General features: G+C 59.5%; 104 protein-coding genes, 1 tRNA gene and 2 pseudogenes (1 of these 107 only partly in view). 54 read left to right on the top strand and 53 right to left on the bottom strand.

Translation table 11 applies throughout. The annotated features are described in order from the left end of the window. Positions 1–55 precede the first annotated feature (55 nt). The 8 genes from AC1DWG_RS07815 to puuE form a co-directional block, all read right to left on the bottom strand. A complete protein-coding gene (locus AC1DWG_RS07815) occupies positions 56–841 on the bottom strand; it encodes an outer membrane protein OmpK (protein ID WP_477754854.1) in 786 nt (261 codons plus the stop codon). A gap of 376 nt (positions 842–1,217) precedes the next feature. Beyond that, on the bottom strand, positions 1,218–2,003 hold the full coding sequence (locus AC1DWG_RS07810) for an outer membrane protein OmpK (RefSeq protein WP_477787576.1): 786 nt from the start codon (positions 2,001–2,003) through the stop codon (positions 1,218–1,220). 88 nt (positions 2,004–2,091) lie between these two features. Continuing rightward, on the bottom strand, positions 2,092–3,450 hold the full coding sequence (locus tag AC1DWG_RS07805) for a nucleobase:cation symporter-2 family protein (RefSeq protein WP_477760044.1): 1,359 nt from the start codon (positions 3,448–3,450) through the stop codon (positions 2,092–2,094). Between the two features lie 165 nt (positions 3,451–3,615). Continuing rightward, complete coding sequence (locus tag AC1DWG_RS07800; protein WP_477762431.1) at positions 3,616–4,917, bottom strand: urate hydroxylase PuuD; 1,302 nt, start codon at positions 4,915–4,917, stop codon at positions 3,616–3,618. Between the two features lie 50 nt (positions 4,918–4,967). Then, complete coding sequence (locus tag AC1DWG_RS07795; RefSeq protein ID WP_477762430.1) at positions 4,968–5,471, bottom strand: ureidoglycolate lyase; 504 nt, start codon at positions 5,469–5,471, stop codon at positions 4,968–4,970. 147 nt (positions 5,472–5,618) lie between these two features. Next, entirely contained in the window at positions 5,619–6,614 is a 996-nt protein-coding gene (alc, locus tag AC1DWG_RS07790; RefSeq protein ID WP_008048382.1) for an allantoicase, read from the bottom strand. 88 nt (positions 6,615–6,702) lie between these two features. Then, entirely contained in the window at positions 6,703–7,218 is a 516-nt protein-coding gene (uraD, locus tag AC1DWG_RS07785) for a 2-oxo-4-hydroxy-4-carboxy-5-ureidoimidazoline decarboxylase (protein ID WP_477762429.1), read from the bottom strand. Continuing rightward, on the bottom strand, positions 7,215–8,141 hold the full coding sequence (gene puuE, locus AC1DWG_RS07780; RefSeq protein WP_477762428.1) for an allantoinase PuuE: 927 nt from the start codon (positions 8,139–8,141) through the stop codon (positions 7,215–7,217). Before puuE ends, uraD begins: the two co-directional genes overlap by 4 nt. 434 nt (positions 8,142–8,575) lie before the next feature. Between puuE and uraH the strand changes: the two genes are divergently transcribed. Continuing rightward, positions 8,576–8,929, top strand: a complete 354-nt coding sequence (gene uraH / locus AC1DWG_RS07775; RefSeq protein WP_007974925.1) for a hydroxyisourate hydrolase — start codon at positions 8,576–8,578, stop codon at positions 8,927–8,929. A gap of 116 nt (positions 8,930–9,045) precedes the next feature. Here the strand turns inward: uraH and AC1DWG_RS07770 are convergent, their stop codons facing one another. The 3 genes from AC1DWG_RS07770 to AC1DWG_RS07760 all read right to left on the bottom strand — a co-directional run bounded on the left by AC1DWG_RS07770 (position 9,046) and on the right by AC1DWG_RS07760 (position 11,857). Beyond that, positions 9,046–9,672, bottom strand: coding sequence for a LysE family translocator (locus tag AC1DWG_RS07770; RefSeq protein WP_477754847.1), 627 nt, complete (start codon positions 9,670–9,672; stop codon positions 9,046–9,048). A 72-nt stretch (positions 9,673–9,744) separates the two neighbouring features. After that, positions 9,745–11,094, bottom strand: a complete 1,350-nt coding sequence (locus AC1DWG_RS07765; RefSeq protein ID WP_477754846.1) for an NCS2 family permease — start codon at positions 11,092–11,094, stop codon at positions 9,745–9,747. 316 nt (positions 11,095–11,410) lie between these two features. Continuing rightward, a complete protein-coding gene (locus tag AC1DWG_RS07760) occupies positions 11,411–11,857 on the bottom strand; it encodes a MarR family winged helix-turn-helix transcriptional regulator (RefSeq protein ID WP_477762427.1) in 447 nt (148 codons plus the stop codon). A gap of 82 nt (positions 11,858–11,939) precedes the next feature. Here AC1DWG_RS07760 and AC1DWG_RS07755 point away from each other — a divergent pair, with 82 nt between their 5' ends. Beyond that, positions 11,940–13,106, top strand: a complete 1,167-nt coding sequence (locus AC1DWG_RS07755) for an aminotransferase-like domain-containing protein (protein WP_477762426.1) — start codon at positions 11,940–11,942, stop codon at positions 13,104–13,106. A gap of 180 nt (positions 13,107–13,286) precedes the next feature. Here AC1DWG_RS07755 and AC1DWG_RS07750 read toward each other — a convergent pair whose 3' ends face one another. From AC1DWG_RS07750 to AC1DWG_RS07730, 5 genes are all read right to left on the bottom strand, one after another. Continuing rightward, positions 13,287–13,658, bottom strand: a complete 372-nt coding sequence (locus tag AC1DWG_RS07750) for a glutathione S-transferase N-terminal domain-containing protein (RefSeq protein WP_150724597.1) — start codon at positions 13,656–13,658, stop codon at positions 13,287–13,289. Positions 13,659–13,762: 104 nt separating this feature from the next. Then, complete coding sequence (gene folE / locus AC1DWG_RS07745; protein ID WP_007988130.1) at positions 13,763–14,308, bottom strand: GTP cyclohydrolase I FolE; 546 nt, start codon at positions 14,306–14,308, stop codon at positions 13,763–13,765. A gap of 77 nt (positions 14,309–14,385) precedes the next feature. After that, the gene (locus AC1DWG_RS07740) at positions 14,386–14,943 is read right to left on the bottom strand and encodes a Smr/MutS family protein (protein ID WP_477754183.1); all 558 of its coding nucleotides are present in this window, start codon (positions 14,941–14,943) and stop codon (positions 14,386–14,388) included. A 78-nt stretch (positions 14,944–15,021) separates the two neighbouring features. After that, positions 15,022–15,342, bottom strand: coding sequence for a hypothetical protein (locus AC1DWG_RS07735; protein WP_085716878.1), 321 nt, complete (start codon positions 15,340–15,342; stop codon positions 15,022–15,024). 131 nt (positions 15,343–15,473) lie between these two features. After that, complete coding sequence (locus AC1DWG_RS07730; RefSeq protein ID WP_477762424.1) at positions 15,474–16,064, bottom strand: cysteine hydrolase family protein; 591 nt, start codon at positions 16,062–16,064, stop codon at positions 15,474–15,476. Positions 16,065–16,302: 238 nt separating this feature from the next. On the opposite strand from AC1DWG_RS07730, the gene prmB reads away from it, so the two are divergent. Beyond that, positions 16,303–17,211 carry a 50S ribosomal protein L3 N(5)-glutamine methyltransferase gene (prmB, locus tag AC1DWG_RS07725; protein WP_477754180.1) on the top strand — a complete coding sequence of 303 codons (909 nt, stop codon included), beginning with the start codon at positions 16,303–16,305 and terminating at the stop codon, positions 17,209–17,211. A 103-nt stretch (positions 17,212–17,314) separates the two neighbouring features. On the opposite strand, the gene AC1DWG_RS07720 is transcribed toward prmB, so the two are convergent. Together AC1DWG_RS07720 and AC1DWG_RS07715 are read right to left on the bottom strand one after the other, a co-directional pair. Then, positions 17,315–18,106: a hypothetical protein gene (locus AC1DWG_RS07720; protein ID WP_477762423.1), complete on the bottom strand. Its 792-nt coding sequence runs from the start codon at positions 18,104–18,106 to the stop codon at positions 17,315–17,317. Positions 18,107–18,206: 100 nt separating this feature from the next. After that, positions 18,207–19,205 (bottom strand): alpha/beta hydrolase, encoded by a 999-nt coding sequence (locus AC1DWG_RS07715; RefSeq protein ID WP_477762422.1) that lies wholly within the window; start codon positions 19,203–19,205, stop codon positions 18,207–18,209. 83 nt (positions 19,206–19,288) lie between these two features. Here AC1DWG_RS07715 and aroC point away from each other — a divergent pair, with 83 nt between their 5' ends. Genes aroC through mtnC form a run of 5 tightly spaced genes read left to right on the top strand, consistent with a single transcriptional unit; the run spans position 19,289 to position 23,431 of the window. Then, positions 19,289–20,380, top strand: a complete 1,092-nt coding sequence (gene aroC / locus AC1DWG_RS07710) for a chorismate synthase (protein WP_477762421.1) — start codon at positions 19,289–19,291, stop codon at positions 20,378–20,380. 34 nt (positions 20,381–20,414) lie between these two features. Continuing rightward, positions 20,415–21,560 (top strand): MFS transporter, encoded by a 1,146-nt coding sequence (locus tag AC1DWG_RS07705; protein WP_477762420.1) that lies wholly within the window; start codon positions 20,415–20,417, stop codon positions 21,558–21,560. After that, positions 21,557–22,177 (top strand): methylthioribulose 1-phosphate dehydratase, encoded by a 621-nt coding sequence (locus tag AC1DWG_RS07700; RefSeq protein ID WP_477762419.1) that lies wholly within the window; start codon positions 21,557–21,559, stop codon positions 22,175–22,177. The genes AC1DWG_RS07705 and AC1DWG_RS07700 overlap by 4 nt, the downstream gene beginning before the upstream one ends. Positions 22,178–22,197: 20 nt before the next feature. Then, positions 22,198–22,743, top strand: coding sequence for a 1,2-dihydroxy-3-keto-5-methylthiopentene dioxygenase (locus AC1DWG_RS07695; RefSeq protein ID WP_477787575.1), 546 nt, complete (start codon positions 22,198–22,200; stop codon positions 22,741–22,743). A gap of 4 nt (positions 22,744–22,747) precedes the next feature. Next, positions 22,748–23,431 (top strand): acireductone synthase, encoded by a 684-nt coding sequence (gene mtnC / locus AC1DWG_RS07690; protein WP_477762417.1) that lies wholly within the window; start codon positions 22,748–22,750, stop codon positions 23,429–23,431. 151 nt (positions 23,432–23,582) lie between these two features. Here the strand turns inward: mtnC and AC1DWG_RS07685 are convergent, their stop codons facing one another. Next, positions 23,583–23,861, bottom strand: coding sequence for a DUF3509 domain-containing protein (locus AC1DWG_RS07685; RefSeq protein ID WP_108219055.1), 279 nt, complete (start codon positions 23,859–23,861; stop codon positions 23,583–23,585). 356 nt (positions 23,862–24,217) lie between these two features. Between AC1DWG_RS07685 and AC1DWG_RS07680 the strand changes: the two genes are divergently transcribed. The 10 genes from AC1DWG_RS07680 (at position 24,218) to AC1DWG_RS07635 (ending at position 33,227) form a co-directional block, all read left to right on the top strand. Beyond that, the gene (locus tag AC1DWG_RS07680; RefSeq protein WP_477787574.1) at positions 24,218–26,056 is read left to right on the top strand and encodes a long-chain-acyl-CoA synthetase; all 1,839 of its coding nucleotides are present in this window, start codon (positions 24,218–24,220) and stop codon (positions 26,054–26,056) included. Between the two features lie 97 nt (positions 26,057–26,153). Continuing rightward, positions 26,154–26,672 (top strand): ankyrin repeat domain-containing protein, encoded by a 519-nt coding sequence (locus AC1DWG_RS07675; protein WP_477754172.1) that lies wholly within the window; start codon positions 26,154–26,156, stop codon positions 26,670–26,672. A 139-nt stretch (positions 26,673–26,811) separates the two neighbouring features. Then, positions 26,812–27,342, top strand: a complete 531-nt coding sequence (locus AC1DWG_RS07670) for a hypothetical protein (protein ID WP_477762415.1) — start codon at positions 26,812–26,814, stop codon at positions 27,340–27,342. Between the two features lie 82 nt (positions 27,343–27,424). Then, positions 27,425–27,616 (top strand): PLDc N-terminal domain-containing protein, encoded by a 192-nt coding sequence (locus AC1DWG_RS07665; protein WP_477787573.1) that lies wholly within the window; start codon positions 27,425–27,427, stop codon positions 27,614–27,616. 250 nt (positions 27,617–27,866) lie between these two features. Further along, a complete protein-coding gene (gene speE, locus AC1DWG_RS07660) occupies positions 27,867–28,742 on the top strand; it encodes a polyamine aminopropyltransferase (protein ID WP_477754170.1) in 876 nt (291 codons plus the stop codon). 151 nt (positions 28,743–28,893) lie between these two features. Continuing rightward, a complete protein-coding gene (locus tag AC1DWG_RS07655) occupies positions 28,894–29,127 on the top strand; it encodes a hypothetical protein (protein WP_477754169.1) in 234 nt (77 codons plus the stop codon). Positions 29,128–29,337: 210 nt separating this feature from the next. Next, a complete protein-coding gene (locus AC1DWG_RS07650; protein ID WP_020796118.1) occupies positions 29,338–29,682 on the top strand; it encodes a ribonuclease E inhibitor RraB in 345 nt (114 codons plus the stop codon). Between the two features lie 366 nt (positions 29,683–30,048). After that, positions 30,049–31,458 (top strand): circularly permuted type 2 ATP-grasp protein, encoded by a 1,410-nt coding sequence (locus tag AC1DWG_RS07645; protein ID WP_477754167.1) that lies wholly within the window; start codon positions 30,049–30,051, stop codon positions 31,456–31,458. A 12-nt stretch (positions 31,459–31,470) separates the two neighbouring features. Next, a complete protein-coding gene (locus AC1DWG_RS07640) occupies positions 31,471–32,421 on the top strand; it encodes an alpha-E domain-containing protein (RefSeq protein ID WP_477754166.1) in 951 nt (316 codons plus the stop codon). Next, positions 32,418–33,227: a transglutaminase family protein gene (locus tag AC1DWG_RS07635; protein ID WP_477762414.1), complete on the top strand. Its 810-nt coding sequence runs from the start codon at positions 32,418–32,420 to the stop codon at positions 33,225–33,227. The genes AC1DWG_RS07640 and AC1DWG_RS07635 overlap by 4 nt, the downstream gene beginning before the upstream one ends. 116 nt (positions 33,228–33,343) lie before the next feature. On the opposite strand, the gene AC1DWG_RS07630 is transcribed toward AC1DWG_RS07635, so the two are convergent. Further along, on the bottom strand, positions 33,344–34,165 hold the full coding sequence (locus AC1DWG_RS07630; RefSeq protein ID WP_477762609.1) for a c-type cytochrome: 822 nt from the start codon (positions 34,163–34,165) through the stop codon (positions 33,344–33,346). 602 nt (positions 34,166–34,767) lie between these two features. Between AC1DWG_RS07630 and AC1DWG_RS07625 the strand changes: the two genes are divergently transcribed. The 3 genes from AC1DWG_RS07625 (at position 34,768) to AC1DWG_RS07615 (ending at position 38,960) form a co-directional block, all read left to right on the top strand. After that, complete coding sequence (locus tag AC1DWG_RS07625) at positions 34,768–35,973, top strand: acetyl-CoA C-acetyltransferase (RefSeq protein ID WP_477762413.1); 1,206 nt, start codon at positions 34,768–34,770, stop codon at positions 35,971–35,973. 24 nt (positions 35,974–35,997) lie between these two features. Further along, entirely contained in the window at positions 35,998–38,142 is a 2,145-nt protein-coding gene (locus AC1DWG_RS07620) for a 3-hydroxyacyl-CoA dehydrogenase NAD-binding domain-containing protein (protein ID WP_477762412.1), read from the top strand. 95 nt (positions 38,143–38,237) lie between these two features. Further along, positions 38,238–38,960, top strand: coding sequence for an amidotransferase (locus AC1DWG_RS07615; protein WP_477762411.1), 723 nt, complete (start codon positions 38,238–38,240; stop codon positions 38,958–38,960). Between the two features lie 97 nt (positions 38,961–39,057). Here the strand turns inward: AC1DWG_RS07615 and AC1DWG_RS07610 are convergent, their stop codons facing one another. From AC1DWG_RS07610 to AC1DWG_RS07600, 3 genes are all read right to left on the bottom strand, one after another. Then, a complete protein-coding gene (locus AC1DWG_RS07610) occupies positions 39,058–40,029 on the bottom strand; it encodes a magnesium and cobalt transport protein CorA (protein ID WP_477762410.1) in 972 nt (323 codons plus the stop codon). Between the two features lie 161 nt (positions 40,030–40,190). Then, on the bottom strand, positions 40,191–40,913 hold the full coding sequence (locus AC1DWG_RS07605; RefSeq protein WP_477762409.1) for a lysophospholipid acyltransferase family protein: 723 nt from the start codon (positions 40,911–40,913) through the stop codon (positions 40,191–40,193). 213 nt (positions 40,914–41,126) lie between these two features. Next, positions 41,127–41,816, bottom strand: a complete 690-nt coding sequence (locus AC1DWG_RS07600; RefSeq protein WP_477762408.1) for a crotonase/enoyl-CoA hydratase family protein — start codon at positions 41,814–41,816, stop codon at positions 41,127–41,129. 308 nt (positions 41,817–42,124) lie between these two features. Between AC1DWG_RS07600 and AC1DWG_RS07595 the strand changes: the two genes are divergently transcribed. After that, positions 42,125–42,214: transfer RNA gene (locus AC1DWG_RS07595), tRNA-Ser, on the top strand. A gap of 310 nt (positions 42,215–42,524) precedes the next feature. Here the strand turns inward: AC1DWG_RS07595 and AC1DWG_RS07590 are convergent. The 4 genes from AC1DWG_RS07590 to phbB all read right to left on the bottom strand — a co-directional run bounded on the left by AC1DWG_RS07590 (position 42,525) and on the right by phbB (position 46,726). After that, complete coding sequence (locus tag AC1DWG_RS07590; protein ID WP_477752571.1) at positions 42,525–42,791, bottom strand: hypothetical protein; 267 nt, start codon at positions 42,789–42,791, stop codon at positions 42,525–42,527. An 81-nt stretch (positions 42,792–42,872) separates the two neighbouring features. Further along, positions 42,873–44,576: a class I poly(R)-hydroxyalkanoic acid synthase gene (phaC, locus tag AC1DWG_RS07585; RefSeq protein WP_477762407.1), complete on the bottom strand. Its 1,704-nt coding sequence runs from the start codon at positions 44,574–44,576 to the stop codon at positions 42,873–42,875. Between the two features lie 160 nt (positions 44,577–44,736). Beyond that, a complete protein-coding gene (locus AC1DWG_RS07580; RefSeq protein ID WP_477752573.1) occupies positions 44,737–45,915 on the bottom strand; it encodes an acetyl-CoA C-acetyltransferase in 1,179 nt (392 codons plus the stop codon). A gap of 64 nt (positions 45,916–45,979) precedes the next feature. Continuing rightward, positions 45,980–46,726: an acetoacetyl-CoA reductase gene (phbB, locus tag AC1DWG_RS07575; protein ID WP_477752574.1), complete on the bottom strand. Its 747-nt coding sequence runs from the start codon at positions 46,724–46,726 to the stop codon at positions 45,980–45,982. A gap of 270 nt (positions 46,727–46,996) precedes the next feature. Between phbB and AC1DWG_RS07570 the strand changes: the two genes are divergently transcribed. Beyond that, a complete protein-coding gene (locus AC1DWG_RS07570; RefSeq protein ID WP_477762406.1) occupies positions 46,997–48,106 on the top strand; it encodes an AraC family transcriptional regulator in 1,110 nt (369 codons plus the stop codon). Between the two features lie 26 nt (positions 48,107–48,132). Here AC1DWG_RS07570 and AC1DWG_RS07565 read toward each other — a convergent pair whose 3' ends face one another. After that, positions 48,133–50,571 carry a DUF3141 domain-containing protein gene (locus tag AC1DWG_RS07565; RefSeq protein WP_477762405.1) on the bottom strand — a complete coding sequence of 813 codons (2,439 nt, stop codon included), beginning with the start codon at positions 50,569–50,571 and terminating at the stop codon, positions 48,133–48,135. A 250-nt stretch (positions 50,572–50,821) separates the two neighbouring features. Here AC1DWG_RS07565 and phaP point away from each other — a divergent pair, with 250 nt between their 5' ends. Then, the gene (gene phaP / locus AC1DWG_RS07560) at positions 50,822–51,406 is read left to right on the top strand and encodes a TIGR01841 family phasin (RefSeq protein WP_477752577.1); all 585 of its coding nucleotides are present in this window, start codon (positions 50,822–50,824) and stop codon (positions 51,404–51,406) included. 35 nt (positions 51,407–51,441) lie between these two features. On the opposite strand, the gene phaR is transcribed toward phaP, so the two are convergent. Together phaR and AC1DWG_RS07550 are read right to left on the bottom strand one after the other, a co-directional pair. After that, positions 51,442–51,975 (bottom strand): polyhydroxyalkanoate synthesis repressor PhaR, encoded by a 534-nt coding sequence (gene phaR / locus AC1DWG_RS07555; RefSeq protein WP_477752578.1) that lies wholly within the window; start codon positions 51,973–51,975, stop codon positions 51,442–51,444. Positions 51,976–52,034: 59 nt separating this feature from the next. Further along, positions 52,035–52,268, bottom strand: a pseudogene (locus tag AC1DWG_RS07550) (IS630 family transposase); the annotation flags it as partial. Positions 52,269–52,637: 369 nt separating this feature from the next. Here AC1DWG_RS07550 and AC1DWG_RS07545 point away from each other — a divergent pair. The 8 genes and pseudogenes from AC1DWG_RS07545 (at position 52,638) to AC1DWG_RS07510 (ending at position 55,792) form a co-directional block, all read left to right on the top strand. Beyond that, positions 52,638–52,832: a type II toxin-antitoxin system HicA family toxin gene (locus tag AC1DWG_RS07545; protein WP_477752579.1), complete on the top strand. Its 195-nt coding sequence runs from the start codon at positions 52,638–52,640 to the stop codon at positions 52,830–52,832. Further along, positions 52,829–53,161: a type II toxin-antitoxin system HicB family antitoxin gene (locus AC1DWG_RS07540; protein ID WP_477752580.1), complete on the top strand. Its 333-nt coding sequence runs from the start codon at positions 52,829–52,831 to the stop codon at positions 53,159–53,161. Before AC1DWG_RS07545 ends, AC1DWG_RS07540 begins: the two co-directional genes overlap by 4 nt. 59 nt (positions 53,162–53,220) lie before the next feature. Then, positions 53,221–53,636, top strand: a pseudogene (locus AC1DWG_RS07535) (6-aminohexanoate hydrolase); the annotation flags it as partial. A gap of 39 nt (positions 53,637–53,675) precedes the next feature. Further along, complete coding sequence (locus AC1DWG_RS07530; protein ID WP_477762403.1) at positions 53,676–53,996, top strand: YbjQ family protein; 321 nt, start codon at positions 53,676–53,678, stop codon at positions 53,994–53,996. Positions 53,997–54,142: 146 nt separating this feature from the next. Beyond that, positions 54,143–54,331 (top strand): hypothetical protein, encoded by a 189-nt coding sequence (locus AC1DWG_RS07525; protein WP_032829518.1) that lies wholly within the window; start codon positions 54,143–54,145, stop codon positions 54,329–54,331. Between the two features lie 312 nt (positions 54,332–54,643). Continuing rightward, entirely contained in the window at positions 54,644–55,012 is a 369-nt protein-coding gene (locus AC1DWG_RS07520; protein ID WP_007988063.1) for a hypothetical protein, read from the top strand. Positions 55,013–55,125: 113 nt separating this feature from the next. Further along, positions 55,126–55,593 carry a glycine zipper domain-containing protein gene (locus tag AC1DWG_RS07515; protein WP_477752621.1) on the top strand — a complete coding sequence of 156 codons (468 nt, stop codon included), beginning with the start codon at positions 55,126–55,128 and terminating at the stop codon, positions 55,591–55,593. Between the two features lie 16 nt (positions 55,594–55,609). Continuing rightward, on the top strand, positions 55,610–55,792 hold the full coding sequence (locus AC1DWG_RS07510) for a hypothetical protein (protein WP_477762402.1): 183 nt from the start codon (positions 55,610–55,612) through the stop codon (positions 55,790–55,792). A gap of 30 nt (positions 55,793–55,822) precedes the next feature. Here AC1DWG_RS07510 and AC1DWG_RS07505 read toward each other — a convergent pair whose 3' ends face one another. Continuing rightward, the gene (locus tag AC1DWG_RS07505; protein WP_477787572.1) at positions 55,823–59,134 is read right to left on the bottom strand and encodes an RHS repeat-associated core domain-containing protein; all 3,312 of its coding nucleotides are present in this window, start codon (positions 59,132–59,134) and stop codon (positions 55,823–55,825) included. Between the two features lie 247 nt (positions 59,135–59,381). Between AC1DWG_RS07505 and AC1DWG_RS07500 the strand changes: the two genes are divergently transcribed. Next, entirely contained in the window at positions 59,382–60,077 is a 696-nt protein-coding gene (locus tag AC1DWG_RS07500) for an HAD-IA family hydrolase (protein WP_477787571.1), read from the top strand. 51 nt (positions 60,078–60,128) lie between these two features. On the opposite strand, the gene AC1DWG_RS07495 is transcribed toward AC1DWG_RS07500, so the two are convergent. Continuing rightward, positions 60,129–60,875, bottom strand: a complete 747-nt coding sequence (locus AC1DWG_RS07495; protein WP_477752585.1) for a 3-oxoacyl-ACP reductase family protein — start codon at positions 60,873–60,875, stop codon at positions 60,129–60,131. A 124-nt stretch (positions 60,876–60,999) separates the two neighbouring features. Between AC1DWG_RS07495 and AC1DWG_RS07490 the strand changes: the two genes are divergently transcribed. After that, positions 61,000–61,923: a LysR family transcriptional regulator gene (locus AC1DWG_RS07490; protein ID WP_477762400.1), complete on the top strand. Its 924-nt coding sequence runs from the start codon at positions 61,000–61,002 to the stop codon at positions 61,921–61,923. 116 nt (positions 61,924–62,039) lie between these two features. Here AC1DWG_RS07490 and AC1DWG_RS07485 read toward each other — a convergent pair whose 3' ends face one another. From AC1DWG_RS07485 to AC1DWG_RS07475, 3 genes are all read right to left on the bottom strand, one after another. Continuing rightward, positions 62,040–62,768 (bottom strand): aspartate/glutamate racemase family protein, encoded by a 729-nt coding sequence (locus AC1DWG_RS07485; RefSeq protein WP_007988885.1) that lies wholly within the window; start codon positions 62,766–62,768, stop codon positions 62,040–62,042. A gap of 56 nt (positions 62,769–62,824) precedes the next feature. Then, positions 62,825–64,366, bottom strand: a complete 1,542-nt coding sequence (locus AC1DWG_RS07480) for an NCS1 family nucleobase:cation symporter-1 (RefSeq protein ID WP_477762399.1) — start codon at positions 64,364–64,366, stop codon at positions 62,825–62,827. 548 nt (positions 64,367–64,914) lie between these two features. Then, positions 64,915–65,649: a phosphoadenylyl-sulfate reductase gene (locus AC1DWG_RS07475; RefSeq protein ID WP_477752589.1), complete on the bottom strand. Its 735-nt coding sequence runs from the start codon at positions 65,647–65,649 to the stop codon at positions 64,915–64,917. 173 nt (positions 65,650–65,822) lie between these two features. On the opposite strand from AC1DWG_RS07475, the gene thrH reads away from it, so the two are divergent. Beyond that, positions 65,823–66,440 carry a bifunctional phosphoserine phosphatase/homoserine phosphotransferase ThrH gene (gene thrH, locus AC1DWG_RS07470; protein WP_108218929.1) on the top strand — a complete coding sequence of 206 codons (618 nt, stop codon included), beginning with the start codon at positions 65,823–65,825 and terminating at the stop codon, positions 66,438–66,440. Positions 66,441–66,553: 113 nt separating this feature from the next. On the opposite strand, the gene pabB is transcribed toward thrH, so the two are convergent. The 4 genes from pabB to rloA all read right to left on the bottom strand — a co-directional run bounded on the left by pabB (position 66,554) and on the right by rloA (position 71,107). Further along, on the bottom strand, positions 66,554–67,897 hold the full coding sequence (gene pabB, locus AC1DWG_RS07465) for an aminodeoxychorismate synthase component I (RefSeq protein ID WP_477762398.1): 1,344 nt from the start codon (positions 67,895–67,897) through the stop codon (positions 66,554–66,556). 146 nt (positions 67,898–68,043) lie between these two features. Next, positions 68,044–69,030, bottom strand: coding sequence for an alpha-L-glutamate ligase-like protein (locus AC1DWG_RS07460; RefSeq protein WP_477752592.1), 987 nt, complete (start codon positions 69,028–69,030; stop codon positions 68,044–68,046). After that, entirely contained in the window at positions 69,030–70,565 is a 1,536-nt protein-coding gene (gene rloB, locus AC1DWG_RS07455) for an osmotic stress tolerance membrane protein RloB (protein WP_477762397.1), read from the bottom strand. The genes AC1DWG_RS07460 and rloB overlap by 1 nt, the downstream gene beginning before the upstream one ends. A gap of 5 nt (positions 70,566–70,570) precedes the next feature. Continuing rightward, positions 70,571–71,107: a retropepsin-like aspartic peptidase RloA gene (gene rloA, locus AC1DWG_RS07450; protein WP_217837642.1), complete on the bottom strand. Its 537-nt coding sequence runs from the start codon at positions 71,105–71,107 to the stop codon at positions 70,571–70,573. A 297-nt stretch (positions 71,108–71,404) separates the two neighbouring features. On the opposite strand from rloA, the gene AC1DWG_RS07445 reads away from it, so the two are divergent. The 6 genes from AC1DWG_RS07445 (at position 71,405) to prpD (ending at position 79,789) form a co-directional block, all read left to right on the top strand. After that, positions 71,405–72,124 carry a GntR family transcriptional regulator gene (locus AC1DWG_RS07445; RefSeq protein ID WP_218431358.1) on the top strand — a complete coding sequence of 240 codons (720 nt, stop codon included), beginning with the start codon at positions 71,405–71,407 and terminating at the stop codon, positions 72,122–72,124. Further along, positions 72,121–73,011 carry a methylisocitrate lyase gene (gene prpB / locus AC1DWG_RS07440; RefSeq protein ID WP_108218923.1) on the top strand — a complete coding sequence of 297 codons (891 nt, stop codon included), beginning with the start codon at positions 72,121–72,123 and terminating at the stop codon, positions 73,009–73,011. The genes AC1DWG_RS07445 and prpB overlap by 4 nt, the downstream gene beginning before the upstream one ends. A gap of 44 nt (positions 73,012–73,055) precedes the next feature. Continuing rightward, entirely contained in the window at positions 73,056–74,183 is a 1,128-nt protein-coding gene (gene prpC / locus AC1DWG_RS07435; RefSeq protein ID WP_477787570.1) for a bifunctional 2-methylcitrate synthase/citrate synthase, read from the top strand. 200 nt (positions 74,184–74,383) lie between these two features. Next, positions 74,384–76,978, top strand: a complete 2,595-nt coding sequence (acnD, locus tag AC1DWG_RS07430; protein ID WP_477787569.1) for a Fe/S-dependent 2-methylisocitrate dehydratase AcnD — start codon at positions 74,384–74,386, stop codon at positions 76,976–76,978. Between the two features lie 66 nt (positions 76,979–77,044). Beyond that, a complete protein-coding gene (gene prpF / locus AC1DWG_RS07425; protein WP_477762394.1) occupies positions 77,045–78,235 on the top strand; it encodes a 2-methylaconitate cis-trans isomerase PrpF in 1,191 nt (396 codons plus the stop codon). Between the two features lie 69 nt (positions 78,236–78,304). Further along, on the top strand, positions 78,305–79,789 hold the full coding sequence (gene prpD, locus AC1DWG_RS07420) for a 2-methylcitrate dehydratase (protein ID WP_477752598.1): 1,485 nt from the start codon (positions 78,305–78,307) through the stop codon (positions 79,787–79,789). Positions 79,790–79,921: 132 nt separating this feature from the next. Here the strand turns inward: prpD and ppsR are convergent, their stop codons facing one another. Next, positions 79,922–80,740, bottom strand: a complete 819-nt coding sequence (gene ppsR, locus AC1DWG_RS07415; RefSeq protein ID WP_477752599.1) for a posphoenolpyruvate synthetase regulatory kinase/phosphorylase PpsR — start codon at positions 80,738–80,740, stop codon at positions 79,922–79,924. A gap of 174 nt (positions 80,741–80,914) precedes the next feature. On the opposite strand from ppsR, the gene ppsA reads away from it, so the two are divergent. The 8 genes from ppsA (at position 80,915) to AC1DWG_RS07375 (ending at position 89,116) form a co-directional block, all read left to right on the top strand. Beyond that, positions 80,915–83,290 carry a phosphoenolpyruvate synthase gene (ppsA, locus tag AC1DWG_RS07410; RefSeq protein WP_477762393.1) on the top strand — a complete coding sequence of 792 codons (2,376 nt, stop codon included), beginning with the start codon at positions 80,915–80,917 and terminating at the stop codon, positions 83,288–83,290. Between the two features lie 211 nt (positions 83,291–83,501). Beyond that, on the top strand, positions 83,502–84,491 hold the full coding sequence (locus AC1DWG_RS07405) for an alpha/beta fold hydrolase (RefSeq protein WP_477762392.1): 990 nt from the start codon (positions 83,502–83,504) through the stop codon (positions 84,489–84,491). Positions 84,492–84,631: 140 nt separating this feature from the next. After that, entirely contained in the window at positions 84,632–85,120 is a 489-nt protein-coding gene (gene rraA / locus AC1DWG_RS07400) for a ribonuclease E activity regulator RraA (RefSeq protein ID WP_477752622.1), read from the top strand. Positions 85,121–85,147: 27 nt separating this feature from the next. Continuing rightward, positions 85,148–86,143 carry a zinc transporter ZntB gene (locus AC1DWG_RS07395; protein ID WP_477752602.1) on the top strand — a complete coding sequence of 332 codons (996 nt, stop codon included), beginning with the start codon at positions 85,148–85,150 and terminating at the stop codon, positions 86,141–86,143. A gap of 62 nt (positions 86,144–86,205) precedes the next feature. After that, positions 86,206–86,454, top strand: a complete 249-nt coding sequence (locus AC1DWG_RS07390; RefSeq protein ID WP_007996720.1) for a hypothetical protein — start codon at positions 86,206–86,208, stop codon at positions 86,452–86,454. Positions 86,455–86,456: 2 nt separating this feature from the next. Further along, positions 86,457–87,281, top strand: a complete 825-nt coding sequence (locus AC1DWG_RS07385; protein ID WP_223544160.1) for a mechanosensitive ion channel family protein — start codon at positions 86,457–86,459, stop codon at positions 87,279–87,281. A gap of 90 nt (positions 87,282–87,371) precedes the next feature. Further along, entirely contained in the window at positions 87,372–87,962 is a 591-nt protein-coding gene (gene sigX, locus AC1DWG_RS07380; RefSeq protein WP_081501652.1) for an RNA polymerase sigma factor SigX, read from the top strand. A 107-nt stretch (positions 87,963–88,069) separates the two neighbouring features. Further along, positions 88,070–89,116, top strand: a complete 1,047-nt coding sequence (locus AC1DWG_RS07375; RefSeq protein WP_477752605.1) for an OmpA family protein — start codon at positions 88,070–88,072, stop codon at positions 89,114–89,116. A gap of 75 nt (positions 89,117–89,191) precedes the next feature. Here the strand turns inward: AC1DWG_RS07375 and cobA are convergent, their stop codons facing one another. The 8 genes from cobA to AC1DWG_RS07335 form a co-directional block, all read right to left on the bottom strand. Further along, on the bottom strand, positions 89,192–89,977 hold the full coding sequence (cobA, locus tag AC1DWG_RS07370; protein WP_477762391.1) for a uroporphyrinogen-III C-methyltransferase: 786 nt from the start codon (positions 89,975–89,977) through the stop codon (positions 89,192–89,194). Positions 89,978–89,987: 10 nt separating this feature from the next. Then, complete coding sequence (locus AC1DWG_RS07365) at positions 89,988–92,705, bottom strand: nitrate reductase (protein WP_477787568.1); 2,718 nt, start codon at positions 92,703–92,705, stop codon at positions 89,988–89,990. Next, positions 92,705–93,022: a nitrite reductase small subunit NirD gene (gene nirD, locus AC1DWG_RS07360; protein ID WP_477762389.1), complete on the bottom strand. Its 318-nt coding sequence runs from the start codon at positions 93,020–93,022 to the stop codon at positions 92,705–92,707. Before nirD ends, AC1DWG_RS07365 begins: the two co-directional genes overlap by 1 nt. Next, the gene (gene nirB / locus AC1DWG_RS07355; protein WP_477752608.1) at positions 93,019–95,472 is read right to left on the bottom strand and encodes a nitrite reductase large subunit NirB; all 2,454 of its coding nucleotides are present in this window, start codon (positions 95,470–95,472) and stop codon (positions 93,019–93,021) included. Before nirB ends, nirD begins: the two co-directional genes overlap by 4 nt. Positions 95,473–95,876: 404 nt before the next feature. Beyond that, positions 95,877–97,547: a bifunctional protein-serine/threonine kinase/phosphatase gene (locus tag AC1DWG_RS07350; protein WP_477787567.1), complete on the bottom strand. Its 1,671-nt coding sequence runs from the start codon at positions 97,545–97,547 to the stop codon at positions 95,877–95,879. A 7-nt stretch (positions 97,548–97,554) separates the two neighbouring features. Further along, complete coding sequence (locus AC1DWG_RS07345; RefSeq protein WP_477752610.1) at positions 97,555–98,766, bottom strand: nitrate/nitrite transporter; 1,212 nt, start codon at positions 98,764–98,766, stop codon at positions 97,555–97,557. 333 nt (positions 98,767–99,099) lie between these two features. Then, complete coding sequence (locus tag AC1DWG_RS07340) at positions 99,100–99,675, bottom strand: ANTAR domain-containing response regulator (RefSeq protein ID WP_108218906.1); 576 nt, start codon at positions 99,673–99,675, stop codon at positions 99,100–99,102. A 15-nt stretch (positions 99,676–99,690) separates the two neighbouring features. Beyond that, a complete protein-coding gene (locus tag AC1DWG_RS07335; RefSeq protein WP_477787566.1) occupies positions 99,691–100,902 on the bottom strand; it encodes a CmpA/NrtA family ABC transporter substrate-binding protein in 1,212 nt (403 codons plus the stop codon). Between the two features lie 228 nt (positions 100,903–101,130). On the opposite strand from AC1DWG_RS07335, the gene AC1DWG_RS07330 reads away from it, so the two are divergent. Then, positions 101,131–102,150, top strand: a complete 1,020-nt coding sequence (locus AC1DWG_RS07330; protein ID WP_477752612.1) for a quinone-dependent dihydroorotate dehydrogenase — start codon at positions 101,131–101,133, stop codon at positions 102,148–102,150. Positions 102,151–102,309: 159 nt separating this feature from the next. Here AC1DWG_RS07330 and rmf read toward each other — a convergent pair whose 3' ends face one another. After that, positions 102,310–102,525: a ribosome modulation factor gene (gene rmf, locus AC1DWG_RS07325; RefSeq protein WP_150745412.1), complete on the bottom strand. Its 216-nt coding sequence runs from the start codon at positions 102,523–102,525 to the stop codon at positions 102,310–102,312. Positions 102,526–103,054: 529 nt separating this feature from the next. On the opposite strand from rmf, the gene rlmKL reads away from it, so the two are divergent. Beyond that, positions 103,055–105,325 carry a bifunctional 23S rRNA (guanine(2069)-N(7))-methyltransferase RlmK/23S rRNA (guanine(2445)-N(2))-methyltransferase RlmL gene (rlmKL, locus tag AC1DWG_RS07320; protein ID WP_477762387.1) on the top strand — a complete coding sequence of 757 codons (2,271 nt, stop codon included), beginning with the start codon at positions 103,055–103,057 and terminating at the stop codon, positions 105,323–105,325. A gap of 228 nt (positions 105,326–105,553) precedes the next feature. Next, entirely contained in the window at positions 105,554–107,953 is a 2,400-nt protein-coding gene (locus AC1DWG_RS07315; protein ID WP_477787565.1) for a sensor domain-containing diguanylate cyclase, read from the top strand. Between the two features lie 135 nt (positions 107,954–108,088). On the opposite strand, the gene dacB is transcribed toward AC1DWG_RS07315, so the two are convergent. Continuing rightward, entirely contained in the window at positions 108,089–109,549 is a 1,461-nt protein-coding gene (gene dacB, locus AC1DWG_RS07310; protein WP_477752616.1) for a D-alanyl-D-alanine carboxypeptidase/D-alanyl-D-alanine endopeptidase, read from the bottom strand. A 234-nt stretch (positions 109,550–109,783) separates the two neighbouring features. Between dacB and AC1DWG_RS07305 the strand changes: the two genes are divergently transcribed. After that, on the top strand, positions 109,784–110,128 hold the full coding sequence (locus AC1DWG_RS07305) for a YggL family protein (RefSeq protein ID WP_007971486.1): 345 nt from the start codon (positions 109,784–109,786) through the stop codon (positions 110,126–110,128). A gap of 142 nt (positions 110,129–110,270) precedes the next feature. Here the strand turns inward: AC1DWG_RS07305 and AC1DWG_RS07300 are convergent, their stop codons facing one another. Beyond that, positions 110,271–111,461, bottom strand: a complete 1,191-nt coding sequence (locus AC1DWG_RS07300; protein ID WP_477787564.1) for a benzoate/H(+) symporter BenE family transporter — start codon at positions 111,459–111,461, stop codon at positions 110,271–110,273. Positions 111,462–111,811: 350 nt separating this feature from the next. Between AC1DWG_RS07300 and AC1DWG_RS07295 the strand changes: the two genes are divergently transcribed. Further along, a complete protein-coding gene (locus tag AC1DWG_RS07295; protein ID WP_008050187.1) occupies positions 111,812–112,576 on the top strand; it encodes a GntR family transcriptional regulator in 765 nt (254 codons plus the stop codon). A gap of 144 nt (positions 112,577–112,720) precedes the next feature. Here AC1DWG_RS07295 and guaD read toward each other — a convergent pair whose 3' ends face one another. Then, complete coding sequence (gene guaD / locus AC1DWG_RS07290; RefSeq protein ID WP_477762384.1) at positions 112,721–114,025, bottom strand: guanine deaminase; 1,305 nt, start codon at positions 114,023–114,025, stop codon at positions 112,721–112,723. Between the two features lie 8 nt (positions 114,026–114,033). Then, on the bottom strand, positions 114,034–114,119 hold the final stretch of the coding sequence (xdhC, locus tag AC1DWG_RS07285; protein WP_477755851.1) for a xanthine dehydrogenase accessory protein XdhC. It continues 757 nt past the right edge of the window; 86 of the gene's 843 nt are visible here — the last part of the coding sequence; the start codon falls outside the window, past its right edge; its stop codon occupies positions 114,034–114,036.

Here is a 114,119-nt window from a genome sequence, read left to right as displayed (position 1 = left end):
TTGTGTTCGACAAGGTTCCACTGTGGGAGCGAGCCTGCTCGCGAAGCTTCTTAAATCAGAAGTGAACCTTAACCAGGAAACTGGTCACACTCTGATCAGTCTTGAAGCCCTGGCTGTCTTCAATACCGTACTTGTTTTTCCAGTAGTCGTACTCGACACCGACGTACAGCTGCTTGGCACCCAGGTTCAGCGCCTTGCCCAGGTCATATTTGACCTGCGGATTGAAGTGCAGGTTGGCGTGGTATTCGCCTTTTTTGTTCACGTCGTTGTCGACGACCCAGTCCATGAAGCCGTCGATCAGCACATCCGAGCCACCCACCGGGATGGTGTAGGACCAGACCGGCGTGACCTGCCAGATGTTGTCGCCCGGGCGGTCGCCTTCGGTGTGGCGGTTGTAGAAGTTCAACTGGAAGTAATCGAAGCCCGGGATGGCCAGGTCGAAACCAGGGCCGATCAGGTAGGACTCGGTATCGTCTTCACCGAACTCGTAGGTCATGGCCAGCAGGACGTCCTTGATCGGGCCGAGCTCGAACTTCTGGTCGAAGATCTTGTTGAACGACAGGCGCGGGCTGAGCTCGCCGTAGTGGCTGTTCTTGCCCGCGAAGGCGTCCTCCTTGCCGTTGTAGAAGATCTTGTCGATGAAGAAGAAGTTGTCGCCGTATTTCCAGCCGTCGGCGTGTTCAAAGGTCACCGTCTGCTGAATGCGCGGGTTGACCTGGAAGTCCTTACCGTAAAGGTAGGACAGGCTGTTGTTCTGCCACTGCAGCAAGTCGCCGGCCATGGCCTGACCCCCCGCCAGCAATGATCCCGCCAGCATCAGGCTAGTGCACGTACGTTTCATTCGGTTGCTCCCAAAAAGTAGGTGGTTCCACGTTATTTTTTTAAGGTCGGCGCTCTGGTGTGGCGCCTGTTTCCGTAGCGGTAAAAAATCATCCATTCGGTCAGCTTTGGTGCTGTTAGCAAGAGCTGAGCCAAGGCTTTCAAAAAGCAAAAAACTCCCGTTCGGCGGCTCAAGAGCGGTCGATTGAGAGGGGTTTTGGAGTGCCTTGGTGCCTGCCAGAGCCGGGGTAAGTTGGCCTGCTGGTCAGGTTTTACATCCGGGCTTTTTTTTAAACCGGATTCGGGCGGGCGCGGAGAATACTGACTCCTCGGCCAGGTCTCAAGTGCTCCGCAACGGCGCACCGACGACAGGTTTGGGGCACGGTTGCGGGGCAGCATCAGAAATGCACCTTCACCAGCAGGCTGGTGGTGTTTTCATTGGTGTCGAAGCTGGAACTGTTTTCGATGCCGTACTTGTCTTTCCAATAGCTGTATTCGAGGCCGACGTACACCTGTTTCTCCCGCCAGCCGAGGGACTTGCCCAGGTCGTACTTGATCTGCGGGTTGAAGTGCAGGTTGGCGTGATAAGTGCCATGGGAGTTCTGGTCGTTATCCACCACCCAGTCCATGTAGCCGTCGATCAACAGATTCGAGTTGCCCAATGGCAGGGTGTAGGACCAGGCCGGTGTGATCTGCCAGACATCGTCGCCGGGGCGCGAGCCTTCGGTCTGGCGGTAATAGAAATTCAAAGTGAAAAAATTGAAGCCCGGTACCGCGAGGTCGAAACCGGGGCCGATCAGGTAGGCCTCGGTGTCGTCTTCGCCGTTCTCGTAGGTCATGGCTAACAGCACGTCCTTGATCGGGCCGAATTCGAAACGGCGGTCGAGGATCTTGCCGAAGGAGAGGCGCGGGCTGAACTCGCCGTAGTAGGCGTGGGCGCCTTTGTTGCGGTCTTTCTCGCCGTTGTACCAGGTGCTGTCGACGAACAGGAAGTTGTCGCCGTACTTCCAGCGGTCGGCGTGTTCGAAGGTTATCGTCTGCTGGATCGACGGGTTGACCACGAAATCCTTGCCGTACAGGTAGCTCAGGCTGTTGGTCTGCCACAGCAGTAAATCGCCGGCCATGGCCTGACTCGCGGCCAGCAGGCCAGCACTCAACAGCACGTTGGTTTGTGTCCGAATCATCTGTTGCTCCCTCTTGTTTTTATTGTTCGAGGCGCAGGTTGTGGTCAGGGGGCTGGCCACAGGCAGGCCCCCTTGGTTATCCGTCAGATCAATGGGTGTGAGCGTGGCAGTCGTTGATGGCCGCGCGTTCGGCGCCACCCAGGATGTTGAACAGCAGATTCAGCGTCAGCGCGCTGAGGGTGGCCATGGCGATGCCGCTGTGGGTGATCGGGCTCATCCACACGGGCAGGTGGGCGAAAAACTCCGGGCGCACCACCGGGATCAGACCCATGCCGATGCTCACCGCCACCAGCAACTGGTTGCGACGGTCACCGATGTCGGCTTCCTGGAGAATCTTGATTCCGGTAGCGGCGACCATGCCGAACATCGCTATCGCTGCGCCACCCAGTACTGCCGGAGGAATCGAGGCCACCAGGAATGCGGCTTTGGGCAGCAGGCTCAGGACAATCAGCAACCCGCCGGCAACGATGGTCACCGAGCGGCAACGCACGCCGGTCATCTGCACCAGGCCGATGTTCTGGGCGAAGGAGGAGTGGGTGAAGGTGTTGAAGAACCCGGCGAAGAACGAAGCGCCGGCATCACACAGCAAGCCGCGACGCAGCATCCGTGGGCAGACTTCCTGGCCGGTGATCTTGCCCAGCGCCAGAAACATCCCGGTGGACTCGACGAAAATGATCACCACCACCAGGCACATCGACAGGATCGGCGCGAGTTCGAATTTCGGCATGCCGAAGTGCAGCGGCGTGACGAATTGCAGCCATGGCGCCTGAGCCATGCCACTGAGGTCGACCATGCCGAGCAGGCCGCAGAGCACATAGCCCAGGCACATGCCGATCAGCACGGAAATATTGACCCAGAAGCCGCGCATGAAGCGGTGCACCAGCAAGATGGTGCCCAGTACCAGTGCGGCGATGGTCAGGTAGATCGGCGAACCGAATTGGCTGGCGCCAGCACCGCCGCCGGCCCAGTTCACGGCCACGGGGAACAGCGACAAACCGATCGAGGTGATGACCGTACCGGTCACCAGTGGCGGGAAGAAGCGCACAACCTTGGACATGAACGGGGCGATGAGCATGCCGAAGAACCCGGCGGCGATGGTAGCGCCGAAGATCCCCTGCAAGCCGATGCCGGGCATGCCGGCCATGGCGACCATGCTGCCGACGGCGGCGAAACTGGCGCCCATCATCACCGGCATGCGAATGCCCATGGGGCCTATGCCGAGGGACTGGACGATGGTGGCAATACCCGCCACCAGCAGGTCGGCGTTGATCAGGAAGGCAATTTCTTCACGACTCAGGCCAGCGGCCTGTCCGATGATCAGCGGTACCGCGATGGCACCACCGTACATCAGCAGAACATGTTGCAAACCGACCAGGATCAGTTGCAAGAGGGGCAAACGCTGAATGGCGGGTGCGTCGGGGATGCGCGCTGTGGATAGCTCGGACATGCAACACCTCGGATCTTTTTATTCTTGTGATTTTTCGTATCAGGCAACCGCTGCGCGGTTGATCGCTGGCAAGCCAGCTCCTACAGATTTGTGTTGTTCACCGGTTAGGCGCACGACATGGAACCTGTAGGAGCTGGCTTGCCAGCGAAGCTTTTCAGCGATGAATCAGTTGGTCTGGGCGCCCTGCACAATCCAGGCACCGATCAGGTCACGTTCCTGCTGGGTCATCTGGGTGATGTTGCCCAGTGGCATGATCTGGCTGGTGACGGCTTGCGCCTGAATCCGCGGTGCGTTCTGGCGGATCTGTTCGGGGGTGTCGAACATCACACCGGCAGGGGCCGCACTGAACAGCGGGCTGGTTGGCTTGGCCGAATGGCAAACCGCACAACGTTCCTGAATCACACTGTGCACTTTGTCAAAGCCTGGGCCTGTGTTGGACGCTTGCGCCGGTGCGGCAGCCGGCGTTTCTGCAGGTTTGGCTTCAGCCGGTTTCAAACCACCGCCCACTGCTGTTTCCGGCAGTGGCTGGTATTCGATCTTCGCTGGCGCCTTGGCCACTTCCGGGCTGTTCAGCGGCGCGGGGCCGGTGACGTAAGCCAGGCTGATCATGCCGACGGCTGCCACCGGCAGGGTCCAGGCAAACTTGTGGCTGTCGTGACGGGTGTTGAAGTAGTGACGCACCAACACCGCCAGTACCGCGATCCCGGCCAGGATCAACCAGTTGTACTGGCTGCCGTAGGTGCTCGGGAAGTGGTTGCTGATCATGATGAACAGCACCGGCAAGGTGAAGTAGTTGTTGTGACGCGAACGCAGCAGGCCTTTGGCCGGCAGCGCCGGATCCGGCGTGCGGTTCTCGGCGATCGCCGCTACCAGTGCACGTTGCGCCGGCATGATGATGCGGAACACGTTGCCGACCATGATGGTGCCGATGATCGCGCCGACGTGCAGGTACGCACCCCGACCGCTGAACACTTTGCTGAAGCCGTAGGCCGCGCCGATGATCAGGACGAACAGGATGCCGCCGAGCAGGGCAGGGCGTTTGCCCAGGGCCGAGTCGCACAGGAAGGAGTAGATGAACCAGCCGACGAACAACGAGCCGAGACCGATGGCCACGCCTTCAGGACCGCTCAGGGTGCTGCCCGGAGCCAGCAGGTAGAGCGTCGGGTTGGAGTAGAACACCACGCACAGCAGCGCGATCCCCGACATCCAGGTGAAGTAGGCTTCCCATTTGAACCAGTGCAGGTTGTCCGGCATGGTCGGTGGGGCCAGTTTGTATTTTTCCAGGTGGTAGATACCGCCACCGTGGATTGCCCACAAATCGCCAGCCAGACCGCTTTTCGGGTTGACCCGGTTGAGGTTGTTTTCCAGCCATACGAAATAGAACGACGCACCGATCCAGGCCACGCCAGTAATCATGTGAACCCAGCGCACGCTCAGGTTCAGCCATTCCAACAGATGTGCTTCCACAGTCTTTACCTCTCGCCTGTCACTCTGTTGTCGAGTGATCAGGCCTTCTCTTATTGGTGGGGGGCGAGGATCAAACGCTCATCCTCTTTGAAAAAATGCTCATCGCAGTTATTGCCTGTGCCACTGCGATCAACCACCAGGAAGTCATCCCGCTTTTCGATCGTCAGCACCGGGTGGTGCCAGACGCCGCGATGGTAATTAATGCCCTGCCTGCCGTTGGTGACGAAGGCGCGGACCAAGCCTGATACAGGTTCATCGCCAAGTGGCGCGACCACGATCAGAAAGGGGTTGCCGAGCAGCGGAATGAAAGCCTGGCTGCCCAGCGGATGGCGCTCCAGCATGCTGACGGTCAGCGGCATGTCCTGCGCGTCGGCGCGGAAGATGCTGATGATCGCGTTGTCCTCAGGCGTAGCGGTTTGCACCGCCGCCAGTTTATGGAAGCGCATGGTCGAACCGTTGTTGATCATGAAGTGATCGCTGCCGTCGGTTTCGATCACGTCACCGAAAGGGGCGAAGGCTTCTTTGGTCAGCGGTTCAATCGTCAGTGTGCGCATGCTGGTCTTCTTATCTTTGAAATGTGTTTTCAGTTCACTGCATACCCTGTAGGAGCTGGCGAAGCCTGCGATCTTTTGACTTTGCTTTTTAAGATCAAGATCAAGATCAAAAGATCGCAGCCTGCGGCAGCTCCTACGGTCTCAGCATTACTTCGCTACCTTGCCCAATACGCGCAGGCGGCTCACACCACCATCCGGGAACACGTTCAGGCGGATGTGGGTGATCGGGCCCAGTGCCTTGATCTGCTCGGCGAAGGTGTGTTCGGCGTGCATTTCCAGCTTCTGGCTTGGCAGCAGTTCGCGCCAGAACAACGACTGGGTTTCGATCTGGCTGTCGGTACCGCCCTTCACGAACGCGCCCTGGATCGAGCAGCTGTCCGGGTAGTTGCCCTTGAAGTGCAGGGTGTCGACGATGACTTTCTCGACTTCGCCGGCATGGCCCAGCGCGACGATGACCCAGTCATTGCCCGGGGTACGACGACGCGCGGTTTCCCAGCCATCGCCCATGTTGATGCCGCGGCCCGGGTTGAGGATGTTGCTCATGCGACCGAAGTGTTCATCGGAGCAGGCGAGGGCGCGGCCACCGTTCAGAGCTGCAGCCAGGTCGACCTGCTCGTTGTCGCCGGTAGCGGACCAGTCACGGAACGGCACGCCGTACACGCGCAGACGGGCCACGCCACCATCCGGGTAGATGTTGAAGCGCAGGTGGCTGAAGGCCTGGTCGTTGTTGATTTCGTGGTAGTGGTGGCTGTTGCCTTGCAGCTCGACGGCAGACAGCACTTCAACCCACTGGGTGTTTTCGTTCGGCTCGCCTTCGGCCAGGAAGCAGGCTTCCAGGGACGCCGATGGCGGGAAGTTGCCGGTGAAGAATGAAGTGTCGATGTCGACGCCCTTGATCGAACCCGGTACGCCCAGGCGGATCACGGCGCTGTCGAAGCCTTCGAAGCGCTTGCGGCGCGACTCCCAGCCATCCATCCACTTGCCGTTGTCATCGAACACGCCCTCCTTCCATACGGCCGGGGTCGGTTGGAACAGACGGTTGGCGTCTGCGAACCAGTCATCGGTGACCGAGATGATTTTGGTGCCCAGGCGGGCGTCGGCCAGGTTGACGAACTTCTCGAAAGGTACGGCGTAAGCTTTCATTCTTCTTGTCTGCCTTTAAATAAGTGGCTTGGGATGCTTGCGAGGCTCTGGGTGTTTTCTGCGTTTAAGAACACTCAGGCCAGGCTTGCTATAGGGTCAGTAATCGGAACAGGGCGATCTTGTTGATCTGCGCCAGCGCGCATTTGAACTCGGTGTCGACCGGGTTGTGGATGCGCGTTTCGAACGCTGCGAGGATCTGATGCCGGTTGCTGCCTTTTACCGCCATGATGAAGGGAAACTTGAACTTGGCTTTGTAGGCGTCGTTCAGCTCGGTGAAGCGAGAAAACTCTTCGGCCGTGCATTGGTGAATACCGGCGCCAGACTGTTCTTCAGTGCTGGCTGCGGTAAGCTGGCCCTGGACGGCAGCTTTGCCGGCCAGGTCCGGGTGAGCATTGATCAGATCAAGCTGGCTTGCGTGATCAGCACTCAACAGGATGTCGCTCATGCGCTGGTGCAGGGTTTCGATCTGGTCGATCGAGGCATCCTGGCCCAGGTCGTAGGCCTTCTCGGCCACCCATGGCGAATGTTCGTAGATGTCGGCGAAAGCGGCGACGAAGGCGTCGCGGCTCAGGGTCGAAGGTTTGACGGTTTGGAAGGTGCTCATTTGGCAGCCCCTGTGTACGGGTGGGTTTCTTGCCAGTGGCGCGCGATGTCGACGCGACGGCTGAACCACACCTGTTCATGACTTTTAGCGTATTCGATAAAGCGCTTGAGCGAAGCCAGACGCGCCGGACGGCCGATCAGGCGGCAGTGCAGGCCGATCGAGAGCATTTTCGGTGCCTCGGCGCCTTCTGCGTAGAGCACATCGAACGCATCCTTGAGGTATTCGAAGAAGTCGTCGCCCTTGTTGAAGCCCTGGACTTGGGTGAAGCGCATGTCGTTGGTGTCCAGGGTGTACGGGATCACCAGGTGCGGCTTGCCGGTCGGGTTGTTCGGTTCCCAGTAGGGCAGGTCGTCGTCGTAGGTGTCGCAGTCGTAGAGGAAACCGCCTTCTTCCATCACCAGGCGACGGGTGTTCGGGCCGGTGCGGCCGGTGTACCAGCCCAGCGGGCGAATGCCTGTGATTTCGGTGAGGATGCGGATCGCTTCGAGCATGTGCTCACGTTCCTGGGCTTCGTCCATGTACTGGTAGTCGATCCAGCGATAGCCATGGCTGCAGATCTCGTGGCCGGCATCGACCATGGCGCGGATCACGTCCGGGTGACGCTGGGCGGCCATGGCCACGGCGAAGATGGTCAGCGGAATGTCGAATTCCTTGAACAGTTTCAGGATCCGCCACACGCCGGCACGGCTGCCATACTCGTAAAGTGATTCCATGCTCATGTTGCGCGCGCCTTGCAGCGGCTGGGCAGAAACCATTTCCGAGAGGAACGCTTCGGACTCTTTGTCGCCGTGCAGGATGTTGCGCTCGCCGCCTTCTTCGTAATTGAGTACGAACGACAGGGCAATACGGGCATTGCCCGGCCAGTGTGGGTGCGGAGGGTTACTGCCGTAACCGACCAGGTCGCGTGGGTAGTCAGCGCTCACTGCAGGCTTCCTTCTTATTCGATGATGACGGTTGGTGTGACGTAGCTGAAAACTGGATGGCAGGCTGGCGTCACAGCGATGGGCTGATTGTATACAACTTTATATTCACTTTGTAAGCCTGAATTTTCGCATTTTTCACCGACTGTCATCTTTTACTGCTATTGGCGTGAGCCTGCAAGAAATCTGCCTGAATGGTCAGTAATTTGATGAAGGGGTCATAGGCTGTGCGGTTTGGCGGGAAATCGACAGTAAATAGGCAGATGGCGAGGGTAAAGCGAAAAATGTCGTTTTTATTGTGTACAATTTTTTTGAAAAGTGTCTTAATCAGTCGCTCGCCGCAGCTTTTCGTGCTCCGAATCGGTGCGGTCTCCTTTTCAACTGACTTCGGGAGGCGCGAAGTCTGACTGCTCCACGCAGGCAGGCGCGCAGAATCAATGGGACGTTTGACTACACACGTTTTGGACGCAGCACACGGTTGCCCGGGCAGCTCGATCAAGGTCGAGTTGTACCGCGTTGAAGGATCGCACCTGGAATTGGTCGCCAGCGCGATAACCAACAGCGATGGTCGTGTCGATGCACCGCTGCTGCAAGGCGATGACTACCGCACCGGGGTCTATCAGGTTCAGTTTCATGCCGGCGATTACTACCGCGCCCGTGGCGTCAAGCTGCCGGAGCCTGCCTTCCTGGATGTCGTGGTGCTGCGTTTTGGCATCTCCGCCGAGCAGGATCACTACCATGTGCCGTTGTTGATTTCGCCTTACAGCTACTCCACCTATCGCGGCAGCTGATCCCCCAGGCAGCTGCTGCACCCTGGAAGCGACTGCGCATATAGCTTCTTTGGTCTTTCGCCCGCTCACACTGCGGGCTTTTTTTCGTCTGTGTAAAAGTCAAAAGATCTTGCTGTTTAGCGGCTCAGCAGGGACGCTGCACCCGCACCACTGAACAACCCCGCACTGATCCGGTTAAACCAGCTCTGCCCCTTGCCGCTGCGCAGATACCGCGCCGCACCATGGGCACCAAGGCCGTAGGCCAGTTTGCACAGCAGGTCGAGCACGGTCCAGGTCGCAATCATCACCAGCAACTGCGGCAGGAACGCTTGTTCGGCACTCAAGAACTGCGGCAGGAAAGCGGCGAAGAACAGAATGTCTTTCGGGTTGCTCGCGCCCAGCATGAACGCGCGGCCGAAAAGTGCGCGAAAGCGCGGCACTGCTGCAGCTTGAGGCACTTCGGCGCCATGGGAAGGCTGGCGCGATTGCTGCCAGCTCTGCCAGGCGAGATAGAACAAGTACAACGCACCGACGATTTTCAAGGCGCGGAACAACTGTTCCGACGCCAGCAGCAACGCGCCCAGGCCCAGCGCCGAGGCGCTCAGCAGGCAGATTGAGGCAATCACGCCACCCAGAAACGCCGGGTAGGAGCGGACCAAACCGTAATTCAGGCTGTTGCTGATCATCAGCAAAGACAACGGCCCCGGGATCAGGATCACTATCAGCGCAGCGCCGCTGAACAGCAGCCAGGTTTCCAGACTCATCACTTTCCTCCATTTGCACAAAAGCCCCACCCGACGGGGTGAGGCTGTTTTCAAGCGGGTCCCGCGTAAGGTTTACAGGAAGATGAACTTGGCGATGAAGATCGCGCAAAGCACCCACAAACTCACGGAAATTTCCTTGTACTTGCCGGTACCGGCCTTCAGCGCCACGTAGGTGATGAAGCCCAGGGCGATACCGTCGGCGACCGAGAAGGTCAGCGGCATCATGATGGCGGTAACGATCGCCGGAATGCTGTCGGTCGCTTCGTCCCATTCAATGTGGGCCATGCCGCCCATCATCAGCATCGCTACATAAATCAGTGCGCCAGCGGTGGCATAGGCGGGAATCATGCCGGCCAGTGGTGCGAAAAACATTGCGGCTATAAATAGCACACCAACGGTGACTGCGGTAAGACCTGTCCGACCACCAGCGGCCACGCCAGCAGCACTTTCTACGTAGCTTGTGACCGGCGGAACACCGACCACTGCACCGAATACGCTGGACGCACTGTCGGCTTTCATCGCGCGGGAGAGGTTTTCGATCTTGCCGTCAGCGCCGACCAGGTTGGCGCGCTGGGCAACGCCCATCAGTGTGCCGGCGGTGTCGAACATGTGCACGAAGAGGAACGCCAGGACCACGCTGATCATGCTGACGTTGAATACGCCGGCGACGTTCATGGCCATCCAGGTCGGAGCCAGGCTTGGTGGAGCGGACATGATGCCCTCGTAGTGCACCAGCCCGAGGCCCCAACCGGCGAGGGTCACGGTGATGATGCTGATGAGGATCGCGCCGAACACTTTATGGTAGCTGAGGATGGCGATCATCAGGAAGCACACGGCGGCGAGCAGCGGGCCGGGTTCGCGCAGGGAGCCGAGCTTGATCAGGGTAGCCGGGCTATCGACGACGATACCCGCGGTTTTTAGACCGATCAGCCCCAGGAACAGCCCCACGCCGGCGCCCATGGCGAAGCGCAGGCTGACCGGGATGCTGTTGAGCAACCATTCGCGGATCCGCGAGAAGGTCAGGATCATGAACAACACACCGGAAACAAACACCGCACCGAGGGCGGTTTCCCAGTTGTAGCCCATGGTGCCGACCACGGTGTAGGTGAAGAAGGCGTTCAGGCCCATGCCCGGTGCCAGGCCGACCGGCCAGTTGGCGTACAGGCCCATCAACAGGCAACCGAGTGCCGCGGCGATGCAGGTGGCGACGAACGCGGCACCGTGGTCGATCCCGGCGTCGGCCATGATGTTGGGGTTAACGAAAATGATGTAGGCCATAGTGATGAAGGTTGTCAGACCGGCAATCAGCTCGGTCTTCACCGTGGTGCCGTGCAAGCTGAGTTTGAACAGACGTTCCAGCAAGCCATTGCGTAATGGCGGCGAGAGTTCCAGCGTCGATGCTTCGGATTTGCGGCTTTCCACAGCGAATACTCCTCAAGAGTTTTATTGTTATTTCCAGGGCCGGATCCGAGAGGGGTGGCAGCGGCCCTTTGAGGTGCTTGCGAATTTGTTGACCGCTTGGTCAGGAACTCGCACGAAGTGGATTATGCTTTTGTATACAAAGAAAGCAAATAATGTTTTTGATTTTGTAGACGAAAAGTTTGGCGATCGGGATATATCGCCTGTTCGGACGCTATCGCGAGCAGGCTCGCTCCTACAGTTGATCGCATACCCCTGTAGGAGCGAGCCTGCTCGCGAAGGGGCCGGATCGGTTAATGATTATCCAGCAGGCAAACACTCATTCAACCGACGAATGACTCCTCCCCAACTCCAGATTCACCGCCAGCCACCCATTCACCGCCGTCTCCCCGGCCTCGGCAAACACCCGCTCCAGCAATTTCACTTGCTCGCGCCGCAGCGCCTGTTCAAACCGCGCACCTTCCGCCGTCAACTCCAGCAAACGCTTACGCTTGTCAGCCTCGGACGCAACGCTCTCGACCAGATGCATCTCCAACAATTGCCGCAACGGCATGTTCAGCGCCTGCTTGCTCACGCCGAGCAACGCCAACAGCTCCTTGACGCTCAGGTTCGGATAGCGGGCGATGAAAAACACGATGCGCTGATGCACCCGACTCAGGCCGCGACGTTCGAGCATTTCATCGGCCTTGGCGGTGAAGGCCTGGTAGCCGAAGAAAAACGCTTCCATGGCCTGCTGCTGGGAAAGCGGGTTTTTAAGGTCAAGCATATTGACGTATCCGTTCGGGGAGGCGTAATTTCGGTCAACAAGTTTGACTCATTTTTCACATGCCTCGCTACCGGTGATCCCCATGGCTTTTTCCGAACGTGTCTCGCGCCTTAAAAGTTCTTTGATCCGTGAAATCCTCGCCGCAGCACAGCGTCCGCAGATGATGTCGTTTGCCGGCGGTCTGCCGGCCGAAGCCATGCTGCCAAAAGTCGATTGGAACGACATGCCGGTAGCCATGGGCCAATACGGCATGAGCGAAGGCGAGCCGGCGCTGCGCGAAGCGTTGGCTGCCGAGGCGCGAGCGTTGGGAGTGGGCTGCGAGGCGAGCCAGGTGCTAGTGGTCAGCGGCTCCCAACAAACCCTGGATCTGGCGGCCAAGCTGTACATCGACAAGGGCACCGAGATCCTGCTCGAAGCGCCGACTTATCTGGCGGCACTGCAAATATTCAAGCTGTTCGGCGCCGATTGCCTGACCGTGCCGCTGGAGGCTGACGGGCCGAACTTGACGGAGCTACGCGCTCGCCTGGAACAACACCGCCCGGCTTTCATCTACCTGATCCCGACTTTCCAGAACCCATCGGCCGTGCGGTACAGCGAAGCCAAGCGCGATGCGGTGGCGGCGTTGCTCGATGAATTTGGCGTGACGCTGATTGAAGACGAGCCTTACCGCGAGCTGACCTTTGACGGTGGCAGCGCCACGCCGATTGTCAGCCGCTTGAAGAAGGCCAGCTGGATCTACACCGGCACCGTGTCGAAAACACTGTTGCCGGGATTGCGCGTCGGCTACTTGATCGCCAGCCCGGACCTGTTTCCACATCTGTTGAAACTCAAGCAATCGGCGGATCTACACACCAATCGGGTTGGCCAGTGGCAGGCACTGCAATGGATCGGCAGCGAAAAGTACCGGCAACACCGCAGTGAATTGCGTGACTTTTACCGTGGGCGTCGGGATGCGTTTCAGTTGGCGCTGAACACTCATTTTTCGGATCTGGCGGACTGGAACGTGCCGCAGGGTGGGTTGTTTTTCTGGCTGAAACTCAAGCAGCCGCAGGACACCCGCACCTTGCTCGACGCCGCGTTGGCCAATGACGTAGCGTTCATGCCGGGGGAACCGTTCTTTCCCGAGCCGGATAACCATCCGGGGTATTTGCGGTTGAACTTCAGCCACATTGATCCGGCGCGGCTGGATGAAGGGCTCAAGCGGTTGGCGGCGGTGGTGCGCCAAGCTCAGGCGGCGCAAGCGGCCTGAAAACAAATAAACCGGCGTAAGGGCCGGTTTATTTTTGCCTGGAGACTTGTGGTGACTGTAGTGGCCTCTTCGCGGGCAAGCCCGCTCCTACAGGGTTGTGTACGCCGTAAATCACTGTAGGAGCGGCGGTGCGGCGATCCGACTTGCCCGCGAAGGCGTCCTTTCGGGCACCCCAAAAAATCAAGCTGCCGCGAAACGCTTGTCCAGATAATCAATGATCACCTTGGACTCGTACATCCAGGTGGTCTGGCCATTCTCTTCAATGCGCAGGCATGGCACCTTGATCTTGCCGCCTTGCTCCAGCAAGGTCTGGCGATCCTGTTCGTTGTTCTTCGCATCGCGAAGGGCCACCGGCACATTCAGGCGGCGCAGGGTGCGGCGGGTCTTCACGCAGAACGGACAGGCGTGGAATTGATACAGGGTCAGGCCCTTGGCGGCGGATTCGACCTGGGCCTGAGCGGCGGCGGGGCGCTTTTTCTTGCTTGGACGAGTAATGAAGTCGATGAAAATGATCAGTTGGCCAAGGCCGACACGAAGCGCTTTTACGAACACGTTGAAAGCCTCACGGTGCTAATGAATAAGGGCGCGCAGCTTACCTGATTTTTTGCAGACGAAAAAAAACCGGCGATGAACGCCGGTTTTCTTCGTGCCGCGAATTACTTGATGAGGCTGAGGAATTCGCTGCGGGTCGCGGCGTTCTCGCGGAACTCGCCGAGCATCACCGAGGTGATCATCGTCGAGTTCTGCTTTTCCACACCGCGCATCATCATGCACATGTGCTTGGCCTCGATCACCACTGCAACGCCCAGGGCGCCGGTGACTTGCTGGACCGCGTCGGCGATCTGGCGGCTGAGGTTTTCCTGGATCTGCAGGCGACGGGCGTACATGTCGACGATCCGCGCCACCTTCGACAGGCCCAGGACCTTGCCGCTCGGGATGTAGGCGACGTGAGCCTTGCCGATGAACGGTAGCAGGTGGTGTTCGCACAACGAGTACAGCTCGATGTCCTTGACCAGCACCATTTCGCTGTTGTCGGAGCTGAACAGGGCACCGTTGGTGACCTCTTCCAGTGTCTGTTCATAGCCGCGGCAGAGGTACTGCATGGCTTTGGCGGCACGCTTGGGCGTGTCGAGCAGGCCCTCGCGGGAGACGTCCTCGCCCAGTTGGCCAAGGATCGCGGTGTAATTCTGTTCCAGGGACATGAAACTACCTGTGGGATTTTACGCAAAGGTCAAGGGTACGGTGGCGGACACGACGCTGCAAGCGTAGCGCGTCAGCTTTACTCGTCACGACCTTCCATCATGGTGCGTTTGAGCATCACATAAACCGCGCCGGCACCGCCGTGTTTCGCCTGGCACGAGGTGAAGCCGAGCACCTGTGGATGCTGGCGCAGCCAGGTGTTGACGTGGCTTTTGATCATCGGCCGCTTGCCATCCAGGCGTACCGCCTTGCCATGGGTGACGCGCACGCAGCGGATTTCGAATCGAGTGGCTTCGGCGAGGAACGCCCAAAGGGTTTCCCGGGCCTTTTCCACGCTCATGCCGTGCAGGTCGAGGCTGCCTTCGAACGGAATCTGTCCGACTTTGAGCTTGCGCATCTGGCTTTCCTGCACGCCGTCACGCGCCCACATCAGCTCGTCTTCAGGGCCGACGTCGATGACGAACTGATCGGACAGCCCGTCTACGGTGGTGGATTCGGTGCGCACTGTGGCCGCTTGGCGCAGCATGGCAATCTGCGCGCGGTCAGCCTTGGGTTTGCCGGTTTCGGCGCGATCGTGCCTGATTGGCTTGACGCCTTGGATCGCGCTTTTGAACAGGGAAAAATCGTCGTCTTGCATGTCAGCCTCCGCGAAGGGCGGCCAGTTTACCCAACTCGAAGCGAATCGGGCGCGACAAAAACGCGCGCGACGCTTGGCTCAGTCGTGTTTTTTCATCAGGTGCGGCGACATGGCCAGTTCCCGCGACTGGCGCGAGCGACGACGGCAACGGCGCCATAGCCACACGCCGAGGTACAGCACGAACAGGCCGATGACCAGGATCACGGCAGCACCGGTGCGGCTTGTGTTCAATTCACCCAGGGCGGGTGCGTGGCCGAGCAGGCTGGCGGTACCGGCCATGGCGAGCAACACGCCGCACATCGCCAGCAATGCCGCGAACGTCGCGCCGATTCGAAAACGCCAGTTGCGTTGGCCTTTGGGCCGCAAGCGGCGAGCGTCAAAACCATCGGATAACTTCATTCCGACCTTCCTCAATGGGTATCGGCCCTTCGACCGGGAGTTGACCGGGATGTTCCTGAGGCTAAGACAATTACGGCAAATGCGAGGTTTTTGCGGATGAGCGGCATTTCAGGCCGCTCATTGAGCGTCGATCAGATCAGTTCACAGGTCAGCGCGAGGGTGGCGAAGTTGTCGCCCATGATCGCCATTTCGGTCTGATGAACGTGCGCGGCGCTCAGGACACCGCCCTTGTAGGGTAGGTCGCGTGTGGCGCAGGCGTCTTCAATAAGTGTGCATCGGAAACCCAGGTTCTTCGCTGCGCGCACGGTGGTGCTGACGCTCGAGTGACTCATGAAGCCGCAGACGATCAGGTCGAGGGCGCCGAGGTCTTCCAGGCGTTTGGCCAGTTCGGTGCCATGGAACGCGCTCGGCAGCAATTTACCGATGACGGTTTCGTCGCTCTGTGGCTCCAGGCCAGGAATGAATTCACCACCGACGCCTTGCGGGTTGAACATCCCACCGAGCGTTCCGAGGTGGCGGACATGCACGATCGGCCGGCCGGCGGCACGGGCTGCGGCGAGTAACTGCTTGATGTTCGCGACGGCCTCATCCATGCCGCTGAGCCCCAGGGGCCCGCTCAAATACTCTTTCTGGGCATCAATGATGATAAGGGTCGCTTGACTCAGTTTGGCTGCCGGATAACCGCGACCGCTGAGTTGAAACATCGTTTTTGGAACAGACATTCTGGGGCTCCTTGGAGTGGGGCTTTTGCGACATTGTCCTCTGGCTGAGCGGTTCTGTGAATCGCTACGATCGTAGGTGCCGTCGTTGCTGGCCTGTAGCCTTGTCAATAGTCGCATTTTGTTCAATAGCCTGGCGAAAAAACGGATAACTCCTACATTTGAATCGGTAGTTTCCCGCGTCGTCGTAACGTCGTTTGACTGGTAGAATCGCCCGTCGATTTTTCTGGAGTTTGCCGTCGTGATCACTTCCCGCCTTCGCACCCTGCGTGACCATATCCGTTGGGCCGTCAGCCGCTTCCATGGGGAGGATCTGTTTTTCGGCCATGGCACCGACAATGCCTGGGACGAAGCCCGGCAATTGGTGTTGGGTGCGCTGCACCTGCCGTGGGAAATCGCCGACAGCTACCTCGACTGCAATCTGGAAGAAGACGAAGTGGTCCACCTGCAGCTTTTGCTCAAGCGCCGCATCGAAGAGCGGGTGCCTACGGCGTATCTGTTGGGCGAGGCCTGGTTCTGCGGCATGTCGTTCATCGTCGATGAGCGCGTGCTGATCCCGCGTTCACCCATTGGCGAGTTGATCGAAAACCGTTTTACCCCATGGCTGGCTAACGAGCCGGCGCGAATTCTCGACCTGTGCACCGGTTCCGGTTGCATCGGTATCGCCTGCGCCTACGAGTTCCAGCGTGCCGAGGTGGTGTTGGCGGACCTGTCGTTCGAAGCGCTGGAAGTAGCTAACCAGAACATCGAGCGCCACGGTGTCGATGAGCGTGTGTACACGGTGCAGGGCGATGGTTTCGAGGGCTTGCCGGGACAACGTTTCGACCTGATCGTGTCGAACCCGCCCTACGTCGATGCGGAAGATTTCGCTGACATGCCGGACGAATACCAGCACGAACCGGAGCTGGGCCTGGCCTGCGGTGACGACGGTTTGAACCTGGTACGGCGCATGCTCGCCGAAGCGGCGGATCATTTGACCGAGAAGGGCTTGCTGATTGTTGAAGTGGGCAACAGCCAGGTGCACGTCGAGGCGTTGTACCCGGAAGTCGACTTCGCCTGGCTGGAGTTCGAGCGTGGCGGCCATGGTGTGTTCATGCTGAGTGCGCAGCAGTGCCGGGAGCATCAGGCGTTGTTCGCTTCCCGCGTTTAACCGTTAAAGCAAAAGATCGCAGCCTGCGGCAGCTCCTACAGGTTTATGTGAACACCCCTGTAGGAGCTGCCGCAGGCTGCGATCTTTTCAAGTCCGACGCCGATTACCGGTGCGTGGCAATCCAGATCAGCAATCCCGCCTGAAACACCGCGAACGCCACCAGACAGGTGATGGTGAAACGCAGCCCGGCGTCTTCGCGTTTGTACTTGCTGACTTTCTCTTCGTGTTTCTTGAGTTTGACTTCCTGCTCGGCCAGGTTCTGTTCGGCTTGCTGGAGCATCTGCGCCGCCTCGAGGATCTCCACGACCTGCAGTTTTTCGCTGTTCCAGTCGCCAGAAAGGTCGCCGACCTTGACCGGCTTGACGCTGCCTTTCAAATGTTGGGCATCGGCATACACCACGTCGAAACCGTGCACACGCAAAAAGTGATCGCGGCGCAGGCGGGTGTCTTCGTTCAGCGCATCCTTGTTGTTCAGGTCAAAGCCGTCGACGGTGTAGGTCGGCCAGCGTTTCTTCGCCCAGTTGATGCCCTGGGCCGCCAGGTAGCGGCCAATGCCACGGTTCAGCGGTTCAACCTGCAAACCGCTGTCCGGGCCGAAATGCACGCGCTTTTCGGCGTGATCGACCCACACGTCCAGATGATTCTGTTCCTTGCGCACACGCTGGCCGGGCAGGGTGATGCTCATGCGCATCAGGCTGCGCGCCTTGTCGTTGCGCTCGGCATAACCTGATTCGACAAAGCGCAATGGGCGCCCGCCCGTGTTGCGGTCAGTCTGCAGCGGCGCCAGACGGAGCATCTTGTGGTGCTCGACGTGGACGTCCGCCCAGGGCAGCTCGACCGCTGGCGGTGCGTCAGTTTCAGCGCTGGTGTCGGGTGAAGTCTGGGTATCAGTCATAACGGCGAGATCCTGTCCAAGCTCAGCGTGTCGCCAACCAATGTGGCGGCGACAAAGGCTTATCGGCCGTTTTTTTCAAGACTGGAGGGCCTGGGGGCGTTTAGCTGGTACGAAGTCCGTCAATAAACCCGAGGATTCGTGTGCCCAGTTCCGCCGCCAGGGGTAATTGCGGATCTTTATAAGAGGCCAGTTGGCGTTTGACGTCGTTGGGCACGATGCGCATGACGTGGTTCATGCCCTCGATCAGCGCCAGTTCGGCGTCCGGTTTGGCGGCCTTGAGCAGCCTTGCGTCATTGACGCCGACCTGGATGTCGTTGCTGCCCTGGATGATCAGCGCCGGCATTTTCAGCTTGGCAAACGCCGCGGACGGGTCCTGGCGGAACAGGGAAATCAGGTACGGCTGCACGCTCGGACGGAAAATCGCCTGCAACGGTGGCGGCACATTGTCGTCGGGTTTCCCGGCCTTGAGGCTGTCGAGCAATTCATTGCTGCGCAGCATCAGCGGTGGAGGCAGGCGATTGCCCAGTTGCTGGCGGATGACCTGATCAACCGGCCTGGCGCTGCCGGAGACGGAAATCACCGCGTCGGCATCGATGCCCGGCGCAGCGAGGCTGGCGATCAAGGCACCTTCGCTGTGACCCAGCACAATCAATTTGCCGAAACGCGGATCGGACTTGAGCTTCTGGCCCCAGGCTTCGGCATCGGACACATAGGCCTCTACCGTCAGATTGCGCTCGTCCGGCGTGGCGGCCAGGCTTGCGGCCACGCCGCGCTTGTCGTAACGCACGCTGGCGATGTTGTGTTTGGCCAGCACCCAGGCCAGGCGCTTGAGGCTGTCATTGCGCCCGCCGTCGGCGTTGTTTCCGTCGCGATCCGTAGGGCCGGAGCCGGAAATGATCAGGACAACCGGCACAGGATTGTCGGATTTTGGCAGTAACAGCGAGCCGAAAAGCTCGCCGGTGCCTGTATCCAATGTGATCGGTCGTTGCAGGACAGTCGCCTGGGCGAAGCCGGAAATCAGGGTAAGGCTCAAGGCAAGAACTCGCAGCATCATCGCGCCATCATCCAGAAGATGCCAGTTGGACTCACAGGCACCCATAAGGTTCGAGGATGAACTACTTGGGTAGCCTGCGTATACTGGCGCGCATTACGTATTCAGGTTCATTTCACGGAGCGTCCTGCATGTCCGGCAATACCTACGGCAAGCTGTTCACAGTCACCACCGCGGGCGAAAGCCATGGTCCGGCGTTGGTCGCCATTGTCGACGGCTGCCCGCCGGGCCTGGAGATATCCCTGGAGGATCTGCAGCGCGACCTGGACCGCCGCAAACCCGGCACCAGCCGCCACACCACCCAGCGCCAGGAAGCCGACGAAGTCGAGATCCTCTCTGGCGTGTTCGAAGGTCGCACCACTGGCTGCTCGATCGGCCTGCTGATCCGCAACACCGACCAGAAGTCCAAGGACTACTCGGCGATCAAGGATCTGTTCCGCCCGGCCCACGCCGACTACACCTACCACCACAAATACGGTGAGCGCGACTACCGCGGCGGCGGCCGTAGCTCGGCCCGCGAAACCGCGATGCGCGTCGCGGCCGGTGCGATTGCAAAAAAATACCTGGCCAGCCAGGGCATCGTCATTCGCGGCTACATGAGCCAACTCGGGCCGATCGAAATTCCGTTCAAGACCTGGGATTCGGTGGAGCAGAACGCCTTCTTCAGCCCGGACCCGGACAAGGTGCCGGAACTGGAGGCCTACATGGACCAGTTGCGCCGCGACCAGGATTCAGTCGGCGCGAAAATCACTGTGGTCGCCGAAGGCGTGATGCCGGGCCTGGGCGAGCCGATCTTCGACCGTCTCGACGCCGAACTGGCCCATGCGCTGATGAGTATCAATGCGGTCAAGGGCGTGGAAATCGGCGCCGGTTTCGCCAGCGTCGCCCAGCGTGGCACCGAGCACCGCGATGAAATGACCCCGCAAGGTTTCCTCAGCAACAACGCGGGCGGCATTCTCGGCGGTATTTCCTCCGGTCAGCCCATCGTTGCGCACCTGGCGCTGAAGCCGACGTCGAGCATCACCACACCGGGCCGTTCCATCGACATTCACGGCAACCCGGTGGAAGTCGTCACCAAGGGCCGTCACGATCCGTGCGTCGGCATCCGCGCCACGCCGATTGCCGAGGCGATGATGGCCATCGTGTTGATGGACCACCTGCTGCGTCACCGTGGGCAAAACGCCGATGTGCGCGTGAGCACACCGGTGCTGGGTCAGCTTTAATGGCTGACCTCGCAGCCGCTGCGGTTTGACAGGCGTGGCGGCGCTCCCGTACTGGCGGCTTTCCAGTTTCTATCTGTTCTATTTCGCCTTGCTCGGTTCGACAGCACCGTTCCTGGCGCTGTACTTCGATCATCTCGGATTCAGTGCCGCGCGCATCGGCGAGCTGGTGGCGATCCCGATGCTGATGCGCTGCGTGGCGCCGAATATCTGGGGCTGGCTGGGCGACTACACCGGTAGGCGGCTGGCCATCGTGCGCTTCGGCGCGGTGTGCACGCTGCTGACCTTTTCGCTGATTTTCGTCAGCAAGACCTACGCCTGGCTGGCGATGGTCATGGCCTTGCATGCGTTCTTCTGGCATGCGGTCTTGCCGCAGTTCGAAGTCATCACCCTGGCGCACTTGCAGGGCCAGACCTCGCGCTACAGCCAGATTCGCCTGTGGGGCTCGATCGGTTTCATCATCACCGTGGTCGCGCTCGGGCGCTTGTTCGAATGGTTGAGCCTGGACATCTACCCGGCGGCGCTGGTGTTGATCCTGTCCGGTATCGTCCTGAGCAGCCTGTGGGTGCCCAATGCCCAACCGGCGCCGGGCAACCGGGTGACGGGGGAAGGATTCCTCAAGCAATTGCGCAGCCCCGGCGTGTTGGCGTTTTACGGCTGCGTGGCGCTGATGCAGATGAGTCACGGGCCGTATTACACGTTCTTGACCTTGCACCTTGAGCGTCTGGGTTACAGCCGTGGCGTGATCGGCATGCTCTGGGCGGTCGGCGTGGTCGCCGAAGTGCTGATGTTTCTGGCCATGAGCCGGATTCTCGCGCGCTTTTCGCTGCGCCGGGTGCTGATGGCCAGCTTTCTGCTGGCGGCGTTGCGCTGGCTGTTGCTGGGCTCGCTCGCGGAGTTTCTTTGGGTGCTGTTGTTTGCCCAGGTATTGCACGCGGCGACCTTCGGCAGCTTTCACGCCGCTGCCATTTCATTCGTGCAACGTAGCTTCGGTGCGCGCCAGCAAGGCCAGGGTCAGGCGTTGTACGCCGCCCTGGCCGGCACCGGTGGTGCATTGGGCGCGTTGTATTCCGGCTACAGCTGGAATGCCCTCGGTGCGGCATGGACCTTTAGTATTGCCAGTCTCGCAGCCGTCGCGGCTGCCGTTATCATTGCCACACGTATGCAAGAGGACAGGCCATGAGCCTTACCCGTGAACACCTCGCCCAGGAAATCATCGACGCCGGGCGTTTTCTGTACGGCCGCGGCTGGTCGCCGGCCACCAGCAGCAATTATTCGACCCGCCTGTCGCCGACCGAAGCCTTGCTGACCGTGTCCGGCAAGCACAAGGGGCAACTCGGCATGGACGATGTGCTGGCCACCGACCTGTCAGGCAACAGCCTGGAACTGGGCAAGAAACCGTCCGCCGAAACCCTGTTGCACACCCAGCTCTACAGCTGGCGCCCTGAGATCGGTGCGGTGTTGCACACCCATTCGGTGAATGCCACCGTGCTGTCGCGCCTGACGCCGCAAGACTTCATCGAGTTCGAAGACTACGAACTGCAAAAAGCCTTCAGTGGTGTGACCACCCACGAATCCCGGGTGCGCGTGCCGATTTTCGACAACGATCAGGACATTGCGCGCCTGGCCGCCAAGGTGCAGCCTTGGCTGGACGCCCATCCCGATTGCGTCGGCTACCTGATCCGTGGTCATGGCCTCTACACCTGGGGCGCGCGCATGAGCGATGCCCTGCGGCAGATCGAGGCCTTTGAATTTTTGTTCGAGTGCGAGTTGAAGATGCGCTCGCTCTTTAAAGCATGAACCGTTAAGGAGTTGCCCTGATGAGCAGCCTGTCCGTTTATCACGTCTCCAGCCCTGAGATCCCCAACAAGGTGCTGACCCATTTCGAAGACATCGCCTCGACCCTGGCCGAGCAGGGCGTGCGTTTCGACCGCTGGCAGGCCGCCATAAAACTCCAGCCGGGCGCCAGCCAGGATGAAGTGATCGCCGCCTATCAAGAGCAAATCGACAAGCTGATGACCGAACGCGGTTACATCACCGTTGACGTGATCAGCCTCAACAGCGACTACCCGCAAAAAGCCGAATTGCGTGCAAAGTTCCTCAACGAACACCGCCATGGCGAAGACGAAGTACGATTTTTTGTCGCCGGTCGTGGCCTGTTTACCCTGCACATCGACGATTACGTCTACGCGGTGCTCTGCGAGAAAAACGACCTGATCTCGGTGCCGGCGGGCACCAAACACTGGTTCGACATGGGCGAGCACCCGCATTTCATTGCGATCCGCCTGTTCAACAACCCGGAAGGCTGGGTGGCCAACTTCACCGGCGAAGACATCGCCAGCCAATTCCCAGGCCTGGAGGACTGAGTCGATGCCGATCAAAGCGATTCTCACCGACATCGAAGGCACCACCAGCGCGGTGAGTTTTGTGTTCGACGTGCTGTTCCCCTATGCCGCCAAACACTTGCCGGCGTTTGTCCGTCAGCACGCCGAACGCGTCGATGTGGCGGAGCAACTGGCTGCCGTGCGCCGCGACAGCAATGAGCCGGACGCCGATGTCGAGCGCGTTGTCGAGATCCTGCTGGGCTGGATTGCCGAAGACCGCAAGGCCACTCCGTTGAAAGCGTTGCAGGGAATGGTCTGGGAGCAGGGCTATCTGGCCGGGCAGTTGAAGGGGCACGTGTACCCGGACGCCGTTGACGCGCTCAAGCACTGGCATCAGGCCGGTTATCAACTTTTTGTTTATTCGTCCGGTTCGATCCAGGCCCAGCGGTTGATCTTCGGCTGCTCGGAGGCGGGGGATTTGACACCGTTGTTCAGTGGTTACTTCGACACCACTTCAGGGCCCAAGCGCGAGGCGCAGTCCTACGCCAACATTACGCAGGCGATTGAGGTCGAGGCGGCACAGATTCTGTTTTTGTCGGACATCGTCGAAGAACTCGAGGCGGCGCGTGCGGCGGGGATGGCCACTTGCGGGTTGGCCCGTGAGGGCGGTGAACTGGCAGGGCATGTCACGGTCGACAGCTTTGCGCGGATCGATCCTGCCGCCTTCTAAGCACTACACAACTTGTAGGAGCGAGCCTGCTCCGGGCGGCGTTCCGACGATTGTAGAGTGTCAGTCAACATCAATGTTGAATGACAGATCGCTATCGTCGGAACGCCGCCCGGAGCAGGCTCGCTCCTACAGTGTTTTTCCACAATGTTTTTTACAGCGAGTGATAGGTCGGCAGGGCAAACCGTTGCTGGCTCTGCAGCATGGAAATCTGCGGCAATTCGCTGGCCTGTTCAGCGAGGTCACGGCGAATCGCGCTGATGACCCAGGACAGTTGATCGCCATTGTGCAATTGCTGGTAGGAGATCGAGCGCATGAATTCTCTGCCGTCGGCGCTGCGCAAGGTCAGCAGAATCCCGCCATCAGGGCGGTCCTGGGTAGTGACTGCGAAGTTGGAGAACAAGGACGAAAATTTTTCCTGGATAAGGCTCATGTCGTTCAGCTCCGTGATGACTTGAATGGTAAGCATGGGGAGACTGTTGCAGCCTTTGTGCCAGTATTTTCAGTGGTTAAGTGTTAATAAAATCAATAGCTTATTGTTTTTGGTGATTTTTGCTTTCGTGCAATCTGCATGAATGGCCATCGTGCATCCTGCATTTTGCAGGTACGTCGGCGACTCGATGGAACCAATTGGCGCGCACGGGATCATCTTCGCGCAGCGCTATCGCAGATCAAGATCGCGGATACAAAACATTTCAAAAACCGCGTGTACAGCTCAAGAACCGTTGACGTATTTTCGGGCTCAGTCATAGCCACCCGACAATAAAAAAAGATCGAACGGGAGCAATCATGAGCCGTACGTCGAACGACACGATTACCTGGGGCATGATGCTCCGCAAGTTGCCTTCCATCGCCAAGGCCATCCCCCGGGTGGTGAAGGGCATGAAGGCCGCCAACGTCAAGGACCCGACCCAGGCGTGTGGTTTGGGCTGGAGTGTCGAGCAAGCTGCGTTGCGCAACCCGGATGGCCCGGCGCTGTTGCAAGGCGACGTAACGCTCAGTTACTCCGAGGTCAACCAATGGGCCAATCGCATCGCCCATCACCTGATCGGCCAAGGCATCGGCAAGGGTGATGTGGTGGCGGTCTTTATCGAGAACCGTCCGGAACTGCTGGTGACGATTCTCGCGGTGGCCAAGGTCGGCGCGATCAGTGCGCTGCTCAATACCTCGCAGACCCGCGACACCCTGGTGCACAGTGTGAATCTGGTGGCGCCGGTGGCGATCGTTGTCGGTGAAGAGTTGGTCCCGGCGTACCTGACGGTGCGTGATCGGGTGTCGATCAAGGCTGACCGAACCTGGTTCGTCGCTGATCAGGACACCTCTCGCCAACCGGGTATCGCGCCTGAAGGTTTCATCAACCTGATGACCGCCAGTCTCGACGATGCCAGCGAAAACCCACCCGGCAGCCAGCAGATTTTCTTCGACGATCCCTGTTTTTATATCTACACCTCGGGTACCACTGGCCTGCCCAAGGCTGGCGTGTTCAAGCACGGACGCTGGATGCGCAGCTCTGCGAGCTTCGGCATGATCGCCCTGGACATGCGCCCCGACGATGTCGTCTATTGCACCTTGCCGCTGTACCACGCCACGGGCCTTTGCGTGTGCTGGGGGGCGGCCGTCAGTGGTGCCAGCGGGTTCGCCATCCGCCGCAAATTCAGCGCCAGTCAGTTCTGGAACGATGCGCGCAAGTACCGGGCGACCACCATCGGTTATGTCGGCGAACTGTGCCGCTACCTGGTCGATCAACCGCCCAGCGCCGACGACAGCCGGCACGATGTGAAGAAAATGATCGGCAACGGTTTGCGTCCCGGCGCCTGGAGCGAGTTCAAGACCCGCTTTGCGGTGAATCACATCTGTGAGCTGTACGCCGCCAGCGATGGCAATATCGGTTTCACCAACATTCTCAATTTCGACAACACCATCGGTTTTTCCCTGATGTCCTGGGAGCTGGTCGCGTACGACCACGACAGCGGCGCGCCGATTCGTCAGGCCAACGGCTTGATGCGCAAGGTCGCCAAGGGCGAGCAGGGGTTGCTGCTGGCGAAAATCGACGACAAGGCACCGTTGGACGGCTACACCGATCCGCAGAAAACCGCCAAGGTCGTGTTCCAGGATGTGTTCGAGAAGGGTGACCGCTACTTCAACACCGGCGACCTGTTGCGCAACATCGGTTTCGGTCATGCGCAGTTTGTCGACCGCCTGGGCGATACCTACCGCTGGAAGGGCGAAAACGTCTCGACCACGGAGGTTGAAAACATACTCCTGCAACACCCGCATATTTCCGAAGCCGTGGCCTATGGCGTGGAAATCCGCAACACCAATGGCCGCGCCGGGATGGCGGCGATCACGCCTGCCGAATCCCTGGCAACCCTGGACTTCAGCGAACTGCTGGCCTTCGCCCGTGAGCAAATGCCGGCCTATGCGGTGCCGTTGTTCCTGCGGGTGAAAGTGAAAATGGAAACCACCGGAACGTTCAAATATCAGAAGACCCGACTCAAGGACGAGGCCTTCGACCCGAGTAAAACCGGAGATGACCCGATCTATGCCTGGCTGCCGGGGACCCAGACTTACGTGCAGGTCACCGAGCAGTTGTTGTCCGACATTCACGGCGGAAAGTACCGCTATTGAATCTGGCTATGGCGGCCCATGAGAAAAAACAAGTGACAGTGCCGGGGCCGCTCGGGAAACTGTCGGCTTTTACGAATGACAGAAAAGGGAGTGCCCAATGTCAGACAAAAGCCGCCAGATGACCCCCGAAGAAGCCGCCGAATTCACCGAACAGGTATTCAACAAGGCACGGGAGGGCGATGCGGCAATGATGGCCGCGCTGCTGACCAAGGGTTTGCCGCCGAACCTGCGTAACCACAAGGGCGATACCTTGCTGATGCTGGCCGCGTACCACGGCCATGTGGACACGGTAAAAGTCCTGCTGGAGCACAAGGCCGACCCGGAGATCCGCAACGACAACGGCCAGAGCCCGATTGCCGGCGCCGCCTTCAAGGGCGACCTGGCGGTGATCAAGGCATTGGTCGAGGGTGGCGCGCAGGTTGAAGGCTCGTCCTTCGATGGCCGCACGGCGCTGATGATGGCGGCGATGTTCAACCGCGTTGAAGTGGTCGATTACCTGATCGGCGAGGGCGCCGACCCGAAAGCCAAGGACGCCAATGGCATCACTGCGCTGGAAGCGGCTAAAACCATGGGCGCTACCGATACGGTTGCTCAGCTTGAGAAGCTGATTGGCTGATTGCTTTAAAAGATCGCAGCCTTCGGCAGCTCCTACATTGAGTGGCGTACACCTGTAGGAGCTGCCGAAGGCTGCGATCTTTTTTGGCTTGCGCTATCCTTCGCGCCCTCAACATTCCCCTCGCTACAGGATCCGCCCCATGAAAGCCGCACTCGTCGAACTCATCAGCAAAATCAGCTCCGGGTGCATGGGCGAAGACGAAATCCTCAAGGTCGCGGACGAAGCGGCCCAGGCCTACGCCGATCAGGATGCTTTCCTGGCCGCCAATCCGGACATCAACTACGACGACAGCTTCCCGATCCCGCTGGGTGAGTGGGTGGTGGTCGGCAGCCTGCCGGAAACGGTGCTGTTCCAGGCGGACACCTACATGGATCTGTTCGCGCAAATCGTCGCGTCGTTCGGTCCGGGCGTGGAATTCAATCTCAAGCCTAAGCAACTGGCGAAGACCGAAGCCCTGACCGCGCTCAACCGAATCCAGGTGCAGATGAGCAGCATGAACAAGGAAAACGGTGGCTACACGCTGATGAATTTCAGCCAGTTGCTCGATGACGAGTTGCAGGTGGTGCTGGTCTACGGCAATGACGTGCCACGCGTGCTGGAATTGTGCGCCGAAGTCGGCATCGTGGCCGCGCCATCCCTGGAAGCCTTGAAAGTGGCGATCCACGTCTGATAGCCAAACACTGTCAATAAAAAGGAACCCTCGCGGCGACCGTCTATCCTGAGAGGGCAAATCACTCTTCAGGAGCGTCACCATGGGTTCCACGTTCAACAGCCTGGTTGCCTTGATCATTTTTGCCCTGGACATCTGGGCCATCATCAACGTCTTCAAAAGTAGCGCCGAGACCGGGAGGAAAATCCTCTGGGTGCTGCTGATTGCGCTATTGCCAGTGCTGGGACTGATCATCTGGGCCATCGCCGGACCGCGGGGCAACGTCAAATTCTGAACAGGCGACACTGAACCTGTGTGCGAGCCTGCTCGCGAAGAACGATAACGCGGAGCCACTGACACCGCATCGGCCGCTTCGCGAGCAGGCTCGCTCCCACAATGTTCTGTGGGTACTTCGATGACGAAGGTTCGACCTGTCATGTTCCGCGACGTAGAATGCGCGCCTTTCCCGGTCAATCGATACGATCGAATGACCATCATGGGCGGGTAACCGTCCGTTGCCACCCGCATTCATCGGAGCACTTCCCATGAGCAACACCCCGACCAGCGACTACCTGGAAACCCTTTACGAAGGCTACGGCCAGCGTTTTCGCATGGAAAAACTGCTGCACGAAGTGCGCACCGAGCATCAGCACCTGGTGATCTTCGAGAACCCGCGCATGGGCCGGGTGATGGCGCTGGACGGCGTGATCCAGACCACCGAAGCCGACGAATTCATCTATCACGAAATGCTGACTCACGTGCCGATCCTCGCCCATGGCACCGCCAAGCGCGTGCTGATCATCGGCGGCGGCGACGGCGGCATGTTGCGTGAAGTGGCCAAGCACCGCAGTGTCGAGCACATCACCATGGTCGAGATCGACGGCACCGTGGTCGACATGTGCAAGGAATTCCTGCCGAACCACTCCAAAGGTGCATTCGAAGATCCACGCCTGAACCTGGTGATCGACGACGGCATGCGTTTCGTCGCCACCACCACTGAAAAATTCGACGTGATCATTTCCGACTCCACCGACCCGATCGGACCGGGGGAAGTGCTGTTCTCGGAAAACTTCTACCAGGCCTGCCACCGCTGCCTGAACGAAGGCGGCATTCTGGTGACGCAGAACGGCACGCCGTTCATGCAGATCGAAGAAGTGAAGACCACCGCCGGTCGCCTGCGCAGCCTGTTCCCGGACTGGCACTTCTACCAGGCCGCCGTGCCGACCTACATCGGTGGCTCGATGACCTTCGCCTGGGGCGCCACCAATACCGCTTATCGCCAACTGTCTCGTGAAACCCTGCAACAGCGTTTCGCCGGCAGCGGCATCGTCACCCGCTACTACAACCCGGAAATCCACATCGGCGCCTTCGCCTTGCCGCAGTACGTTCTGCAGGCTGTGGGCAAGCCAAGCAACGACTGAAAGTAGGACGCAACCCTTGTGGGAGCGAGCAGGCTCGCTCCCACAGTTCCATGATTTCATGCCAACACCCCATAAACCGTTTGAACGATCACTCAGGGCAAAAGTCCAGATAGATGTAAGCCCATTTGCGGGTTTGTTCTAGGAGGCTCTGATGCAAAAGTGGAAAATCACTTTCGTGGATGATCACGGTGAAACTGTCGACGAAGTCTTTGAGTGCGACGAGTGCCCGGATAACGAACGCGCTGCCAAACTCATCAAGGCCCGGCTCCTTCCTATTGCCGCCGAACTGGATCTGAACGATCTGGAAGGGCGAACCGCTGACGCCAGCGTCAAGAACCTCAAGACCCAGAACAGCATTCAAATCCTCGGCATTACTCCAATCTGAACGGCACCTGTCGCATTCACATCCAGGCCTTGGCAGAGGCTCTATCTTGAGGCTACTCTGCAAGCGAGATCAGCGAATGAATCGCTAAGGTCTGGTCTTGTCAGCTCCATGCTTGTTTCCCGCCGGCACATCGGTTGCCGTCGCTCGCGCTGTTCGGTTGCGGGTGAGGGAGTACGGAAAGTCTATCCATCGTATTGAGGAGGACGTTTCATGAGCACAGCCTATCAAGAAGACATCAGCAGCAGCGTGTTGCGCCGCATGAAAGAAGGCGGTTTTGACTTTTCGCGGTTTCATCCCATCGAGTTCTACGCCATTTTCCCGGACGAGGAGCGGGCACGCAGGGCGGCAGGTCATTTCCACCGTGGTGAATCCCTGGATGCGCAAATCAGTGTGCGCGACGATGGCGCCTGGGCGCTGGAGTTGTGCAAGGTCATGTATGCCACCTATGACGACATCGGCGACTTCGAACAAGGTTTCGAAGCAGTGGTCGAGCCGTTGGGTGGCATCATCGAAGGCTGGGGTGTGAAACAGGAGGTACGAGGGCGACTCGCATAACCTTATGAACAGTGACAACCAGCAATGACGGCTGACCTTCGGGTTGGCCGTTTTCGTTTCAGCACGTTGCAGAAAGGAAAAAAAACCGCCTGGGCAGGCGGCTATAAGGGGAGATCGGCAGGTTTTCCAGCGAATGCATGAATTATCCCCAGCGACTGCCGGGCAGTGAAATCAACTCTGACTATGCTGGTGATAGGCGATCACAGCGCCTTGCAATGAAGCGGGGGCAATCAGGTTGGGGCATTTGTCGCACAGGATTGGTGCGGCGCGTGCGTCTTGATTATCCAACCGATTGAAATTTAAGCGTTTATGCCGATGGCACGGGCCTTGCGAAGGTCTGGACGTCCGAGTGACAAGGAGTACGGCATGATCCGCAACTATTTTGATGAGATGTACGATGCCGGCGGCCAGGTCCGCCCGCATTATCGGGAGTTTGCCCGTTGGCTGGCCGAGACGCCTGACGAGCTTCTGGCACAACGGCGACGCGAGGCCGATCTGCTGTTTCATCGCGCCGGGATTACTTTCACGCTCTACGGTGATGAGCAAGGGACAGAGCGCCTGATTCCCTTCGACACCATTCCCCGCAGCATCCCCGCCAGCGAGTGGCGCGTCGTCGAGCGCGGCTGCATCCAGCGGGTCAAGGCGTTGAACATGTTCCTCGCCGACCTCTACCACGAACAGCGCATCATCAAGGCGGGCATCATTCCGGCCGAGCAGGTGCTGGCCAACGAGCAGTACCAGTTGGCGATGCAGGGCCTGGATCTGCACCGCGATATCTACTCGCACATCTCCGGCGTCGACCTGGTGCGTGACGGCGATGGCACCTACTACGTGCTCGAAGACAATCTGCGCACACCGAGCGGCGTCAGCTACATGCTAGAAGACCGCAAGATGATGATGCGCCTGTTCCCCGAGCTGTTCGCGGCGCAACGCATCGCTCCTATCGACCATTACCCGAACCTGCTGCTCGACACACTGAAAAGCTCAAGCCCGATCGATAACCCGAGCGTGGTGGTGCTGACGCCGGGGCGCTTCAACAGTGCGTTCTTCGAACATGCGTTCCTGGCCCGGGAAATGGGCGTGGAACTGGTGGAGGGCGCTGACCTGTTCGTGCGTGACGACAAGGTCTACATGCGCACCACCGACGGGCCGAAAGCGGTTGACGTGATTTATCGTCGCCTTGACGACGCCTTCCTCGATCCCCTGGCCTTCAACCCGGAATCGATGCTTGGCGTGCCGGGGCTGTTGTCGTCCTACCGTTCCGGCAACGTGGTGCTGGCCAATGCCATCGGCACGGGGGTGGCGGACGACAAGTCGGTGTATCCGTTCGTTACCGACATGATCCGTTTCTATCTGGACGAAGAACCGATCCTGAAGAACGTGCCGACCTGGCAGTGTCGTAATCCGTCTGAGCTTTCCCACGTGCTGGCCAATCTTCCAGAACTGGTGGTCAAGGAAACCCAGGGCTCCGGCGGCTACGGAATGCTGGTGGGGCCGGCGGCGACGGCGGCGGAAATCGAAGCCTTCCGCGCGCGAATCATCGCCAAGCCCCATGCGTATATCGCGCAACCGACGCTGTCGCTGTCGACCTGTCCGACCTTTGTCGAAAACGGCATTGCGCCACGCCACATCGACTTGCGGCCGTTTGTCCTGTCGGGTCGTGAAACCCGGGTCGTGCCCGGCGGCTTGACCCGCGTCGCCCTGCGCGAAGGCTCCCTGGTGGTCAATTCCTCCCAGGGCGGCGGAACCAAGGACACCTGGGTGGTCGAGGATTAAAGGAAGCCTGTCATGTTAAGTAGAACTGCCTCGGATTTGTATTGGATGTCGCGTTACCTGGAGCGGGCGGAAAACCTCGCCCGGATGCTCGACATCAGCTATTCGCTGTCGCTAATGCCGCAAGACGGTCGTGGCGACGGTTTGCACGAACTGGCCATGCCACTGTTGATCACTGGCACCCTGGACGATTACCTGGAGCGCCATGGTGAATTGCATGCCGAACGGCTGCTGCATTTCTTCGCCCTGGATGCGGCCAACCCGGCGAGCATCTACAGCTGCCTCGGTGCCGCACGGGCCAGCGCCCATGCGGTGCGTGGGCGCATCACCGCCGACATGTGGGAAAACATCAACGCCACGTGGCTGGAAATTCGCGGCATCGCCGAACAGGGCCTCAGTCGCTACGGCATGAGCCGTTTCTGCGAGTGGATCAAGGAACGTTCCCACCTGTTCCGGGGCGCGTCCTACGGCACCATAATGCGTAACGATGCGTTTCGCTTTATTCGTCTGGGGACCTTTATCGAGCGGGCGGACAACACCTTGCGCCTGCTCGATGCCCGCTACGAAATGGCCGGCGACCAAGCCGAAGCGGTCAGCGATGGCACCGCTCACGCCTATTACCAATGGAGCGCGTTGTTGCGGGCGTTGTCGTCGTTCGAGGCCTACACGGAAATCTACCGCGATGCCCCCGGTGCCCGGCATGTGGCGGAATTGCTGTTGTTGCGGGCCGATGTGCCGCGATCCCTGCGCGCCTGCACCGAAGAAATCGACCTGATCCTCGCGCAATTACCGGGGGCCAATGGTCGTCCAGCACAACGCCTGGCGGCAGAAATGGACGCACGCCTGCGCTATACCGGCATCACCGAAATTCTTGACGAAGGCCTGCACGCCTGGCTGACCGAGTTCATCCCGCTGGTGCGCCAGTTGGGTAACGCGATTCACAGTTCTTATCTGGAGGCCGCATGAGACTTTCCATTAGCCACGAGACCACCTACCACTACGAAGACAAGGTGCGGGCGAGCATCCAGTATCTGCGCCTGACTCCCCACGACAGCGAGCGTCAGCACGTGCTCAGCTGGCAGCTCGACCTGCCGCGTCCGGTGCGCGCGCAACTCGATCCGTTCGGCAACATCCTGCATGTGCTGACCTTGGACGAACCGCACGAGGCGATCATCATCGGCGCCCGTGGCCAGGTCGATATCGACGAATGGCGTGAGGCCGAACACGAGAGCCAGTCGGCGCTGCCGTTTCTGCGCTTCACCCGTTTGACCGAAGCCGATGCCGCCCTGCGTGCGTTCGCCGAGAAGGAATGCAGGCAGCGCCGCGATCGCACGGCGCTGATCGATCTGATGCATGGCCTTAACCAGCATATGACCTACACGCCGGGCTCCACGGAAGTGGACACCAGCGCGGCCCAGGCCTTTGCCGGACGCTCCGGTGTGTGTCAGGACCACACCCACGCGTTTCTCGCCTGTACCCGCAGCCTGGGCATTCCTGCGCGTTATGTGTCGGGCTATCTGTACAGCGAAAACAGCGAACACCTGGCCAGCCACGCCTGGGCCGAAGCCTGGCTGGATGATGCCTGGTACAGCTTCGACGTGACCAATGAACTGGCCCGGCCGGAACGTCACCTGAAGCTGGCGGTGGGCCTGGACTACCTGGATGCCTGTCCGGTGCGCGGGATGCGCCGGGGCGGCGGGTGTGAGCAGATGCACGCCAAGGTGCTGGTTTCACCGACGCCGGCGCCGGTGATTGCCGTGCAGCAGCAGTAATACCGTGGATCGCCCTTTGTAGGAGCTGCCGGAGGCTGCGATCTTTTGATTTTGCTTTTAATAAGACAACGTCAAAAGATCGCAGCCTCCGGCAGCTCCTACGGAGGGCATGCGAGTCAGGGCTTCACCTTGCGCCCACCCATATGCTGCAAATACCCAACAAGCATCTGCAGATCCCCATCCGGCAACACCTCGGTCGAGAACCCGGGCATCTTCGCCTGCGGCCACTGGCGCAAACTCTGTGGATCGCGAATGTAGCGCAGGAGGAAGTCCGCGCCGAAGTACTCGGTCGGGTTGTACGGAATATTCAGGTCCGGCCCGAATTGCGCGTCCCCGGCGCCGTTGAGTCGATGGCAGGCCAGGCAATTCTTCTGGAACAACGCAAATCCCTTGTTCACCGGATCATCCGCCTTCAACGCCGGATCGGGCAGCAGGGCAGGGAAGCGCTCGGCCACGGGCGCCAGGCGTTTGATGCTCGCCACCTGGAACGGCCATTGTTCGGGGCTGATGTTGCCGGCCTGCGGATTGCTCCAGACCAGATAGAACGGCCCGGCGCCTGGCTTGCCTTCCGACAGCGGTGGCCAGGGTTTGGCCGGGTCTTCAATCGCCAGCCACGCCTGTGCCCCCTGGGTATTGAGCAACGGCGCCGCGGCCATTTCGGCGGCAAAGCCATCCAGGGCCACGGCTTGCAGGTGGTCGTCAGGCTTGATGCCGGTCAGTAATGCGGACAGCGGCACCGCGCGGTAACTCATGTCCCGCTTGTAGGAAACGTCGTTGCTGATGTTGATGGTTTGAACCTGAGGATGCTTGAGCAATTGCTCGGTCTGCCAGGTGCGACTGTTCGCGCCCAGCTCCAGGTTCAGCTGTGCGGCATACAGGGGCGAGCCGAACAGCATGGCCCCGAGCAGAATGAGCATTTTCAAGTGATCGCCGTCCATGTCGTGCAAGTGCCGCAAGATTGGCACAGCCACGCTGGCCCGGGTAGCGGGCCAGTCACATTTTGAGAGTGGCAATTCAAAAACTGTGACGCCGTATCTTTTAGACGCGACTAGCCGATCACCTTGGTCAGGTTCGGCAATATCAACAACAGCGTGGTGGCGAAAAGGATGAGCCCGGCTTGACGTACTTTCGATTGTTTGAACATGGCTTGACCGCCTTTTTTGTTATTTCCTGATGCCTGCCCGCATAGCTCCATGGTGGCAGAGCGTTGCACTTCCTGTAGTGACGAGCGCCTCGGCAAAACCCGACGACAACTTCGTACAAGTTCACCTTAGAGCCCGCGCTGCGCTTGGTTTAGATCCATTTCATATGGAGTCGTTACGATTCGCTTTAAAAAAGGTATGAGGCCTATTGCCAGCTTCTTTGGCGCCCGTTGGCTAGACAGCTTGGTGTCTTGAATCGGTTAATCCGGTAGCTGACTACCGTCCGTCTGAGCGTGAGCGTCAACGTCTGTGAGCGCTGCGGTCATTGAATCAAACGTGGCTCGGGCCAAGAGTGGGCACTCGGTATTTACCCATCTGCACTGCGGTTCGAGGACGTCATGACCCAAGCATTGATTTTCGACGCGTTACGCACGCCCCGTGGCAAAGGCAAGGCCGATGGCGCCTTGCACAGCGTCAAGCCGGTGAACCTGGTTGCCGGTTTGCTCACCGCGCTGCAACGGCGCACGGCTCTGGATACCAGTCAGGTCGATGACGTGGTGCTCGGCTGCGTGACACCGATTGGTGATCAAGGTTCCGACATCGCCAAGACCGCCGCTCAGGTGGCCGATTGGGATGTCAGTGTGGCGGGAGTACAGATCAACCGTTTCTGCGCTTCGGGGCTGGAGGCAGTGAACCTCGGCGCGATGAAAGTGCGTTCCGGCTTCGAAGACCTTGTGGTGGTCGGTGGTGTCGAGTCGATGTCGCGGGTGCCGATGGGCAGCGATGGCGGGGCTTGGGCGCTGGACCCGGCAACTAACCTGCACAGCCACTTCACGCCACAGGGTGTGGGCGCCGACCTGATCGCCACCCTTGAAGGCTTCAGCCGTCAGGACGTCGATGCCTATGCGCTGCAGTCGCAGCAAAAGGCTGCGCGGGCGCGGGCCGACGGTTCGTTCAACAAGTCGCTGGTGCCGGTGCAGGACCAGAACGGCATCGTCCTGCTCGATCACGATGAGTTCATCCGCGCCGAATCGACCCTGGAAGGCCTGGGCAAGCTCAAGCCAAGTTTCGAGATGATGGGGCAGATGGGCTTCGATGCCACCGCACTGCGGGTCTACAGCCGCGTCGAGCGGATCAACCACGTCCACACCCCAGGCAACAGTTCCGGAATCGTCGACGGCGCGGCGCTGATGCTCATCGGCTCCGAAGCCAAGGGCCGGGCGCTGGGCTTGCAGCCCCGGGCGCGGATTGTCGCCACTGCGGTCACCAGCACCGACCCGACCATCATGCTCACTGGCCCTGCGCCGGCGACCCGCAAGGCGCTGGCCAAGGCCGGGCTGCGGGTTGAAGACATCGATCTGTTCGAGGTCAACGAGGCCTTTGCCTCCGTGGTGTTGAAATTCATCAAGGACATGGCCGTCGATCCGGACAAGGTCAATGTCAATGGCGGCTCAATCGCCATGGGCCACCCGCTGGGCGCCACCGGTTGCGCCATTCTCGGCACGCTGCTCGATGAACTGGAAGCCCGACGCCTGCGTTATGGCCTCGCGACCCTGTGTGTCGGCGGCGGCATGGGCATTGCCACCATCATCGAACGCCTCTGAGCCCGGACTTCAAGGAACCCAGTTATGAACGAAGCCATTCGTTACGAAAAAGACCAGGACCAGATCGTTGTCCTGACCATCGACATGCCCGGTCAGAGCGCCAACACCATGAACGCGGTGTACCGCGAAGCCATGGCTGACTGCGTTGCGCGCCTGGTGGCCGACAAGGACAGCATCGCCGGTGTGATCATCACCTCGGCCAAGAAGACGTTTTTCGCTGGCGGCGACCTCAACGAACTGATCAAGGTCGGCAAGCCCCAAGCCAAAGCGTTCTACGACATGGTGCTGACCCTCAAGGGCCAGTTGCGTACCCTGGAAACCCTCGGTAAGCCGGTGGTCGCCGCGATCAACGGCGCCGCATTGGGCGGCGGTTGGGAAATCTGCCTGGCCTGCCATCACCGCGTGGCGCTGGACAATCCATCAGTGCAACTCGGCCTGCCGGAAGTCACCCTCGGTCTGCTGCCGGGCGGTGGTGGCGTGGTGCGCATGGTACGTATGCTCGGCCTGGAAAAAGCCCTGCCTTATCTGCTTGAAGGCAAGAGACTGCGACCGCAACAAGCGTTGCAGGCAGGATTGATCGACGCGCTGGCGACCGATCAAGAAGACCTGTTGGCCAAGGCGCGGGCGTGGATTCTCGCCAACCCGACGGCGGTACAGCGCTGGGACGTGAAGGGCTACCAGATACCGGGCGGCACACCGTCAAACCCGAAAGTCGCGCAGATGCTGGCGATTGCACCGTCGATCCTGCGCAGCAAAACCCAGGGCACGATGCCAGCGCCGGAGAAAATCCTCTGCGCGGCGGTCGAGGGCGCCCAGGTGGATTTCGATACGGCACACCTGATCGAAACCCGCTATTTCACCGAATTGACCACCGGCCAGGTCTCGAAAAACCTGATTGGCACGTTCTGGTTCCAGCTCAACGAAATCAATGCCGGCGGCTCGCGGCCTCAAGGTTTTGCGCCTTATGTCACCCGCAAGGTCGGTGTGCTCGGTGCCGGGATGATGGGCGCCGGTATCGCGTTTGTCAGCGCGTCGGCGGGTATCGAGGTGGTGCTCAAGGACATCAACCTCGCGGTGGCTGAGAAGGGCAAGGCGCATTCGGCGGCGCTGCTGGACAAGAAAGTCGCTCGCGGACAAATGAGCCTCGAGCAACGCGACACCGTTCTGTCACGCATTCAAACCAGCGAAAGCGATGCCGACCTGGCCGGTTGCGACCTGATCATCGAGGCCGTATTCGAGGATCGAGATTTGAAAGCCAAGGTTTCGTTGGCGGCGCAGAAGGTCGTCGGCGCGGACGCGGTGATCGCCTCCAATACCTCGACCTTGCCGATCAGCGGCCTGGCGTGCGCCGTGCCCGACCAGAGCAAGTTCATCGGCCTGCATTTTTTCAGCCCCGTGGAAAAAATGCCGCTGGTGGAAATCATCAGGGGCGCCAATACCAGCGACGAAACCCTGGCCCGCGGCTTCGATTACGTCCTGCAAATCAGGAAAACCCCGATTGTGGTCAATGACAGCCGCGGTTTCTTCACCTCACGGGTGTTCGGCACCTTCACCAACGAAGGCATCGCTATGCTGGGCGAGGGCGTGAGCGCGGCGATGATCGAGACTGAAGCGCGCAAAGCCGGCATGCCGGTAGGACCGCTGGCGATCTCTGACGAAGTTTCCCTCAGCCTGATGAGCCATATCCGCCTGCAAACCGCCAAGGACTTGCAAGCAGAAGGGAAACCGCTGATAGAACACCCGGCATTTGCCGTGATTGACGTGCTGCTCAATGAGTTCAAGCGTCCGGGCAAGGCTGCCGGTGGAGGTTTCTACGAGTATCCGGTGGGCGGCCAGAAACACTTGTGGCCGGAGTTGAAGGCGCGCTTCGAGAAAACCGATGGGCAGATTTCGCCGAAGGATGTGCGTGATCGCTTGCTGTTCGTGCAAGCCATCGAAACCGTGCGCTGTGTGGAGGAGGGCGTGTTGGCCTCCACGGCGGATGCCAACGTTGGCTCGATCTTCGGCATCGGGTTCGCCGCCTGGACCGGCGGTGCACTGCAGTTCATCAACCAGTACGGCGTGCAGGACTTTATTGCCCGCGCCCAGTATCTGGCGAAGCAATATGGCGAGCGGTTCGCGCCGCCCGCCTTGCTGCTGGAGAAGGCGGCCAAAGGGGAGGCGTTCTAAGGGGGAGATGTTGCATTTCGGGGCTTGCCTTGTCACAGCGTTTCAAGGCAGGCTCTGAGGTGTGCATTATTCCCATCACGTGTCAGGTATTTTTTATGTCGTTACGCATCTGCATTCTGGAAACCGACCACCTGCGTCCGGAATTGGTTGACCAATATCAGGGCTACGGGCAGATGTTCAAACACCTGTTTTCGCAGCAGCCGATTGCCGCCGAGTTCACCGTCTACAACGTGGTGCAGGGTGAATACCCAAGCGACGACCTGACGTTCGACGCCTACCTGGTGACGGGCAGCAAGGCCGACTCCTTCGGCACCGACCCGTGGATCGAAACCCTCAAGAAGTATCTGTTGACCCGCTACGAGCACGGCGACAAATTGCTGGGCATCTGCTTCGGTCATCAGTTGCTGGCACTGCTGCTTGGTGGCAAGAGCGAACGTGCAACCCAAGGCTGGGGCGTCGGCACCCACAACTACAAATTGGCCGCCAAGGCGCCCTGGATGAGCCCGGTGCGCGAAGAACTGACGCTGCTGATCAGCCACCAGGACCAGGTTACGTCACTGCCGGAGAACGCCACTGTCATCGCTTCCAGCGATTTCTGCCCGTATGCCGCCTACCACATCAACGATCAGGTGCTGTGCTTCCAGGGGCATCCGGAGTTCATCCACGACTACTCCCGCGCCTTGTTGGAGATTCGCCAGCAGGCACTGGGTGAGCAGGTCTACTCCAAGGGTATCGCGAGCCTGGAACAGGAACACCACGGCGCCACGGTGGCCGAGTGGATGATGCGGTTTGTGGCGCACAAGCCTCAAACGACCTGAAGCAAAAGCTTCGCTGGCAAGCCAGCTCCTACGGGGGATTGCGTACCCATTGTAGGAGCTGGCTTGCCAGCGAATTTCCCAATCACCTCGGTCTCGACTACAACCACCCCGACTTCTTGAAACTCGCCCACAACCCCAGACAACCCGCCGTAATAAACCCCAGCACTCCGAAATACCCGTAGTGCCAGCTCAACTCCGGTATGTTCTGGAAATTCATTCCATAAATCCCCGCTACTGCCGTCGGGAAAGCCAGAATCGCCGCCCAGGCCGCAAACTTGCGTTGCACCACGCTCTGGCGAGAGGCCTCCAACAGCACCCCGACCTCAATCGTCTGGCTGGCAATATCCGCCAGCGTCGTCAGGTCTTCCATCTGCCGCGTTACATGAATCTGCACATCGCGAAAGTACGGCCGCATGTTCTTGTCGATGAACGGGAAGCTCAGCCTCTGCAATTCCTCTCCTATCTCAATCATCGGGGCCACATAACGACGCAAGCGCAACACATCACGACGCAGGCCATGTAGCTTCTGGATGTCGTAATCATTCAGCGAGCCACACAACACATTGCGCTCCAGTTCATCGATTTCCCCGTGAATGGCTTCGCCCATCGGCTGGTAGTTCTCGATCACAAAATCGAGGATGGCATAGAGTACGAAATCTTCCCCGTGCTCAAGCAACAGCGGACGCGCCTCACAGCGTTGTCGGACATGGGCGTAGGACGCTGAGTGGCCGTTGCGCGCAGTAATGATGTAGCCATTGCCGGCAAAGATATGTGTCTCGATGAACTCGAGTTTGCCTTCATGGCGGATGGGCGAATACGTCACGATGAACAGCGCATCGCCGAAGGTTTCCAGCTTCGGCCGGCTGTGCTTTTCCAGGGCGTCTTCGATCGCCAGTTCGTGCAGGTTGAACTGGCGTTGCAGATTGTAGAGCTCCTCGGCGTTCGGCTCCTCGAGGCCGATCCAGACAAAGTGTCCGGGCTTGGCAGCCCAGGCTGCGCCTTCGTCGAGGGTGATATTGGTGACTCTCTTACCGGCGCTATAAACCGCTGAAGCAACAACTCTACCCATGATGGTGATTCACTTCTTTTGGCAGCTTTTAAGTGGCAACAAATGCAATGGCAGTGTGGATCAGCTTAGCCTCGCAATGTTTGAGAGTCAGTTAAATCTGCCGAGTTCTGGGGGAAAGACTCGCAGGTAAAAGAAAACCCGCACCAGGCGGGTTTTCTTGTTCAGGCGGCTTGCAGTTGCCGGTCCATCGACTCGATGCATTCACGCATCTGCTCGCGGCACCGGGCAATCAGCAGGGGCATGTCGTCCAGGCTCAATCCGGCGGTGGGAATCGCTGGCAACGAACGAATCAGAATTTTCCCGCTGCGCCAGCGGTTCAATCGCATGTGTTTGACGTAACTGCTGACACACACCGGCACGATCGGCACCCCGGCGGCAATGGCCATCTGAAAGGCGCCTTTCTTGAAGGGCAGCAAGTCCTCACCCAGGTTGCGTGTGCCTTCCGGGAAAACCCAGATCGAGGTGTCTTTGTTTTGCAGGGTGTGCGTGGTGGTCAACATCGACTTTCGCGCCTTTTGCGCATTGCCACGGTCGATCAGCACATTGCCGGCCAGCCAGAACAACTGCCCGAACAGCGGCACCCATTTCAGGCTCTTTTTACCGATGCACACGGTACGGCGGGGCACCACGTTACCAAACACAAACAGGTCGTAGTTGGACTGGTGATTGGCGATGATCACGCAACTGTCCGGTTTATCCATCAACGGCCCGACGTCGGCCTTCACCCGCAAACGCAAAATACACATGGCCGGCCATGCGTACAGGCGTGCACACAGACGGCTGTTGTCCGGGTTGAATGGCCGGCACAGGCCGAGAATCACCCCCAGCACACCCGCCACGATAAAGTGCAGGCCCATCAATGACATACGAAACAAAAACAGCATCTACAGGCCCCACCGGGACAAAAGGTGGCGCAGTGTACGGATGTGCACTGTTTTCGGCAATTACTGCCAGGGAAGTGGGAGATAGCCGATGTTTGTGCTGATGTTTCGGACCAGTCGGTCAGAAGCAGTCTAGAGCGGTTACAGAGGTTTAACACAGACATGTATGAAAAAGCCCGACACGACGGTCGGGCTTTCGTTGTAGCAGATCCAGGCTTAACCCAAATGTTTCTGATCCTGGATGATCGCGTTGTCCAGGGCCTCCAGCAGCGCCTTGCGCACTTTCAATTTGGTGTTCTTGTGCGCGGTCATGTTGATCTTCTTCAACTGGCGAGCCGCCGCCAGTGCTGCACCTTGCAGTTCTTCAGCCGAGACCACGACATCAAGGAAACCGGCAGCCACGGCGCCTTGTGGACTGAACATCTCGCCGTTGACCACCGAACGCTGAAGCGCCACTTTGTTCAGGCGATCACGTGCGATCTCAATGCCTGCGTGGTGCATGGTCATGCCGATCTGCACTTCGTTCAGGCCAATGCTGAACGCACCGTCTACGCCAATGCGATAGTCGGCCGACAACAGCAGAAACGCGCCCTTGGCCACCGCATGCCCCGGGCACGCCACGATCACCGGGAAGGGGTGCGACAGCAGGCGGCGGGCCAGGGTCGAGCCGGAGGTCACCAGTGCCACGGCTTCTTTAGGGCTGGCCGTCATCACCTTCAAGTCATAACCACCGGAGAGAATGCCCGGCTGGCCAGTAATGATCACCACCGCACGATCAGTCACGGCCTGATCCAGCGCAGCGTTGAGCTCGGCAATCACATCCGGGGAAATGGCATTGACCTTGCCATTGCTCAAGGTCAGGGTCGCGATACCGTCTTCGAGATGGTAGGAAATCAACTCACTCATGACGCTATTCCTTTCAATAAAGTTGGGCAGACGTTACCCACCGCCGCAGGCCAGGTAAAGCGCCGTGACTGACCCGCCAGTCACCCTTTGCCTGCCCGCCAGGTCTGGTCCGCCGTGCCTGCCGCGCATTCCCCTCTATATAGAAGAGGGCACGAAGCCGGAGATTGGCCGGTTTGCCATGGCCCCGAGCGACCGGAAACGCTGAATCGCGTTAACCGCATGAAAATTCTGAAAAAAATGTTTGCCATCGGAAAAGCTTTCGACTACATTAGCGCGCCTCGACAGACAGAACTTGTTTGAAGAGATACGGTGAAGTGTCCGAGTGGCTTAAGGAGCACGCCTGGAAAGTGTGTATACAGGAAACTGTATCGAGAGTTCGAATCTCTCCTTCACCGCCACATTTAAACGTTAGAGCCCCGATTATTCGGGGCTTTTTCGTTTCTGCGGTTCTGAAAAGTTCAGCCCATGCTTTGGCCCATACCCTGGACGGCTCAGTGCTTTGCGACCAAAGGCTGATTTTTCGACAGTTTCCAAGCGGTGCGCATCATTCGACGCATTGTATTTCAGTGATGATCCCCGCATCGCGAAAGCCCAAGGCATGGCCCTCTGCACGACTGGCTGATTCCAACACCAGGTGCATGAGGCTGCCTTCGATGATCTTGAGAGTGGAGTATCCGGCGGATCACCGGTCGCGGTCCGCGAGAATGCTTACTCTGGCATTGTCCAGGACTGTAGCTTGTAGCCTTCCTGGCTCAACTCGGCGCGCACCTCTTCCAGCAGAATTTCCAGCTGTGCCGGGTCGGAATAGGTACTGGTTGGAATCTGTTTGCGACAAATACGAGTGTTGGCCCGGTCGATGATGCTCAGGCTCAGTTCGCCATTACCGCCTTGCGCGGCCCAGGCGACGCATTGAAAAGGTTCGAATGCGTGGCCCGCAATCAAAAGTGCTTCGTTGATGCGCAACGCGGTGCTCATGGGGCCTCTCTCCTTGTACCGAAACAAATGATCCGCAGTTGACCTGCTGCATGAAGTCATGCAGCAGGGCATTTCAGTCTTTCATTGCTTTACATAACTGCCTGGCGCCGGCTCCAGAGGCGGGAATTTGTCATTCCCTATGTGCGCAACCGCTGGTTGGCGCTCGCCGGAGTGTCCCGCCAGCCAGTTGAACCAGTCATTCCACCAGCTACCGGGTTGCTGCTCAGCATTCTTGAACCAGGTCTCCGGGTTTTTCGTGACCCGATTATTGGTCCAGTAATGGCGCTTCTGCTTGGCCGGTGGATTGATGACGCCGGCGATATGCCCTGAAGCTCCTAATACAAAACGCTTGGCCCCGGAGAGCAGGTTGGTGCTGGCGTAGGCGCTTTTCCAAGGCACGATGTGATCGTCATGGGTGGCGAGGATGTAAGCGGGAGCGTCAATTGCACGCAAATCAAGCTTGACCCCACAGCACTCCAGCTCGCCTGATTTCAAATCGTTCTGCAGATAGGTGTGGCGCAGATACCAGCAGTACATCGGCCCCGGAAGGTTGGTGCTGTCGTTGTTCCAGTACAGCAGATCAAGCGGGATCGGCTTCTGCCCCTTGAGGTATTTGTCGACGTTGTAGTTCCACCACAGCTCGTTGGGGCGCAGTAGGGAAAAGGTATTGCCCATGTCCTCACCACGAAACAGACCGATGGGACCATTCATGCCGCCGATGGTGCGCTCTCGATAGGCCACCAGTTCTTCGTCGACGAATATGTCGATGGGACCGGTATCCAGGTAGTCAAGGAACGTGGTGAACAGGCTCACGCTGGCGATCTCCCTGTCGCCGCGTGCAGCAAGTACTGCCAGCGCCGTGCTCAGCAGGGTGCCGCCGATGCAGAAGCCCACGCAATTGAGTCGCTGCTCGCCACTGATGTCGCGGGCCACCTGCAAGGCGTCGATTACCCCGTGCTCAATCAGGTCATCCCAGGTGGTGCCAGCGTGTTCCTCGTCAAAGTTGCGCCAGGACATCAGGAATACGGGATGTCCCTGTTCCAGCAGGTGGCGGACCATCGAGTTGTCCGGGCGCAGATCAAGGATGTAGTACTTGTTGATCGACGGAGGTACGACGAATACCGGGTGTCGGTACTGGGTTTCGCTTTGCGGGTAGTACTGAATCAGCTGGAATAGGTGATTCTCGAAGACGATTTCGCCGGGGGTGTTCGCCAGATCGACGCCAACCTTGAAGGCGTCGCTATCACACTGGCGCATTTTGCCTTCGTTCATGTCGCTGGCCAGATGCTGCATACCTGTGAGCAGGCTGGCACCTTGAGTCTCAACCACACGCTGGAGCGCATCAGGGTTACTGACCAGGAAATTGCTTGGCGCACTGGCGGCAATGGCTTGCTCCACCAGATAGCGCAGGCGTTGGCGCGGTTTTTTTTCGTCTATCAGCAGCTTGTCGAGCAGTTTCAGGAGAAAGCTTGCGTTGAGCAGGTAAAACGCAGCGAGGGAGCCGAACAGTGGCTCGCTCCAGTTGCCGCTGGAGAAGCGTCGATCATCGAAGCTGAAGGGTTGGCCGGTCAGCAGTTTTTGGCCGAGTTGGCCCCATTGAACCTGGTAGTCCGCTTGAAGGCTGTCCAGGGTTTCGCGAGGCAGCTCGAACCAGGCGCCGTGCTCATGCCCGGAAAACCACGGATTAGTGCTGACCCATAGGCGTAATTGTTGCACTGCAAAGGAAGCGATGAACGGAACCTGGCCTGACCAATAGGTTTTGAATGTATGTGCGTTGTTGTCCATAAAGTTCCTTGCCCATACAGATGAGCCGGGCAGAAAAAAGCCGCGCTTTGCCGGACTCCGGCATAGCGACGGCAGGAATGCGGGCAGCGTTGACTGACGCCAACCTGATGCGCGGAACAAGGGTCCCAAGTCCGCGCATGGGCTACTCAGATGCCGTTGGTTAGCGCTCGATAGCCAGGCCGACGCCTTGTCCGCCGCCGATGCACAAAGTGGCCAGCCCTTTCTTGCCGTCGCGACGGATCAGTTCGTGCACCAGCGACACCAGAATCCGTGCCCCCGACGCGCCGATCGGATGGCCAAGGGCGATCGCGCCGCCGTTGACGTTGACTTTGCTGGTGTCCCAACCCAACTCTTTGCCAACCGCCAGCGCCTGGGCGGCGAAGGCTTCGTTGGCTTCGATCAGGTCCAGGTCCTCGACACTCCAGCCGGCCTTTTGCAGGGTCAGGCGTGTAGCCGGGACTGGGCCAATGCCCATGATCGACGGGTCCACACCGGCGCTGGCATAGGCTTTGATCCGTGCCAGTACCGGAAGGCCGAGCGCTTGTGCTTTAGCGGCGCTGGCCAGCAACAGCACGGCCGCACCATCGTTGAGGGTCGAAGCGTTGCCGGCGGTCACGCTGCCGTCTTTCTGGAATGCCGGTTTGAGTTTCGCCAACGCTTGCGCAGTGCTGTCGATACGCGGCTGTTCGTCGGTGTCGAAGACCAGCGGTTCGCCCTTGCGCTGAGGAATCAGGATCGGGGTGATTTCGCTCTGGAAACGCCCTCCCTCAATGGCTGCGGCGGCTTTCTGTTGCGAGGCGGCAGCGAAGGTATCCTGTGCTTCACGAGAGATCTCGTACTTCTGCGCCAGATTCTCAGCGGTGATACCCATGTGATAGTCGTTGAAGGCGTCCCACAGGCCATCCTGGATCATGCTGTCTTGCAGTTGCGCATGGCCCATACGCAGGCCGGTGCGTGCCTTGGGCAGAACATAGGGGGCCAGACTCATATTTTCCTGGCCGCCAGCGATGACCAGTTCCGCGTCGCCGCAACGGATTGCCTGGACGGCGAGATGGACCGCCTTGAGACCGGAGCCGCAGACCTTGTTCAGGGTCAGGGCAGGCGTGGTGTGTGGCAAACCAGCCTTGATCGCTGTCTGGCGTGCCGGGTTTTGCCCAGCGCCGGCAGTGAGTACCTGGCCGAGTATCACTTCATCAATTTGAGCAGCATCGATACCGGTCTGCTCAAGCAGGCGGCGAATCACTGCGGCACCCAGTTCGGTCGCGGGAATTGCAGACAGAGCACCCTGGAAGCTGCCAATGGCGGTACGAGTAGCGGCAACGATTACGACTTCGTTCATGCGTGACCTCATCGAAAAGACAAAATTCGTCGAACAAACCAGGGCATTCCTGCCCTGATCGGGGTTACTGCATGTTCATGCCGCCGTTTACCGAGAAATCGGCACCGGTGCTGTAGGCGGACTCATCGGAAGCCAGCCAGGCTACGATTGAGGCGATCTCTTCGGGTTGGCCAAGGCGACCAACCGGAGTTGCTGCGATCATGCCTTCGAGAATGTCCGGACGAATTGCCGCAGTCATGGAGGTCTGGATGTAGCCTGGGGATACGGTATTGACGGTCACGCCCTTGCCGGAGACTTCCCGGGCCAGTGCCATGGTGAAACCATGGATGCCAGCCTTGGCGGCGGAGTAGTTGGTCTGACCGAACTGGCCACGCTGACCGTTGATCGAGGAGATATTGATGATCCGCCCCCACCCGTTGGCCAGCATGCCTTCAATGACCTGCTTGGTGGTGTTGAACATGCCCGTCAGGTTGGTCCCGATCACGCTGTTCCAGTCTTCCGGGGTGAGCTTGCGAAAAGAGGCGTCGCGAGTGATGCCGGCATTGTTGACCAGCACATCGATCGGGCCGAATTGTTCACGAGCCATCTCGAAAGACTTGCGGGTCGTCTCCCAATCGGTGACGTCGCCATAGATGCACTCAAACTGATAACCCGCCGCCAGCTGACTGGCAATCCAGTCGTCCTTGCGGCTGGAATCAGAGCTGCAGCCGACGATTACCTTGAATCCTTCCTTGTACAGACGCTGGCAAATTGCCGTACCAATGCCGCCCATACCACCCGTTACCACAGCAATACGACTACGCGACTCCATATTTCTACTTCCTTTTTTTTTGCGCTGCAGGAGAGAGGATTGTTCGATATCGACGGGCCGTGCGGAAGTGTTTGAAGGTGACGTTTTCATGTCCATTGGTGCCACGCGGGGAGGTGCTCGCTGGCAAAAAGTGAGGAGTACCTATACTGGGGTCAATGTTTGAAACTGAATGGATGGTTAATATTCCTGCAACGTAGTTGAAATATGTTCAACGCATGTCAGTATCGGCTCTGGACAGGACGTTCGGTTCCATTGGTCACTGAGGACGCCATGTATAGAATGAGTTCAGGTTATGCCAGCATGCTGGCAAATACGTTTTTGGCCCAAGGACTGGACCTTGCCGGTCTGTGCCAAGAGGCGGGACTGGATGTCGAGTTCGTGAATAAACCAGGAGCATTCTGCGAGCGAAGCGTTATCTATCGTCTTTGGGACCTGGCTGCTCAGGCTTCGGATGATCTGAATATCGGTTTGAAAGCCTACGGGGAATTCCATCCCAGCAGTTTTCAGATCGTGGGCTACACGATGATGTCCAGTTCGAATCTGAAAAGGGCGCTTGAACGTCTGGTTCGTTTCAGCCCGCTGATTGGCACCGGATTAAGCCTTTTCTTTGTCCCGGAGCAGCAGCATTACCGACTGGCCAGCCTCGAGCATCAACAACCTGGCTCGGTCAAACCCCGGCAATATACGGATGCAGGCTTGGCGTCGCTGCTGGGTTTCTGCCGTTGGCTGGCGGGTGGCAAGTCGCTGCAACCGTTGAGTGTGGAGTTCACTTATCCCGAACCTGAAGATACCTCCGAGCATCGACGGTTGTTTGGCTGTCCGCTGCGTTTCGGGGCGGCTTATGACAGCATCTTGTTCGATGGCCAGGAGCTTCTGAGTCCTTTGAGTATGGCCAACGAGGCGTTGGCCATACTCCATGACAGTTTTGCCGAGGCTCAATTGGACCTGTTGTCCGGCTACTCTATTGTTGGCAGGGTTCGCGCGCTGATTAACGAGCGCTTGAGCCAGGGGCAAGGCCAATGTGATATGGAATCGATTGCTGCGGCACTGAGCATCAGCAAGCGAACGCTCCAACGAGGCCTTGAGAAGGACGGCACACAATTCAAGGATGTCCTGAACGATGTGCGCCGGCAGTTGGCCGACTTCTATTTGCGCCATTCTCATTTCAACATGAAGCATGTGACTTACCTGCTCGGCTTTCATGATCACAGCAGCTTCCATAAGGCATGCACCCGCTGGTTCGGTATGACCCCCGGTCAGTATCGAACCGACGAGTCGTTGCTTATGCTCGAGGAACTCGCGCCGGTTAGACTCATGAACCCCGTCGGTTTTCGCAGAGATCAAAAGATCGCAGGCTTCGCCAAACGGATGCACCGCTAGTCCCTTGTGAAGGCGCATTGAGGCGTTCATTGAGGCTTTGGACCTTTTGTCCTTTTGCTCGCTTTGCGTTTTGGGGCTTTAGCTACGATGACGGGGGCGGGTGCCGGTGTGATCTCCGACGGCAGCACTGCCACAAACGGGGATGGCTCCAGAGGGGGCGCCTGCTGAATGACATCTGTTTCACTGGGCGGTTGGGTCAGGCTGAAGCCCGGCAGGGGGACTTCGAGTAGCGCGTGCAGTTCACGCCAGAATTCCCGTTCAGCTCCAGTAATTGTCAGCAGTTCGGGCATCAATTGCCCAACGGCTGCGAGGACCTGTTGGCGTGCCTTGGTGTCCGGGAGTAGCAAGGGCAGGCTGCGTAAGCTTTCTTGTGGGTGGGCAAAAACCAGCAGGTTCTGCAACCGGATGGCTTCGCGCAGGGCTGCAGGCTCATTGCTGTAGTCCTGGACCAGCAGATGCACCTGCTGGATCAGTTTTTCAATGCTTTCCTTGCCCGCCTTGTCGCTGTCGCGGCCCAGCAAAAACAGAATCCGCACCAACGCCTCCAGCGGGCCCCCATGGGGCAGTGCATCCTGCAGGCGTTCGATCAGGGCTTGGTCTTGCTGATCAGCATGTGCCTGGAGATTTCGCACAGGCTTGTTGCTGGTGAGGACACTCAGTGCGCCGTAAATGCCATAGAAACACAGCTCCTGGGTGGCATCGCGGATATCGCGATAAGCATTCAGGGCGTCTTGCGTCTGGTTGGAGAGCAGCTCCTGCCAGGCCAGCAACGGGTTATCTTTGCGTGCAGGACGACGATCACTGCTGACTTGGGAGGCGGTCCCGGCCAACCACCACAGCGCCGGATTCAGGCTGCTCCATAGCACTTGCTGTTGGTGGAAGGGATGCGTCCTGCGCATCAGTTCGGCAACCGGCTCGTTGACTATCTGACGTAGCCACGGGCGTATGAACCCGTCGTAAAGCGTGCTGTTGATTTCAGACGCACGCTCCACCAGAGAGAATTCGCGATCGTCATCACGAGTCGGCTCGACGTCATCATGGATATCGGCGATTCGCCTTGATTCGAAACGCACTCGGTATTGCACGTCACCGCTGCCTGAGGCGGCCGGCAGATCGTCGATCAGCATTTCGTATAGCCCTGCCGGCAGCGCATTGATGGCTTCGACCGCACCGAGCAACCCACGGTGTTCACGTTGCGCCACCTTGCCGGAAACAAAAATGCCCAAATGGCCGATGCTGGCGTGCCGCAGGTAGACGATGGTACGTCCTGCGTCATGCAAAGCGAGATCGCTGGGATAGACATCGGCGATCCAGTTCAATGCCTGCTGTGGAGGGGTGATGTTGTCTCCGTAGGAGCAGAACACCACCACCGGTACTTCGATCCGTTTCAGGTCAATGCCGGAGCTCTTGCGGCCGAGACCGCCGGACAACTGGTTGCCGATGAAAAGGTCATCGACAATCATCTCGATTTCTTCGCCATTGAGCAGGGTCGGGCTGCCCCACCAGCGTTCGAAGTCGAGGAAGCGTGCAGCCTCGCTGTCGACCTGGCTGAACAACTGGTAGTACTTGCCCCAATAGGTGTTGGCCGGGTCCAGGTTTTCGAAATTGCTGACCAGCCAGGTACCGTCAAAACGGCCATTGCCCAAGTCGCTGCCCAGGCGAGCCATCCAGCCGCCACCCAGCAGGCCACCGGTATAGCGCATCGGATTGCGTCCATTGACACCGGCCCAGTACGACAAGGGGGCACCATTGATAATGATCAACCCTGGCAGTTCCGGCCGTGTTGCCGCCAATCCCATCAAGGCCCAACCGGCCTGGCAGTTGCCGATGATGATCGGCTTGCTGTTGGCCGGGTGAAGGGCACTGACGACTTCGATGAACCGGGCCTGGGCTTCGACAATATCGGCCAGGGTTTGCCCAGGCTGTGGCGAGTGACTGAAAGAAATGAAATAGGTGGGGTGGCCGGCTCTGAGGCTTTCGCCTAATACCGAATCCTGTTTGAAACCGCCGATTCCCGAGCCGTGGCCGCCGCGTGGGTCAATGATGATCACCGGCTGGCCGTTGCTGTCGATTTTTTGCTCTGGCCCGGGGAGGATTTGCAGCAGTGAATAGTTGACCGGGCGCGGGAGATCGGCGCCTGCGATCAGGGTTTCATGATCGAACTTGAGCAGCAGCGGATACCCGGCGCGTTCATGGGCCAGTGTATTGTCGCCGCGCTGGCGCAGGGTGTCCCAGAACAGCAGGCTGCGTTGAGCGAGGTCGGTGAAGTATTCCTGCCAGTCAGCGGGCGTGGGTTGTCTGAGTTGGCCCCGCTTCAGAGGCATGAGGGTTTTTTCCTGGCGCTGGCGCAAAGCATCAAGGACGTTCAGGGTATTGAGGCGCTGCAGATGACTCAGGTGTTCGAACAGACCGCGTTGAGAGGAGAGTCTGTCATATTGCGATGCAATAATATCTTCCTGGCCCATGGTGATCTCCTGGCTTTATGCATGAGAAGCAGCTCGCCTGCATCTCATCATTAAAGAGCTTGGCTGGCCGTTCGCCTTTCAGGAGTCTATAGCGAATAGTGGCGGGAGGTGAAAGATTATTGTGCGGTGCACAAAAAAACATTGCCAAACGAATTTGTGCACTGCAATATCAAGGCTAACGCGATGATCGGCAGGATCGCTATCGCGTCCTCAGGCTCATGTCGGCCTTTCAGAATCAGGAGATTCAAGCATGACTTTTTTTAACTCGGAAAAATTGCAAGACGCTCAGAAAGCCAACCTAGACCTCCTGCAGCAAATCAGCGGCAAAATCTTCGCCAGCGTTGAACAGCTCACCCAATTGCAGATCAAGACTCTGCAGGCCTCCACCGAGGAGCAGTTCGACGGTTTGCGCAAACTGCTGGCAGTCCGTGATCCACAAGGGTTCGCTGAGCTCCAGGCTTCTTTCACCCAGCCAAATGTGCAAGCCGAACGCCTGGCTGAGTTCAATCGTCAAGTACACGCGCTGATTGTTGGCACCCAGTCGGAAATCGCCCAACTGACCACGCGTCAGGTCGAGGCGGGCACCAAGCAGGTGCAAGAGTTCGTTGAAGTGATCAGCAAGAATGCACCGGCTGGCTCCGAGCCTGTTGTGGCAGCGTTCAAGTCGTCGCTGGCCAATGCTGGCACCGTTTTTGAAAGCGCACAGAAAGCCGTAAAACAGGCTACTGACGTTGCCCAGAGCGGTTTCGAGGCAGCGACTGCAGCAACAGCAGCGACTGCCGCAGCCGGGAAAACCGCGCCAGAGACTGGCAAGGCAACAAGCGGTAACAAGTAAGTCACGTTAGAACGGTTACACCGATGGCGATGGGTTTATTCCCCATCGCCATTTTTTTTCGACCCGCCACCCGCGCCTGGCTTGCCTGACGGTGTGCCGCCGAACAGGCCAAAGAGGTTCTGAGTGTTCAGGTAGAGGGCTTTTGACTGGTCGACGTACTGGCGCATCAAATCCTGCATGACCGGTGCTTGCTGATGCATGAACTCACCCCAGGCTTCAGAGGACTGAGCGCCGGTCTGGGTCTGGATGTCGATGACCGTCTGGATGCTTTTGTCCAGGTAGCTGCCGAGGACGCCCTGGTAAGGACCGTAGAACTGGATAATCCCCATGAGCATCTCAATGGAGAAGATCGGCTCACCACCACTTTCGGCTTCCAGAATGACCTGCAGCAAAATACTTCGGGTCAGATCCTCGCCAGTCTTGGCGTCGACCACCTCGAAGGGGATTTTATCGATGACCAATTGACGAATATCCGCAAGGGTCAAATGACTGCTGGTGTGCGTGTCATACAGACGGCGATTCGGGTACTTCTTGATCAGACGGGTGGTGTTCCGACTGTTATCTGTCATGTGGGGCTACTCACAGCGAGCCTGATTTGCAGGCATCTTATCCTACTCTGACCACTGCCACTCCAATGCGTCGCCTCACGCGGCACGCGCTGGGTGGTCAGCGTACGAACTTTCTTCATCTTTTGAGTGCTGAGCTTGCGAGGCTGGCCACTTCGAGGCAGGGGCGTTCAATTCCTCAAGACCCGCCTGCGGATAGCGTTTTCGTCATTTGAACACCACAGGTTCTGGGGTCTGGGCTGATTGCTGATGTCTCTGGGCGTTAATCCAACACTCTGTGCACCTGCTCCTAAGTTGGCTAAGCAACGCTGAGCAAACAGGGTGCGCTTCTGTGATCGCCACATAGGTTAGCGTGGGGGGGAGGGACCAGCTAAAAACGCAGCAAGCGTAACGCTTTACGCAACTCTCGGAAATTGCCTACAAGCCCGGCGAGAGTCACCCCGATATCCTGCTTGCAGTGCAAAACAAACCCTTCCACACAAAAACGCCGCTTTCCTGATCTGGATAAGCGGCGTTTTTTTACGCACGTGTTAGAGGCTGCTCCCACGCATCAGCGATGTCATTCGCGGTTGCTAAATCTCGTGCGGTATCATGATTTAATACCATGAATAATAAACAACTCAGCACCCTCAAAGACATATTTTCAAGACCCACCCCCGGCCACCATGGAGTGGTCCCGCATCGAATCCTTGTTCAGCGCTGCAGGGGCCATAACCATCGAAGGTAATGGATCGCGGGTACGTTTTGAACTGAACGCAGTGGTTGCCACCTTCCACCGGCCGCACCCCGACAAAGAAGCCAAGCCCTATCAGGTGCGTGACGCCCGGGCTTTTCTTGAACAAGCAGGAGTTACCCCGTGAACGTAATGAACTACAACGGCTACTCAGCCCGGATCGAATACAGCGATGAAGACGGTCTGTTTGTCGGCCACATTGCGGGCATCAAGGATGTTGTCGGGTTTCACGGCGAGTCAGTCAAAGAACTTCGCACCGCATTTGAAGCGGCCGTCACCGATTATCTGGAGACTTGCGCCAAACTCGGCCGCACCCCACAGAAACCCTATTCAGGCCATCTCAGTCTGCGCCTGGCCCCAGCCCTTCACGCGACGGTTGCTGTGAAAGCTCAGTTAGCCCACAAAAGTATCAATCAGTGGGTTGCTGATGTTCTTGATCGCGAGGCGCATGCTTAAGCAGTGAATAAGCCGATCCGGCTGTAGACTGCTCAAACTCTTCGAACGGAATCGATATCATGCTCCATCCTCACGCCAGTTTTCGCGACGCAGCCAAGCTCATCGCGGCTGTGTCGATTGTTGCCATGTCATCAATGGCCCTCGCATCCGCCCCTGCAACTTTTCCCGACGCTGAAGCCAGTGACCCTGCCAAACTCGGCTGGATGGTCGGTTCGCCACCCCCCGCTGATCGCACTGTGCGTTTTGAAGACGGCAGCTATTTCCAGTTCCCGGCAATGCGCTGGAGTGTTTCGAACTTTCGGCAACTGATGCCGACGATCAACGTTTCACGCGGCCTGGGGGCTCCGGTTCCTCTGGAGATAGCACTACGCAAAGATATCGACGGGATCAGTTTCGTCCCGCTTGGCGCCAGGGCACCCATGACCTGGGAGCAATCCCTCGCGGGAAAGTTGTCTACGAGCGCTATTTCGGCGTTTGATGCGCTGGCTGAATTTCTGAACAGCAAGGAACACCCATGATCACCACCACAACCCACTCCATTGAAGGCCGACAAATTACCGCCTACCTGGACATCGTCAGCGCCGAGTCGGTGCAAGGGATCAACGTTGTTCGAGACGTATTTGCCGGGATGCGCGACTTTTTCGGCGGACGCTCCCAGACACTGGAGCGAGCGTTGAAAGAAGCACGCATTCAGGCCACCGATGAAATCAAGGAGCGGGCGCAGGCGCTTCAGGCGGACGCGGTGGTCGGGCTTGATTATGAGATCAGTATGCCGGCCGGCAAAGGCGGGATGGTCGTGGTGTTCGTGACCGGGACTGCGGTCAAGTTGGGGTGAAAGGTGAGAAGCCATTCGTCGCTCACGGGGAAATAAGAACGGCAGGTCCATTAGTGACCGGCTAGTCTCAAAAACCTTGGCGGTCGATATTTTTCGGCAAAAGGGCTTGCCGGTGTCGATCCCGCTTTTTGACAAGGGGTGAAGAGATGGCTGATCCGTATATCGAGGACGATGGCGCAGAGTTTCCGATCAACAATTCCGTGCGGTGTGGCCAGACCCAGTATGTGGCCAGCTTCGGCGAGGACCAGACAGAGGTCGACAAGATCAAGACCAGGGCGTGCCGGGTACTGAAGGGCAAATTCTTACCCAAGGTGACAGCACCGGTCAGGAAGTAACCGAATGTTAGGCAGACCCCGTCATTGAACGGGGTTTTTAATGTCTGAAAGGGTTTTATGACAAGTATTTTAAAGTGGTGATCTTTCACAAACTTTTCACAGCAGTCTCCGTAGTCTCGACTCATCCGTTAGAAAGCAACACCTGGCCCGTTTCCCCAGCGGGCTTTTTTTTGTCCGTCATAAAACCTTTTCCAGAAATGCTGTCCAACCGTCGCCAATCGCGAAGTTGGACCGGCGTGCTGGACTTTATCCGCGCAAAAGCATTCAATCTCGCCCCCTTTTTGTTTACCCCTATTTTTTGAGGTTTTTGTCATGCGTTTAACACTGCCTGCTCTGGTTCTGGGGCTTCTGGTTGCTCAAGGTGCAATGGCTGGTGACGGCACTGCCGCGCTGGGCGGTGGCTTGGGCGGCGCGTTGGGTAACGTGGTCGGCCAGAAGATGGGCGGCAGCACTGGTGCAGCGATTGGTGCGGGCGTCGCTGGCGCGGCGGGCAGCGCAGTTGCCGCCAAAAAAGGTCATCGCACCAGCGCTGCAATCGGCGGCGGTGTCGGCGCGGCCGGTGGTTCGGTGATCGGTAACAGCCTTGGCGGCAAGTCCGGTGCCACCATCGGTGCGGGCCTGGGCGGTGCATTGGGCGGCGGCGTAGGCAGCAACCTGGCCAATGGTCACAAGCGCCACTGATCCTGATTCAGGTTTGAAAAGAGCCCGGCTTGATGCCGGGCTTTTTCATTTATGAACGTTTCACGCCGCAGCAGCTCAAATCTTCCATACCCTGGATGAATGCGAGGCGTGCCATGAACCCGAAAACCAACGGCAAAAAAAACGGAAGCCTGAGTGCTCGACTATTGATGGTGCCTGCGATTGTTTTCGGATTGCTGGTCTCTCAGGTGGCGCTGGCGGGAGGTAATGGAGATGCCGCGGTGGGCGGTGGTCTTGGTGGGGTGCTGGGCAATGTGGTCGGTGGCCAGGTGGGAGGCAGTACGGGCGCAGCGATTGGTGCAGGTGTCGGCGGAGCGGCTGGCAGTGCCATTGCCGCGCCCAAGCACAGTCGCACCGAGGCGGCGGTAGGCGGTGGTTTGGGAGCGGCGGGTGGATCGGTGGTCGGCAACAGTCTTGGCGGTTCGACCGGATCGGCCATCGGTGCAGGCCTGGGCGGTGCAGCTGGCGGTGCGGTTGGCAATAATCTGGGGAGTGACAGCGGTCACTCCCATTCCGGTAACGGTTATAAACACGCGAACAAGCACCACAAAAAGCATCACTAGTTGAGCGAGGCATCCCATGACTGCGAAAAACGAAGGCAAGGAAGAAGAGGGTCCGAGCGGACTGCCATCCATCAACGATCCCGGCAATGAAGATCCGGGATCGCTGATGGATGATGCGACGGTGCCGCTTAACGATGCTGATGATTTGGGCGATGTGGGGAATATTGAGTTGGAAGATGAGGAAGAGGACGAAGATTGATCGAGTCGTGTTGCCGGATTGACCGGTTGTCTAGCTGATCGAATGCGCCCATCGCCCAGTCCTCGATATGTCGTGGCCTGAGTCTGCGTGATGCAAGTATCGGTTTGGAGGTTTTGGAGGGGGCGCATTGGGTCCACCCTCATCAACCTTTGCCCCACCCACCCCATTTGTCGCCGAGCCCCCGGCCTTGTTCGCCAGTGGACAGTTCCCCTTCGACCCCAACGGATCAACCCACCCAGTCGGGTTCCGGGTGTACCGATACGGGTTCAACCCTGCGGCCAACTTGAGCGGATTCGGCGTCATATAACGACCGATGTCCGGATGGTAGTAGCGATGCCGGTTGTAGTGCAGGCCACTCTCAGCATCGAAGTATTGCCCCTGAAACCGTAGCGGCTGTTCGAGTCGCTCGCCGTCGCCGTGACTCAGTTCGCGCAGTTTGCCGTGGGCGGTGTATTTGGCCGACCAGACGACGCCGCCGCCGTAGCTGGTCAGTTCCTGCGGGGTGCCGAGGTGGTCGAGTTGGTAGTAGAGCGGGCAGGCGTCTACCCGGCCTTTGCCGTCGAGCAGCGCCAGCGGGCGGAAGCTGCCGGGCTCGTAGACGTAGCTGCGGTAGTGTCGGGGACCGCTTTCGGCGATGAGTTGGTCGCCTTGCCAGAAGAATTGCGTGGTCTGGCCGTCGACGGTTTTGCCGATGCGCCGGCCGAACGCGTCGTAGCAGTAGCTGACACGTTTACCGTCCGGGGAGCTGACGCCGATCAGGCGGTGCTGGCTGTCGTAGGTGTATTCGGTGACCTGGGTCGGCATACCGCGGCGTTCGCGGATCAGGTTGCCGAAGGCGTCGTAGTCGTAGTGGCTGTCGAAACGGCGACGCAAACAGTTGCCCTGAAGCACACACGGGCCGGGGCGGTCGTGGATCAGCAGGTTGCCGGCCGGGTCATGGGTGAAATTCTCCGCGAACTGGTCGCGGGTGTGGTGTACGCCGGTCAGGCGGTCGAGCGCATCGTATTGGTAGCGGCGTGAACCGTGGCGGCTGTCGGTAGTCTGCAGGAGGTTGCCTTTGATGCTGTAGGCATACTTGCGGCGAAATAGCGGTCGGTGCTTTTGGCCGACGGCATGGGCCTGCAAACGGCCTTGCTCGTCGTAGGCGTAATCGCTGAGGAGCAGGCCCTGTTGGCGTTGTTGTTCGCGCCCGCCGACAAAGCGATGGTTGGTCAGGCGCGTGCCGTTGAGGTCAATGGCCGTGAGGTCGCCCCCCTTGGCGTGGTGGTAGACGAGGACACAGGCGTCCGGCAGGCGCAGGCGCTTGAGCCGACCGCAGGCATCATAGCCGTAACTCAGGGTGCCCCAGCCCTGACGCTCGGAGATCAGCCGGTCCTGGCGGTCGTATTCGAACGCCAGCGGATGGTCCTGGCCGTCATCGACGCGGACCAGTCGCCCGAGGTTGTCATAGCGGTACTCGACCTTGACCCCATCGGGCAAGGTTTTGACCAGTAACCGCCCAGCGCTGTCACGTTGATAACCGGTAACCAGCAGCGAACTGTCGTCGCCAAACTCGGTTTTCTTCAGCAATTGGCCATTGAGGTCGTAGCTGTAGGCGGTACGACGGCCATCAAAGCCGGTTTCCTGTCGGATCAATCCGCCTGGGGTGTAATCCAGCCGGTAAGTGTCGCCAACCTCGTTTTCGATCTCGGTGAGCAACAATTGCGCATGGTCGTAGCGGTATTTCAGCGCGCTGCCGTCGGCGTTGATTCGACGGCTGACCAGGCGCAGGTCGTCGGCGTATTCGTAACGGGTTACCCGTCCCAGTTCGTCGGTGTCGGCGGTGACCTGGCCATAGGCGTTGTAGCGATAGGCACGGCGGGCACCGGAGGGCCGCGTGGTCTGGGTCAGTCGACCCACGGCGTCCCATTCGTAACCGGTGACGGCACCGTGTTCGTCCTGTCGGGTAATCCGCCGCCCCAACGCATTGTAGGAAAAAGTGCGCTGAGCACCGTCCGGCAGGGTCTCTTCCAGCAATTGTCCCAAGGCGTTCCAGACAAACCGGTGACCGCTCTGATCGGGGAAACGGATCGTCAGCAAGCGCCCCTGCGAGTCGTAGAAATAGCGGGTGATCTGCCCGTCGGGATCGGTGACGGCAGTGATGTCGCCCTGGGCATTGCGCTGGTAGCTCCAAGCCGCCTGACCGCAGGTGCGGGTATGCAGGAAACCGTTGCGATACTCGTAGGACGTGAGCGCCTCATCCGGCGCAAGCAGCGCGATCAGCCGGCCGACCTCGTCATAATGGTATTCGGTGACAGCGCCGAGGGCGTCCTGTTCGGCGATCAGACGGCCCTGATCGTCGTAGGCCTTGTGCTGCTCACCGCCATCCAGCCCGACGTGGTGTAGCAACCGTGCACGGTCGTCATGAACGTAAACCTCTTCGCTACCGTCGGCGTTGTTCACCGTCACGCCGCCTTGATCGTCCCAGACGTAACGCGCCTCCATCTGCGCAAACGAGGCCCAGTGATGAATGCAGCGGGCCGCCTTGCCGGAGCGTTCCCACGCCCAGAAGAAACTCGCGCCGCCAGCCAGTTGCCGTTGCAGGATGACGTGCTGATCGTCGTAGTCATAGCGCTCGCTTTCACCCGCGGCGTTGGTCGCCTCGATCAGACGCTGGCGGGCGTCGTAGCGGTAGCTGACCAGTGTCTGTTCGGTGCGCCAGGTGGACGCCTTGGGGCCGCTGCGCTGAAACACCTGATAGTCGACGGCCACCAGGTGCTTGACATCGTAACGCAGCAACAAGGCGCGATCGGCGCCGTTGTCCAGGCGTTGGATCCGGTCAAAGCGGTCCCGCTGCACCGTCACGTGGTTGCCGTAGGCGTCGCTGATCGCGCTGAGCCGGCCGCCATGAAAGTGGTAGAACCGCGCGCGGTCGCCGGCCAGGGCGAGGATCAGTTCGTCCGGCTCCTCGCCGAGGTAAATCGCCGCCCGCGACAGGCTGTTGTGGATCACCGGGCGCGTCGCCGTTGGCCGTGGAAATGGCGTACGGTGGTTTTCGGGGTCGATCCACAGCACCCGCTCGTCGTGGAGTTCCAGGTGCTGGGACAGCGAATGGCTCCAGCCAAAACCGAGGCCGGTGTCGAGTTCGACGGCACTGGTGCGATAGATGCGGTTGAAGTCGAACGGCAAGATCCCGTCGAGGGTGCTGTCCGTGAAGGTCAGCAATACTTCGCCGGTGACCATCGACACCGGGCAGTTGTGGGTGGCGATGCACTCGATTGTGTCGATACTGGTGGCGAACCTGTGCACCTGTGTCAGTGGACCGCTGGCGGGACATGCCAATACCTTTTGGGGATCGAACATCTGCAGACTTTCGCTTGGCGGAATGTAGGACGTGAGACTCTGCGGAGGATCTTCAAGGAAAGAAGTCGGGAAAGTTGGCGTTTGATGTAGGGCGAATCGCTAAATCACGAGAGCCATTCGGCGTGGATCGGGATTTCATCGTTGCTCTGAGACAGCAGCGCTCGCTATGCTGCTGAATCCTTTAATCCATTCGTGGGCGGGCTTCACCTGCGCCGCCCGGGATGCCCTGGAAAACGGATCAGATGCGATGAATGCACCACTGAAAACATTCGGCCCGATCAAGGCCGTGATTTTCGATATGGACGGCTTGTTGCTGGATACAGAGGGCATCTACACCGAAGTCACGTCCATCATTGCCGCGCGTTACGGGCGGACGTTCGACTGGAGCATCAAACAGAACATTATCGGCCGCGGTGCAGGTGATCTGGCGTGCTATGTGGTTGAAGCGCTGGACCTGCCGATTACCGCCGAAGAGTTCCTGATAATTCGCGAACCGCTGATGCGCGAGCGTTTTCCTACAGCGCAGGCAATGCCTGGCGCACAGGAGCTGGTACGGCATCTGAAGGCCAACAACATACCCATTGCCGTGGGCACCAGTTCTTCGAGCCAGTCGTTCGGCCAGAAAACCACCCTGCACCGCGACTGGTTCGCCTTGTTCGACTTCATCGTCACCGCCGATGACCCCGAGGTGGGTGCCGCCAAACCGGCACCGGATATTTTCCTGACGGCGGCGCGGCGTCTGGGCGTTGCACCCGAAGATTGCCTGGTGTTCGAGGATTCGCCCTTTGGTGTTACGGCGGCGAAAGCAGCGGGGATGACGGCGATTGCAATTCCGGATGCGGCAATGGCCGACGCCAGGTATGCACACGCCGATGGCATTCTTCGTACGTTGAAGGCGTTCGAGCCGGGCGCTTGTGGTTTACCGGTGCTTGAGTGGACCTGACGACTGAAAATCTGGGAGCGAGCAGGCTCGCTCCCCCAGGACTGACAAATGTCAGGCGCCAAAGCCACCGTCGATGGTCAGGCTGGCCCCTGTGATGTAGCCGGCTTCAGGGCTGACAAGATAGGCGACGAAACTGGCGATCTCTTCGGCCTTGCCGTAACGGCCCACGGCCATCAGCGGGATCAGGCTTTGCGCAAAGTCACCGTGGGCCGGGTTCATGTCGGTGTCGACCGGACCCGGTTGCACGTTATTGATGGTGATGCCTTGCGGGCCGAGATCACGGGCCAGGCCTTTGGTCAGGCCGACCAGTGCCGACTTGCTCATGGCGTATGGGCCGCCACCGGCGAAGGGCATGCGGTCGGCGTTGGTGCTGCCGATGTTGATGATGCGTCCGCCTTCGGTCATGTATTTGGCGGCGGCCTGGGTGGCGATGAACACGCTGCGCACGTTGATGGCCAGGGTCTGGTCGAAGTCTTCGAGTTTGAACTCGGCCAGCGGTGCGACGGCCAGTACGCCGGCATTGTTGACCAGGATATCCAGGCGACCGAAAGCGTCTACCGTGGCGGACACGGCGCCGCGAATGGCGTCGGCGTCGGCGCTGTCGGCCTTGATGGCCAGGGCCTTGCCGCCTTTGGCGGTGATGCTGTCTTGCAGTTCTTCAGCTTTTGCCGTGGAGCTGACATAGGTGAAGGCAACGGTTGCGCCTTCAGCAGCCAGGCGCTTGACGATGGCTGCGCCAATGCCGCGGGAACCACCTTGAATCAATGCCACTTTGCCGCTGAGGTTCTGAGTAGTCATGTCGATCTCCAAGTCCCGAGGCGAGATGTCCCGGTTGATGGAGGCTAGTATCGATTCAGGATTCCATGCTGTGTAGACCATAATCGCGATAGTCTGTGTAAACCAAAAGTTTATAGTGGCGCCTATGGAAACCTTCAGCAGTATCGAATGCTTTGTGCGCAGCGCTGAGGTCGGCAGCTTCGCCGAGGCCGCGCGGCGTCTGAGCCTGACACCGGCGGCGGTAGGCAAGAGCGTCGCCAAGCTCGAAGCGCGGCTGGGCGTCAGATTGTTTCAGCGCAGCACTCGCAGCCTGACGCTGACGGAGGCCGGCCAGTTGTTTCTCGGCGAAGTCAGCGGCAGCCTGCACACCATCCAGAATGCCGTGGCCAATCTCGCCAGTGCCGGAGGGCAGCCGGCCGGCACCTTGAAAGTCAGCATGGGGACGGTATTTGGCTGCCTGTACATTGTGCCGATGCTCGGTGAGTTTCTGCGGCGATTCCCGGCGATCAACCCGGACTGGCACTTCGACAACCGCCAGGTCGATCTGATCGGGCAAGGTTTCGACGCGGCAATCGGCGGTGGCTTCGAATTGCCCCAGGGCGTGGTGGCACGCCGGCTGAGTCCCGCGCATCGGGTGTTGGTGGCTACGATGGACTACCTGGAGACACATGCGGCGATCAGCGAGCCGGATGACCTCAAGCACCATGACGGGATTCTTATCCGCTCGCCGCAGACCGGACGGGTACGCTCCTGGCAGTTGACCCATCGCAATCAGCAACACAGCCCGTTGACGCTCAAGGCGCGGATGACCATGAGCGATTCCGAGGCCGCCTGCGCCACGGCTGCGCAGGGTTTGGGCATTGCGCTGGTGAGCATGCCGTTTGCCTCGGGTTATCTGGAGTCGGGCAGGTTGCAGCGGGTGTTGCCGGACTGGTACATCGATGACGGTTACACCTCCATCTATTACGCCGAACACAAGCTGCTGCCCGGCAAAACCCGGGCGTTTGTCGATTTCATCATTGAGCAGTTTGCCGAACGGGGGTTGGGACAGAGGTTTAGTGCTGTTTGAGTCAGGCTCAGGACCGAGGTGCTGCATTCGCGAGCAGGCTCGCTCCCACAGGGGATCCATGAGCGCCGCAGATCCAGTGTAGGAGCGAGCCTGCTCGCGAAGAACGATAACGCGGTCTACCGGGCAAACCGCCCCGGCCAGCCAATGATGTTTTTCGGCCGCGGCGTCGCATACGTCCGCACCTTCGATGTCGACAGCCCCAGGCGCACCAACGATTCGGCAATGGTCACCGCCGCCGTCACGCCATCCACCACCGGTACCCCGGTACGCCGGCGAATCTGCTCGTCCAGCCCGGCCATGCCGCCGCAGCCCAGGCAAATCACTTCGGCCTTGTCCTGGGTCACCGCCAGTTCGGCCTGATGCACGATGGCCTCCAGTGCGCGTTGCGGTTCGTGTTCCAGTTCCAGCACTGCCAAACCACTGGCCCGTACCGAGGCGCAACGGTCCCAGAGGCCGGAGAGCTTGAGGCGATCTTCGATCAGCGGCACGGTGCGATCGAGGGTGGTGACCACGGAATAGGCGTGTCCGAGAAACATCGCCGTGCTGGCGGCGGCATCAGTGATGTCCACCACCGGCACATTGAGCAGTTCCTGCAAGCCTTCACGGCCGTGCTCGCCATAGCCGGCCTGGATCACGGCGTCGAATGGCTGGTCGTAGGACATCACCCGATCCATGACCGCGATGGCCGCCAGGTAGCTTTCGAAATTGCCTTCGATGGAGTCGGCGCCGAAGTGCGGGGTGAGGCCGACGATTTCCGTGCCGGGCGACGCGACGGCTTGCGCCGAACGGGCGATGGCCTGGGTGATGGATTCGGTGGTGTTGACGTTGACCACGAGAATGCGCATTGAAAGTCCTTATTGCAGTTGGTTCTGCGGCCCGACCACGCCGGGCCGCGACAGGATCAGTGGCTGACGTTGTCGACGGCGATGGCTTCGCCGCTGACATCGGCGTAGTGCGGTTGGCGCTTGGCGATGATCAGGTAGAGCATCCCGGCGATGCCGGCACCAATCAGCCAGGAGAACGGCGATACGCTGTGGAACCCTGGCACCAGGGCCAGGACGATGGCGATCAGGGCAGCGGGAATGAACGCCGCCACGGCGCGCAAATTGACCCCGCGGCTGTAGTAATACGCGCCGTTCGGGTCTTCGCTGTACAACTGCGGCACGTTGACCTGGCCTTTGCGTACCAGCCAGTAGTCGACCATGATCACCCCGTACAACGGGCCGAGCAGGGCACCGAGGCCGGACAGGAAATACACGATCACCAGCGGACTGTTGTAGAGGTTCCACGGCAGGATCAGCACGGCGATGGTCGCGCTGATCAGCCCGGCGCGGCGGAAGGTCAGGTACTTGGGCGCCAGGTTGCTGAGTACGAACGCCGGGGCGACGAAGTTGGCCATGATGTTCACCGCCACGGTGACGATCAGGAACGCCAGGCAGCCGAGCACCAGGAAGAAGGTGTTGGGGATCGAGGCGATGATTTCGGTCGGGCTTTCGATAATCCGGCCATTGATCTGAAATTGCGCGCCGCACAGCAGGACCGTGATGCTGGCGAACACCAGGATATTCACCGGCAAGCCCCAGAAATTTCCGACCTTGATGGTCTTGCGGCACGGCGAAGAGCGGGCGAAGTCGCAGAAGTTGAGGATCAAGGTGCCGTAGATCGCCAGCCACAGTGCGCCACCGGCAAAGATGTTGCGCCACATCTCACCGCCAGTCAGCGGCTCGCGGATCGACCAGGCAATCGTCGCATCGGCCTGGGTGTACATCCACGCGGCGAGTGCGGCGACGGTCAGCAGAATCACCGGACCGGCAAACGCCTCGTAGCGCCGTACCATCTCCATGCCATAAGCAAGGATCGCCAGTTGCACGAACCAGATCGCGACGAAACACACCCAGCCCAGGGTCGACAGGCCGAGGATCGAGTCGTGGTCGTAGTCGGCGAACCCTGGATGGACCGCCGTCAACAGCACGCGAAACACCACGGACGCAAGGTACGTCTGAATACCGAACCAGGCGATGGCGATCACGGCGCGGATCAATGCAGGAATCTGCGCACCATGAATGCCGAAACTGATCCGGCTGATGACCGGAAACGGCACCCCGGTTTTCTGGCCCATGTAGCCAGACAGGTTCATGAAGAAGTAAACCAGCGCCGCGCCGATACCCAGGGACAGCAGGATCTGCCAGCCACCCAGACCCAAAGCGTACAGACCGATGGCAAACGAGTAGTTGGCAATGTTGTGAACGTCGTTGGTCCATAGGGCAAAGATGCTGTAGCGGCCCCAGCGCCGGCCTTCGGACTTGGTCGGTGCCAGGTCCTTGTTGTGCAGTCGGGGGCTGAGCACCACGGGGGCGTGATGCGCCTGGTTGTCGGCGGTGTGGGTGGAATGGGAAGAGGGTAGATCCAGCGCGATGTTGTTATTGGAGAGACTAGTACGCATTCCGGCAGGCTCCTGATGCTCGACGCCGCGATGACTGTGCATGAGCGTTGGCTCGACAAATCTTCGTCGCGGGTGGCGAATATCATTGGTTACGGGGCATCTGCAGCCTGTACGGGATAGGGCGCTTCAGGCTTGCGGATCTAAAGTGTGTGTATGTTTTGATTTTATTGTATACAAAACATATATGCACTTAAGCCAGATTTGTGCCAGTTGCGATTCTATAAAAAACAGTGCTCATTTCGTTTTGTTATCGAAAACGAATAACTGACTGAAAAATAGAAAATTTAAATTGACCGATTGAACAGGTATTTATTTTTGGAGAGGGAGGATGTGGGCGAGATGATGAGAAAGGAGATGTAACTTTTTGGGGCGCTGAAACTAAAAGTGCACACACAAATGGCACTTATGGTGACATTCGTGTGTACACATTGTGTGTTGTGGCACATTGACTCTGTAGGAGCGAGCTTGCTCGCGAAAAACTCGAGAGCGTCGCGGGGGAATCAGGTTTACAGCGTTTTCGTTGACGACCATCGCGAGCAAGCTCGCTCCTACCCCTTGCTGATGATATTCCCCGCATGCAACCCGCATTCCTTCTGCGTCGCTTCTTCCCACCACCAGCGGCCTTCACGCTCATGCTGGTTCGGCAGTACCGGGCGGGTGCAGGGTTCGCAGCCGATGCTGATGAAACCGCGTTCGTGCAGGCTGTTGTACGGCAGTTCCAGCATGCGGATGTAGCCCCAGATCTCTTCACTGGTCATTTGCGCCAGCGGGTTGAACTTGTACAAGGTGCGTTCCGGGGTGGAGAACGCGGTGTCGATTTCCATCACTGCGACGGCGCTGCGGGTGCCGGGGCTCTGGTCCCGGCGCTGGCCGGTGGCCCAGGCTTTCACGCCGGACAGCTTGCGGCGCAGCGGTTCGATCTTGCGGATACCGCAGCATTCGCCATGGCCGTCCTTGTAGAAGCTGAACAGGCCTTTTTCCTTCACGAAGGGTTCGAGTTTGGTGTGGTCCGGCGACACCAGCTCGATGTCGATCTTGTAGTGCTCGCGCACCTGATCGATGAAGCGGTAGGTCTCGGGGTGCAGGCGGCCGGTGTCGAGACTGAACACTTTGACGTTCTTGTTCAGCTTCCAGGCCATGTCCACCAGCACCACGTCCTCGGCACCGCTGAAAGATATCCACAGGTCATCGCCGAACTCGGCAAAAGCGAGCTTCAGGATGTCCTGGGCGGATTTGTTGGCATAGGTCGTGGCGAGTTCCACGACGTCGAACGTTGGGCTCATCAGGGCGGCTTCCTACAGGTCGGTGGCGCTGGGCGCTCTATATGGGATCGATGGTAACAAAAAGCTGCACGGGCCGGGGCATCCTCTGCGTTGCGCAGGCAGGCCCGAGTCGCTAGAGTTCGGCAGGCTTTATGCTCGCTCGACTCAATAATCAATACAAATGGGAGTGTCTTGTGGAAATTGCCTGTCTGGATCTTGAAGGTGTGCTGGTCCCGGAAATCTGGATCGCCTTCGCCGAAAAAACCGGGATCGAGTCCCTCAGGGCCACCACCCGGGACATTCCCGACTACGACGTGCTGATGAAGCAGCGCCTGCGGATTCTCGACGAGCACGGCCTGAAACTTTCCGACATTCAGGAAGTGATCGCCACGCTCAAGCCACTGGATGGCGCCATCGAGTTCGTCGACTGGCTGCGCGAGCGCTTCCAGGTAGTGATCCTGTCGGACACCTTCTATGAGTTCTCCCAGCCACTGATGCGCCAACTGGGCTTCCCGACCTTGCTCTGCCATCGTCTGATTACCGACGACAGCGGGCGCGTCACTGGCTACCAGTTGCGTCAGAAAGATCCCAAGCGTCAGTCGGTCCTGGCCTTCAAGAGCCTCTACTACCGGGTGATCGCAGCGGGGGATTCCTACAACGACACCACGATGCTGGGCGAGGCCGATGCCGGGATTCTGTTCCATGCGCCGGAAAACGTGATTGCGCAGTTCCCGCAGTTCCCGGCGGTGCACACGTTTGAAGAGCTGAAGCAGGAGTTCATCAAGGCTTCGAACCGGACGTTGAGCCTGTAAACCCGATCCCTGTAGGAGCTGCCGCAGGCTGCGATCTTTTGATCTTGATCTTAAAAAACAAGATCAAAAGATCGCAGCCTCGTTTCACTCGACAGCTCCTACTGCGGAGGGTGTCAGAGGTTTTGCAAGGTTTCGAGCAACACCTTCACCTTGGTAATCGATTCCTGATACTCAGCCTGCCACTCCGAATCCGCGACAATCCCGCCGCCGCCCCAGCAACACACCTGCCCGTCCTTGACCAGCAAGCTGCGGATGGCGATGGAGCTGTCCATTTCGCCACGCACGTCCAGGTAGACCAATGAACCGCAATACAGTCCGCGTCGGGTCGGTTCCAGCTCATCGATGATCTGCATGGCGCGAATCTTTGGCGCGCCGGTAATCGAGCCCCCCGGGAAGCTGCCAGCAATCAGGTTCAGGGCATCGCGGTCATCCGCCAGTTCACCGGTGACACTGCTGACCAGGTGATGCACGTTCGGATAGCTTTCCAGGCTGAACAGTTCCGGTACCCGAACCGAACCGGTGCGGCAGGTCCGGCCGAGGTCATTGCGCAGCAGGTCGACGATCATCAGGTTTTCCGCGCGATCCTTGGGGCTGGCCAGCAGTTCGGTGGCGTTCGCGGCGTCTTGCTCAGGCGTCAGGCCCCGAGGTCGAGTGCCCTTGATCGGGCGGGTTTCCACATGGCGCTGGCTGACTTTGACGAAGCGTTCCGGCGACAGGCTGAGTACGGCATCGCCGTCAGGCAAGCTCTGGAAACCGGAAAAAGGCGTCGGGCACGCTGCGCGCAGAGCGCAGTAAGCGGTCCAGGGATCACCTTGGCAGGGCGCACGAAAACGCTGGGCGAAGTTGACCTGATAACAGTCGCCGGCCTGAATGTATTGCTGGATGCGCTCGATTGCCTGTTGATACTGGTCAGCGCTCAAGTCGGCAGTCATCGGGGTGAGCAGTTTGAAGGGCGCGACCACTTCCGGTGCAGGCTGGCTGAACAGATCGATCAGGCGCTGGCGTTCGCCGGTGGGCAGTGTCGGGTGGAACACCAATTGACTGGTCAGCGAAAGGTGATCGCTGACCAATGCCCAGCCGTACAGGCCGAAACGCGCGTCAGGCAGTTGCAGGTCGTCCTGTGCCTGGCTCGGCAGGCGCTCCAGATGCCGGCCGAAGTCGTAACTCAGGTAGCCGATCAATCCACCGGCAAACGGCAACTCATAAGGTACCGGCAGAGTCGCTTCGCCCAGGCGTGTCAGGTTATCGCGCAGGCGTTGCAGGAAGGCATCGCCACTTTCGTCGGGCGATACCGTCAGTTGTTCCAGTGGCCAGGCGCTGAGCAGGTCATAGCGACCGCGGTCAGCACTGGGGCGGCCGCTGTCGAGCAGCACGGCGCCGGGGGCATGGCGAATCGCCGCGAAGTATTGGGCGGGGTTGGCGCGATAGGGCAGCGGGTGTACGGAACAGGTCAGCATGGGCGGGGAAGATCAGCCATTGAGGCGGGGTGGCGATTGTAGACCTCTGTAGGATTTGGTCCTAGAGGGATGTCGGAAAGAGGCACATCGGAAGCGACTGAAATTACATTCTGTGGCGAGGGAGCTTGCTCCTTCGCCACAAAAGATCAACCCTCGACCGCAGGAATGTGCCCAAACATCTCCTGTACAAACGCCACACGCTCTTTGACCGATTCGGTCACGCCACGAGCCTTGAGGTCTTCCATTCGTGCTTCCACCGCATGAGTACGCAACGTCAGCCCGCAGTCATTGGCAATCTGAATATTCAGCCCAGGCCGGGCGTTGAGTTCAAGAATCAACGGGCCTTTTTCCTGGTCCAGGACCATGTCGACTCCGATGTAGCCCAACCCGCACAATTCATAACAGCCGGCGGCGAGTTTCATGAAACCGTCCCAGTAGGGCAGTTGCACGCCATCCACTGCATTGGTGGTGTCCGGGTGTTTGTTGATGATGTTGTTCAGCCAGGTGCCGCGCAGGGTCAGGCCGGTGGCCAGATCCACACCGACGCCGATGGCGCCCTGGTGCAGGTTGGCCTTGCCGTTGGACTGGCGGGTCGGCAAGCGCAACATGGCCATCACCGGGTAACCCATCAAAACAATGATGCGAATGTCCGGCACGCCTTCGTAACTGATGCTCTTGAAGATCTGGTCCGGAATCACGCGGTATTCGATCAGGGCCCGGTCGCGGTGACCGCCCAGGGAGTACAGGCCGGTCAGGATGCTGGAAATCTGATGCTCGATTTCTTCATGGCTGATGATCCGGCCGGACACCGAGCGATAGCGGCCTTCAAAGCGGTCGGCGATGACCAGGATGCCGTCGCCGCCAGCGCCCTGGGCCGGTTTGATCACGAAGTCGCTGCGTGCGCCGATGATCTCTTCGAGATTGTCGATTTCCTTCTCGGTGGAGATTACGCCATACAGCTCGGGCACATGGATGCCAGCGGCGATGGCGCGCTCCTTGGTGATGATCTTGTCATCGACGATCGGGTACAGGCTGCGCTTGTTGTACTTGAGCACGTAGTCTGCGTTGCGCCGATTGATCCCCATGATGCCCTGGGCTTCCAGGGCCTTCCAGGTCTTCCAGAAGCCGAACATCAGGCGTCAGCCTTTTTCAGGAAGGCCTTGAAACGCACCAGTTCGGTGAGGCGATAACCGCGATAACGCCCCATGGCCAGCATGAAGCCCACCAGGATCAGCAGGATCGCCGGGAAGGTGAACACGAAGTACACCAGTTCCGGCACGGTCATGATCAGGTGCGCCAGGGACGCGGCGAACAGCGTGCCGATGGCCACTTTCATGGCATGGCCGCCGCCGCGTTCTTCCCAGGTGATCGACAGGCGTTCGATGGTCATGGTCAGGATCACCATCGGGAACAGCGCCACCGACAAGCCGCGCTCCAGGCCGAGTTTATGGCTGAACAGGCTGATGGCCGCGATCAACACCACCACAAAGGTCAGCACCACCGACAGCCTCGGCAGCATTTGCAGCTTCAGGTGTTCGAGGTAGGACCGTAGCGAAAGCCCCAGCGCCGTGATGATGGTAAACAGCATGATGCCGAAGCCGAGCTGGGTTTCGCGGAAGGCCAGGGCGATCAGCACCGGGGTGAAGGTGCCCAGGGTCTGGATGCCGACCAGGTTGCGCAGGATCAGGATTACCAGCACGCCAATCGGGATCATCACCATGATCATGAAGGTCTGCTGGGTTTGCAGCGGCAGGCCGTACAACGAGTATTCGAGGAAGTTGGCGTCGGTGTTTTCGTCGGTCAGCTTGGCCAGGCGAATGGCATTCATTTCGCTGTTGTTCAGGCTGAAGGTCACGTTGGCTTTCTTGCCACCATCGACGGTGATCAGGTTTTCGTCGCCGGTCCACCACAGCAGGCGGTCGGTCGGCAGGCCCTGTTCACCGGTTTCCGGGTTGAAGTACAGCCAGTCGGTGCCGTTGAAACTGCGCAGCCACAGTTCCGGGATTTGCGGCTGATCGGCCACCAGGCGGATGGTGTGGACCTTCTCGATCGGCACGTGGGCGACGGACAGCAGCAACTCGACGATTTTCGCCTTGTGCGCGGTGGACGGATCACCGGCCAGTAACAGCTTCACGTTGTCGTCGTTGAGGTTGTTGACCCGCTTGATGGCTTCGCCGACGAAGGTTTCGACGTCGGCCGAATGCTGGCGAATCGGAGCAAGCAGGGCTTCGGCGGCGATTTTTTCCGGGCCTTCGATGGTCATGCTGTCGCGAAAGGTCGGGCCTTTGATCTTGGCTTTCTCACCGGAATAACGCTTGGTCAGCACCAGGCGGTAATACAGCGTCTGATTGCCTTTGGCCCGGCGCGCCGACCAGGTGACCTTGCGGTTGCCGTCGACCCGGTTCACGGCCACGCCGTAGTTATTGGAGATGAAGCTCTCGTTGAGGCTGACGAAGTCGCGGCTCAGCGGTGGCACGAACATCTGGATCTTGACCGGATCCTTGGCACTGGCGACGAACTCGACCTTGGCGTCGATGTTCCACAGGTCGTCGGTGGCGTCTTCGGTCACCGGGATGCCCAGCACGAAGATCTGATAGGCCGTAACTGAAATGCCCAGCGCCACCAGGATGGCGATCAGCAGTTTCAGATGAAGGGTAAGAGAGCGCATTGAAATTACTCGGCGGTATGAGCGTCGGTGGTGCAGGCAGGTTTGCCGGCAGCATATTTAAGGCTGGGGTCAACCAGTGCATCGAAGCGTTTGAGGGCTTCGGAGCCAATCAGTAGCGGATATTGGAAAGCGCTGCGGTCGGTCAGGTTCACTTCGATGCTACGCAGGGCCGAGCCCATGCAGATGTCCAGTTCGATCACCGGGCGGGCGGTGTACTTCTTGCCCTCTTCGGGGTCGTAGTCGCCGGCCCGGCGCTTGATCTTGCTGACACGGGCCAGCGGGCGTTCGATCGGGTGCGAATGGGCGGCGTCGATGGCCAGGTAAAAGCGCACCCATGACTCGCCGTTGCGTTTGAAACGTTTGATATCCCGCGCGCTCAGGGAAGCGGTTTTTGCCCCGGTGTCGAGTTTGGCCGCCACTTCCAGGTCAATGCCATTGAGCGATGCGTACTCATTAAGGCCATACACGGTCTTTTCCCCGGCCATTGCGAAACCAGGCAGACAAAGGAAATAAAGGAAGGCAGGGAAGGGCTTGAGTCTCATAAATCCTGGTGCGCAGCGGTCCGACTTGATTCAAGGCCCTGGCATCGCTGCGCAAGCTCCCTCGTATGCCTGTCAGGTTTTTATGACAGGCAGTGCAGATGTGACAAACAAATGCGGGCGGCATTCTAGCACGGTAGTTTGATGGCGCCAGCGCTGGCCGGTGGCTATAAACAGAGGGATTGCTTCGTTATGGTGCAGCCGGTTATCAGAAGATTGTCGACAATATCGATTTAACCTTTGACTGTGTCGCCTGTATTCGTTAGTTTTTGCGGCATTGGCTCACAAGGTGTCGACAATATGCTGGATCAACTCGATCCCCCCGTTTCAACGCAAGACGATACGGAGACCCTGTCCGAGAACGTCTTCCGACGCATTCAGGCGGCTATCGTCAAAGGCGAGATTGCGCCGGGCAGCAAAATCTCCGAGCCGGAGTTGGCGCGCACCTACGGCATCAGCCGTGGCCCGTTGCGCGAGGCCATCCACCGTCTGGAAGGCCAGCGCCTGCTGGTTCGCGTGCCGCATGTCGGCGCCCGGGTGGTGTCGCTCAACCACGCCGAACTGATTGAGCTATACGAAATCCGCGAATCCCTGGAAGGCATGGCCTGTCGCCTGGCCGCCGAGCGCATGAGCCTCGAGGAAATCGACGAACTGCGTCGGGTCCTGGAAACCCACGAGCGCGATGAGGCGTTTCAGGCAGGGAGAGGCTACTACCAGCAGGAAGGCGATTTCGACTTCCACTACCGAATCATCCAGGGCAGCGGCAACCGCACGCTGACCCAAATGCTCTGCGGCGAGCTGTATCAACTGGTGCGCATGTACCGCATCCAGTTTTCCACCACGCCCAATCGCCCGCACCAGGCGTTTGCCGAGCACCACCGAATTCTCGATGCCATTGCCGACCGTGACGGTGAACTGGCCGAGTTGTTGATGCGCCGTCACATCGGCGCCTCCAAACGCAACATCGCCCGTCATTACCAGGACGGCGCTAACCCGACAGCCAAACGAGGTGAGTCATGAGTTTGAACAAGAGCACTCCAGGCCAGCGTTTCCGCGATGCGGTCGCCAGCGAGCATCCATTGCAAGTGGTCGGCGCGATCAACGCCAACCACGCGCTGCTGGCCAAACGCGCCGGTTTCAAGGCGATCTACCTGTCGGGTGGCGGGGTGGCTGCCGGCTCCCTCGGCGTGCCTGACCTGGGCATCACCGGTCTGGATGACGTGCTGACCGACGTGCGCCGTATCACCGATGTTTGCGACCTGCCATTGCTGGTGGATGTGGACACCGGTTTCGGTTCCTCGGCGTTCAACGTCGCTCGCACCGTCAAGTCGATGATCAAGTTCGGCGCGGCGGCGATTCACATCGAAGACCAGGTTGGCGCCAAGCGCTGTGGTCACCGTCCGAATAAAGAGATTGTGACCCAACAGGAAATGGTCGACCGCATCAAGGCCGCCGTCGATGCGCGTACCGATGACAGCTTCGTGATCATGGCCCGTACCGACGCCCTGGCGGTGGAAGGTCTGGAGTCTGCCCTGGATCGCGCTGCTGCGTGCATCGAGGCCGGCGCCGACATGGTGTTCCCGGAAGCCATCACCGAGCTGGACATGTACAAGCTGTTCGCCAACCGCGTGAAAGCGCCGATCCTGGCCAACATCACCGAATTCGGCGCGACGCCGCTGTACACCACCGAGCAACTGGCCGCTGCCGACGTATCGCTGGTGCTGTACCCGCTGTCGGCGTTCCGCGCCATGAACAAGGCTGCAGAAAACGTCTACACCGCGATCCGTCGCGACGGCACTCAACAAAACGTCATCGACACCATGCAGACCCGCATGGAGCTTTACGATCGCATCGACTACCACACCTTCGAGCAGAAGCTCGATGCGTTGTTCGCCGCGAAAAAGTAAGTCGAAGAACTCCCTGACAAATTCAAGAAAAATTGGAGACAGCAATGGCCGAAGCAAAAGTACTCAGTGGCGCCGGGCTCCGTGGCCAGGTAGCCGGGCAAACCGCACTGTCCACCGTGGGCCAGTCGGGTGCCGGTCTGACCTATCGTGGTTATGACGTACGTGAACTGGCGGCTGACGCACAGTTCGAAGAAGTTGCCTATCTGCTGCTGTACGGCGAACTGCCGAGCAAAGCGCAACTTGCAACCTACATCACCAAGCTGAGCAAGCTGCGTGACTTGCCGCAAGCGCTGAAAGAAGTGCTGGAACGCATCCCCGCCGACGCCCACCCGATGGACGTGATGCGCACTGGCTGCTCGTTCCTGGGCAACCTGGAGCCGGAGAACAACTTCTCCGAGCAGCACGACAAGACCGACCGCCTGCTGGCCGCGTTCCCGGCGATCATGACCTACTGGTATCGCTTCAGCCACGAAGGCAAGCGCATCGATTGCGTGAGCGACGAACAGTCCATCGGCGGCCACTTCCTGCACCTGCTGCACGGCAAGAAGCCGAGCGAGCTGCACGTCAAGGTGATGAACGTTTCGCTGATCCTTTACGCGGAGCACGAGTTCAACGCCTCGACCTTCACCGCACGTGTTTGCGCGTCGACCCTGTCCGACCTGTATTCGTGCATCACCGCGGCCATCGGCTCGCTGCGCGGCCCGCTGCACGGTGGCGCCAACGAAGCGGCGATGGAAATGATCGAGCGCTTCTCGTCGCCGGAAGACGCGATCAAGGGCACCCTTGGCATGCTCGAGCGCAAGGACAAGATCATGGGCTTCGGCCACGCGATCTATAAGGACAACGATCCGCGCAACGAGGTGATCAAGGGCTGGTCGAAAAAACTCGCTGACGAAGTGGATGACAAAGTGTTGTTCCCGGTTTCCGAAGCCATCGACAAGACCATGTGGGAGCAGAAGAAACTGTTCCCGAACGCCGACTTCTACCATGCCTCGGCGTACCACTTCATGGGCATTCCGACCAAGTTGTTCACACCGATCTTCGTCTGCTCGCGCCTGACCGGCTGGGCTGCCCACGTGTACGAACAACGTGCCAACAACCGCATCATCCGTCCAAGCGCCGAGTACACCGGCGTTGAACAGCGCAAGTTCGTACCAATCGAACAACGCTGAATGGTGAGAGCAGGCACCGGTATTGAATGAACCGGTAACCCTGTAGGAGCTGGCTTGCCAGCGAAGACGATCTGTCATTCAACATGTTCGTTGACTGATCCACCGCATTCGCTGGCAAGCCAGCTCCTACAGAGGTTCGGTACCACTTGAGTACCGGTGCCAGGCCCACCTTTTGTAACTACCGTGACCGAGTCCTGACGATGAACACTCAATTCCGTAAACCGCTGCCCGGCAGCAAACTGGATTACTTCGATGTCCGCGCAGCGGTCGAGGCGATCCAGCCTGGCGCCTACGACACCCTGCCGTACACCTCCCGTGTGCTGGCGGAAAACCTTGTGCGTCGCTGCGACCCGGCCACGCTCACCGAATCCCTGAAGCAATTCATCGAACGCAAGCGCGATCTCGACTTCCCGTGGTTCCCGGCCCGCGTGGTGTGCCACGACATCCTCGGCCAGACCGCTTTGGTCGACCTCGCCGGCCTGCGTGATGCCATCGCCCTGCAAGGCGGCGACCCTGCGCAAGTCAACCCGGTGGTGCCGACGCAACTGATCGTCGACCACTCCCTGGCCGTCGAGCGTGGTGGCTTCGATCCGCAGGCGTTCGAGAAGAACCGCGCCATCGAAGACCGTCGCAACGAAGACCGTTTCCACTTCATCAACTGGACCAAAAAGGCGTTCAAGAACGTCGACGTGATCCCGCCGGGCAACGGCATCATGCACCAGATCAACCTGGAGAAAATGTCCCCGGTGATCCAGGTGCGCGACGGTGTGGCCTTCCCCGACACCTGTGTCGGCACCGACAGCCACACCCCGCACGTCGATGCGCTGGGTGTGATCGCCATCGGCGTTGGCGGCCTGGAAGCAGAGAGCGTGATGCTCGGCCGCGCCTCCTGGATGCGCCTGCCGGAAAGCGTCGGCGTCGAACTGACCGGCAAGCTGCAACCGGGCATCACCGCCACCGACATGGTGCTGGCGTTGACCGAGTTCCTGCGCCAGCAAAAAGTGGTCGGTGCGTGGCTGGAGTTCTTCGGCGAAGGCGCGTCAAAGCTGACCCTCGGCGACCGCGCGACCATCTCCAACATGGCCCCGGAATACGGCGCCACCGCGGCGATGTTCTACATCGACCAGCAGACCATCGACTACCTAAAGCTCACGGGCCGTGAAGACGAGCAGGTGCAGTTGGTCGAGAACTACGCCAAGCAGACCGGCCTGTGGGCTGACAGCCTGAAAGGCGCGCAGTACGAGCGCGGCCTGACGTTCGACCTGTCTTCGGTTGTGCGCAACATGGCTGGCCCGAGCAACCCGCACGCCCGTGTCGCGGTTTCGGATCTGGCAGCCAAAGGCATCGCCGGTCAGTGGGAAGACGTACCTGGCCAGATGCCGGATGGCGCGGTGATCATTGCCGCCATCACCAGTTGCACCAACACCAGCAACCCGCGCAACGTGATCGCCGCCGGCCTGCTGGCGCGCAACGCCAACAAGCTCGGCCTGACCCGCAAGCCGTGGGTCAAATCGTCCTTGGCACCGGGTTCGAAAACCGTCGCGCTGTACCTCGACGAAGCCGGTTTGACCGATGAGCTGGAGCAGCTCGGATTCGGCGTCGTGGCCTTCGCCTGCACCACCTGCAACGGCATGTCCGGCGCGCTGGATCCGGTGATCCAGCAAGAGATCATCGACCGCGACCTGTACGCCACTGCCGTGTTGTCCGGTAACCGCAACTTTGACGGCCGGATTCACCCGTACGCCAAGCAGGCGTTCCTCGCGTCGCCGCCATTGGTCGTTGCTTACGCCATCGCCGGTACCATCCGTTTCGACATCGAAAAAGATGTGCTGGGCGTGGTGGATGGCAAGGAAATCCGCCTGAAAGACATCTGGCCGAGCGACGAAGAAATCGACTCGGTGGTGAAGGCCTCGGTGAAACCTGAGCAGTTCCGTCAGGTCTACATCCCGATGTTCGCCATCCACGAAGACACCGGTCCGAAAGTCGCGCCGCTGTACGACTGGCGCGAGATGAGCACCTACATTCGCCGTCCGCCGTACTGGGAAGGTGCATTGGCCGGGGCACGTCCGCTCAAGGGCATGCGTCCGCTGGCGGTGCTGCCGGACAACATCACCACCGATCACCTTTCGCCGTCCAACGCCATCATGCTCGACAGCGCCGCCGGCGAATACCTGGCGAAAATGGGCCTGCCGGAAGAGGACTTCAACTCTTACGCGACTCACCGTGGTGACCACCTGACTGCGCAGCGCGCAACCTTCGCCAACCCGAAACTGTTCAACGAAATGGTTCAGGAAAACGGCAAGGTCAAGCAGGGTTCGCTGGCCCGTGTCGAGCCGGAAGGCAAAGTGATGCGCATGTGGGAAGCCATCGAAACCTACATGGATCGCAAGCAGCCGCTGATCATCATCGCAGGTCAAGACTACGGCCAGGGTTCGTCCCGCGACTGGGCGGCCAAGGGCGTGCGCCTGGCGGGTGTGGAAGCGATTGCCGCCGAAGGTTTCGAACGCATTCACCGCACCAACCTGGTGGGCATGGGCGTGTTGCCGCTGGAATTCAAAGCGGGCACCAACCGTCATACCCTGGGCATCGACGGCAGCGAAACCTACGACGTGATTGGCGAGCGCACGCCACGTGCCGAGCTGACGCTGGTGATCCATCGCAAGAACGGCGAACGCGTCGATGTGCCGGTGACCTGCCGCCTCGATACCGCCGAAGAAGTGTCGATCTACGAGGCTGGCGGTGTGTTGCAACGCTTCGCCCAGGACTTCCTCGAAGAATCGGCGGTCGCCGTCTAAAACAGGCTGTACCGACACGGGACTTCAAGTCCCGTGTCTGCTTTCAGATTAGGAGTAACGAGCACCATGGCTCATGCACCGCAGATCAAAATTCCCGCCACCTACATGCGCGGCGGCACCAGCAAAGGCGTGTTTTTCAGCCTGAAGGATTTGCCTGAAGCGGCACAGGTCCCAGGCCCGGCCCGCGACGCTTTGCTGCTGCGCATAATCGGCAGCCCCGACCCGTACGACAAGCAAATCGACGGTATGGGCGGCGCGACTTCCAGCACCAGCAAAACCGTGATCCTGTCGAAAAGCATCAAAGCCGATCACGATGTCGACTACCTGTTCGGTCAGGTGTCGATCGACAAGCCGTTCGTGGACTGGAGCGGCAACTGCGGCAACCTGTCGGCGGCGGTCGGTTCGTTTGCCGTCAGCAATGGCCTGGTGGACGCCAGCCGCATCCCGCACAACGGCGTGGTGGTGGTTCGCGTGTGGCAGGCCAACATCGGCAAGACCATCATCGCCCACGTACCGATCACCAATGGTGAAGTGCAGGAAACCGGTGATTTCGAGCTCGACGGCGTGACCTTCCCGGCAGCCGAAGTGCAGATCGAGTTCCTCGATCCTGCGGCGGACGAAGAGGGTGGCGGCGGTTCGATGTTCCCTACCGGCAACCTCGTGGATGACCTGGAAGTACCCGGTGTCGGTACCTTCAAGGCGACCATGATCAACGCCGGCATCCCGACAATTTTTATCAATGCCGAAGACATCGGCTACAAAGGCACCGAGTTGCAGGGCGCGATCAATGGCGATCCGAAAGCCTTGCTGATGTTCGAAACCATCCGTGCCTACGGCGCGCTACGCATGGGTCTGATTTCGAACATCGACGAAGCGGCCAAGCGGCAGCACACGCCGAAGGTGGCCTTCGTGGCCAAGCCTGCGGACTACGTGGCATCAAGCGGCAAGGCGATAGCGGCGGGGGATGTCGACCTGCTGGTGCGTGCATTGTCCATGGGCAAGTTGCACCACGCGATGATGGGCACGGCGGCAGTGGCGATCGGTACGGCTGCAGCGATTTCCGGCACTTTGGTGAACCTCGCTGCAGGCGGTATCGAACGCAATGCGGTGCGCTTCGGCCATCCGTCCGGCACCCTGCGTGTCGGCGCCGAGGCCAGTCAGGTCAATGGCGAATGGACCGTGAACAAGGCAATCATGAGCCGCAGTGCGCGGGTGTTGATGGAAGGTTTCGTTCGCGTGCCAGGCGACTCGTTCTGACACAAACCCCGTAGGAGCTGCCCTGAACCGAGGTCCCATCAACGACCCACTTCATAGAGTGAATCGAACATGAGTGCCAACGTCGACCTGAACAACCGTCCGGACTACGACAAGGTCCTGCAGGACATTGCCGATTACATTCTCAACTTCAAGATCGAGTCTGAAGAGGCGCTGGATACCGCGCGTAACTGCCTGATCGATACCTTGGGGTGCGGCTTGCTGGCCCTGCGTTTCCCGGAGTGCACCAAGCACCTGGGGCCTGTGGTCGAAGGCACCGTCGTGCCGTTCGGCGCCCGCGTGCCGGGCACCAGTTACCGGCTCGATCCGGTGAAGGCGGCGTGGGACATCGGCTGCATCGTGCGCTGGCTCGACTACAACGACACCTGGCTCGCCGCCGAGTGGGGACATCCGTCGGATAACCTCGGCGGTATTCTCGCGGTGGCCGACCACCTGTCGCAAAAGCGCCTGGCCAATGGCGAGGCGCCGCTGACCGTTCGCACGGTGCTTGAATCGATGATCATGGCCCACGAGATTCAAGGGGTGATCGCCCTTGAGAATTCGTTCAACCGCGTCGGCCTCGATCACGTGATTCTGGTGAAAGTCGCCTCGACCGCGGTTGCGGCCAAGCTGATGGGCGCCAATCGCGAACAGTTGTTGTCGGCGTTGTCCCACGCCTTTGCCGACGGTCAGGCCTTGCGCACGTACCGGCATGCGCCGAATGCCGGCTCGCGCAAGTCCTGGGCTGCGGGCGATGCGTCCAGTCGTGGCGTGCGCCTGGCGGACATTGCGATGCGCGGCGAGATGGGCATCCCCGGCGTATTGAGTGCCAAGCAGTGGGGTTTTTACGACGTACTGTTCAGCCACACCAATAGCGATCTGGCACTCAAGCCAGAAGACAGGCGCGGGTTCAGTTTCTCGCGGCCGTACGGCAGTTATGTAATGGAACACGTGCTGTTCAAGATCAGTTTTCCCGCCGAGTTCCATGCGCAAACGGCCTGCGAAGCGGCGGTGACCTTGCATCCGCAAGTGCGTAATCGCCTGCACGAAATCGACAGGATCGTCATCACCACCCATGAATCGGCGATTCGCATCATTTCCAAAGTCGGTCCATTGGCAAACGCCGCCGACCGCGATCACTGCATCCAGTACATGACCGCCGTGCCGCTGGCCTTCGGCAATCTGGTGGCGGAGCACTACGAGGACGATTTCCACAAGGCGCATCCAATCATCGATGTGCTTCGCGAGAAAATGGTCATCGTCGAAGAGCCGCGTTACACCCGTGAATACCTGGAGGCGGATAAACGCTCGATTGCCAATGCGGTGCAGGTGTTCTTCAAGGATGGTTCGAACACTGAGAATGTGGTGGTGGAATACCCGATCGGGCATCGTCGGCGCCGGGTTGAAGGTATCCCGTTGCTGGAGGAGAAATTCAGGGCGAACTTGCTGACACGATTCACCGCTCAGCGCAGCGAAGAGATTTTTGCGCTGTGCAAGGATCAGCAGAAACTTGAGGCGACAGCGGTGAACCGGTTCGTGGATTTGTTTGTTACCTGAAAGACCGCGTTATCGTTCAATCGTCGGAACGCCGCCCGGAGCCGGCTCGCTCCTACAGTTGATTTGTGTTCACCGCAGATCCCCTGTAGGAGTGAGCCTGCTCGCGATGAGGCCGGAACAGGCAATAAAGGTTTACTTGAACCGCCGCTCCACACCTTTCTCCACCAGAATTTTCGCAGATATTTCTTCCACCGAAAAATGCGTGGAGTTGATGTGCGGGATGTTTGCGCGGCGGAACAGGTTCTCGACCTCGCGCACTTCGAACTCGCACTGGGCGTAGCTCGAATAGCGGCTGTTGGGCTTGCGCTCGTTGCGGATCGCGGTGAGGCGGTCTGGGTCGATGGTCAGGCCGAACAGCTTGTGCTGGTGGGCGCGCAGGGCGTTTGGCAGTTGCAGGCGTTCCATGTCGTCTTCGGTCAGCGGGTAGTTGGCTGCGCGGATACCGAATTGCATGGCCATGTACAGGCACGTCGGCGTCTTACCACATCGCGACACGCCCACTAGTATCAGGTCGGCCTTGTCGTAATAGTGCGTGCGGGCGCCGTCGTCGTTGTCGAGGGCGAAGTTCACCGCCTCGATGCGTTCCATATAATTGGTGTTCGAGCCGATGGAATGGGATTTGCCCACGGTGTAGGAAGAATGCTCGGTCAGTTCCTGTTCAAGCGGTGCCAGGAACGTCGAGAAAATGTCGATCATGAAACCATTCGAGGTTGCGAGAATCTCACGAATGTCCTGATTGACGATGGTGTCGAAGATAATCGGACGGAAGCCGTCTGTTTCGGCGGCTTTGTTGATTTGTTGTACCATGGCCCGCGCTTTGTCCACGTTGTCGATGTACGGACGCGTGACTTTGCTGAAGGTAATGTTTTCGAACTGCGCCAGAAGGCTTTGGCCGAGGGCTTCGGCGGTAATGCCGGTACCATCGGAGATAAAGAAAGCAGATCGTTTCATTTGCACCTTGGGCCTTAAGCTAGTGACGAATCTTGGATATGATAGGCGCGATTTGCCGGCCGCCAATGGCCCGCATTCTCACTTATTTTCCAGGTCCAGGCCATATAGCCGGTAAATGCTCATTTAAGCAGCCGGTTTCTGAGCTTTTCCAACACAGTTAGTGGAGAGATCACCTTGGTAGAGTACGTAGTTTCCCTCGATAAGCTCGGCGTCCATGATGTAGAGCATGTGGGGGGCAAGAACGCATCCCTCGGCGAGATGATCAGCAATCTGGCAGGCGCCGGTGTATCGGTGCCCGGTGGCTTCGCCACGACCGCTCAGGCTTATCGTGATTTTCTGGAGCTGAGCGGCCTGAACCAGCAGATTCACGACGCCCTCGATGCCCTGGACGTCGATGACGTGAATGCCCTGGCCAAAACCGGTGCCCAGATCCGCCAGTGGATCATGGAAGCCGAATTCCCTGAAAAACTGAATGCCGAAATTCGTACCGCGTTCGCTACGCTGTCCGCCGGCAACCCTGACATGGCCGTGGCCGTGCGTTCTTCAGCCACCGCCGAAGACTTGCCGGACGCTTCCTTCGCCGGCCAGCAGGAAACCTTCCTGAACATCCGTGGTGTGGAAAACGTCATCCGCGCCGCCAAAGAGGTGTTCGCTTCGCTGTTCAACGACCGCGCCATTTCCTATCGCGTGCACCAGGGCTTCGACCACAAGCTGGTTGCCCTGTCCGCTGGCGTGCAGCGCATGGTCCGTTCCGAAACCGGCACCGCCGGCGTGATGTTCACCCTCGATACCGAATCGGGCTTCCGTGACGTGGTGTTCATCACCGGCGCCTACGGCCTGGGTGAAACCGTCGTACAAGGCGCGGTGAACCCGGATGAGTTCTACGTCCACAAGGGCACGCTGGCGGCTGGTCGTCCGGCCATCCTGCGCCGCAACCTGGGCAGCAAGGCCATCAAGATGATCTACGGCGACGAGGCCAAGGCCGGTCGTTCGGTGAAGACCGTCGACGTGGACAAGGCCGATCGCGCCCGCTTCTGCCTGACCGACGCCGAAGTCAGCGAGTTGGCCAAGCAGGCGATGATCATCGAGAAGCACTACAAGTGCCCGATGGACATCGAGTGGGCCAAGGACGGTGACGACGGCAAGCTGTACATCGTGCAGGCCCGTCCGGAAACCGTGAAGAGCCGCACCCAGGCCAACGTCATGGAACGTTACCTGTTGAAAGAGACCGGCACCGTGCTGGTGGAAGGCCGCGCCATCGGCCAGCGCATCGGCGCCGGCAAGGTCCGCATCATCAAGGACGTGTCCGAAATGGACAAGGTCCAGCCAGGCGACGTACTGGTTTCCGACATGACCGACCCGGACTGGGAGCCGGTCATGAAGCGCGCCAGCGCCATCGTCACCAACCGTGGCGGCCGTACTTGCCACGCGGCGATCATCGCCCGTGAGCTGGGTATCCCGGCAGTAGTGGGTTGCGGCAACGCTACCCAGCTGTTGAAAGACGGCCAGGGCGTGACCGTTTCCTGTGCTGAAGGCGACACCGGTTTCATCTTCGAAGGCGAACTGGGCTTCGACATCAAGAAGAACTCCGTGGACGCCATGCCGGAGCTGCCGTTCAAGATCATGATGAACGTCGGCAACCCGGACCGCGCCTTCGACTTCGCGCAGCTGCCGAACGCCGGTGTGGGTCTGGCCCGCCTGGAGTTCATCATCAACCGCATGATCGGCGTGCACCCTAAAGCACTGCTGAACTACGACGGCCTGCCGCTGGACATCAAGGAAAGCGTCGACAAGCGCATTGCCGGCTACAACGACCCGGTCGGCTTCTACGTCGAAAAACTGGTCGAAGGCATCAGCACCCTGGCAGCTGCGTTCTGGCCGAAGAAAGTCATCGTGCGCCTGTCGGACTTCAAGTCCAACGAATACGCCAACCTGATCGGCGGCAAACTCTACGAGCCGGAAGAAGAGAACCCGATGCTGGGCTTCCGCGGCGCTTCGCGTTACATCAGCGAATCGTTCCGCGACTGCTTCGAGCTCGAGTGCCGCGCTCTGAAGCGTGTGCGCAACGAGATGGGCCTGACCAACGTCGAAATCATGGTGCCATTCGTCCGTACCTTGGGCGAAGCGAGCCAGGTGGTCGATCTGCTGGCGGAAAACGGCCTGGCCCGTGGCGAAAACGGCCTGCGCGTGATCATGATGTGCGAACTGCCGTCCAACGCCATCCTGGCGGAAGAATTCCTCGAGTTCTTCGACGGTTTCTCCATCGGCTCCAACGACCTGACCCAGTTGACCCTGGGCCTGGACCGTGACTCCGGGATCATTGCGCATCTGTTCGATGAGCGTAATCCGGCAGTCAAGAAGTTGCTGGCCAACGCCATTGCCGCGTGCAACAAGGCCGGCAAGTACATCGGCATCTGCGGTCAGGGCCCTTCGGACCACCCGGACCTGGCCAAGTGGCTGATGGAACAGGGCATTGAAAGCGTTTCGTTGAACCCGGACTCCGTACTGGAAACCTGGTTCTTCCTGGCTGAGGGTCAGGCGCAGGCTTGATCCGGTGTAAACGGGCCGCTCTCTCTGTAGGAGCGAGCTTGCTCCGGGCGGCGTTCCGACGATGGACGTCAACGATAACGCGTTTATCCTGGATAAACGTGGTGTCCTGAAGTTCTTCGCGAGCAAGGCTCGCTCCTACAGGGAGCGGTCTTTTTGAGATTCAAGCAGGGCGGGCTCCATCTGGATGCCGCCCTTTTTTGTGCAAGAGATTATGCAAAGCAGCAGCAACCTATTTCCTGTCGCTCTGATCAGCGCCGAACGGCGCGGCGATTTGAGCGAAGATGTCTATCGTTTGAAACCCGGTAACAGCCCCGACTTCACCGTCGAACTGGCTGTGACGCGTCTTGGCATGGCCGATGAATCGTCTTCCCGTGGCGTGCCGGTGATCCTGCTGCACGGCAGCTTTTCCAATCGCCGGTTCTGGTTTTCTCCCAAGGGCCTGGGGTTGGGCGCTTATCTGGCTCGATTGGGGTTCGACGTGTGGATTCCGGAAATGCGCGGTCACGGCCTGTCCCAACGTAACCACGACTACCGCAAGAACCGAGTCGCCGACTACGCTCGCTATGATCTGCCGGCCATCGGCGCGTTCGTGCGCGAGCAGAGCGGGCAGGCCCCGCACTGGATCGGTCACTCACTGGGCGGTATTACCCTGGCGGCGGCGCTGGGTGGCGAGTACATCGGTGAGTCGGTCGTGGCCTCGGCGGCGTTTTTTGGCACCCAGGTCAGCCGCACTTACTGGCCCTTGAAGATTCCACCGGTGGAGTGGGGCAGCCGCTTCATTCTCAAGCGTTTCGCCCAGTTGTCCGGCTCAAGGCTCAAGCGCGGCCCGGAGGACGAGCCGATCGGCCTGGCCCTGGAAAGCATGCGTTGGTTTGGCCTGTTCGGGCGTTTTGGCGATGCCGAGAAAAACTGGTGGGCGGGTTTGGCCGAGGTCAAGTTGCCGGTGCTCGCCGTGAGCGCAGCGGGTGATCATCAGGATCCTGCGTGGGCGTGCCGCAAACTGTTCGAGCAATTCGGTTCGGAGCACAAGCAATTTATCAACCTGGGTCGAGACCAAGGTTTCGCCGACAATTTCGGCCATGTTGAAATGCTCGTCAGCAAACCCGCCCAGGCCGAAGTCTGGCCGTTGGTGACCCGCTGGCTGGCGGATCAGCAGGCACCGTTGTTGGGAGATCAACGGGATTTGGCCGCGGCGGTTTGAGCCTGACGCTCTAACAAGGGCATTTCGCTCTGATCGGCTTGCGGCTAAGATATGACGCATTGAGCTGTTCCGGTCACTTTCCGTGGCTGAGTCATCACTGATGTTCGTGCTGTCTTCCTCTTTACAGGAGTTTCTCGATGATCCATTACCTCACGCCTGACCTGTGCGACGCCTATCCGGAACTGGTGCAGGTGCTGGAACCGATGTTCAGCAATTTCGGCGGTCGTGATTCCTTCGGTGGCGAAATCGTGACCATCAAGTGCTTCGAAGACAACTCGCGGGTCAAGGAGCAGGTCGAGCTCAAGGGGAATGGCAAAGTGCTGGTGGTAGACGGTGGCGGTTCCCTGCGTCATGCGTTGCTGGGGGACATGCTGGCCGAGAAAGCCGCGAAAAACGGTTGGGAAGGGCTGGTAATCTACGGTTGCATCCGCGACGTCGATATCGTCGCGCAGACCGATCTGGGCGTTCAGGCCCTCGCCAGCCACCCGAGGAAATCCGACAGGCGCGGGCTCGGCGATCTCAACGTTGTGGTGACGTTTGCCGGTGTGACGTTCCGTCCAGGCGAATACATTTATGCGGACAACAATGGCGTGATCGTCTCGCCAAGCCCGCTGAAGATGCCTGAATAAAACGTTGAGCCAACCAAAGGAGTGCGGATGTTCGAGGAAGAAAACGCGCAATGGGGGCTGGTGCATGCCCTGGTGCTGGACGGTAGAGGCGGCGCGCGTTCGATTGCCCGGACTGAACTCGATGACTTGCAGCTGCAGGCCCATGAAAGCCTGTGGCTGCATTGGGATCGCAGTCATCCGCAAACCCGGACCTGGTTGCGCAAATCCAGCGGTCTAAGCGAATTCAGCTGTGACCTGTTACTCGAGGAAAACACCCGTCCGCGACTTTTACAGCTTTCAGACAGCGAACTGCTGCTATTTTTGCGCGGGGTCAATCTGAACCCCGGTGCCGAGCCTGAAGACATGGTGTCGGTGCGGATCTTCGGCTCTGCACAGCGCGTCATTTCCCTGCGTTTGCGTCCGTTGCGCGCCACTGAAGAACTGTTGGTGCAACTGGCCGACGGCAAAGGGCCGAAAACAGCCTCCGAACTCATCCTGTACATGGCGCAGTACCTCACCAACAAGGTGCAGGATCTGGTCAGTGACCTCTCGGAGGTGGTCGATGAGGAAGAAGAAAAGCTAGATTCCGACGAACGGTATGCGCCGGAGCACGGTGCTGTATTGCAGATCCGTCGCCGGGCCGCCGCGTTGAAGCGTTTTCTCGCTCCGCAGCGGGATATTTTCGGGCAATTGACGCGGATCAAGTTGCCCTGGTTCGTCGAGGACGATGGTGATTACTGGAACGAATTGAACAACAGCCTGACCCGGTACCTCGAAGAGCTGGAATTGACCCGGGAGCGGGTGGGGCTGGTCCTGGAAGCTGAAGACCGTCGGTTGAGCGTGCGCATGAATCGCACGATGTATCGCTTTGGCGTCATCACCGGGATCTTTTTGCCAATGAGTTTTCTGACCGGGCTTTTGGGGATCAACGTCGGTGGCATTCCATTCTCTGCCAGCCCTTATGGCTTTCTGATCGCCTGCCTGATGATGGTCTCGGTGGCGCTGGGGCAGTGGTGGTTATTCCGACGTTTGTGCTGGGTCTGAGGGAAACCATGTGACCCGAGCAAAACTGACCGCGTCTCCCACAGACATCACGAGAGGTGCGTATGCACGATCCGTTTGAACAGTCTTTACGCGACATGCTCAAGGCCTCACCGTCCACGCGGGACGACGATGCGTGCCTGGGGCGTGTGCTGAAAACCGCCAACCGCCAGGTTGGCGCCGGTGATTTGTTCAGTCTGCTGGGGCGCTGGTTGCCCGCGCTGATGATCGCCCTGAATAACGGATCGGCCCATGTCGCGCCGGTATCCCGTCTTCGTAAACCTGCTGCTCGCACTGCTGATAAGGCTGATTGAATATGGAACTTGATCTCTGGACTCAGAGCCTCGTCACTGCAATGACTGCGTTGTGGACCAAGGTTGCGAACTTCATTCCGAACCTGTTCGGCGCACTGGTTGTGCTGCTGTTGGGTTTTGTCGTGGCCAAACTGCTGGACACCTTGCTTTCCAAATTGCTCGCCAAACTGGGCCTTGACCGCTTGATGGGCGGCACTGGCCTGACCAAGCTGCTGTCCCGCGCTGGATTGCAAGTTCCTATCTCGACCCTGATCGGCAAGATCGTCTATTGGTTCATTCTGCTTATTTTTCTGGTTTCCGCCGCAGAATCTCTTGGACTTGAGCGGGTTTCAGCTACGCTGGATATGCTAGCGTTGTATCTGCCGAAGGTTTTCGGCGCGGCGCTGGTGTTGCTGGTAGGTGTTTTGCTGGCGCAACTGGCCAACGGGTTGGTGCGTGGAGCGGCAGAAGGCGTGGGCCTGGACTATGCTTCAGGGCTTGGTCGAATTGCCCAGGGCCTGGTGATCATCATCAGTATTTCGGTTGCGATCAGCCAGCTGGAGGTCAAGACTGACCTGCTGAACCATGTGATCGTGATTGTGTTGATAACCGTTGGTCTGGCGGTAGCGCTGGCCATGGGGTTGGGAAGCCGGGAAATTGCCGGCCAGATTCTTGCGGGAATCTACGTGCGCGAGCTGTACCAGGTTGGGCAACAAGTACGTGTTGGCGAGGTCGAAGGCCAGATCGAAGAGATCGGCACGGTTAAAACCACATTGCTGACCGATGAGGGTGAGCTAGTCTCTCTTTCCAATCGGATCCTCCTTGAGCAGCATGTGAGTAGCCACTAACCCGGCAAACCCTGCTAATGTATGCCGCCGCAAAATGCCTGCTGATGCTGGCTGCGGCGGACATTGACCTGACTGTCGGCCCGACTTGTTTTGAATAAAACCCAATCGTTATCCATGCGCTACGACCCCCGCGAGCTCTCTGATGAGGAGTTGGTCGCGCGCTCGCATACCGAACTGTTTCACGTAACACGCGCCTATGAAGAGCTGATGCGGCGTTACCAACGAACATTATTTAACGTGTGTGCACGATATCTCGGGAACGATCGCGACGCAGACGATGTCTGTCAGGAGGTCATGTTGAAGGTGCTGTATGGCCTGAAGAACTTCGAAGGTAAATCGAAGTTCAAGACGTGGCTATATAGCATCACGTACAACGAGTGCATCACACAGTATCGAAAGGAACGGCGAAAGCGTCGCTTGATGGACGCATTGAGTCTTGACCCCCTTGAGGAAGCGTCCGAAGAAAAGGCGCCGAAACCTGAGGAAAAGGGTGGACTCGATCGCTGGTTGGTGTATGTGAACCCGATTGACCGCGAAATTCTGGTGCTACGATTTGTCGCAGAGCTGGAGTTTCAGGAGATCGCAGACATCATGCACATGGGTTTGAGTGCAACAAAAATGCGGTACAAGCGCGCTCTAGATAAATTGCGTGAGAAATTTGCAGGCATTGCTGAAACTTAGTTCAGCGCAAATATCTCTTACGTGTAGGCAAGTTCTGTTAGACTTGCCGCCGAGTTGTCCCCCAGTTTGCGGGACTGCTTCACAATCACCAGATGGGGATTTAACGGATGAAACTGAAAAACACCTTGGGCTTGGCCATTGGTACTCTTATTGCCGCTACTTCGTTCGGCGCACTGGCACAAGGCCAAGGCGCAGTTGAAGGCGAGCTCAACTACGGGAAGAAGTACAACGACAGCGTTAACAACGTTGAAGACGGCTACACTCCTGGCGCCTCCATCGGTTACTTCTTGACCGACGACGTATCGTTGAACTTCACCTACAACAACGATGACTACACCCGTTCGAACAACAACACCGGCAACCAGAAAATCGAAGGCGACCAGTTTGGTCTGAACGCTCAATACCACTTCAACAACGCTGGCGACGCTCTGCGTCCTTACGTTCAAGGTGGTGTCAAGCACGGCAGCATGACCAACGTTGCCGCTGACGGCCACACCGGTCGTGACCAGTCGACTTTCCTGACTGCTGGCGCTGGCGTTAAGTACTACTTCGTTGAAAACGTTTACGCTCGTGCTGGCGTAGAAGCTGACTACAAGCTGGACAACGGCCGTTGGGACTACATCCCGTCCGTAGGTCTGGGCGTGAACTTCGGTGGCGGCAACAAGCCTGCTGCTGCTCCGGTTCCAGCTCCAGAAGTCTGCTCCGACAGCGACAACGATGGCGTTTGCGACAACGTTGACAAGTGCCCGGACACCCCAGCCAACGTTACTGTTGACGCTGATGGCTGCCCAGCTGTTGCTGAAGTCGTTCGTGTAGAGCTGGACGTGAAGTTCGACTTCAACAAGTCGGCAGTCAAGCCAAACAGCTACGGCGACATCAAGAACCTGGCTGACTTCATGAAGCAGTACCCATCCACCACCACTACTGTTGAAGGTCACACCGATAACGTCGGTCCTGACGCTTACAACCAGAAACTGTCCGAGCGTCGTGCAAACGCCGTTAAGCAAGTTCTGACCAACCAGTACGGTGTTGAGTCGTCCCGCATTCAGTCCGTTGGCTACGGCGAATCCCGCCCGGTTGCTGACAACAAAACTGAAGCTGGTCGCGCTGTTAACCGTCGCGTAGAAGCGCAGGTTGAAGCTCACGCTAAGTAATTAGCTCGCAGCTCTGAGAAAAGCCCGGCTTAGGCCGGGCTTTTCTTTGTCTGCGATTTAGTGAGGAGGGACGCGTCAGGCGCGTTGATATCCAACATTGATGTCGACGGACAGAACCTCTTCGCGAGCAGGCTCGCTCCCACAGGAGGAGATGGCGTTGGCTGCGACTGCGCCAATCACCAGGATTGCCGGGCTTTTCAACTCGAAAGCACAGGCATCTTCCTCCATTGCCATCAGGCTGCTTCGACATTCCCGTTGATGCGGCAACGATGCATTTTCAATCATTGCCACCGGCGTATCTGCCGCCATTGCCCCGGCCAGCAGTTGCTCACGGATCTCGCTGAGCTTCGCCACCCCCATGTAGATCACCAGTGTCGTGCCGCCTTGGGCCAGCGCTTGCCAGTTCAGGCTGCTGTCATCCTGAGTGTGGGCGGTCACCAGAGTCACCCCTCGTGCCACGCCGCGCAGGGTCAATGGAATATCGCATTGCGTCGCGCCCGCCAGGCCGGCGGTGATGCCATTGACCAGTTCAACCTCGACACCACGCTCACGCAACCACTGCGCTTCTTCACCGCCACGCCCGAAGATGCACGGGTCGCCACCCTTGAGGCGCACCACGCATTTGCCCTGACGGGCATAACGCAACATCAGGCGATGGATAAAGGCTTGCGGCGTTGAACGACAGCCGCCGCGCTTGCCCACCGGAATTATCCGCGCGCCGGGACAGTGCTCCAGCACCACGTCGTTGACCAGATCGTCGATCAGCACTACATCCGCTTCTCTCAACGCCCGAACAGCTTTGAGGGTCAGTAATTCAGGATCACCGGGACCTGCACCCACCAGCCAGACTTTTGCGCTCATAGTGTTTTCCTCACGAGATGGCGGCTTGCGGCTGCGCGGTGGCGGCCAGCAAACGCTTGATTTCCGGGACGCAGGAGCCGCATTGCGTGCCGCAACCCAATTCTTGTTTCAAACCCGGCAAGTCCAGGCCGCGGCGGATGCCAGCGCAGACCGCGTTTTGGCTGACGTTTTTGCAGTTGCACAGGGTTTTGTTGCCGATCGCTTCGGCGTCAACCTGGCCCGGTGGGGCACTCAGTGGCGCGAGCAGCCAGCGCCGTAGTTGTTCATCGGAGCGACCTTCGAGCCAGAGGTTTTGCAGCCAGTGCCGGGCGAGGGTTTCACCCGCCAAGCGGATCGCTGTGATCCGGCCGTTCTCGATCCGCACCCGCTTACCGATGGAGCGTCGTGGATCGTCGTAGGCCAGGACCGGTCCATCGTTTAGCCCCAGGCATTGATCGATATCGCGCAGCAGTTGCGGATCTGGCGCCGTGGCGCTGGCAGCGCGTATAAGCAGCGCAGGGCGCTCACGACCGGTCAAACTGAGGCTGACGTAGGAAAACGCCTCGCAGAGGGGGCGCAGAGTCTCAAAGTGTTGTTGGACATCGCCCTCTATCAGCGCAAAAAGGTGCCAAGGTAAATGCACCGGTTCCAGGCGCACGCCGCTGTGTTTGAGTTCCGGTTGTTTCGACAACGGGTCGAAGGCGGGCAGGGTGAGGCTGTTCACGCCCCCCTTGAGGAAACGGTCACCAAAATGCATCGGCAAGAAGGCTTGGCCCGGACGCACGCTATCGTCACTGGCGACCGGCAAGATCACCGCGCCGCGGCGGCTTTTCAGGCTGATCAAATCGCCGGTTTGCAGGCGATGCCGGCGCAGCTCATCCGGGTGCAGGCTCAATACGGCTTCACTGACATGACCGAACAACTGCGCGGCGGTGCCGGTGCGGCTCATGCCGTGCCATTGATCGCGCAGACGACCGGTGATCAGCGTTAGCGGGAAACGCGCCTCACGTTGTTCCTTGGCGGCGCGATAGGGATCGGCCACGAACTGCGCGCGTCCGCTGGAAGTCGGGAAAATGCCGTCGAGATAGAGGCGGGCGGTGCCTGCGCTGGACCCCGTAGGAAAGGGCCATTGTTGCGGGCCGATTTTGTCGATCAACCCGTGGCTGATCCCGGACAAATCCAGATCCCGGCCACGCGTCAGCTGTTTGTATTCGTCGAAGACCTGTGCCGGGGTTTCAAAGGCAAACAGGCTGGTCGCTTCCGGACGCAGATGTTTCTCCAGGCGCTGTGCGAAATCCACCGTGATCGCCCAGTCCGGACGCGCTTCACCTGGTGCGGCGATCGCGCGGCGGACGTGGGAAATACGCCGTTCGGAGTTGGTCACCGTACCGTCCTTTTCGCCCCAACTGGCGGCGGGCAACAACAGGTCGGCAAACCTGGCGGTTTCAGTGGTGCGAAAGGCCTCCTGCAAGACCACGAATGGGCAGGCTTGCAGTGCCGCGCGCACGGCAGTCTGATCGGGTAGAGATTGCGCGGGGTTGGTGCAGGCGATCCACAAGGCTTTGATCTTTCCGTTGCCCACCTGCTCAAACAACTCGATGGCAGTCAGCCCCGGGTTTTCGGGCAGTTGATCAACGCCCCAGTAAGCGGCCACGTCGGCACGGTGCTCAGGGTTGGCTGCGTCACGATGACCCGGCAGCAGGTTAGACAGGCTACCGGTTTCCCGCCCACCCATGGCATTCGGCTGACCGGTCAACGAGAAAGGTCCTGCACCCGGGCGACCAATTTGCCCGGTGGCCAGGTGCAGATTGATCAGTGCACTGTTTTTCGCGCTGCCAGCGGTGGACTGGTTCAACCCCATGCACCACAACGACAGGAAAGACGGTGAAGTACCGACCCATTCAGTGCATTGCTGCAGTTGCTCAACGCTGATTCCGCACAGCTGCGACACCATCTGCGGTGTGTAATCGCGCACCAGTTTCTTCAGCTCGGGCAAGCCTTCGGTATGGTCCTTGATGAAGTCACGATCGATCCAGTCTTCCCACAGCAGCAAATGCAAAATCCCATGGAATAAAGCGACATCGGTGCCCGGCAAGATCGGCAGGTGCAGATCAGCCAGATCGCAGGTGTCTGTACGACGTGGGTCAATGACGATGACCTTCATCTGCGGCCGGCGGACTTTGGCCTCTTCCAGCCGACGGAACAGCACCGGATGGGCGTAGGCCATGTTGCTGCCGACGATCATCACGCAATCGCTCAGCTCCAGGTCTTCGTAGCTGCAGGGCGGGGCGTCGGCACCCAGGCTGCGCTTGTAGCCGACCACCGCCGAGGACATGCACAGCCGCGAATTGCTGTCGATGTTGTTGGTACCCACCAGGGCACGTGCCAGCTTGTTGAAGGCGTAGTAGTCCTCGGTCAACAGTTGCCCGGAAATGTAAAACGCCACGCTGTCCGGGCCATGTTCGGCAATGGTCGCGGCAAAAACGCTGGCGGCGTGATCGAGGGCGGTATCCCAGTCGGTGCGGTGGCGGGCCAGGCCTTTGCCGAGGCGCAGTTCGGGGTACAGCGCCCGCGCGGTCTCGTCGCCGGTCAGGTGCAGGGTCGAGCCCTTGCTGCACAGTTTGCCGAAATTGGCCGGGTGCGCCGGGTCGCCGCTGACGCCGAGGATGCGCTCGCCGTCGTGTTCGATCAGCACGCCACAGCCGACCCCGCAGTAACAGCAGGTGGATGCAGTGATCTGGCGGTCCATCAGCCTGCATCCCGCAGGGCCAGCATCACCCGGCCGTTTTCCACCCGGGCGAGATGGTGATGGGTACAGCCGATGTCCGGGGCCAGGGCTTCGCCGCTTTCCAGGTCGATTTGCCAGTTGTGCAACGGGCAGGCCACCCGCTTGCCGTAGACCAGACCTTGGGACAACGGGCCGCCCTTGTGCGGGCAGCGGTCGTCGAGGGCGAACACTTCGTCGTCGCTGGTACGAAAAATTGCGATGTCTCCCTTTGGCCCGGCGATGATCCGCGAGCCCAGGGCATTGATCTCTTCCAGTGCGCAGATATCCAGCCAGTTCATGCCAGCACCTCCAGGTTTTTCACGGGGATGACGTCGAATTCTTTTTTCAGCAGGGGCTGTTCCAGGCGCTCCTTCCACGGGTCCTGTTCGAACGACAGGGAGAATTGCAGGCGATCGTTGAGCGCTTTGCGACGCTCCGGATCTTCCAGCACGGCTTTCTTGATGTGTTCCATGCCGACCCGTTGCAGGTAGTGCACGGTGCGTTCGAGGTAGAAGGCTTCTTCGCGATAGAGCTGCAGGAACGCACCGTTGTATTCGCGGACTTCTTCAGCGGTTTTCAGTTTGACGAAGAATTCCGCGACTTCGGTCTTGATCCCGCCGTTGCCACCGATGTACATCTCCCAGCCGGAGTCCACGCCGATAATTCCCACATCCTTGATGCCGGCTTCCGAGCAGTTGCGCGGGCAACCGGAGACAGCCAGTTTCACCTTGTGCGGTGACCACATGTTGAACAGGTCATGTTCCAGTTCGATACCCAACTGTGTTGAGTTCTGGGTGCCAAAGCGGCAGAACTCGCTGCCGACGCAGGTTTTCACCGTGCGGATGGATTTGCCGTAGGCGTGGCCGGACGGCATGTCCAGGTCTTTCCATACCCCCGGCAGGTCTTGCTTGCGGATGCCTAGCAAGTCGATGCGCTGACCACCGGTGACTTTGACCATCGGCACGTTGTACTTGTCGGCAACATCGGCAATGCGCCGCAGTTCCGAAGGATTGGTCACACCGCCCCACATCCTCGGGACTACAGAGTAAGTGCCGTCTTTCTGAATGTTGGCGTGAGCCCTTTCGTTGATCAGGCGCGATTGCGGGTCGTCCCTGGCTTCCCCTGGCCAGGTGGAAATCAGGTAGTAGTTGAGCGCCGGCCGGCAGGTGGCGCAGCCGTTGGGTGTGCGCCAGTTCAGGTAGCTCATGGTGCCGGCGATGGTCAGCAGGTGCTGCTCGCGGATGGCCTGGCGGATTTGCCCGTGATTGAGGTCGCTGCAGCCGCAGATGGCCTTTTCGCTTTTTGGTTTGACGTCCGCGGCGCCGCCCACGGTGTTGATCAGGATCTGTTCGACGAGGCCGGCGCAGGAACCGCAGGAGCTGGCAGCCTTGGTGTGTTTCTTGACGTCGTCGACACTGAATAGCCCATGTTCCTGAATGGCCTTGACGATGGTGCCTTTGCACACACCGTTGCAGCCGCAGACTTCGGCCGTGTCGGCCATGCTCATGGCTTTGTCCTGGCCCTGATGTCCTACGTCGCCCAGTGCATTTTCACCGAACATCAAGTGATCGCGGATCTCGTCGATGGCGTGATTCTCGCGGATCTGCCGGAAATACCAGCCGCCATCCGCCGTATCGCCGTACAGACAGGCGCCGACCAGCACGTCATCCTTGATCACCAGTTTCTTGTAGACGCCGCCAATCGGGTCCGAGAGGGTGATGGTCTCGGTGCCTTCACCGCCCATGAAGTCGCCGGCGGAGAACAGGTCGATACCGGTAACCTTCAATTTGGTCGAGGTCACCGAACCCTTGTAGGTGGCAAAACCCAGTTGGGCCAGGTGGTTGGCGCAGACTTTGGCCTGTTCGAACAGCGGCGCCACCAAACCATAGGCGATGCCGCGGTGGCTGGCACACTCGCCGATGGCATAGATCCGTGGGTCGTAGGTTTGCAGGGTGTCGTTGACCAGAATCCCGCGGCTGCACGGAATGCCGGATTTCTCCGCCAGTTCGGTATTGGGGCGAATGCCGGCGGCCATCACTACCAGGTCAGCGGGGATGATGTCGCCGTTCTTGAATTGCACCGAACCGACCCGGCCATTGCCCGCGTCGTGCAGGGCCTGGGTCTGCTCGCACAGACGGAAATGCAGGCCGCGAGACTCCAGGGCGGTTTGCAGCAGTTGGCCGCTGGTCTTGTCCAGCTGCCGCTCCAGCAACCACTCACCGATATGCACCACGGTCACGTGCATGCCCCGCAGCATCAGGCCGTTGGCAGCCTCCAGACCGAGCAGGCCGCCACCGATCACTACGGCGTGGCGGTGGGTTTTCGCGGTGTCGATCATGGCCTGGGTGTCGGCGATGTCGCGGTAGCCGATCACGCCCTCAAGGGTGTTGCCGGGAATGGGCAGGATGAAAGGCGTCGAGCCGGTGGCGATGAGCAGGCGATCGTATTCGGCTTCGCTGCCGTCTTCGGCAATGACCCGGCGCTTGACCCGGTCGATCTCCACCACCTTGCGGTTGAGCAGCAGCTTGATGTTGTTTTCCAGGTACCAGTCCAGGTCGTTGAGCACGATCTCTTCGAAGGTCTGTTCGCCGGCCAGTACGGGCGACAGCAGGATGCGGTTGTAGTTGGTATGGGGTTCGGCGCCGAAGACCGTGATGTCGTACAGCTCATTACTCAGCTTGAGCAGTTCTTCCAGGGTGCGAACCCCGGCCATGCCGTTGCCGATCATCACCAGTTTTAGTTTTTTCATCAGGTTCTCCGGGGAGCTCGGGCCTGCCTCATCAGGGCATTCAGGCCTTGCTCGACAAAATTTTGCGCAAACAAAAAAAGGCGTCTCGCCAGTTAACTAGCGAGGACGCCTTTGTCCTTGTCCCGTTCTCTCGGGCAGCGCAGCTTTCTACGTTGAAGGCTGGGCTTTATGTATGTTGGAAAAGATAATGCAGCGGTTGTGCCAAGTCGCCCAAATGCCGAATTTATGGGCTCTCACCGTGGAAGGAGGGTGTTTGCGTGCACCGGTTCAATGCGCTATGCCCGGTTTTGAAGCAGAAAGATCAAAAGATCGCAGGCTGCGCCAGCTCCTACAGGGGATCGTGGGCCACCCGTAAGAGCTGGTGCAGGCTGCGATCTTTTGATCTTTTGGGGTCAATAAACAGCTCAACCATGAAACAGCAAAAACAACAGCACCAGATTCACCAGCAACGACACCAGCGCCAACGTCCGCCAGACTTTCAGCGGTTCGCGCTCCAGCAACGGTCTGGGGCGCACGCTCAAACTGCGTCGTTCTCCCTGTTCCAGTAGCAACAACCATTCTTCCGCTGTTTCAAAGCGCTGATCCGGAGCCGCCGCCACTGCGCGCTCCAGGCTTTGCGCGATCCATTCCGGCAGGTCGGGCCGGTAGCGACTGGCGCTGACAGGCACACCAAATCGAGGGCGTTGGAACGCTTCGATTTCGCCGTAGGGATAATGCCCGGTCAGCAGGTAATACAAGGTCACGCCGACTGCATACAAATCCTGTTGTGGTGTAGGAGGGTCACCTCGAAAGGCTTCCGGCGCGATATAGCTGGGCGTTCCGGGCAGGGCGCAAGCTTGATCTTCGGACAGCCCGGGACAATAGGCGAGGCCGAAATCCAGCAGGCGCAACTCGCCGTCGTCCCCTAGCAGCAGGTTCTCCGGTTTGATATCGCGATGCAGAATTTGCCGTCGATGCAAGATGCCGATAGCTCGCAGCAGGCGTTCGGCCAGGTCCAGCCATTGAGCCAATGGCAGCGTTGCGACACGCTCATGCAGCTCAGCCAAGGTCGACCCGGAATATTCCCGCATCACGTAGTACAAATGCTGACGCTGACTGGCGGCATGGACTTCAGGAAAATGCCGCCCGACCACACGCTTGAGAAACCATTCCTCCGACAACAACGCCTGCCCGGCCTGGTGATCGTCACGTAGCGCACTGGGCAAGGTTTTCAGCAGCCAGGGCTGTTGTTGTGCGTCGCGCACCCGGTAGAGCAGCGATTGCTGGCTCTGGCCGAGGATCCCTTCGACCTGCCAGCCTTCGAAAGGCTGGCCTGGCTTCAGCGCGGGCGGGAGTGGCCATTGCTGCAGATGAATCAGTGCATCGCCAATGCTGGTTTCACCGAGGGCATCGACCCGCACCAGCAGGGCGCTGGCGTTGTCCTGGCTGCCGGCCAGATGCGCAGCGCTGACCAGGGTCTGCGCGGCACTGTTCAGGTCAGGTTGATCGCGCAAAATGCCCGCAATGGCGGTGTCGCCCAGCACGGCCCAGATGCCGTCGCTGAGCAGCACGAAACTCTCATTCAGCCGTAGTTCGCCATCGAGAAAGTCCAGCACCAGGTGTTGATCCAGTCCCAAGGCCCGTTTGAGCACATGCTGCATGCCCGGCTGGTCCCAGACGTGATCCTCACTCACCCGTTGCAGCGTGTCGGCGTGCCAGCGATAAACCCGGCAATCGCCGACATGCGCCAGGGTGAAACGCCGGCCACGCATCACCAAGGCACTGACAGTGGTCAGCAGCGGTTGCCCGCCACCGTTCGCCTGCAACCAGCGATTTTGCGCCAGTAACAGACGGTCCAATGCCTGGGCGACGCCCCAGGTTTCCGGGGTGGCGTAGTAGTCCAGCGCCAGGGCCTGCAAGGTCGAACGGGCCGCGAGACCGCCATCGGCGCATTGGCTGACGCCGTCGGCGATGGCGAACAGGTAACCCTTGCTCGCCGCCAGCGCCGGGGCCGGAGTGACCAGGCGCAGAGCGTCCTGGTTCTCCTCGCGGGGGCCGATGGCGCTGTGTTCGGCGAAGCTCAGTTGCAGGCTCATTCAGTCCTCACACCCGTGCTGCGGTGACGGCGGCCGAACCCCAAGTGGTTCTCCAGCGACGTTTCACACCGTGCAGACCGAACCAGGCAAGTACACCGAGGCTTGCGAACAACCACAAGGCCAGTTGATAGCTGCCGGTGCTTTGTTTGATTGCGCCCATGCCGGCGGCCAGTGCGAAGCCACCGATGCCGCCGGCCATGCCGATCAGGCCGGTCATCACGCCGATTTCCCGGCGAAAACGCTGGGGCACCAACTGGAATACCGCGCCATTGCCTGCGCCCAGACCGAGCATGGTGCAGACGAAAAGCGCCAGTGCGGCGTAGGAGCTCGGCAGATTGAAACCCACTGTCGCAATGCAGATCGCCGCCACGGTGTACATCGCCAGCAAGGTACGAATCCCGCCAAAGCGATCCGCCAGCGCGCCGCCCAGAGGACGCATCAGGCTGCCACCGAACACACATGCAGCAGTGTAGTAGCCGGCGGTCACCGGGCTCAGGCCGTATTGGTCGTTGAAGTAGCCGGGCAGGGCACTGGCCAGACCGATAAAACCACCGAAGGTCACGCTGTAGAAAAACATGAACCACCAGCTGTCGCGGTCACCCAGGGCCTTGAAATAGTCAGACACAGACTTGGCTTTCGGGCGCTCGGGTGCATTTTTGGCCAGCCAGGCGAAGACGATCAAGGTCAGGATCAGCGGGATCAGGGCGAAGCCGAACACGTTGCTCCAGCCAAACATGGCGGCCAGTACCGGGGCAATCAGTGCGGCGAGCACAGTGCCCGAGTTGCCGGCACCGGCGATGCCCATGGCTTTGCCTTGGTGCTGGGGCGGATACCATTGCGAGGCCAGCGGCAGGGCGACGGCGAAGGACGCACCGGCCATGCCGAGGAACAGGCCCAGCAACAGCGCTTGCTCGTAACTGTGAATGCCGACTTTCCAGGCGACGAACAGGGCGCAGATGACGATCACCTGGCCGATTATCCCGGCGGTTTTTGGCGACAGGCGATCAGCCAGCAGGCCCATCGCAAAGCGCAATACAGCCCCGGCCAGAATCGGCGTGGCAACCACCAGTCCCCGTTGCTGCGTCGTCAGGTGCAGGTCGGCAGCGATCTGTACCGCCAAAGGACCGAGCAGGTACCAGACCATGAAACTCAGGTCGAAATAGAGGAAGGCTGCGAACAATGTGGGTGTATGGCCGGATTTCCAGAAGCTTGAATTCATTGCGCACCTCAGCTGTGAAGAGTCTCGAAAGGAGTCATGAGCTTGCAGGTGGGGCGCCGATACGGCCGCACCACCGGCCCCGTGCTGTGGGGCCAAAACGAAAAAACGCCGCCACCCGATTCGCCAGGGGCAAATGAGGTGCGCGACGTCTTTGTCGTAGGTGGGGCAACCGCCGTTGGTTACCTGTGGTGATTACCTAGCCAGATCTGTGCCATATCGGAAATGTGCGTAAAGCAAAAAAGATCGTCCGAACGCGGCCCGAGCCTTCGGCAGCTCCTACGGGGTGCACACATTCCCCTGTAGGAGCTGCCGAAGGCTGCGATCTTTTGTTGTTCAACCCAATAATTCGCTCATGGCAATAATCTGCTCCGCCACTTGAATCAGCTTCTGCTGTCGGCTCATCGCCTGGCGGCGCATCAGCGTGTAGGCTTCTTCCTCGTTGCAGTCCTTCATTTTCATCAGCAGCCCCTTGGCCAGTTCGATGCGCTTGCGCTCGGCCAGTTGCTGGTCGCGGGCTTGCAACTGGGCACGCAAGGCCTGATCGCTTTCGAAGCGTGCCATGGCCACATCGAGAATCGGCTGCAGGCGTTGTGCGTGAATGCCTTCGACGATGTAGGCACTGACTCCGGACTTGATCGCCTGTCGCATCACACCGGGGTCGTGTTCGTCGGTGAACATCACTATCGGTCGTGGCTGGTCGCGAGTCACCAGCACCACTTGTTCCATGACATCGCGACCCGGTGACTCGGTATCGATCAGAATCACATCCGGACGCACCGTTTCGACGCGTTCGGGCAGGTCGATGGTCAGGCCGGATTCATCGATCACTTCAAATCCGGCTTCGGTCAAGGCGGCCTTCAGGCGTCCGACTTTCTTGGCGGTGTCGTTGATCAGCAGGATACGCAGCATGTTCGTGGTCTCCTGTCAGCGGCTGGCGGATCGATGGGAGCTGTCGCTCATGGCGTGCAGTTTGAAACTGCGGGCATAACCGGCCGGGTCCGAGCCGTCCCAGATCTTGCCGTCGATCAACTGGCTGCTGCGCATTTCCTCAGCTGGTGAGGCGACGCCGACGGCACTGGCGGCCTCACGGTAGAGGTCCAGTTGCTGGACCTGCCGGGCCACAGCGAGATAGTCCGGGTCATCGCGCAACAAGCCCCAGCGGCGGAACTGGGTCATGAACCACATGCCGTCGGACAGGTACGGCAGGTTGACCTCGCCATCCCCGTGCAAGCGCAGTGCGTGCGGGTCTTGCCAGCGATGGCCAAGGCCGTCGGCGTATTCGCCCAGCAGGCGCGGTTCGATACAGTCCAGTGGCGCGTCAAGGTACTGATCGGCACTGAGCAATTGTGCGGTACTGCGGCGATTCTCGGTGCTTTCTTCGATGAAACGGCTGGCCTCCAGAACCGCCATCACCAACGCCCGGGCAGTATTGGGGTATTGCTCGACGAACGCGCGGGTGCAGCCGAGGACTTTTTCCGGATGATCGGGCCAGAGGGTCTGGGTCGTGGCCAGGGTGAAGCCGAGGTCCTGTTGCACGGCGCTGGCGGACCAGGGTTCGCCGACGCAGAACCCGTCGATACGCCCGGCTCGCAGGTGCGCGACCATTTGCGGTGGCGGCACCACCACGCTGTCGACATCCTGCAATGGGTGAATGCCCTGGCTGGCGAGCCAGTAATACAACCACATGGCGTGGGTGYCGGTTGGAAACGTCTGGGCGAAGGTGAGTTTTGAGCGAGTTTGGTGCACGTGCCGATCCAGTGCTTCAGGACTGGTCACTCCAAGCGCCTGCAAGCCGCGGGACAGGTTGATGCTCTGGCCGTTCTGATTCAGGCCCATCAACACAGCCATGTCGGTCGCGGCCACGCCACCGATGCCCAGGTGTACGGCATAAATCAGACCGTAGAGGCTGTGGGCGGCATCGAGTTCACCGCTGACCAGTTTGTCCCGCAGGTTGGCCCAGGACGACTGACGCTTGAGGTTCAGGGTCAAGCCGTGGGGTTGGGCGAAGCCCTGGGTGGCGGCGACCACCACCGAGGCGCAGTCGCTCAGGGCCATGAAGCCGAGATTGATTTCGGTTTTTTCCGGGGCATCGCTGCCATTGACCCAGGCCAGAGGGTCGGCTGACGTTTCGTTCATCGCGTGTTCACCTTGCAAAAAAAACGTCGTCCCGAGTTCTTGCGTGAGCAGGCCGGGGACGACGCCATTGTCTTTGCACACATTCGGTCGTTGGCATGGGTGCTGGTGCCCAGAGTGGTGCAAGGCATATGCCATTATCTGTTGATTTGATTACGCGCCTCGCTTGCCACCCCGTTGCCCGGCTATAATCGCCGCCTCAATTCGCCGCCAATCGAGTCAAATCCGCCCATGTACACCCTGGCCCGTCAGCTGTTGTTCAAACTCTCCCCGGAAACCTCCCACGATCTGTCCCTGGACCTGATCGGCGCGGGCGGGCGTCTTGGGCTCAACGGCTTGCTGTGCAAGGCCCCGGCGAAGATGCCGGTGAATGTCATGGGCCTGGACTTCCCGAATCCGGTGGGACTGGCCGCCGGTCTGGACAAGAACGGTGCGGCCATCGATGGTTTCGCCCAACTGGGTTTCGGTTTTGTCGAAATCGGCACCATCACGCCGCGTCCGCAGCCGGGCAACCCGAAGCCACGCCTGTTCCGTTTGCCGGAAGCCGAGGCGATCATCAATCGCATGGGTTTCAACAACCTCGGCGTCGATCACTTGCTGGCTCGCGTGGCAGCGGCCAAGTACAAGGGCGTGCTGGGCATCAACATTGGCAAGAACTTCGATACGCCGGTCGAGCGTGCCGTGGACGACTACCTGATCTGCCTGGACAAGGTTTACGCCCACGCCAGCTATGTGACGGTCAACGTCAGTTCGCCGAACACGCCGGGCCTGCGCAGCCTGCAATTCGGCGACTCGCTCAAGCAGTTGCTGGCCGATCTGGCCGAGCGCCGCGCGGAACTGGCATTGCGTCATGGCAAACATGTACCGCTGGCGATCAAGATCGCGCCGGACATGAGCGACGAAGAAACCGCACAGGTTGCGCAAGCGCTGATCGAAACCGGAATGGATGCCGTCATTGCGACTAACACCACCCTGAGCCGCGTAGGCGTCGAAGGCTTGGAGCATGGTGACGAAGGCGGTGGTTTGTCCGGCGCACCGGTTCGCGACAAGAGCACCCACACCGTGACAGTGCTGGCATCGGAACTGGGTGGTCGGCTGCCGATCATCGCTGCCGGCGGCATTACCGAAGGCAAGCACGCCGCAGAAAAAATCACCGCAGGCGCGAGCCTGGTGCAGATCTACTCGGGCTTCATCTACAAAGGCCCGGCGCTGATTCGTGAGTCGGTAGACGCCATCGCGGCCCTGCGCTGAGGGCTACTTGAAGGGCTTTTTTGTGGCGGTGTTTCTGGCAGGCATAAAAAAGGGCTCCTTTAAAGGAGCCCTTGGGCCGGAGCCCGCCGTCCGGATGGGACGCGCATGGTTAACTCGGTACAAAATCAGATTGTCGTGTCGGAGTGTTGTGCCCTGTAATTAGCCGACGGCGTGAAGTTCGTTGAGTTTGTGGATTCCCGCAGTGCCGGTCATACCGTCCCAGTTGTCGCCGCGTCCTTCTCGCCAGCCGTTGATCCAGGCTTGACGTACCGACGGTAGAGTAAAGGGGCAAAGCTCACGGGATTTACCACCAACGCCATATTGATATCCGCGCAAAAATGCTCTTTCCAACGGATCACGCTTAAGTCTTCTCATAGGGTGTTGCCCTCACTTGTTGACTGTATTTATCGCGTCGACCTCAATTGAGGTCTGGCAGAAAACTCTGCCGTTGGGGGCTCGTTGCCGGCGTGACGAGCCAAGGTGTTGGCGTCATTGCAGCGCCAACCTGTATTGAGTTCTAACCAATGCGTCACATCGAGGGAATGATCGTTTTGTCATAAGGACGTAACTGTTCATGTGCTAACGCCATAAGTAACAGAGCGTTTGTAGCGTATTTATTGGCCAAACCCCGGTATGATCGGCCCTGCGCTGGATGATGGGCTTAATCCTTTAGTGAGAATGGCTCCCGTTGCCGGGAAGCACTATTCGACGAAGGGTCGATTTATGACATTTTGTTGCATCAACTTTTTTATCTGTCCTTGCATCTAAGCTCATTTAACCCGGGCAGCAGGGGTGGAACGGCACACCTTCGTGCCACGCGGGCGCTCTTCGAGAAAAGCGCCTGATTGAAAACCGGACCGGCAATGCGTTGCCCGGTCACTCAGCTAAAGGTTCTGGAATTCCCATGTCCGATCGTTTCGAACTCTTCCTCACTTGCCCAAAAGGCCTTGAAGGCCTGCTCATCGAGGAAGCCGTCGGGCTTGGCCTTGAGGAAGCGCGGGAGCACACCTCTGCCGTGCGCGGCATGGCCACCATGGAAACCGCTTATCGCCTGTGCCTGTGGTCGCGCCTGGCCAACCGCGTGCTGCTGGTGCTCAAGCGTTTTCCGATGAAGGATGCCGAAGACCTGTACCACGGCGTGCTGGACATCGAGTGGCAAGACCACATGCTCAATGACGGCACCCTGGCCGTCGAATTCAGCGGTCATGGCTCGGGCATCGACAACACTCACTTCGGTGCGTTGAAGGTCAAGGACGCCATCGTCGACAAGCTGCGTACTCCGCAAGGCGACCGTCCGTCCATCGACAAGCTCAACCCGGACCTGCGCATTCACCTGCGCCTGGACCGTGGCGAAGCCATTCTGTCCCTTGACCTGTCCGGTCACAGCCTGCACCAGCGCGGCTATCGCCTGCAGCAAGGCGCGGCACCGCTGAAGGAAAACCTCGCGGCCGCCATCCTGATTCGTTCCGGCTGGCCACGTATCGCGGCCGAAGGCGGCGCGCTGGCCGACCCGATGTGCGGTGTCGGTACCTTCCTGGTGGAAGCGGCGATGATCGCCGCCGACATCGCGCCGAACCTGCGTCGCGAGCAGTGGGGCTTCACCGCCTGGCTCGGTCACGTCCCGGCGCTGTGGAAAAAACTGCACGAAGAAGCTTCCGAACGTGCAGCGGCCGGCCTGGCCAAAACACCATTGTGGATTCGCGGCTATGAAGCCGATCCACGGCTGATCCAACCGGGTCGTAACAACGTCGAGCGTGCCGGCCTGAGCGAGTGGATCAAAATCTACCAGGGTGAGGTCGCGACTTTCGAGCCGCGCCCGGACCAGAACCAGAAAGGCCTGGTGATCTGTAACCCTCCATACGGCGAGCGTCTGGGTGACGAAGCGAGCCTGCTCTACCTCTACCAGAACCTCGGCGAGCGCCTGCGTCAGGCCTGCCTGAACTGGGAGGCGGCGGTGTTCACCGGTGCGCCGGACCTGGGCAAGCGCATGGGGATCCGCAGCCACAAGCAGTATTCGTTCTGGAACGGCGCCTTGCCGTGCAAGCTGCTGCTGATCAAGGTGCTGCCGGATCAGTTCGTCACCGGCGAGCGTCGTACTCCGGAACAGCGCCAGGTCGAGCGTGAGCAAGCTGCTTACGATCAGGCGCCGAACGAACCGCAAGAACGCAAGTTCAACAAAAACGGCAACCCGATCAAACCGACGCCGGCACCGGCTCCGGTGATCGAGCAGCCGCGCCTGAGCGAAGGCGGGCAGATGTTCGCCAACCGCCTGCAAAAGAACCTCAAGACCCTGGGCAAGTGGGTCAAGCGTGAAGGCATCGACTGCTACCGCGTGTACGATGCCGACATGCCGGAATACTCCATGGCCATCGACCTGTATCAGGATTGGGTCCACGTCCAGGAGTACGCCGCGCCGAAATCCATCGATCCGGAAAAGGCCTCGGGGCGCATGTTCGATGCCCTGGCAGCCATCCCGCAGGCGTTGAACATCGACAAGAGCCGCGTGGTGGTAAAACGCCGCGAGCGTCAGAGCGGCACCAGGCAGTACGAGCGCCAGGCGGCGCAGGGCAAGTTCGTCGAGGTCAATGAAGGCGGCGTGAAGCTGCTGGTGAACCTCACCGACTACCTCGACACCGGTCTGTTCCTCGACCATCGGCCGATGCGCATGCGTATCCAGAAAGAGGCGGCGGGCAAACGCTTCCTCAATCTGTTCTGCTACACCGCGACGGCCAGTGTGCATGCGGCCAAGGGCGGCGCGCGCAGCACTACCAGTGTCGACCTGTCGAAAACCTATCTGGACTGGGCGCGGCGCAACCTGTCGCTGAACGGTTTTTCCGACAAGAACCGCCTGGAGCAGGGCGATGTGATGGCGTGGCTCGAAGCCAGTCGTGACGAGTACGACCTGATCTTCATCGATCCGCCGACGTTCTCCAACTCCAAGCGCATGGAAGGTGTCTTCGACGTGCAGCGCGACCAGGTGCAACTGATCGACCTGGCCATGGCGCGACTGGCGCCCGGCGGCGTGTTGTACTTCTCCAACAACTTCCGCAAGTTCGAACTGGAAGCCAATCTCGGCGAGCGTTATGCGGTCGAGGAAATCACTGCCCAGACCATCGATCCGGATTTTTCCCGCAACGCCAAGATCCATCGCGCCTGGAAAATCATGGCTCGCTAAATAGCTGTGTTGATTCACTGTAGGAGCGAGCTCTGCTCGCGATGGTCGATAACGATAACGCGTGCCTTCTGGAGTCACGCGGTACTCTTGCTACCATCGCGAGCACTCGAGCGTCGACCGGCTGCTCCTACAGGATCCCATCAGTGCTGGTCAAATTAGTGGCTAATAGCTATAACTCAACTCTAGGCCAAAGGGCTTTCCCGCACTTGGCGTTTTGAGTTGTGTTTTATGTCGTTGCACGCCGTGCGCCCCAAGATCCTGGGTTTTATCAGCGAAGATGCGTCGGCCTGGTTGGTCGCGCTGCTGGTATTGCTGGTCGGCGGGGTGCTCACCGGGTTGCTGGCGTGGTCGACACTTAATCTGTTTCACCATCAATTGCGGCAACGTTTCCAACTGCTGGCCAGTGAACGTTACAGCCGTATCGAAGAGCGTTTCGAAGATCAGGAGCAGCGCCTCGACGGCCTGCGCCGGTTTTTCGCCAATTCCGATTCGGTGTCCCGAGCGGAATTCGACGGCTACACCCAACCTTTGCTCCTGCGAACCCAGGCTTATTCCTATGCCGAACGGATCACTCGTGACGAGCGGTCGGCGTTTGAGGGGCGAGTGCGTGACGAAGGCTTGAGCAGCTTCACTCTGAGAGAGCTCAACGCCGACGGCCAATTGCAACTGGCCGGCGAGCGAGATGAGTACGTAGCGGTCCTGTATAGCCAGACGCAAAGCAGACTCGGTTCTCCCCTCGGTTACGACTTGCTGGCCCAGCCGTTGCGGCGTGCCACGCTCGATCGGGCCGATCAGCGTGGTGGCATGGCGGTGTCGCAACCGATGCAACTGGTGAGTATCGAGCCGGCTTATGCGCGAGGCGTGCTGCTGGTCGCGCCGGTCACGCAACATAACAGTCAGGAACACAAAGCCACGAAACCCTACGGTTATGTCATGGCAGTGATCAGCATGCGCCAGTTGCTGGCGGACGGACTGCCGGAAGCGAGCCGTGACTATCTCTCGGTGCGCATCCTCGATTTGTCGACCGACGAGCAGCACGAGGTGCTGTTCGAGTCGGCCAACCCGCCGGCTATCAGCGAGTTGTCCGCCACGCGCCTGTTGCGCATGGCCGACCATGACTATCAAGTCGATATCCAGCCCAGCGACGCGTTCTTGCAGGCCAACCATTCCTCCGTGACCAGTCTGGTGGTGTTAGGTGGTTTGCTCAGCGTGTTGCTCAGTGCCTTGCTGTATGTGCTGGTCAGTCAGCGGCAACGGGCGCTGAAACTGGTCGAGCAACGCACCCGGGAGCTGCGGGATCGAGAACAGGAGCTGCGTCGTACCCATGGTCAGTTGCGTGGCGTGCTGGATGCCGCTACCCAGGTTGCGATCATCGCCACCGACCTGCGTGGCGTCATTAGCACCTTCAACGCCGGTGCCGAGCAGATGCTCGGCTATACCAGCGCCGAGGTGGTGGGGCACATGACCCTGGAAAACCTGCACCTGCCCCGGGAACTGGTCGCTCGTTCGGCGGAGTTGAGCGCACGCTATGGCAAGCCGGTTCCAACCTGCCACGCGATGCTGGTCGAAGGCGAGGTGGAGGGCAACCACGAGGCGCGAGAGTGGACGCTGGTGCGCGGCGATGGCAGCCATTTGATGGTCAACATGCTCGCCACGCCAGTGCTCGACGAACAAGGCCTGTGGGTCGGGCACCTGGCGGTGTGCATCGACATCACCGAACGCAAACGGGTCCACGAGGCACTCGCGGCGCGGGACCTGTTGTTGAAGAAACTCAGCGCCCACGTGCCCGGTGGCATCTACCAGTTCAAGATGGAGTTCGACGGGCGATTCAGCGTGATCTACGCCAGCGACGGCATTCGCGAGATCTACGAGCTGGAACCTGACGTGCTGCTGCAAAATGCCGAGGCGATTTTCACCCGGATTCACCCCCAGGACACCACACGGGTCCGCGCCTCGATTCGCGCCTCGGCCGACACCCTCAGCCCGTGGCGCGAGGAATACCGCGTGCAATTGCCGCAACGGGGTCTGCGTTGGGTGCGTGGCGAGGCCACGCCGGAGGAGCTGCCCGGTGGCGGCGTGCTGTGGCACGGCTACGTCTCGGACATTTCCGATATGAAGCGGGTGGAGGAAGAGTTGCGCGCGTTGTCGGTCACCGATTCGCTGACCGGTATCCACAACCGGCGCTATTTCCAGGAGCGCTTGACCACCGAAATGGCCCGGGTGGAGCGCGGCGGTGGGGATCTGTCGGTGATCATGCTCGATATCGACCATTTCAAGCGCATCAATGACCTGCATGGCCATGCCATCGGTGATCGGGTGTTGCAGGCAGTGTGCGAGCGGATCAGTCACCGGCTGCGTCGCACCGATGTGTTCTGCCGCCTGGGCGGTGAGGAGTTCATGGTGCTGTGCCCGGATATCAGCGGCGAACATGCCTACGTGTTGGCCCTGCAATTGTGGCAAGGCTTGCGCAGTTCACCCATTGAAGGTGTCGGTACGGTCACCGCCAGTTTCGGGATTGCCAGTTGGCGGGTCGGGGAGGGCGCCGATGCCTTGCTGTTGCGCGCGGATTCGGGGGTGTATGCGGCGAAGCAGGCGGGAAGGGATCGAGTAGAAGAGGAAATGAACTAGAGGGTGCACGCAATCCCTGTAGGAGCTGGCTTGCCAGCGAAGACGATTTGTCATTCAACATTCATGTTGACTGAACGGCCGCATTCGCTGGCAAGTCGGAACGCCGCATCGCAGCTCCTACAGGTTCGTGATGCTCTACAACACCGAAGCCGTCTGCGGCATTTTCGGTTGGCGGTACAGGTCCAGCAGCACCTGATCGAGCACCGAAGAGGCGCCGAACGGGGCCTTGTCGTTGAGGATCGCCACCACCGCCCAGGTGTTGCCGTTGACGTCGCGACTGAAACCGGCAATCGCCCGCACAGTGTTCAGGGTGCCGGTCTTGACGTGGGCTTCACCGCGCATGGCAGTGGTCTTCAGGCGTTTGCGCATGGTGCCGTCGGTGCCGGCAATCGGCATCGAACTGATGTACTCGGCGGCATACGGGCTGTGCCACGCAGCTTCGAGCATCGAGGCCATTTCCCGGGCGCTGACGCGCTCGGCACGGGACAGGCCGGAGCCGTTCTCCATCACCAGGTGCGGCGCGGTGATGCCCTTTTTCGCCAGCCACTGACGCACGACACGCTGGGCGGCCTTGGCGTCGTCACCATCGGCATCGGTACGGAAGCGTTGACCGAGGCTCAGGAACAACTGCTGGGCCATGGTGTTGTTACTGTACTTGTTGATGTCGCGGATGATTTCCGCCAGGTCCGGCGAGAACGCCCGGGCCAGGACCTTGGCGTCTTTCGGTGTAGGCGCCAGCACATCCTTGCCCTGAATACTGCCACCCAGTTCCTTCCAGATTGCGCGGACGGCGCCAGCGGTGTAGGTCGCGTGGTCGAGCAGCGACAGGTAGGTCTGCGAGCTGCAGCCTTCACCCAGTTGGCCACCGACCGTCACGGTCACGCTGCCATCGGTCTGTGCCACCGGGTTGTAACGCACGCCACCAGTGCATTGCTTGGAATTGAGGGCCTTGACCTGGTTGTCGATGCGGATGGTTGCAATCGGCGGTTCAACCGAGACCAGCACCTTGCCCGAATCATTGCGTGCGACAAAGCGCAGCGCCTTGAGGTTGACCAGCAGCGAGTCAGGTTTGACCAGGAACGGCTTGTTCTCGTCGTTACCGTCGTCATTGAACTCCGGCAGTTGCGGTTGTACGAAGAAGGTTTTATCCAGCACCAGGTCGCCGGTGACCTGGGTCACGCCGTTGGCACGCAGGTCGCGCATCAGCAGCCAGAGTTTTTCCATGTTCAACTTCGGATCGCCGCCACCCTTGAGGTAGAGGTTGCCGTTGAGAATGCCGCCACTCAAGGTGCCGTCGGTGTAGAACTCGGTTTTCCACTGGTGGTTCGGGCCGAGCATTTCCAGGGCCGCGTAGGTGGTGACCAGTTTCATGGTCGACGCCGGGTTGACCGACACGTCGGCATTGAACACCGTCGGGGTGCCGGGACCGGTGAGCGGGATCATCACCAGCGACAGGGCGTTGTCCTGCAACTTGCTGGCTTTCAGGGCTTTTTCAACGTTGGGCGACAACGCGGTATTGATTGGAGCGGCGGAAACGGAGAGGGCCAGTGGGAGAAGAAAACCGGCCAACAGCAATGGACGCAAAGATTTGATCATCTGAAATAAAACCCTACAGCCGAGGGGAAATAAGGTGAGGGCATGGAGATAAATTCCCTCAATGGTCATGAAAGTGTCGGCATTATGCCCCAAGGTGTCACCACTTGGGCCGTGCGTGGGCATTTGGATCGGCTATTTTTTTACCGACGGTAGGCGTGGTGGCCCAGAGAGTCAGGCAATCGGCGGCTTAAACTGCTAAAGTGCCGCCCGTTATTACTTAAGAGGATTGTTCCAATGGCGACTAACCGTTCCCAGCGTCTGCGCAAAAAACTGTGCGTCGATGAATTTCAAGAGCTGGGTTTCGAACTGAACCTGGATTTCAAAGAAGATTTGGCTGATGAAGCCATTGATGCTTTCCTCGATGCGTTCCTCAAAGAAGCCATGGAAGCCAACGGTCTGGGTTATGTTGGCGGCGACGACTACGGTCTGGTTTGCCTGCAGAAGCGTGGCTCGGTCAGCGCTGAACAGCGCGCTGCCGTTGAAGCCTGGCTCAAAGGCCGCACCGAGCTGACCAGCGTTGAAGTCAGCCCGCTGCTGGACGTCTGGTACCCGGAAAAGCCGATCAATCCGGTAGCTTGATGTTCTAAAAAAATGGCGACCCAAGGGTCGCCGTTTTTTTTGCGAAGATCAAAAGATCGCAGCCTCGTTTCACTCGACAGCTCCTACAGATGTACGCATATGCTTGTGTAAGAGCTGCCGAAGGCTGCGATCTTTTGCTTTTTCAGGCCTTGCGCCAATTCAGAATAACCAACGTCAAACCCCCCGCGACAATCCCCCAGAACGCCGAACCGATGGAAAACAGCGTCAGCCCCGATGCCGTGACCATGAAGGTGATCAGCGCTGCTTCACGTTCCTTCACTTCGTTCATGGCGATGCTCAAGCCGTTGATGATCGAGCCGAACAGCGCCAGCGCCGCAATCGACAGCACCAGTTCCTTGGGCAGCGCGGCAAACAATGCTGCGAGCGTCGCGCCGAACACCCCGGCGATCCCGTAGAAAACCCCGCACCAGACTGCTGCGGTGTAGCGTTTGTGGCGATCCTCATGGGCGTGCGGTCCGGTGCAGATCGCCGCGCTGATCGCCGCCAGATTGATCCCGTGGGAACCGAACGGTGCCAGCAGCAAACTGGCGATGCCGGTGGTGGTGATCAGCGGCGAAGCGGGCACCGTGTAACCATCGGCGCGCAATACGGCGATGCCGGGCATGTTTTGTGAGGTCATGGCGACGACAAACAGCGGGATGCCGATGCTGATGGTCGCGGCCAGGGAGAAGTGCGGCGTGGTCCAGACCGGCGTGGCCACTTCCAGGTGGAAACCGCTGAAGTCCAGCAGCCCCATGAAGCCCGACAATGCCGTGCCGATCAGCAATGCAGCCAACACCGCATAGCGTGGCGACAGGCGCTTGACCACCAGATAAGTGACAAACATCCCCAGTACCAGGGCGGTGCGGTTTTGCGCTGCGACGAAAATCTCGCTGCCGATCTTGAACAGGATCCCCGCCAGCAGGGCGGCGGCCAGGGATGCGGGAATCTTTTTCATCAGCCGTTCGAAGCTGCCGGTCAGCCCGCAAATTGTCACCAGCACCGCGCAGGTGATGTAGGCGCCGATGGCTTCGCCGTAGCTCACGCCGCCCAGGCTGGTGATCAGCAGCGCGGCGCCGGGGGTCGACCAGGCAATGGTGATCGGCGTGCGATAGCGCAGGGACAGGCCAATCGAGCACACCGCCATGCCGATCGAGATGGCCCAGATCCACGAAGAAATCTGCCCGCTGCTTAGCCCTGCGGCTTGCCCGGCCTGGAACATCAGCACCAGGGAACTGGTGTAACCGGTCATCATGGCGATGAAGCCAGCGACGATGGCCGAGGGCGAGGTGTCGGCCAAAGGGCGGAGCTGCGCGTGCGTGGCGTCGTTCATGACGGTGGTGTTCCTTATAAGGATGAAAATATCCGAAATCCTGCTCGCCCCTGTAGGAGCTGGCTTGCCAGCGAAGGCGTCCTCAAGGTTTGCACAAAGCCCGAGGACGCCTTCGTCGGCAAGCCGGCTCCTACAATGGATCTGTTCAACCCACGGATTTCGGGTTTAAGCCTAAACTCAAAAGTAACCAGGCGTTGCGATACAGCCGAAGCAACATTCAGCCGTACAGTCGTGTTGCCACCGTCCATTGTGTACAATCGCTATGTTATTTACGCGATACTTGCCAGCGACCCACCGTGCCGTAATACAGTCACCGTCAATTCGCCGCAGTTCTTCCGACTCGAGTGCCCATGAACGAACAGTTGCAACCCCTAAAGAAACAACCGCGAGCAGGCAAAGCCGGCCGTAGCGGTACCCAGGACGATATTGTCTACGCGCATATCTTCGAGGCCATCCTCGAACAGCGCCTGGCGCCCGGCACCAAGTTGAGCGAAGAAGCGCTGGGGGAAATTTTCGGGGTCAGCCGCACCATCATTCGCCGCGCTTTGTCGCGCCTGGCCCATGAGGGCGTGGTGCTGCTGCGTCCGAATCGCGGCGCCGTGGTCGCCAGTCCGAGTGTCGAAGAGGCGCGCCAGGTGTTCATGGCCCGGCGTCTGGTCGAGCGCGCGATCACTGAGCTGGCGGTGCAACACGCCACCGCCGAGCAGATTGCCGAATTGCGCCAGATGGTCAATGACGAACGCGACAGCTTTTCCCGTGGCGACCGTGGTGCCGGCATCCGCCTGTCGGGCGAATTCCACCTGAAACTGGCAGAAGCGGCGAAAAACGCGCCGCTGATCAGTTTCCAGCGCAGCCTGGTGTCCCAGACGTCGCTGATCATCGCCCAGTACGAAAGCGGCAACCGTTCTCACTGCTCCTACGACGAGCACACCCAGCTGATCGACGCCATCGAAAAGCGCGACGCTGAACTGGCGGTCAACCTGATGATGCATCACATGGATCACATCGACAGCAAGCTCAACCTCGACGAAGAAAGTGCTTCGGATGATCTGCATGCGGTGTTCTCGCATTTGCTGCAGACCAAGAAGCCTGGGCGGTCGACCGCCAAGCTTTAAAAGATCGCAGCCTGCGGCAGCTCCTACAGAGGGGCGCGTTCCCTGTAGGAGCTGCCGCAGGCTGCGATCTTTTGATCTTTCTGCCCGGCAACAAAAATCCCCCGGACCGTAGAGTGCAGGGGATTTTTTATGCCCGGAAAAACCTTAGCGCTGATGCACCAGGTTCCCCGCCGCATAGGTCTGCTGAACAGTCCGGTCATCCCCCAGAGTCATCAACACAAACAACGTCTCGGCGATGTTATTGGCCTGCTTCAGGCGATAGCCCAGCAGCGGTGTGGCGTTGTAGTCCAGCACGAGGAAGTCGGCGTCGGTGCCCGGTTGCAGGTTGCCGATCTTGTCTTCCAGGCGCAGCGCACGAGCGCCGCCGAGGGTGGCCAGGTACAGCGACTTGAACGGACTCAGGCGTGCACCTTGCAGTTGCATGACCTTGTAGGCTTCGTTGAGGGTTTGCAGCAGCGAGAAACTGGTGCCGCCGCCGACATCGGTGCCGATGCCGACATTGAGGTTGTGCTTCTCGGCCATCGGCAGGTTGAACAGGCCGCTGCCGAGGAAGAAGTTCGAGGTCGGGCAGAACGAGATGGCCGAACCGGTCTCCGCCAGTCGCGCGCATTCGTCATCGCACAGGTGCACGCCGTGGGCGAACACCGAGCGCTCGCCGAGCAACCGGTAGTGGTCGTAGACGTCCAGGTAACCCTTGCGCTCCGGGAACAGCGCCTTGACCCACTCGATTTCCTTGAGGTTTTCGCTGATGTGGGTCTGCATGTACAGATCCGGGTACTCGGTCAGCAACTGGCCGGCCAGGGTCAGCTGTTCCGGGGTGCTGGTCGGTGCGAAGCGTGGCGTCACTGCATAGTGCAGGCGACCCTTGCCGTGCCAGCGCTCGATCAGCGCCTTGCTTTCGACGTAGCTGGATTCGGCGGTGTCGGTCAGGTAGTCCGGGGCGTTGCGGTCCATCATCACCTTGCCGGCGATCATCCGCAGGTCCAGTTGCTCGGCGGCTTCGAAGAACGAGTTCACCGATTGCGGGTGCACGCTTCCGAATACCAGCGCAGTGGTGGTGCCGTTGCGCAGCAGTTCCTTGATGAAAATGTCCGCGACTTCATCGGCATGGGCCTTGTTGGCGAACTGGCTTTCGCACGGGAAGGTGTAGGTGTTGAGCCAGTCCAGCAATTGCTCGCCGTAGGCGCCGACCATGCCGGTTTGCGGCAGGTGGATATGGGTGTCGATGAAGCCGGGAGTGATCAGTGCGTCCTGATAGTGGGTGATTTCGACGTCAGCCGGCAGGGTCGGCAGCAATTCGCTGGCGTGGCCGAGGGCGCTGATCTGCCCGTTATCCACAACCAGCAAGCCGTCTTCGAAATACTCGTAGGAGGCTTCGATACCAACGATGGCGGGGTCGGCGATGCTGTGCAGGATGGCGGCGCGGTAAGCTTTGCGAGTCAGTGGCATGGGGATTCTCAATTGGAGGCTTGGCTGCGGCGTGACGCAGGCAGCAGTTTGGCAATCGATCCGGCGCTGGCGGTGTGCTGCCCGAAGTTCGCGT

The sequence above is a fragment of the Pseudomonas sp. P4_B3 genome (genome assembly GCF_056402295.1).
The sequence above is the reverse complement of the archived record's forward strand: the minus strand, read 5'-3'. Positions and strand labels throughout refer to the sequence as shown.

What these genes read in the sequence shown, in the direction of transcription:
- AC1DWG_RS07815 (WP_477754854.1), bottom strand. Translation starts at nt 841, where the DNA reads ATGAAACGTACGTGCACTAGCCTGATGCTGGCGGGATCATTGCTGGCG.
- AC1DWG_RS07810 (WP_477787576.1), bottom strand. Translation starts at nt 2,003, where the DNA reads ATGATTCGGACACAAACCAACGTGCTGTTGAGTGCTGGCCTGCTGGCC.
- AC1DWG_RS07805 (WP_477760044.1), bottom strand. Translation starts at nt 3,450, where the DNA reads ATGTCCGAGCTATCCACAGCGCGCATCCCCGACGCACCCGCCATTCAG.
- AC1DWG_RS07795 (WP_477762430.1), bottom strand. Translation starts at nt 5,471, where the DNA reads ATGCGCACACTGACGATTGAACCGCTGACCAAAGAAGCCTTCGCCCCT.
- alc (WP_008048382.1), bottom strand. Translation starts at nt 6,614, where the DNA reads ATGAAAGCTTACGCCGTACCTTTCGAGAAGTTCGTCAACCTGGCCGAC.
- uraD (WP_477762429.1), bottom strand. Translation starts at nt 7,218, where the DNA reads ATGAGCACCTTCCAAACCGTCAAACCTTCGACCCTGAGCCGCGACGCC.
- uraH (WP_007974925.1), top strand. Translation starts at nt 8,576, where the DNA reads ATGGGACGTTTGACTACACACGTTTTGGACGCAGCACACGGTTGCCCG.
- AC1DWG_RS07770 (WP_477754847.1), bottom strand. Translation starts at nt 9,672, where the DNA reads ATGAGTCTGGAAACCTGGCTGCTGTTCAGCGGCGCTGCGCTGATAGTG.
- AC1DWG_RS07760 (WP_477762427.1), bottom strand. Translation starts at nt 11,857, where the DNA reads ATGCTTGACCTTAAAAACCCGCTTTCCCAGCAGCAGGCCATGGAAGCG.
- AC1DWG_RS07755 (WP_477762426.1), top strand. Translation starts at nt 11,940, where the DNA reads ATGGCTTTTTCCGAACGTGTCTCGCGCCTTAAAAGTTCTTTGATCCGT.
- folE (WP_007988130.1), bottom strand. Translation starts at nt 14,308, where the DNA reads ATGTCCCTGGAACAGAATTACACCGCGATCCTTGGCCAACTGGGCGAG.
- AC1DWG_RS07740 (WP_477754183.1), bottom strand. Translation starts at nt 14,943, where the DNA reads ATGCAAGACGACGATTTTTCCCTGTTCAAAAGCGCGATCCAAGGCGTC.
- AC1DWG_RS07735 (WP_085716878.1), bottom strand. Translation starts at nt 15,342, where the DNA reads ATGAAGTTATCCGATGGTTTTGACGCTCGCCGCTTGCGGCCCAAAGGC.
- AC1DWG_RS07730 (WP_477762424.1), bottom strand. Translation starts at nt 16,064, where the DNA reads ATGTCTGTTCCAAAAACGATGTTTCAACTCAGCGGTCGCGGTTATCCG.
- AC1DWG_RS07720 (WP_477762423.1), bottom strand. Translation starts at nt 18,106, where the DNA reads ATGACTGATACCCAGACTTCACCCGACACCAGCGCTGAAACTGACGCA.
- AC1DWG_RS07715 (WP_477762422.1), bottom strand. Translation starts at nt 19,205, where the DNA reads ATGGGTGCCTGTGAGTCCAACTGGCATCTTCTGGATGATGGCGCGATG.
- aroC (WP_477762421.1), top strand. Translation starts at nt 19,289, where the DNA reads ATGTCCGGCAATACCTACGGCAAGCTGTTCACAGTCACCACCGCGGGC.
- AC1DWG_RS07700 (WP_477762419.1), top strand. Translation starts at nt 21,557, where the DNA reads ATGAGCCTTACCCGTGAACACCTCGCCCAGGAAATCATCGACGCCGGG.
- AC1DWG_RS07695 (WP_477787575.1), top strand. Translation starts at nt 22,198, where the DNA reads ATGAGCAGCCTGTCCGTTTATCACGTCTCCAGCCCTGAGATCCCCAAC.
- mtnC (WP_477762417.1), top strand. Translation starts at nt 22,748, where the DNA reads ATGCCGATCAAAGCGATTCTCACCGACATCGAAGGCACCACCAGCGCG.
- AC1DWG_RS07685 (WP_108219055.1), bottom strand. Translation starts at nt 23,861, where the DNA reads ATGAGCCTTATCCAGGAAAAATTTTCGTCCTTGTTCTCCAACTTCGCA.
- AC1DWG_RS07680 (WP_477787574.1), top strand. Translation starts at nt 24,218, where the DNA reads ATGAGCCGTACGTCGAACGACACGATTACCTGGGGCATGATGCTCCGC.
- AC1DWG_RS07675 (WP_477754172.1), top strand. Translation starts at nt 26,154, where the DNA reads ATGTCAGACAAAAGCCGCCAGATGACCCCCGAAGAAGCCGCCGAATTC.
- AC1DWG_RS07670 (WP_477762415.1), top strand. Translation starts at nt 26,812, where the DNA reads ATGAAAGCCGCACTCGTCGAACTCATCAGCAAAATCAGCTCCGGGTGC.
- AC1DWG_RS07665 (WP_477787573.1), top strand. Translation starts at nt 27,425, where the DNA reads ATGGGTTCCACGTTCAACAGCCTGGTTGCCTTGATCATTTTTGCCCTG.
- speE (WP_477754170.1), top strand. Translation starts at nt 27,867, where the DNA reads ATGAGCAACACCCCGACCAGCGACTACCTGGAAACCCTTTACGAAGGC.
- AC1DWG_RS07655 (WP_477754169.1), top strand. Translation starts at nt 28,894, where the DNA reads ATGCAAAAGTGGAAAATCACTTTCGTGGATGATCACGGTGAAACTGTC.
- AC1DWG_RS07650 (WP_020796118.1), top strand. Translation starts at nt 29,338, where the DNA reads ATGAGCACAGCCTATCAAGAAGACATCAGCAGCAGCGTGTTGCGCCGC.
- AC1DWG_RS07645 (WP_477754167.1), top strand. Translation starts at nt 30,049, where the DNA reads ATGATCCGCAACTATTTTGATGAGATGTACGATGCCGGCGGCCAGGTC.
- AC1DWG_RS07640 (WP_477754166.1), top strand. Translation starts at nt 31,471, where the DNA reads ATGTTAAGTAGAACTGCCTCGGATTTGTATTGGATGTCGCGTTACCTG.
- AC1DWG_RS07635 (WP_477762414.1), top strand. Translation starts at nt 32,418, where the DNA reads ATGAGACTTTCCATTAGCCACGAGACCACCTACCACTACGAAGACAAG.
- AC1DWG_RS07630 (WP_477762609.1), bottom strand. Translation starts at nt 34,165, where the DNA reads ATGGACGGCGATCACTTGAAAATGCTCATTCTGCTCGGGGCCATGCTG.
- AC1DWG_RS07625 (WP_477762413.1), top strand. Translation starts at nt 34,768, where the DNA reads ATGACCCAAGCATTGATTTTCGACGCGTTACGCACGCCCCGTGGCAAA.
- AC1DWG_RS07620 (WP_477762412.1), top strand. Translation starts at nt 35,998, where the DNA reads ATGAACGAAGCCATTCGTTACGAAAAAGACCAGGACCAGATCGTTGTC.
- AC1DWG_RS07615 (WP_477762411.1), top strand. Translation starts at nt 38,238, where the DNA reads ATGTCGTTACGCATCTGCATTCTGGAAACCGACCACCTGCGTCCGGAA.
- AC1DWG_RS07610 (WP_477762410.1), bottom strand. Translation starts at nt 40,029, where the DNA reads ATGGGTAGAGTTGTTGCTTCAGCGGTTTATAGCGCCGGTAAGAGAGTC.
- AC1DWG_RS07605 (WP_477762409.1), bottom strand. Translation starts at nt 40,913, where the DNA reads ATGCTGTTTTTGTTTCGTATGTCATTGATGGGCCTGCACTTTATCGTG.
- AC1DWG_RS07600 (WP_477762408.1), bottom strand. Translation starts at nt 41,816, where the DNA reads ATGAGTGAGTTGATTTCCTACCATCTCGAAGACGGTATCGCGACCCTG.
- AC1DWG_RS07590 (WP_477752571.1), bottom strand. Translation starts at nt 42,791, where the DNA reads ATGAGCACCGCGTTGCGCATCAACGAAGCACTTTTGATTGCGGGCCAC.
- phaC (WP_477762407.1), bottom strand. Translation starts at nt 44,576, where the DNA reads ATGGACAACAACGCACATACATTCAAAACCTATTGGTCAGGCCAGGTT.
- AC1DWG_RS07580 (WP_477752573.1), bottom strand. Translation starts at nt 45,915, where the DNA reads ATGAACGAAGTCGTAATCGTTGCCGCTACTCGTACCGCCATTGGCAGC.
- phbB (WP_477752574.1), bottom strand. Translation starts at nt 46,726, where the DNA reads ATGGAGTCGCGTAGTCGTATTGCTGTGGTAACGGGTGGTATGGGCGGC.
- AC1DWG_RS07570 (WP_477762406.1), top strand. Translation starts at nt 46,997, where the DNA reads ATGTATAGAATGAGTTCAGGTTATGCCAGCATGCTGGCAAATACGTTT.
- AC1DWG_RS07565 (WP_477762405.1), bottom strand. Translation starts at nt 50,571, where the DNA reads ATGGGCCAGGAAGATATTATTGCATCGCAATATGACAGACTCTCCTCT.
- phaP (WP_477752577.1), top strand. Translation starts at nt 50,822, where the DNA reads ATGACTTTTTTTAACTCGGAAAAATTGCAAGACGCTCAGAAAGCCAAC.
- phaR (WP_477752578.1), bottom strand. Translation starts at nt 51,975, where the DNA reads ATGACAGATAACAGTCGGAACACCACCCGTCTGATCAAGAAGTACCCG.
- AC1DWG_RS07545 (WP_477752579.1), top strand. Translation starts at nt 52,638, where the DNA reads ATGGAGTGGTCCCGCATCGAATCCTTGTTCAGCGCTGCAGGGGCCATA.
- AC1DWG_RS07530 (WP_477762403.1), top strand. Translation starts at nt 53,676, where the DNA reads ATGATCACCACCACAACCCACTCCATTGAAGGCCGACAAATTACCGCC.
- AC1DWG_RS07525 (WP_032829518.1), top strand. Translation starts at nt 54,143, where the DNA reads ATGGCTGATCCGTATATCGAGGACGATGGCGCAGAGTTTCCGATCAAC.
- AC1DWG_RS07520 (WP_007988063.1), top strand. Translation starts at nt 54,644, where the DNA reads ATGCGTTTAACACTGCCTGCTCTGGTTCTGGGGCTTCTGGTTGCTCAA.
- AC1DWG_RS07515 (WP_477752621.1), top strand. Translation starts at nt 55,126, where the DNA reads ATGAACCCGAAAACCAACGGCAAAAAAAACGGAAGCCTGAGTGCTCGA.
- AC1DWG_RS07510 (WP_477762402.1), top strand. Translation starts at nt 55,610, where the DNA reads ATGACTGCGAAAAACGAAGGCAAGGAAGAAGAGGGTCCGAGCGGACTG.
- AC1DWG_RS07505 (WP_477787572.1), bottom strand. Translation starts at nt 59,134, where the DNA reads ATGTTCGATCCCCAAAAGGTATTGGCATGTCCCGCCAGCGGTCCACTG.
- AC1DWG_RS07500 (WP_477787571.1), top strand. Translation starts at nt 59,382, where the DNA reads ATGAATGCACCACTGAAAACATTCGGCCCGATCAAGGCCGTGATTTTC.
- AC1DWG_RS07495 (WP_477752585.1), bottom strand. Translation starts at nt 60,875, where the DNA reads ATGACTACTCAGAACCTCAGCGGCAAAGTGGCATTGATTCAAGGTGGT.
- AC1DWG_RS07490 (WP_477762400.1), top strand. Translation starts at nt 61,000, where the DNA reads ATGGAAACCTTCAGCAGTATCGAATGCTTTGTGCGCAGCGCTGAGGTC.
- AC1DWG_RS07485 (WP_007988885.1), bottom strand. Translation starts at nt 62,768, where the DNA reads ATGCGCATTCTCGTGGTCAACGTCAACACCACCGAATCCATCACCCAG.
- AC1DWG_RS07480 (WP_477762399.1), bottom strand. Translation starts at nt 64,366, where the DNA reads ATGCGTACTAGTCTCTCCAATAACAACATCGCGCTGGATCTACCCTCT.
- AC1DWG_RS07475 (WP_477752589.1), bottom strand. Translation starts at nt 65,649, where the DNA reads ATGAGCCCAACGTTCGACGTCGTGGAACTCGCCACGACCTATGCCAAC.
- pabB (WP_477762398.1), bottom strand. Translation starts at nt 67,897, where the DNA reads ATGCTGACCTGTTCCGTACACCCGCTGCCCTATCGCGCCAACCCCGCC.
- AC1DWG_RS07460 (WP_477752592.1), bottom strand. Translation starts at nt 69,030, where the DNA reads ATGTTCGGCTTCTGGAAGACCTGGAAGGCCCTGGAAGCCCAGGGCATC.
- rloB (WP_477762397.1), bottom strand. Translation starts at nt 70,565, where the DNA reads ATGCGCTCTCTTACCCTTCATCTGAAACTGCTGATCGCCATCCTGGTG.
- rloA (WP_217837642.1), bottom strand. Translation starts at nt 71,107, where the DNA reads ATGAGACTCAAGCCCTTCCCTGCCTTCCTTTATTTCCTTTGTCTGCCT.
- AC1DWG_RS07445 (WP_218431358.1), top strand. Translation starts at nt 71,405, where the DNA reads ATGCTGGATCAACTCGATCCCCCCGTTTCAACGCAAGACGATACGGAG.
- prpB (WP_108218923.1), top strand. Translation starts at nt 72,121, where the DNA reads ATGAGTTTGAACAAGAGCACTCCAGGCCAGCGTTTCCGCGATGCGGTC.
- prpC (WP_477787570.1), top strand. Translation starts at nt 73,056, where the DNA reads ATGGCCGAAGCAAAAGTACTCAGTGGCGCCGGGCTCCGTGGCCAGGTA.
- acnD (WP_477787569.1), top strand. Translation starts at nt 74,384, where the DNA reads ATGAACACTCAATTCCGTAAACCGCTGCCCGGCAGCAAACTGGATTAC.
- prpF (WP_477762394.1), top strand. Translation starts at nt 77,045, where the DNA reads ATGGCTCATGCACCGCAGATCAAAATTCCCGCCACCTACATGCGCGGC.
- prpD (WP_477752598.1), top strand. Translation starts at nt 78,305, where the DNA reads ATGAGTGCCAACGTCGACCTGAACAACCGTCCGGACTACGACAAGGTC.
- ppsR (WP_477752599.1), bottom strand. Translation starts at nt 80,740, where the DNA reads ATGAAACGATCTGCTTTCTTTATCTCCGATGGTACCGGCATTACCGCC.
- AC1DWG_RS07405 (WP_477762392.1), top strand. Translation starts at nt 83,502, where the DNA reads ATGCAAAGCAGCAGCAACCTATTTCCTGTCGCTCTGATCAGCGCCGAA.
- AC1DWG_RS07395 (WP_477752602.1), top strand. Translation starts at nt 85,148, where the DNA reads ATGTTCGAGGAAGAAAACGCGCAATGGGGGCTGGTGCATGCCCTGGTG.
- AC1DWG_RS07390 (WP_007996720.1), top strand. Translation starts at nt 86,206, where the DNA reads ATGCACGATCCGTTTGAACAGTCTTTACGCGACATGCTCAAGGCCTCA.
- AC1DWG_RS07385 (WP_223544160.1), top strand. Translation starts at nt 86,457, where the DNA reads ATGGAACTTGATCTCTGGACTCAGAGCCTCGTCACTGCAATGACTGCG.
- AC1DWG_RS07375 (WP_477752605.1), top strand. Translation starts at nt 88,070, where the DNA reads ATGAAACTGAAAAACACCTTGGGCTTGGCCATTGGTACTCTTATTGCC.
- cobA (WP_477762391.1), bottom strand. Translation starts at nt 89,977, where the DNA reads ATGAGCGCAAAAGTCTGGCTGGTGGGTGCAGGTCCCGGTGATCCTGAA.
- AC1DWG_RS07365 (WP_477787568.1), bottom strand. Translation starts at nt 92,705, where the DNA reads ATGGACCGCCAGATCACTGCATCCACCTGCTGTTACTGCGGGGTCGGC.
- nirD (WP_477762389.1), bottom strand. Translation starts at nt 93,022, where the DNA reads ATGAACTGGCTGGATATCTGCGCACTGGAAGAGATCAATGCCCTGGGC.
- nirB (WP_477752608.1), bottom strand. Translation starts at nt 95,472, where the DNA reads ATGAAAAAACTAAAACTGGTGATGATCGGCAACGGCATGGCCGGGGTT.
- AC1DWG_RS07350 (WP_477787567.1), bottom strand. Translation starts at nt 97,547, where the DNA reads ATGAGCCTGCAACTGAGCTTCGCCGAACACAGCGCCATCGGCCCCCGC.
- AC1DWG_RS07345 (WP_477752610.1), bottom strand. Translation starts at nt 98,766, where the DNA reads ATGAATTCAAGCTTCTGGAAATCCGGCCATACACCCACATTGTTCGCA.
- AC1DWG_RS07340 (WP_108218906.1), bottom strand. Translation starts at nt 99,675, where the DNA reads ATGCTGCGTATCCTGCTGATCAACGACACCGCCAAGAAAGTCGGACGC.
- AC1DWG_RS07330 (WP_477752612.1), top strand. Translation starts at nt 101,131, where the DNA reads ATGTACACCCTGGCCCGTCAGCTGTTGTTCAAACTCTCCCCGGAAACC.
- rmf (WP_150745412.1), bottom strand. Translation starts at nt 102,525, where the DNA reads ATGAGAAGACTTAAGCGTGATCCGTTGGAAAGAGCATTTTTGCGCGGA.
- rlmKL (WP_477762387.1), top strand. Translation starts at nt 103,055, where the DNA reads ATGTCCGATCGTTTCGAACTCTTCCTCACTTGCCCAAAAGGCCTTGAA.
- AC1DWG_RS07315 (WP_477787565.1), top strand. Translation starts at nt 105,554, where the DNA reads ATGTCGTTGCACGCCGTGCGCCCCAAGATCCTGGGTTTTATCAGCGAA.
- dacB (WP_477752616.1), bottom strand. Translation starts at nt 109,549, where the DNA reads ATGATCAAATCTTTGCGTCCATTGCTGTTGGCCGGTTTTCTTCTCCCA.
- AC1DWG_RS07305 (WP_007971486.1), top strand. Translation starts at nt 109,784, where the DNA reads ATGGCGACTAACCGTTCCCAGCGTCTGCGCAAAAAACTGTGCGTCGAT.
- AC1DWG_RS07300 (WP_477787564.1), bottom strand. Translation starts at nt 111,461, where the DNA reads ATGAACGACGCCACGCACGCGCAGCTCCGCCCTTTGGCCGACACCTCG.
- AC1DWG_RS07295 (WP_008050187.1), top strand. Translation starts at nt 111,812, where the DNA reads ATGAACGAACAGTTGCAACCCCTAAAGAAACAACCGCGAGCAGGCAAA.
- guaD (WP_477762384.1), bottom strand. Translation starts at nt 114,025, where the DNA reads ATGCCACTGACTCGCAAAGCTTACCGCGCCGCCATCCTGCACAGCATC.